General features: G+C 64.3%; 91 protein-coding genes and 2 tRNA genes (2 of these 93 running past the window's edge). 20 read left to right on the top strand and 73 right to left on the bottom strand.

What is annotated here, in order from left to right; genetic code table 11:
* From ABWW33_RS16105 to ABWW33_RS16095, 3 genes are all read right to left on the bottom strand, one after another.
* Positions 1-9 carry the 5' portion of a VOC family protein gene (locus ABWW33_RS16105; protein WP_353402836.1) on the bottom strand. The gene continues 393 nt to the left of window position 1, outside the view, so the window shows 9 of its 402 coding nt (coding positions 1-9); its start codon is at positions 7-9; its stop codon lies beyond the left edge, outside the window.
* Between the two features lie 146 nt (positions 10-155).
* Positions 156-231, bottom strand: a tRNA-Asn gene (locus tag ABWW33_RS16100).
* A gap of 97 nt (positions 232-328) precedes the next feature.
* A complete protein-coding gene (locus ABWW33_RS16095) occupies positions 329-3,550 on the bottom strand; it encodes a M35 family metalloendopeptidase (RefSeq protein WP_353402835.1) in 3,222 nt (1,073 codons plus the stop codon).
* Positions 3,551-3,564: 14 nt separating this feature from the next.
* Between ABWW33_RS16095 and ABWW33_RS16090 the strand changes: the two genes are divergently transcribed.
* Positions 3,565-4,206, top strand: coding sequence for a nuclear transport factor 2 family protein (locus ABWW33_RS16090; RefSeq protein WP_353402834.1), 642 nt, complete (start codon positions 3,565-3,567; stop codon positions 4,204-4,206).
* Positions 4,207-4,258: 52 nt separating this feature from the next.
* Here the strand turns inward: ABWW33_RS16090 and ABWW33_RS16085 are convergent.
* Positions 4,259-4,334: transfer RNA gene (locus ABWW33_RS16085), tRNA-Asn, on the bottom strand.
* Between the two features lie 122 nt (positions 4,335-4,456).
* Positions 4,457-5,659: an amino acid aminotransferase gene (locus ABWW33_RS16080; protein ID WP_176651928.1), complete on the bottom strand. Its 1,203-nt coding sequence runs from the start codon at positions 5,657-5,659 to the stop codon at positions 4,457-4,459.
* Positions 5,660-5,772: 113 nt separating this feature from the next.
* On the opposite strand from ABWW33_RS16080, the gene uvrB reads away from it, so the two are divergent.
* Positions 5,773-7,845: an excinuclease ABC subunit UvrB gene (gene uvrB / locus ABWW33_RS16075; protein WP_218087779.1), complete on the top strand. Its 2,073-nt coding sequence runs from the start codon at positions 5,773-5,775 to the stop codon at positions 7,843-7,845.
* Positions 7,846-7,849: 4 nt separating this feature from the next.
* Here the strand turns inward: uvrB and ABWW33_RS16070 are convergent, their stop codons facing one another.
* From ABWW33_RS16070 to ABWW33_RS16010, 13 genes are all read right to left on the bottom strand, one after another.
* The gene (locus ABWW33_RS16070; RefSeq protein ID WP_353402833.1) at positions 7,850-8,791 is read right to left on the bottom strand and encodes an alpha/beta hydrolase; all 942 of its coding nucleotides are present in this window, start codon (positions 8,789-8,791) and stop codon (positions 7,850-7,852) included.
* 15 nt (positions 8,792-8,806) lie between these two features.
* Positions 8,807-9,439, bottom strand: coding sequence for an SdpI family protein (locus ABWW33_RS16065; protein WP_353402832.1), 633 nt, complete (start codon positions 9,437-9,439; stop codon positions 8,807-8,809).
* Positions 9,436-9,717: an autorepressor SdpR family transcription factor gene (locus ABWW33_RS16060; RefSeq protein WP_176651931.1), complete on the bottom strand. Its 282-nt coding sequence runs from the start codon at positions 9,715-9,717 to the stop codon at positions 9,436-9,438. The genes ABWW33_RS16065 and ABWW33_RS16060 overlap by 4 nt, the downstream gene beginning before the upstream one ends.
* Positions 9,718-9,803: 86 nt before the next feature.
* Positions 9,804-10,883 (bottom strand): ABC transporter ATP-binding protein, encoded by a 1,080-nt coding sequence (locus tag ABWW33_RS16055; protein WP_353402831.1) that lies wholly within the window; start codon positions 10,881-10,883, stop codon positions 9,804-9,806.
* A 13-nt stretch (positions 10,884-10,896) separates the two neighbouring features.
* Positions 10,897-14,709, bottom strand: a complete 3,813-nt coding sequence (locus tag ABWW33_RS16050; RefSeq protein WP_353402830.1) for a GH36-type glycosyl hydrolase domain-containing protein — start codon at positions 14,707-14,709, stop codon at positions 10,897-10,899.
* Positions 14,710-14,713: 4 nt separating this feature from the next.
* A complete protein-coding gene (locus ABWW33_RS16045; protein WP_353402829.1) occupies positions 14,714-16,072 on the bottom strand; it encodes a GH1 family beta-glucosidase in 1,359 nt (452 codons plus the stop codon).
* 25 nt (positions 16,073-16,097) lie between these two features.
* On the bottom strand, positions 16,098-19,235 hold the full coding sequence (locus ABWW33_RS16040; RefSeq protein ID WP_353402828.1) for a discoidin domain-containing protein: 3,138 nt from the start codon (positions 19,233-19,235) through the stop codon (positions 16,098-16,100).
* On the bottom strand, positions 19,232-20,062 hold the full coding sequence (locus ABWW33_RS16035) for a carbohydrate ABC transporter permease (RefSeq protein WP_353402827.1): 831 nt from the start codon (positions 20,060-20,062) through the stop codon (positions 19,232-19,234). Before ABWW33_RS16035 ends, ABWW33_RS16040 begins: the two co-directional genes overlap by 4 nt.
* Entirely contained in the window at positions 20,059-20,934 is an 876-nt protein-coding gene (locus tag ABWW33_RS16030) for a carbohydrate ABC transporter permease (RefSeq protein WP_176651936.1), read from the bottom strand. Before ABWW33_RS16030 ends, ABWW33_RS16035 begins: the two co-directional genes overlap by 4 nt.
* A complete protein-coding gene (locus tag ABWW33_RS16025; protein WP_353402826.1) occupies positions 20,931-22,205 on the bottom strand; it encodes a sugar ABC transporter substrate-binding protein in 1,275 nt (424 codons plus the stop codon). The genes ABWW33_RS16030 and ABWW33_RS16025 overlap by 4 nt, the downstream gene beginning before the upstream one ends.
* Positions 22,202-23,614 (bottom strand): glucoamylase family protein, encoded by a 1,413-nt coding sequence (locus ABWW33_RS16020; RefSeq protein WP_353402974.1) that lies wholly within the window; start codon positions 23,612-23,614, stop codon positions 22,202-22,204. The genes ABWW33_RS16025 and ABWW33_RS16020 overlap by 4 nt, the downstream gene beginning before the upstream one ends.
* 16 nt (positions 23,615-23,630) lie before the next feature.
* Entirely contained in the window at positions 23,631-26,486 is a 2,856-nt protein-coding gene (locus ABWW33_RS16015) for a TonB-dependent receptor (protein WP_353402825.1), read from the bottom strand.
* Positions 26,487-26,546: 60 nt separating this feature from the next.
* A complete protein-coding gene (locus tag ABWW33_RS16010) occupies positions 26,547-27,563 on the bottom strand; it encodes a LacI family DNA-binding transcriptional regulator (RefSeq protein ID WP_353402824.1) in 1,017 nt (338 codons plus the stop codon).
* 160 nt (positions 27,564-27,723) lie between these two features.
* Here ABWW33_RS16010 and ABWW33_RS16005 point away from each other — a divergent pair, with 160 nt between their 5' ends.
* Positions 27,724-29,223 (top strand): S41 family peptidase, encoded by a 1,500-nt coding sequence (locus ABWW33_RS16005; RefSeq protein ID WP_353402822.1) that lies wholly within the window; start codon positions 27,724-27,726, stop codon positions 29,221-29,223.
* Here the strand turns inward: ABWW33_RS16005 and ABWW33_RS16000 are convergent.
* The 19 genes from ABWW33_RS16000 to ndk form a co-directional block, all read right to left on the bottom strand.
* Positions 29,220-29,816, bottom strand: a complete 597-nt coding sequence (locus ABWW33_RS16000) for a MarC family protein (RefSeq protein WP_070268658.1) — start codon at positions 29,814-29,816, stop codon at positions 29,220-29,222. The two genes, ABWW33_RS16005 and ABWW33_RS16000, sit on opposite strands and share 4 nt — an antisense overlap.
* Before the next feature lie 68 nt (positions 29,817-29,884).
* A complete protein-coding gene (locus ABWW33_RS15995; protein WP_353402820.1) occupies positions 29,885-30,541 on the bottom strand; it encodes a choice-of-anchor E domain-containing protein in 657 nt (218 codons plus the stop codon).
* Positions 30,542-30,572: 31 nt separating this feature from the next.
* Positions 30,573-31,241, bottom strand: a complete 669-nt coding sequence (locus tag ABWW33_RS15990) for a choice-of-anchor E domain-containing protein (RefSeq protein WP_353402818.1) — start codon at positions 31,239-31,241, stop codon at positions 30,573-30,575.
* Positions 31,242-31,495: 254 nt separating this feature from the next.
* Positions 31,496-32,041 carry a phosphoribosyltransferase gene (locus ABWW33_RS15985; RefSeq protein WP_353402816.1) on the bottom strand — a complete coding sequence of 182 codons (546 nt, stop codon included), beginning with the start codon at positions 32,039-32,041 and terminating at the stop codon, positions 31,496-31,498.
* A gap of 14 nt (positions 32,042-32,055) precedes the next feature.
* Positions 32,056-33,366 carry an adenylosuccinate synthase gene (locus ABWW33_RS15980; protein WP_176651945.1) on the bottom strand — a complete coding sequence of 437 codons (1,311 nt, stop codon included), beginning with the start codon at positions 33,364-33,366 and terminating at the stop codon, positions 32,056-32,058.
* Positions 33,367-33,370: 4 nt separating this feature from the next.
* The gene (locus ABWW33_RS15975) at positions 33,371-34,531 is read right to left on the bottom strand and encodes an ATP phosphoribosyltransferase regulatory subunit (RefSeq protein ID WP_353402814.1); all 1,161 of its coding nucleotides are present in this window, start codon (positions 34,529-34,531) and stop codon (positions 33,371-33,373) included.
* A gap of 160 nt (positions 34,532-34,691) precedes the next feature.
* Entirely contained in the window at positions 34,692-35,606 is a 915-nt protein-coding gene (gene hflC / locus ABWW33_RS15970) for a protease modulator HflC (protein WP_176651947.1), read from the bottom strand.
* On the bottom strand, positions 35,606-36,904 hold the full coding sequence (gene hflK, locus ABWW33_RS15965) for an FtsH protease activity modulator HflK (protein ID WP_353402812.1): 1,299 nt from the start codon (positions 36,902-36,904) through the stop codon (positions 35,606-35,608). The genes hflC and hflK overlap by 1 nt, the downstream gene beginning before the upstream one ends.
* Before the next feature lie 17 nt (positions 36,905-36,921).
* Entirely contained in the window at positions 36,922-38,082 is a 1,161-nt protein-coding gene (gene hflX / locus ABWW33_RS15960) for a GTPase HflX (protein ID WP_353402810.1), read from the bottom strand.
* 45 nt (positions 38,083-38,127) lie between these two features.
* The gene (gene hfq / locus ABWW33_RS15955; protein ID WP_008450615.1) at positions 38,128-38,364 is read right to left on the bottom strand and encodes an RNA chaperone Hfq; all 237 of its coding nucleotides are present in this window, start codon (positions 38,362-38,364) and stop codon (positions 38,128-38,130) included.
* A 182-nt stretch (positions 38,365-38,546) separates the two neighbouring features.
* A complete protein-coding gene (gene der, locus ABWW33_RS15950) occupies positions 38,547-39,893 on the bottom strand; it encodes a ribosome biogenesis GTPase Der (protein WP_176651950.1) in 1,347 nt (448 codons plus the stop codon).
* Between the two features lie 4 nt (positions 39,894-39,897).
* Positions 39,898-41,034 (bottom strand): outer membrane protein assembly factor BamB, encoded by a 1,137-nt coding sequence (gene bamB, locus ABWW33_RS15945; RefSeq protein WP_353402808.1) that lies wholly within the window; start codon positions 41,032-41,034, stop codon positions 39,898-39,900.
* A gap of 50 nt (positions 41,035-41,084) precedes the next feature.
* Complete coding sequence (locus ABWW33_RS15940) at positions 41,085-41,738, bottom strand: YfgM family protein (RefSeq protein ID WP_353402806.1); 654 nt, start codon at positions 41,736-41,738, stop codon at positions 41,085-41,087.
* 54 nt (positions 41,739-41,792) lie between these two features.
* A complete protein-coding gene (gene hisS, locus ABWW33_RS15935) occupies positions 41,793-43,136 on the bottom strand; it encodes a histidine--tRNA ligase (RefSeq protein ID WP_353402804.1) in 1,344 nt (447 codons plus the stop codon).
* Positions 43,123-44,391, bottom strand: coding sequence for a flavodoxin-dependent (E)-4-hydroxy-3-methylbut-2-enyl-diphosphate synthase (gene ispG / locus ABWW33_RS15930; protein ID WP_176651954.1), 1,269 nt, complete (start codon positions 44,389-44,391; stop codon positions 43,123-43,125). The genes hisS and ispG overlap by 14 nt, the downstream gene beginning before the upstream one ends.
* Before the next feature lie 26 nt (positions 44,392-44,417).
* Positions 44,418-45,395, bottom strand: a complete 978-nt coding sequence (locus tag ABWW33_RS15925; protein WP_353402801.1) for a helix-turn-helix domain-containing protein — start codon at positions 45,393-45,395, stop codon at positions 44,418-44,420.
* 13 nt (positions 45,396-45,408) lie between these two features.
* On the bottom strand, positions 45,409-46,236 hold the full coding sequence (pilW, locus tag ABWW33_RS15920) for a type IV pilus biogenesis/stability protein PilW (RefSeq protein ID WP_176651956.1): 828 nt from the start codon (positions 46,234-46,236) through the stop codon (positions 45,409-45,411).
* Complete coding sequence (rlmN, locus tag ABWW33_RS15915) at positions 46,236-47,408, bottom strand: dual-specificity RNA methyltransferase RlmN (RefSeq protein ID WP_353402799.1); 1,173 nt, start codon at positions 47,406-47,408, stop codon at positions 46,236-46,238. The genes pilW and rlmN overlap by 1 nt, the downstream gene beginning before the upstream one ends.
* 72 nt (positions 47,409-47,480) lie before the next feature.
* Positions 47,481-47,888 carry a nucleoside-diphosphate kinase gene (gene ndk, locus ABWW33_RS15910; protein ID WP_090314593.1) on the bottom strand — a complete coding sequence of 136 codons (408 nt, stop codon included), beginning with the start codon at positions 47,886-47,888 and terminating at the stop codon, positions 47,481-47,483.
* Positions 47,889-48,158: 270 nt separating this feature from the next.
* Here ndk and ABWW33_RS15905 point away from each other — a divergent pair, with 270 nt between their 5' ends.
* On the top strand, positions 48,159-48,839 hold the full coding sequence (locus tag ABWW33_RS15905; RefSeq protein WP_176651958.1) for a Bax inhibitor-1/YccA family protein: 681 nt from the start codon (positions 48,159-48,161) through the stop codon (positions 48,837-48,839).
* A gap of 145 nt (positions 48,840-48,984) precedes the next feature.
* On the opposite strand, the gene pbpC is transcribed toward ABWW33_RS15905, so the two are convergent.
* The 9 genes from pbpC to ABWW33_RS15860 form a co-directional block, all read right to left on the bottom strand.
* Positions 48,985-51,084, bottom strand: coding sequence for a penicillin-binding protein 1C (pbpC, locus tag ABWW33_RS15900; RefSeq protein WP_353402796.1), 2,100 nt, complete (start codon positions 51,082-51,084; stop codon positions 48,985-48,987).
* Complete coding sequence (locus ABWW33_RS15895; RefSeq protein ID WP_353402794.1) at positions 51,081-56,855, bottom strand: alpha-2-macroglobulin family protein; 5,775 nt, start codon at positions 56,853-56,855, stop codon at positions 51,081-51,083. The genes pbpC and ABWW33_RS15895 overlap by 4 nt, the downstream gene beginning before the upstream one ends.
* 81 nt (positions 56,856-56,936) lie before the next feature.
* The gene (gene rlmD, locus ABWW33_RS15890) at positions 56,937-58,274 is read right to left on the bottom strand and encodes a 23S rRNA (uracil(1939)-C(5))-methyltransferase RlmD (protein ID WP_176651961.1); all 1,338 of its coding nucleotides are present in this window, start codon (positions 58,272-58,274) and stop codon (positions 56,937-56,939) included.
* An 88-nt stretch (positions 58,275-58,362) separates the two neighbouring features.
* Positions 58,363-59,367, bottom strand: a complete 1,005-nt coding sequence (gene rpoS, locus ABWW33_RS15885) for an RNA polymerase sigma factor RpoS (protein ID WP_176651962.1) — start codon at positions 59,365-59,367, stop codon at positions 58,363-58,365.
* Positions 59,368-59,374: 7 nt separating this feature from the next.
* Complete coding sequence (locus tag ABWW33_RS15880) at positions 59,375-60,331, bottom strand: peptidoglycan DD-metalloendopeptidase family protein (RefSeq protein ID WP_353402791.1); 957 nt, start codon at positions 60,329-60,331, stop codon at positions 59,375-59,377.
* Between the two features lie 41 nt (positions 60,332-60,372).
* A complete protein-coding gene (locus tag ABWW33_RS15875; RefSeq protein ID WP_176651964.1) occupies positions 60,373-61,248 on the bottom strand; it encodes a protein-L-isoaspartate(D-aspartate) O-methyltransferase in 876 nt (291 codons plus the stop codon).
* Complete coding sequence (surE, locus tag ABWW33_RS15870) at positions 61,245-61,982, bottom strand: 5'/3'-nucleotidase SurE (protein WP_176651965.1); 738 nt, start codon at positions 61,980-61,982, stop codon at positions 61,245-61,247. The genes ABWW33_RS15875 and surE overlap by 4 nt, the downstream gene beginning before the upstream one ends.
* 70 nt (positions 61,983-62,052) lie before the next feature.
* Entirely contained in the window at positions 62,053-64,017 is a 1,965-nt protein-coding gene (locus ABWW33_RS15865) for a KGGVGR-motif variant AAA ATPase (RefSeq protein ID WP_444550999.1), read from the bottom strand.
* A gap of 10 nt (positions 64,018-64,027) precedes the next feature.
* Positions 64,028-64,633, bottom strand: a complete 606-nt coding sequence (locus ABWW33_RS15860) for a toll/interleukin-1 receptor domain-containing protein (RefSeq protein WP_176651967.1) — start codon at positions 64,631-64,633, stop codon at positions 64,028-64,030.
* Between the two features lie 178 nt (positions 64,634-64,811).
* On the opposite strand from ABWW33_RS15860, the gene ABWW33_RS15855 reads away from it, so the two are divergent.
* A complete protein-coding gene (locus ABWW33_RS15855) occupies positions 64,812-65,786 on the top strand; it encodes an NADPH:quinone oxidoreductase family protein (protein ID WP_353402786.1) in 975 nt (324 codons plus the stop codon).
* A 100-nt stretch (positions 65,787-65,886) separates the two neighbouring features.
* Here the strand turns inward: ABWW33_RS15855 and yoaA are convergent, their stop codons facing one another.
* Both yoaA and ABWW33_RS15845 read right to left on the bottom strand, forming a co-directional pair.
* Positions 65,887-67,923 (bottom strand): DNA repair helicase YoaA, encoded by a 2,037-nt coding sequence (yoaA, locus tag ABWW33_RS15850; RefSeq protein WP_444550998.1) that lies wholly within the window; start codon positions 67,921-67,923, stop codon positions 65,887-65,889.
* 30 nt (positions 67,924-67,953) lie between these two features.
* Positions 67,954-68,154, bottom strand: a complete 201-nt coding sequence (locus ABWW33_RS15845; RefSeq protein ID WP_008450659.1) for a YdcH family protein — start codon at positions 68,152-68,154, stop codon at positions 67,954-67,956.
* 146 nt (positions 68,155-68,300) lie between these two features.
* Here ABWW33_RS15845 and ABWW33_RS15840 point away from each other — a divergent pair, with 146 nt between their 5' ends.
* Complete coding sequence (locus ABWW33_RS15840; RefSeq protein ID WP_176651969.1) at positions 68,301-69,104, top strand: PP2C family protein-serine/threonine phosphatase; 804 nt, start codon at positions 68,301-68,303, stop codon at positions 69,102-69,104.
* Here ABWW33_RS15840 and ABWW33_RS15835 read toward each other — a convergent pair whose 3' ends face one another.
* From ABWW33_RS15835 to ABWW33_RS15805, 7 genes are all read right to left on the bottom strand, one after another.
* A complete protein-coding gene (locus tag ABWW33_RS15835) occupies positions 69,105-69,809 on the bottom strand; it encodes a hypothetical protein (RefSeq protein ID WP_353402783.1) in 705 nt (234 codons plus the stop codon). It lies immediately after the preceding gene.
* Positions 69,810-69,828: 19 nt separating this feature from the next.
* Positions 69,829-70,926 (bottom strand): cell division protein ZapE, encoded by a 1,098-nt coding sequence (gene zapE / locus ABWW33_RS15830; RefSeq protein WP_176651970.1) that lies wholly within the window; start codon positions 70,924-70,926, stop codon positions 69,829-69,831.
* A 159-nt stretch (positions 70,927-71,085) separates the two neighbouring features.
* Complete coding sequence (lpdA, locus tag ABWW33_RS15825; protein WP_353402781.1) at positions 71,086-72,516, bottom strand: dihydrolipoyl dehydrogenase; 1,431 nt, start codon at positions 72,514-72,516, stop codon at positions 71,086-71,088.
* A 3-nt stretch (positions 72,517-72,519) separates the two neighbouring features.
* Complete coding sequence (locus tag ABWW33_RS15820; protein WP_176651972.1) at positions 72,520-72,852, bottom strand: PspC domain-containing protein; 333 nt, start codon at positions 72,850-72,852, stop codon at positions 72,520-72,522.
* A gap of 54 nt (positions 72,853-72,906) precedes the next feature.
* A complete protein-coding gene (gene odhB, locus ABWW33_RS15815; RefSeq protein WP_176651973.1) occupies positions 72,907-74,157 on the bottom strand; it encodes a 2-oxoglutarate dehydrogenase complex dihydrolipoyllysine-residue succinyltransferase in 1,251 nt (416 codons plus the stop codon).
* Positions 74,158-74,230: 73 nt separating this feature from the next.
* Positions 74,231-77,086, bottom strand: a complete 2,856-nt coding sequence (locus ABWW33_RS15810; protein WP_176651974.1) for a 2-oxoglutarate dehydrogenase E1 component — start codon at positions 77,084-77,086, stop codon at positions 74,231-74,233.
* Between the two features lie 263 nt (positions 77,087-77,349).
* Positions 77,350-78,267 carry a LysR family transcriptional regulator gene (locus ABWW33_RS15805; protein WP_353402779.1) on the bottom strand — a complete coding sequence of 306 codons (918 nt, stop codon included), beginning with the start codon at positions 78,265-78,267 and terminating at the stop codon, positions 77,350-77,352.
* 114 nt (positions 78,268-78,381) lie between these two features.
* Between ABWW33_RS15805 and ABWW33_RS15800 the strand changes: the two genes are divergently transcribed.
* From ABWW33_RS15800 to ABWW33_RS15780, 5 genes are all read left to right on the top strand, one after another.
* Complete coding sequence (locus ABWW33_RS15800; RefSeq protein ID WP_353402777.1) at positions 78,382-79,242, top strand: MBL fold metallo-hydrolase; 861 nt, start codon at positions 78,382-78,384, stop codon at positions 79,240-79,242.
* Positions 79,243-79,303: 61 nt separating this feature from the next.
* Positions 79,304-80,587, top strand: coding sequence for a leucine-rich repeat-containing protein kinase family protein (locus ABWW33_RS15795; RefSeq protein ID WP_353402775.1), 1,284 nt, complete (start codon positions 79,304-79,306; stop codon positions 80,585-80,587).
* 32 nt (positions 80,588-80,619) lie between these two features.
* A complete protein-coding gene (locus ABWW33_RS15790; protein WP_353402773.1) occupies positions 80,620-81,000 on the top strand; it encodes a BlaI/MecI/CopY family transcriptional regulator in 381 nt (126 codons plus the stop codon).
* Positions 81,001-81,066: 66 nt separating this feature from the next.
* On the top strand, positions 81,067-81,486 hold the full coding sequence (locus tag ABWW33_RS15785) for a hypothetical protein (RefSeq protein WP_353402771.1): 420 nt from the start codon (positions 81,067-81,069) through the stop codon (positions 81,484-81,486).
* Between the two features lie 72 nt (positions 81,487-81,558).
* Positions 81,559-82,752, top strand: coding sequence for an NHL repeat-containing protein (locus ABWW33_RS15780; protein WP_353402770.1), 1,194 nt, complete (start codon positions 81,559-81,561; stop codon positions 82,750-82,752).
* 59 nt (positions 82,753-82,811) lie between these two features.
* On the opposite strand, the gene gltA is transcribed toward ABWW33_RS15780, so the two are convergent.
* From gltA to ABWW33_RS15745, 7 genes are all read right to left on the bottom strand, one after another.
* Positions 82,812-84,113, bottom strand: a complete 1,302-nt coding sequence (gene gltA / locus ABWW33_RS15775) for a citrate synthase (RefSeq protein WP_176651982.1) — start codon at positions 84,111-84,113, stop codon at positions 82,812-82,814.
* A gap of 60 nt (positions 84,114-84,173) precedes the next feature.
* On the bottom strand, positions 84,174-84,455 hold the full coding sequence (locus tag ABWW33_RS15770; RefSeq protein ID WP_176651983.1) for an FAD assembly factor SdhE: 282 nt from the start codon (positions 84,453-84,455) through the stop codon (positions 84,174-84,176).
* A gap of 57 nt (positions 84,456-84,512) precedes the next feature.
* Entirely contained in the window at positions 84,513-85,223 is a 711-nt protein-coding gene (locus ABWW33_RS15765; protein WP_008450684.1) for a succinate dehydrogenase iron-sulfur subunit, read from the bottom strand.
* A gap of 10 nt (positions 85,224-85,233) precedes the next feature.
* A complete protein-coding gene (sdhA, locus tag ABWW33_RS15760) occupies positions 85,234-87,012 on the bottom strand; it encodes a succinate dehydrogenase flavoprotein subunit (RefSeq protein ID WP_176651984.1) in 1,779 nt (592 codons plus the stop codon).
* 2 nt (positions 87,013-87,014) lie between these two features.
* Entirely contained in the window at positions 87,015-87,380 is a 366-nt protein-coding gene (gene sdhD, locus ABWW33_RS15755; RefSeq protein WP_176651985.1) for a succinate dehydrogenase, hydrophobic membrane anchor protein, read from the bottom strand.
* 1 nt (position 87,381) lies between these two features.
* Positions 87,382-87,804 carry a succinate dehydrogenase, cytochrome b556 subunit gene (gene sdhC / locus ABWW33_RS15750; RefSeq protein ID WP_353402766.1) on the bottom strand — a complete coding sequence of 141 codons (423 nt, stop codon included), beginning with the start codon at positions 87,802-87,804 and terminating at the stop codon, positions 87,382-87,384.
* Positions 87,805-88,048: 244 nt separating this feature from the next.
* The gene (locus ABWW33_RS15745; protein WP_176651987.1) at positions 88,049-88,870 is read right to left on the bottom strand and encodes a GntR family transcriptional regulator; all 822 of its coding nucleotides are present in this window, start codon (positions 88,868-88,870) and stop codon (positions 88,049-88,051) included.
* A gap of 247 nt (positions 88,871-89,117) precedes the next feature.
* On the opposite strand from ABWW33_RS15745, the gene ABWW33_RS15740 reads away from it, so the two are divergent.
* The 5 genes from ABWW33_RS15740 (at position 89,118) to ABWW33_RS15720 (ending at position 95,979) form a co-directional block, all read left to right on the top strand.
* Positions 89,118-90,110 (top strand): malate dehydrogenase, encoded by a 993-nt coding sequence (locus tag ABWW33_RS15740; protein ID WP_176651988.1) that lies wholly within the window; start codon positions 89,118-89,120, stop codon positions 90,108-90,110.
* 114 nt (positions 90,111-90,224) lie between these two features.
* Positions 90,225-91,229 (top strand): HpcH/HpaI aldolase/citrate lyase family protein, encoded by a 1,005-nt coding sequence (locus ABWW33_RS15735; protein ID WP_353402764.1) that lies wholly within the window; start codon positions 90,225-90,227, stop codon positions 91,227-91,229.
* Complete coding sequence (locus ABWW33_RS15730) at positions 91,229-91,747, top strand: hypothetical protein (protein WP_176651990.1); 519 nt, start codon at positions 91,229-91,231, stop codon at positions 91,745-91,747. The genes ABWW33_RS15735 and ABWW33_RS15730 overlap by 1 nt, the downstream gene beginning before the upstream one ends.
* Positions 91,748-91,844: 97 nt before the next feature.
* Positions 91,845-94,553 carry an aconitate hydratase AcnA gene (gene acnA, locus ABWW33_RS15725; RefSeq protein WP_353402762.1) on the top strand — a complete coding sequence of 903 codons (2,709 nt, stop codon included), beginning with the start codon at positions 91,845-91,847 and terminating at the stop codon, positions 94,551-94,553.
* A 154-nt stretch (positions 94,554-94,707) separates the two neighbouring features.
* Complete coding sequence (locus tag ABWW33_RS15720; protein ID WP_176651992.1) at positions 94,708-95,979, top strand: DUF2863 family protein; 1,272 nt, start codon at positions 94,708-94,710, stop codon at positions 95,977-95,979.
* Positions 95,980-96,012: 33 nt separating this feature from the next.
* Here the strand turns inward: ABWW33_RS15720 and ABWW33_RS15715 are convergent, their stop codons facing one another.
* From ABWW33_RS15715 to scpC, 4 genes are read right to left on the bottom strand one after another with little or no spacing between them, the layout of a single operon-like run.
* On the bottom strand, positions 96,013-96,300 hold the full coding sequence (locus tag ABWW33_RS15715) for a hypothetical protein (RefSeq protein ID WP_176651993.1): 288 nt from the start codon (positions 96,298-96,300) through the stop codon (positions 96,013-96,015).
* Between the two features lie 28 nt (positions 96,301-96,328).
* Positions 96,329-96,793 carry a CYTH domain-containing protein gene (locus ABWW33_RS15710; protein WP_353402759.1) on the bottom strand — a complete coding sequence of 155 codons (465 nt, stop codon included), beginning with the start codon at positions 96,791-96,793 and terminating at the stop codon, positions 96,329-96,331.
* A 2-nt stretch (positions 96,794-96,795) separates the two neighbouring features.
* The gene (locus ABWW33_RS15705) at positions 96,796-97,923 is read right to left on the bottom strand and encodes a M14 family metallopeptidase (protein WP_176651995.1); all 1,128 of its coding nucleotides are present in this window, start codon (positions 97,921-97,923) and stop codon (positions 96,796-96,798) included.
* A 33-nt stretch (positions 97,924-97,956) separates the two neighbouring features.
* Complete coding sequence (gene scpC / locus ABWW33_RS15700; RefSeq protein WP_353402757.1) at positions 97,957-99,450, bottom strand: succinyl-CoA:acetate CoA-transferase ScpC; 1,494 nt, start codon at positions 99,448-99,450, stop codon at positions 97,957-97,959.
* Between the two features lie 87 nt (positions 99,451-99,537).
* On the opposite strand from scpC, the gene ABWW33_RS15695 reads away from it, so the two are divergent.
* On the top strand, positions 99,538-100,455 hold the full coding sequence (locus ABWW33_RS15695) for a LysR substrate-binding domain-containing protein (protein ID WP_353402755.1): 918 nt from the start codon (positions 99,538-99,540) through the stop codon (positions 100,453-100,455).
* Here ABWW33_RS15695 and ABWW33_RS15690 read toward each other — a convergent pair.
* From ABWW33_RS15690 to ABWW33_RS15675, 4 genes are all read right to left on the bottom strand, one after another.
* Positions 100,415-101,485, bottom strand: a complete 1,071-nt coding sequence (locus ABWW33_RS15690) for a patatin-like phospholipase family protein (RefSeq protein WP_353402753.1) — start codon at positions 101,483-101,485, stop codon at positions 100,415-100,417. The two genes, ABWW33_RS15695 and ABWW33_RS15690, sit on opposite strands and share 41 nt — an antisense overlap.
* 116 nt (positions 101,486-101,601) lie before the next feature.
* Entirely contained in the window at positions 101,602-103,065 is a 1,464-nt protein-coding gene (locus tag ABWW33_RS15685; RefSeq protein ID WP_353402751.1) for a catalase, read from the bottom strand.
* Between the two features lie 196 nt (positions 103,066-103,261).
* Entirely contained in the window at positions 103,262-105,832 is a 2,571-nt protein-coding gene (gene cphA, locus ABWW33_RS15680) for a cyanophycin synthetase (protein ID WP_353402749.1), read from the bottom strand.
* A gap of 27 nt (positions 105,833-105,859) precedes the next feature.
* Positions 105,860-108,037 carry a cyanophycin synthetase gene (locus tag ABWW33_RS15675; protein ID WP_176652001.1) on the bottom strand — a complete coding sequence of 726 codons (2,178 nt, stop codon included), beginning with the start codon at positions 108,035-108,037 and terminating at the stop codon, positions 105,860-105,862.
* A 262-nt stretch (positions 108,038-108,299) separates the two neighbouring features.
* Between ABWW33_RS15675 and ABWW33_RS15670 the strand changes: the two genes are divergently transcribed.
* The 3 genes from ABWW33_RS15670 to ABWW33_RS15660 all read left to right on the top strand — a co-directional run bounded on the left by ABWW33_RS15670 (position 108,300) and on the right by ABWW33_RS15660 (position 111,785).
* Entirely contained in the window at positions 108,300-110,573 is a 2,274-nt protein-coding gene (locus ABWW33_RS15670) for a cyanophycin metabolism-associated ABC transporter (protein WP_353402747.1), read from the top strand.
* A 9-nt stretch (positions 110,574-110,582) separates the two neighbouring features.
* The gene (locus tag ABWW33_RS15665; RefSeq protein WP_176652003.1) at positions 110,583-111,050 is read left to right on the top strand and encodes a cyanophycin metabolism-associated DUF1854 family protein; all 468 of its coding nucleotides are present in this window, start codon (positions 110,583-110,585) and stop codon (positions 111,048-111,050) included.
* 270 nt (positions 111,051-111,320) lie between these two features.
* On the top strand, positions 111,321-111,785 hold the full coding sequence (locus ABWW33_RS15660; RefSeq protein ID WP_176652004.1) for a hypothetical protein: 465 nt from the start codon (positions 111,321-111,323) through the stop codon (positions 111,783-111,785).
* Between the two features lie 16 nt (positions 111,786-111,801).
* Here the strand turns inward: ABWW33_RS15660 and ABWW33_RS15655 are convergent, their stop codons facing one another.
* The 3 genes from ABWW33_RS15655 to ABWW33_RS15645 form a co-directional block, all read right to left on the bottom strand.
* Complete coding sequence (locus tag ABWW33_RS15655; RefSeq protein WP_353402744.1) at positions 111,802-112,425, bottom strand: 2OG-Fe(II) oxygenase; 624 nt, start codon at positions 112,423-112,425, stop codon at positions 111,802-111,804.
* A gap of 52 nt (positions 112,426-112,477) precedes the next feature.
* Entirely contained in the window at positions 112,478-114,052 is a 1,575-nt protein-coding gene (locus ABWW33_RS15650) for an oleate hydratase (RefSeq protein ID WP_176652006.1), read from the bottom strand.
* A 162-nt stretch (positions 114,053-114,214) separates the two neighbouring features.
* Positions 114,215-115,343: the 3' portion of a sugar MFS transporter gene (locus ABWW33_RS15645; RefSeq protein WP_176652007.1), read on the bottom strand. Its footprint extends 161 nt past the window's final position; the window shows 1,129 of its 1,290 coding nt (coding positions 162-1,290); its start codon lies beyond the right edge, outside the window; it ends in the stop codon at positions 114,215-114,217.

Raw genomic sequence — 115,343 nt, 5'->3', positions numbered from 1 at the left:
CAAGCTCATGATCTGGTGTCCTTGTTCGTCTTATGGCCTGACATACATATGGTCAGAGTAACATTTTTAGCTTTGCGAAACACACAAATAAACGGAAGTCTGAAACGCAAAAAGCCCAACCGGTAAAGGCTGGGCTTTTTGATCTTGCTGAATTCTGGCTCCCCGACCTGGACTCGAACCAGGGACCTGCGGATTAACAGTCCGTCGCTCTACCAACTGAGCTATCAGGGAAAAGAGGCCCGAATTATATCCCCTGCCCGCCGATTTGCCCAGCCCCACACCGAAACTATTTTCCCGCCCGCAAAATAATGTCAATTTAACAAAAACCTCAAGCCTGGAACGGCTGCGGCGCCCGCTGCAGGATGATGGTCACCGGCCGGTGCGGATGGGACGCGTGCGCCACCACCGTGATCGCCGTCCGCTCGCGCCAGGCGGTCCGCGCCAGCGCCTCGATCTGGTGCTCGCGCGTGCAGAATTCCCGCTCCTTGCCGCAAGTGTCGAGCAGGAAGCCGGCGAAATCGCCAAAGCAATCGTAAATCAGCCCGCTGACCTTGCCTTCGTAGCGGTGCGCGTGCGCATGTCCATGGCCATGTCCGGGCGGGTGCCCGTGATGGCCGCCGCCCTCGCCGCCAGCACCGTCCGGCGACGGCTTGATGTCGTCCGGATTGCCGCCCAGTCCGCCGACACGGTCGCCGATCAGCGACACGTAGCGGCTGAACACCGGATACCAGCGGTCGCCGGCCGGCACCGCCTCGAGGATCCAGCGCAGCACCGACAACAGCCGCGACTCGGCGCCGACGATCACCTCCTTGGTGCGCACCGGTATCGTCAGCTGGTAGCTGCCGACCACCCGCCGCCAGCGGATCACATCCACCGCATTTTCGCGCGGGGCTTCACGGCGCCCTTCTCCGCGGATGCCGATCACCACCGGCGGCAAGGCAAAGGTGTCGCTGACTTGGCGCACGATCACCGTGTACAGCTCGCCCTTGTGGATGGTGTCCGGCAGTTGCACCGACAGCAGCCCGGTCAGGCCGAACGAGGCGCCCGGCGGCAGCGGCACATAAGAGATGCCGCCGACCGTCAGCCGTATCGTCTGCTCGTCCAGCAGGGTGAGGCCGTGGTTGACGTAGCGCGTGCCCGCCAGCGCGACGATCTGGCTGGCGGCCACCTCCGGTATGTAGATGCTGGCGATGCTGTCCTTCGGCAGGTTGCCCCATTCGATCAGCAGCTCGTCGGGCTGGCGGTCCGGCAGCTGCTCGGCGCCCTTGGCGGGACGCAGCTCGAAGGTGCCGAGTATCCGGCGCGACGAGGCGTAGCCCGGATTCGGCGATTCGATGATCGACAGGTTGCGCTGCGCCAGCTTGTCCGAGGCCGCCGGCGATATTCCTGTGGGAATCGGATCGGGGTCGAAGGCGATTTCCGCCACCAGGCATTGGTGAGCGTTGCGCACCAGTTGCTGGACGGACTTGCGGCCCGAGCCCCACGGTCCGTTGGCGGGCGACGGATGGGTCGGGAACTGCGCCTGCGTCTGGTTGATATCGAGCCAGCAGCCGAAGTAGGCAAACACCTCGCCGCCGGTGCCGTTCAGGGTACGCACATTGGCCGGATCCTGCTGCGCCGTCAACCCGGTGTTGGCCGAATTGACGCGCTCCTCGGCGAAGCAGGGAATGGTCAGCAAATCGCCGCCGCCGCTTAGCCCCAGCAAGGGGATCGCGTCGGTGCCGCTGGTGGCGCGGCGATACGTGGTGCCGGCGTCGAACTCGGTCGACGTGGTGCTGGCCGGGAACAGCCGGAAGAAGGTGCGCACGTTGCTGATGTTGGTCGAACCGCGATAATGCACGCGGGCGATGGCGAAGTTGAACATCGCCGTGCCGTTGACCTTCTGCGACAGCTCCAGCGTTTCGTCGGTGGACAGGTTGTCGAAGGTCTCGCCCGCCGTGCCGGCGTTCAGGTTGGCCAGCACCTGCTTGATATAGGCATTGGCGTTGCCGCTGACGGTGGCGCCGAAGCGTGCATCGCCGTCACGGATCTTGAACACGCGCAAGTCGGTGCTGAGCCAGGACGTCGGGCCGTCCACCTCCCACGGATTGGGGTCGCGTATCAGCAGGATCTGCGCGTTGGCGCTCAGGCCGCCCAGCGTCGCCGTCATGTTGACGGTCAGCGTCTCGCCGGCGTTGGCGGGGAAGCCGCTGCTGTTGGCGAAGGTGATCCGGCAGACCCAGGTGAAGCGCTGCGGCGCGATCGGCAGACTGGCGTCCTCCGCCTCCAGCGACGTCACCGTGACCGACATGCCCGGCACCGCCGGATTGAAGGTGATGGTCGGCTTCACCGTCGGCGAATTGCCCAGCGTGCCGGGCGTGATGCCCAGCTTGTCTGGCCAGAAGCCGTCGGCCAGCACGTAGAACGCCTTGTCGATCACGGCCGGCGACGGCATCGTGTCGATCTCGTCCTTGCCGAAGGTGCTGCGGTCGGTGATGAAGGTGAAGCTCTTGCCGAAGTCCGACTGCGCCAGGTGTTCGGCGAAATATTCATGGCTGTCGGCGTTGTTGACCGCCTTGCCGGGATCGCTGGTGGCCAGCGCCAGGCAGGCCGTTTCGCCGTATTGGATGTCGTCGGTATTGCTGACCGCGTGGCTCCACTCGTGCACCAGCGTGCCGAATTTGCAATCGGTGCCGATCTGCGCCGCGCTCAGGTAGCTGCTGCACAGCCAGACCGTGCGCGAGCCCTTGTAGGTAAAGGCGAAGTAGCCCGGCTGGCAGGTGTCGCTGCCGTGGCCCTGGCCGGTGAAATCGTAGGTCACCTGTTCGTTGGCCAGGGTGCCGGAGATGTCGTTGTAGTCCTTGGTGACCTTGTCGTAGCGGCCCTGGTTGAAAGCGCCATACCAGGTCTGGTACAAGGCGTTGGTGCTGGCCGGCCCGGCGGCAAGCTGGGCAGCCGACAAGGCGGCGAAATACTGCGCGTTGCCGTGGGCGATGATGGTGTCGGCCTGCTGGGTCGCCGTGCCGCCGTTGAAATTGGGCGCCTTGGCGTTGTTCTTCGCCAGCTGCGACTCGGCCTTGCGCGCCAGTTGGCCGGAGGTCGATTTCGGCTCCGCGCCCGCCACCACCTCGAACTGCACGTCGGCCGGCGGCGCCATGTGCGCCTCATGCGCCTGACGCTTGCGCGCGCCGGCCTTGACGTTGCCCGTGACCATGAAGGCGTCTAAAAACACGGCATTCAGGGCCACGTTGTATTGCCCGGCCTGGTCGATCGCATACACCTCGGAAATATCGACGCTGAAACTCTGGCGCTCTCCCGGGCCGATCAGCGTGTAAGCGCTCGCCGGCGGATCGCCGCGCTTGACGAAGCGGCCGTCGTAGGGGATGCGCTGGCCCTCGCGCTCGACGACGAAGCAGTCGCCGCTGAGGGTGGCTTCCAGCGGCGTGGCCCAGGTCAGCAGTTGATAGGCCTCGGCGCTGGTGTTCTCGATTTCACAGGTGATGACGATGGGATCGCCCAGCGCGTACACAGGCTGGGCGGTCAGGGTGGCAACAAAGGGCTGATGTCTCATGTCGGGTCTCCTTTATGGGATTACCGATCGAGCATAAGACCGTCACTGCCATCGACATTGATACGGCGCAGACCGCCGCAGGCGGCGCCATTCATCGGCGGCTTGAACAACTCATCCATCCCAACCGACCAGTCATCGCAGCCAACTGGCGCTACGGGGATGTCGCTGGGAGAATCTGGTCCACGCCATCCCAACCAAGGACACCGATGAAAAAACTACTGCTCTCCGTCGTCTTGCTCACCAGCCTTATTACACCGCTGCATGCGCAAGAGCAAAAGCCGCTGTATCAGGAGATCGCGGCCATGGACAAGACCCTGTTCGATGCATTCAACCGCCAGGATTTTGAAACGGTGAAGACCGTGTTTTCCCAGGATCTGGAGTTCTTCCACGACATGGGCGGCCTGAGCAACTATGAACAAAACCTGCAAGCCATGCGCAATCTGTTTGCCCAGAACATGTCGCTGCACCGTGAACTGGTGCCCGGCAGCATGCAGGTCTATCCGGTGAAGAATTACGGGGCCATCCAGACCGGCGAACACACCTTCTGCCATGTTGAAAACGGCAAGAACGATTGCGGTACCTTCAAGTTCCTGCACATCTGGAAGCGCAGCGCGGAGGGATGGAAACTGGCGCGCGTGGCCAGCTATGGCCACTGACCCCGCCAATGAAAAAAAGCCTTGTGATTTCTCACAAGGCTTTTCTGTATTCTGGCTCCCCGACCTGGACTCGAACCAGGGACCTGCGGATTAACAGTCCGTCGCTCTACCGACTGAGCTATCAGGGAATAGAGGCAACATTTTATACTGTTTCACCCACTCTATCAAGGTTTCTGACAGAGCAACTTTCCCGGTATTTCCTGTTGCCGCTCAGGTTAAGCTTAGCCGCTCAACCCGAAGAAGCAAGATTTTAGAGCACTTTCGCGATAGCGTCAATCACGATATCGATATTGCGCGAATTCAACGCTGCCACGCAGATGCGGCCGGTGTCGACCGCGTAGATCGACTGCTCGCGCAGTTTCTCGACCTGCGCCTTGGTCAGGCCCGAGTACGAGAACATGCCGACCTGGTCGCGCACGAAGGCGAAATCGTGTGCCGGCGCCTTGGCTTTGAGCTTGGCCACGAAGGCTTCGCGCATTTCCTTGATGCGCACGCGCATGCCGGCCAGTTCGTCTTCCCACAGCTGGCGCAGTTCCGGCGTGGTCAGCACGGTGGCCACCACCTTGCCGCCGTGGACCGGCGGGTTCGAGTAGTTGGTGCGCACGACACGTTTCAATTGCGACATCAGACGGCTCGCCTCTTCGCCGCTCGCGGCGACCACGCTCAGCGCGCCCACGCGCTCGCCGTACAGCGAGAACGACTTCGAGAACGAATTCGACACCAGCAGCGGACCGCCGGCGGCAGCGAAGCGGCGCACCACGGCGCCGTCTTCGGCGATGCCGGCGCCGAAGCCCTGGTAAGCCATGTCCAGGAACGGCACCAGGCCGCCCGAGGTAACGGCGGCGATGACTTCATCCCACTGGGCCGAGGTCAGGTCGGCGCCGGTCGGGTTGTGGCAGCAGGCGTGCAGCAGCACGATGGCGCCGCGCGGCATGGCCTTCAGGTCGGCCAGCATGCCGGCGAAGTTCACGCCGTGGGTGGCTGCGTCGTAGTAGGCGTAGTTGTTGACGGTGAAACCGGCGCTTTCGAACAGCGCGCGGTGGTTTTCCCAGCTAGGGTCGCTGATGTAGACCTGCGAATCCGGCGCGAAGCGCTTCAGGAAGTCGGCGCCGATCTTCAGTGCGCCGGTGCCGCCGATGGCTTGCACGGTGACTGCGCGCTTCTCTTGAATTACGGCGCTGTCGGCACCAAATACCAGCTCTTGCACCGCCTTGTCGTAGGCAGCCAGGCCTTCGATCGGCAGGTAGGTGCGCGGTGCCGGCGTGGCGATCAGGATCTCTTCCGCTTTCTGCACGCACGATAGCAGCGGCACTTTGCCGTTGTCGTCATAATAGACGCCCACGCCCAGGTTGATTTTGGCCGGGTTCTGGTCGGCGTTAAATGCTTCGGTAATACCCAGGATAGGGTCGCGTGGTGCCATGTCGATGGCGCTGAACAAGCTAGGATTCGTCATGATAAGATTGGATTCGATTGGAAGCGGTTCGCAGCGGATGAATGTAGACAGCGCCCCTATAAAAAGTGCTTCAGGCCGCTGGCAGGCCATTATTTTAACAAAGGTCTGACAAGATGGCTGAATTACCCGTACTCGATAACACCGTGGCAACCGTGGTCACCTTCCCGGATTCGCCGTTCAAGCTGCACCAGCCCTTCCCGCCGGCCGGCGACCAGCCCACCGCGATCGACCAGCTGTGCGAGGGCATCGACGACGGCCTGTTCTTCCAGACCCTGCTCGGCGTGACCGGTTCGGGCAAGACCTACACGATGGCCAACGTGATCGCCCGCAAGGGTCGTCCCGCCATCGTCTTCGCGCCCAACAAGACGCTGGCGGCCCAGCTGTATTCGGAATTCCGCGAATTCTTCCCCGAGAACGCGGTCGAATACTTCGTCTCCTACTACGATTACTACCAGCCGGAAGCCTACGTGCCGCAGCGCGACCTGTTCATTGAAAAGGATTCGTCCATCAATGAGCATATCGAGCAGATGCGCCTGTCGTGCACCAAGTCGCTGATGGAGCGGCGCGACGTCATCATCGTCGCCACCGTGTCGGCGATCTACGGTATCGGTAACCCGACCGAATACCACCAGATGATCCTGACGCTGCGCGCCAAGGACCGCGTCTCGCAGCGCGACATCATCGCCCGCCTGATCCAGATGCAGTACACCCGCAACGAAGTGGACTTCGGCCGCGGCACCTTCCGCGTGCGCGGCGACACGCTCGACATCTTCCCGGCCGAGAATGCGGAGCTGGCCGTGCGCCTGGACCTGTTCGACGACGAACTGGAATCGATCCAGCTGTTCGATCCGCTGACCGGCCGCGTCAAGCAGAAGATCCCGCGCTTCACCGTGTATCCGGGTTCGCACTACGTCACGCCGCGTTCGACCGTGCTGCGGGCGATCGAGACCATCAAGCTGGAACTGCGCGAGCGGCTGGAGTTCTTCCGCAAGGAGAACAAGCTGATCGAAGAGCAGCGCCTGGAGCAGCGCACCCGCTTCGACCTGGAGATGATGACCGAGATCGGCTTCACCAAGGGCATCGAGAACTACTCGCGCCACCTGAGCGGCGCCCAGGCCGGCGAACCGCCGCCGACCCTGGTCGACTACCTGCCGAAGGACGCGCTGATGTTCCTCGACGAGTCGCACGTGCTGATCGGCCAGCTGAGCGCCATGTACAACGGCGACCGCTCGCGCAAGACCAACCTGGTGGACTACGGCTTCCGCCTGCCGTCGGCGCTGGACAACCGCCCGCTGAAGTTCGAGGAGTTCGAGCAGAAGATGCGGCAGACGGTGTTCGTCTCCGCCACGCCGGCCGAATACGAGCGCACGCACGCCGACCAGGTGGTCGAGCAGGTAGTGCGGCCGACCGGCCTGGTCGACCCGCTGATCATCGTGCGTCCGGCCAGCTCGCAGGTGGACGACCTGATGTCCGAGATCACGCTGCGCGTGGCCAAGAACGAGCGCGTGCTGGTGACCACGCTGACCAAGCGCATGTCCGAGCAGCTGACCGAATACCTGAGCGACCATGGCATCAAGGTGCGCTACCTGCACAGCGATATCGAAACCGTCGAGCGCGTGGAGCTGCTGCGCGACCTGCGCATCGGCACCTTCGACGTGCTGGTCGGGATCAACCTGCTGCGCGAGGGCCTGGACTTGCCGGAGGTGTCGCTGGTGGCGATTCTCGACGCGGACAAGGAAGGCTTCCTGCGTTCGGAACGCTCGCTGATCCAGACCATCGGCCGCGCCGCGCGTAACCTGAACGGCGTGGCGCTGCTGTACGCCGACCGCATGACCGATTCGATGGAGCGCGCCATCGGCGAGACGGAACGCCGCCGCGCCAAGCAGATCGCCTTCAACGCGGCCAACGGCATCGTGCCGCGCGGCGTGCAGAAGATCATCAAGGACATGATCGACGGCGTCTACAGCCCGCAGGATGCGCGGGAAGTGCTGCAGGTGGCGCAGGAGACGGCCAAGTACGAATCCATGAGCGAGAAGCAGATCAGCAAGGAGATCAAGCGCCTGGAAAAAACCATGCTCGATCACGCCAAGAACCTGGAGTTCGAAAAGGCCGCGCAGGTGCGCGACCAGCTGCATCAGTTGAAGCAGCAGCTGTTCGGCGCACCGGGCTCGGACAATATCGCCTAGGCGTTTATTTCGGCGCGTTGACGAAACCGCTCAACGCGTCGATCAGTTGCGGCGCCACCGGCAGGTCGGGCCGGCTGTAGGATTTCATTTGCGCGGCCGGGTCGTCGCCGACCATTTTCAGCACGTGGTTCATGCCGTCGACGATGACCAGCTTCGCGCGCGGCGCGGCGGCGGCCAATGCCTTGGCGTCCGACACCTGGACCTGGATGTCCGTCGTCCCCTGCAGGATCAGCACCGGCATCTTCAGCGCCGCCACAGCCGCTGCCGGATCGTACTTGAGCAGCGACACCAGATATGGCTGTACCGATGGACGGTACAGGAACATCAACGGCGGCGGCACGTCATCGACCGTCTTGCCGTCCTTGAGCGCGGCCAGCACGCGCTCGCTCTGGTCGAACAGCGGCGGTGGCAGCTTGGGCTTGAGCTGCTCGCGCAGCACTTCATCCACCGGGCGCCCGGCGCCGGAGATCAGCACGCAGGCGTCGGTGGGCGCCTGGCGGCAGGCCACGGACGCGATCAGCGCACCCTCGCTATGCCCTGCCATCACCACACGGGAGAAGCGCGGGTCGGCGCGCAGCTGGCGCACCCACGCCACGGCGTCGCCGATATAGTCATCGAGGCGCACATCCTCTTCCTTCCAGCCCTTCCACGCACTCGATGCGATTCCGCGCTTGTCGTAGCGCACGGAGGCGATGCCGCGCTTGGCCAGCGCCTCCGCCACCATACGCAAGGAGTCGTTGGGTCCGGACAGCATACTGCTGTTGCCGTCGCGGTCCGTGGGACCGGAGCCTGAATGCAGCAGCACCACCGGCACCTTGCCGCTACCGTCCGGTAGCCATTCGGTTCCATACAGCGTGCCGCCGTCCACCTGCAGCGAGACCTGCCGTTCAGCGGCGCCTACAGGCAACGCCAGCATCAACAACGATAACAAGAATCCCAAACGCATACGTAATCTCCAGTGTCAGTGAGTCAATCGTTTATACAGCAGCAGCGAGTAGCCGGCGGACAGCAGTGCCCACGCCAGCATCAACGCCAGCAAGGCCCAGTGCGGAACGCCCAGCCACAGCGCGAGTAGTCCAAGCAGGCCGCTGGCCACCATCAGCTTCGCCGCCAGCCGGTGCGTGGCGTACCATACGCGCTCGCTGGCCAGCGTCCACGGCGTGCGGATGCCCATGAAGAAGTTGCGGCGCACCTTGCCCATCGGGTTGCCGATCAGGATCAGCAGGATGAACACGCCGGCCGGCACCGCCTTCTGCATCGGCACCGCGCCATGCAGCACGGCGGCAAGCACCAGCGCATACACATAGGCCAGCATGCTCACCACCACGCCGCACAGGTAATAGTAAGTCGGCTCGAAACCGCTCATGTCGAAGCGGCGCGGCGAGATACGCGGCAGCAGCGCGCCGCACAAGGCCATCAGCGATATCAGGCCGGGGCCCAGCAGCCACAAGGCTGCGCGTGGCCCATAGCCATTCACAACACCGTCGATATCCCAATGCACCGGAACCCGCTCCGGCAGCATCGGCCAGGCGTACACCGTGGCAGCGCAAGCGGCGGCGACCAGCACAAGGCACAGCAACAGATAGCGTTTCATTTTTTGCTCCCTTTGGCATCGGTCAGGTCCATCACCCAGGACAGCACGTCCTGCAGCACCGTCGTGTTCAAGCCATACCAGATGGTTTGCCCTTCGCGGCGGCGGGTAATCAGGTCGGCATCGGCCAGTACGGCGAAGTGATGCGACATGGTCGGTTTGCTCATGTCGAAATGTGCAGCCAGGTCGCCGGCGGTCATCTCGCCGGGCCGCAGCAGGCGCAGGATCTCGCGCCGCGCCGGATCGGCAATGGCCTTGAAGGCGTTGTTGGATGCGTTCATATTAAGGCAAACATCTAATTAGACAGTCATCTAACTATAGACCTGCAAAAAACGGCGGTCAAGCGATTTCCGCTGCCGCCGCCCTGTTACGTCAGTGCCAGGCCCTGTTCGTCGAACACGTGCCAGCGCGACGGCTCGACGCACACCGCCGCCGTCTGGCCGTTCTGCCAGCGCACCTCCGGATCGATGCGGGCGATGAACTGCGTCGTGCCGCCGTCCGGCGTCAGGTAGACATAGCTGGTATCGCCCAGCAGTTCGGCCGCCAGCACGGTGACGGGGATGCCGTCGCCGGATTTTTCCAGCGCCATGTGCTCGGCGCGCACGCCCAGCGTGACGCGGCTGCCGACAGCCAGGCCGTCCCGCTCAGCCATCTGCACCAGCGCACCGCCGGCAAGCCGGACCGCCATCCCCTGCGGCGCCAGCCGCTCCACCGTGCCGGTGATGAAGTTCATCGCCGGCGAACCGAGAAAACCCGCGACGAACAGGTTGGCCGGACGCTGATACAACTCCAGCGGCGCCCCCACCTGCTCCACCAGTCCACCGCGCAGGACCACGATGCGATCGGCCAGCGTCATCGCCTCCACCTGGTCGTGAGTCACGTAGATCATCGTGCTGCGCAAAGTGCGGTGCAGGTTTTTAAGCTCGATGCGCATCTGCACGCGCAAGGCCGCATCCAGGTTGGACAAGGGCTCGTCGAACAAGAACACCTGCGGCTGCCGCACGATCGCGCGGCCTATCGCCACCCGCTGCCGCTGGCCGCCGGACAGTTCCTTGGGCTTGCGCAGCAACAGCGGTTCGATCCGCAGGACCGCCGCGGCTTGCGTGACCTTGGCGCGTATCTCATCCGGCGGCAGACCGGCCAGCTTCAGCGCGAACGCCATGTTGTCGTACACCGTCATGTGCGGATACAGCGCGTAACTCTGGAACACCATCGCGATGCCGCGCGCGGCCGGCGCCACCTCGGTCATGTCGCGGCCGCCGATCAGCACCGCGCCTTCGTCGCTGTTTTCCAGTCCGCAGATGGTGCGCAGCAGCGTCGACTTGCCGCATCCCGACGGTCCGACAAACACCACGAACTCGCCGTCTGCGATGCTCAGGTCGATGCCGCGCAAAATCTGATGCTGGCCAAACCCCTTGCGGATGCCTTGTATTTCCAGTCCAGCCATGCCATTCCCCCTGTTAGCCCAGCACCAGTTCGACGCGATGCTCGCCGCCGTCGCGCCGCACCGGTATCCGCGCCACGCCGTTTTCAACCGCCAGCGCTACGCCGTCCAGCGAGGCGTCATGAACGGCGCCTGCGCTGCCTTGCGGATTGCGCACCACAATCTCGTAACTACCGCCGCCATCGGGCAAGCGATAGCGGATGCTGAATTCCGGCCAGTCGTCGGGAATACGTGGCGCCAGCACGATGGTGTCGCCGTTCTCGATGCCGAATCCCAGCACCGACTCCAGTCCCACGCGATACATCCAGCCCGACGAGCCGGTGTACCAGGTCCAGCCACCGCGGCCGACGTGCGGCGCTTCGCCATAGATATCGGCGGCGATCACGTACGGCTCGACCTGATAGACCGCCACCGCCGCCGGATCGAGCGCGTGGCTGACAGGGCTCAGCATTTCCAGCAGGTGGGCGGCGCGGTCGCGGCGGCCCGCCTCCGCCATCGCGCGCACCACCCAGCAGGCCGCGTGCGTGTACTGGCCGCCGTTCTCACGCACACCCGCCACGTAGCCTTTGATGTAGCCGGGGTCGTTGGGCGTGTTGACGAAGGCAGGCGTCAGCAGGCATATCAATTTATCCTGTTCCGACACCAGCCGCTGCTCCAGCGCGTCCAGTGCCTGCGCCGCGCGTTGCGGCGGCGCCGCTTCCGAGATGATGGCCCAGGCTTGCGCCAGCGCGTCGATCTGGCATTCGTCGCTGTCCTTCGAGCCGATCACGGCGCCGTTGTCGTAGAACGCGCGGCGGTACCATTCGCCATCCCAGCCCTCGGCGTTGAGCGCGTGGTCCAGATGGTCGTGGTAGGCGCTGTAGCACAACACCCGCGTGGTATCGCCGCGTCTTTCACAGATAGGCAGGAAGTCCTTGATGATGCGGGACAGGAAGAAGCCCATCCACACGCTCTCGCCGCGGCCTTCGCGGCCGACGCGGTTCATGCCGTCGTTCCAGTCGCCGGTGCCCATCAGCGGCAAGCCGTGAGCCCCCTGCGTCAGTGAGCGGTCCAGCGCTCGGCAGCAGTGTTCATAGACGTCGCCGCTGGTGCCGGACAACTCGGGCTTCAGGTAAACCTCGTCCTCGCCGTCCTCCAGCAGCGGCGCGGTCAGGAACGGCTCGACCTCATCGAGCACGCTCCAGTCGCCGGTGGTCTTGATGTAGAACGCCGCCACATATGGCAGCCATAGCAGGTCGTCGGAGAAGCGCGTGCGCAGGCCCTGCTCCATCGGAGCCGTATGCCACCAGTGCAGCACATCGCCTTCGACAAACTGGTGCGCGGCATGGATGCGAATCTGCTGGCGCGTCAGGTCCGGCCGGGCATAGATCATGGCGCTGGAATCCTGCAGCTGGTCGCGATAGCCCAGCGCGCCGCCGGACTGGTAGAACGCCGAACGGCCCCAGATGCGGCAGCTCAGGTTTTGATACGCCAGCCAGCCGTTCTGCATCAGGTCCACCGCCGGCACCGGCGTGGTCACCTGCACCGCGCTGACCGTGTGGCGCCAGAAGGCTGTGATCTCGTCGAACGACTGCTGCACGGCGCCGGGAGCGCGATAGCGCTGCACCAGATCCAGCGCAGCCTGGCGCTCCACGGTTTCGCCGAGCAGGAAGACGCATTCCAGCGTGGCGCCCGGCGCGAGCTCGTGAACCGCCTGGAACGCCGCGCACGGATCGAGACCGGCGCCGGTGACGCCGTCAAGGCGAGGCGCCGCCAGCGCGGCAGGAGCGGCCGGACTGCCATGGCGGCCGATAAATGCGGCGCGGTCGGCGCTGTGATGCACCATGGCGCCGTCGCCGGCCAGCGCGGCGGCAAAGGTCACGCCGTCGGCAAACTGGCCTGCCAGCGGATTCTGCGCCAGCAGGACACCGGATACATCATGCTCGGTAATGACGAAACGGCTGCTGTCGGCCGGCGTGCCGCCCAGCACCAGGCGCTGATAGGAGAACAGCGACAGGCGGCGCACGGCGTCGCCACGGTTGGTCACCCGCACCTGCACGATCTTTACCGGATCGTGGCGCGGCACGAACATCACCGTTTCCTGCTCAAGTCCATGGCTGATGTGATTGAAGCGCGTATAGCCAAAACCATGCGCGGCTTCGTAGCCGGCTGCCGCAGGTGCCGGGCCCGGCAGCGGCGACCAGTATTTTCCGCTGTCCTCGTCGCGCAGGTAGAGCGCTTCGCCGTGCGGATCGCGTATCGGGTCGTTGTACCAGGGTGTCAGGCGATGCACTCGGCTGTTGCGGCTCCACGTGTAGCCGGCCCCGCTCTCGCTGACCAGGAAGCCGAAGCCTTCGTTGGAGATGGCGTTGGTCCAGGCCAGCGGCGGCCGGCGCAAGCCACTCTGGCCATCCCAGTCCATGCGAATCACGTATTCGTCGCCGGCGCCGGAAAAGCCGCCATTGCCGTTAAAGAAGCGCAGCACCGGACGCCCCGGCAAAGTCGAGGGCCCGTCGGGTTGGATCGCGGCCTCCACATGCGGCAGCTTGGCGCCAGCACCGTCCACGTCATCCAACGATGGCAGGCCGCCACGCACAATCAGCAAGGCATTCAATTCGACGCGAGCCAGATCGGCCGGCGCAATATCGTCCGGCTTGACGATATGGACGCCCTCTTGCGACGGCCATACACCGTCGGCATCGAGCAGCAGCACTTGCAACGGCAGGCCGAACGCGGCCCAATAGCGGCGGGCGCGGAGCATCAGTTCGACGCTGGCGTCGGCGGCGCCAAGGCTCCACAGCAGCACCAGCGGGCCGGAAGGTAACACGGGCGAGGCCGGAGCACCGCTGGATTGCGAAGCGCCGGCTTCAATCACCGCGCTGGCGATGGCGGCGGTGGAAGCCGAAACGCGAACCGCCGACTGCCCATACAGCATGGCGCCGGCAAGGCGCTGGCAATATTCAACCTGTGCCGCATCAAGGCCAGTGTGCTGTTGCGCAGCCAGCCCCGCAGCACGCGCCGCCGCGAACAATGGCTGGCCATCCTGCGCCAGCGCCGACGCGAGCGCCAGGGCCTGGTCGCGGCCAGCTGCAGCTCCCAGGACGAAGGAAAGGCGCACCTGCGCGCCAGGCGCCATCGTTACGCTGCGGCGCAGGCTGAACGCGGGGTCCAGCACGTTGCCTGCGGTGCCGGACAATTCCCCCTCCATGCCCTGCGGCGCGCGCAGGTCGCGGCCCCGGCCGACAAAGCGCGTGCGGTCGGTTTCGTAGCCCGATGCGCTGCCGCCGGATGCGGCATGCACCATCCACAGGCCAGCCTCGCCCTCGCCTCGCGGACGACGGCGCGCCAGCAATGCACCGCTGGCGGCGTCGTATTCGGTCTGTACAAACAACTTGGAAAACGCCGGGTGCGACGCCTCGTCAGCCTGGCGATTCAACACCACCTCCAGATAGCTGGTCAATTCGATGCGGCGCGTATGAGCGGACAGATTGCTGAGCAAAATACTCCGCAGTTCTACATCGCGCTGCGGATCGACGGCCACGTCCATGCGTGCCTCGATGTCATGGACGGTCGCGCTCATCCAGCAACTGCCGGCATCGCCGCCTGCGGAGCGCAGCACATCTCCGCCGCCGGGTTGTGCGCCCAGCGACCAATGTTGGCCGCTATCGACGTCGCGCAAGTAGAAGAAATAGCCCTCGCCATCCTCGATGCGATCGCCGTTCCAGCGCGACAGCATACAGTCGCCGACGCGGCTGAAGCCCGTCCCGGCCCCGGTGATGAGAGTGGTGAAACTGCCGTTCGACAGCAGTTGCGCATGACGCGCCGTATTATTTGCGGAAGTGTTGGTCATGGGCTTATACCGGTTGATTCAGACAGACGCCGTTGCTGGCGACGATATCCGCATACAGCAACGCGCTGTCTTTCAAGGTGCGCTGCTGGGTTTCAAAATTGACGTGAATGATGCCGAAACGCTTGGAGAAGCCCAGCGACCATTCCAGGTTATCCAGCAGCGACCACACCATGTAGCCGCGAAGGTCCACGCCCAGTTCCATCGCGGCGTGCAGCGCTCCCATGTTCTTGCGCAGGCAATCGATGCGCAGCGGATCGTGCACGCGGCCACTCTCCGCGTTCGGCGGATCGTAGAAGGCGGAACCGTTCTCCATCACGTACAGCGGCGTATCGCCGTAGCGCTGCTTGAAGTTGACCAGCGTATCGGTCAGCCCCTGCGGGAACACTTCCCAGCCCGTCTCCGTATAGGTGGATTGCGACTGGCGCACTGGCGCCACCTGCAGCGGCCAGTTCGCCGGCTCGTTGCGCACCACGCTGCGGGTGTAGTAGTTGATGCCGACGAAGTCCAGCTTCTGTCCTATCAGTTCGAAGTCCTCCGCCGGCCAGTCCGGCCAGGCATCGCCGAAGACCTCCTTAAGCTCCTGCGGATAACTGCCGAGGAAAATCGGATCAAGATACTGGCGGTTCATGTAGGCGTCCGCACGGCGCGTGGCGTCAATGTCGGCCTGCGACTGGCTGGCCGGATACTTCGGCTCGATATTGACGACGATACCGATCTCGTGTTTTCCCTCTTCGCGGTAGGCCTTGACGGCGCTGCCGTGCGCGCGCATCAGGTTGTGGCTGGCCAGCGCCGCTTCGTGCAAGCTGCGATGACCGGGCGCCAAGGTGCCGTGCAGATAGCCGCCATCGGTCACCACCCACGGTTCGTTGAGCGTGGCCCAGGATTTGACGCGGCCGTCGAAGGCGCGGAACATGATGCGTGCATAGTCGGTGAACCAGTCGGCGATATCCGGATTGAGCCAGCCGCCACGATCGTCCAGCGCCGCCGGCAAGTCCCAGTGATACAGCGTCACCATCGGCTCGATGCCATTGTCCAGCAGCTCGTCGATCAGACGGCTGTAGAAGTCCAGGCCGGCCTGATTGATGGCGCCCCGCCCCTGCGGCAGGATTCGGCTCCAGGATACGCTGAAGCGGTAAGCCTTCAATCCCAGCTTGACCATCAGCGCCACGTCTTCCTTGTAGCGGTTGTAGTGGTCGCAGGCGATATCGCCATGGTCGCCGTCGCGCACATTGCCGGGCACCGCGCAGAAGCGCTGCCAGATGCTGGGGCCCGCACCATCGGCCAGCGGCGAACCTTCGATCTGGTAGGCGGAAGTAGCGCTCCCCCACAGGAAGTTGGCCGGAAATTGAATTGCTTTACTCATGTAAAAATCCCTTTGAATGCGGAAGTTAAAACGGTGCGCCATCGATCTGCAAGACCGCTGGAAGACTGGTAATCGTGATATGGCGGCCCTGCCAGTTCACTGCTTGGCCGTTGAGACGCGCGACGCCCGGCACGCCGGACCACGGCCAGGTGTAAATAACGCCGCCGGGCGGCATGCGCGGCATGGCGTCTACGCGCAGCGTCAGCTTCGTGCCCTGCGCCGCCAGCGAGTAGCTGAGCGGTCCATATGGCGTACGCAGGCCATGCAGGCCGATGCCGGCGCCCGGCAACCAGGCCGTCGGCACGCCCTCACCCAGCAGCAGAGCGTGATCGGCTTCGCGCTCATAAGCGAACGAGTCGAGTGCCGCGCGGATGTAGTCCGACGAGATCCAGCCATGCGGCATGTCGCCGAGGAAGCGCGGCTGGCGGGCATCGCGGCCGACCACTTCAGCCCATTGGTTCCAGGCGCGCGGACGCTGGTCGGCGTAAAAATAGTCCAGCAGCTCCGCCGCACGCTCGCGCCAACCCAGCCGGATGAAGGCGCTGACGTTGCGCAGCTCATAGGGCGTGTAGTCGTCCCAGGCCTTGCTGCCGTCGCGGCGGGCGCGGAAGAAGTCCCAGTATTTTTCGTAGGTCGATTGCAGCAGCGCTGACGGGATGTGCTGCTGTTCGCCGCCGGGCGTCAGCGCGATGGTCGACGAGGTCGGGTCGAAGTCGCCCAACTCCGCCGCGCCGGGCAGGTAGCTGATGCCATGCGCCCTGGTGCTGGCATCCAGCGATGCATACAGGTCGTGGCGGAACTCGTCGCGCTGGGTTGCAAGACGTTGAGCGGCGATGGTGTCGCCCAGCACGGCTGCCATGTCGGCCGCATCCTTGTAGCCGCGCAGAGCCCAGAAATCGTCCCAATAGGAGTGCATCGGTTTTTCGGAGTAGCCTTCATGGCTGATCGATGCGGGCATCAGGCCGAACAACACCGGGCTCGCGGTGCGGCGCTCGGACTGGCGCAGCGTCTCCATGTAACGGGCAGCGGCGTCGATGCGCGGCCAGGCGGCGGCCAGCGCGTCCTTGTCCCGCGTGTAACGATAGAGTTCGGCGGCCAGGAAGATCAACTCTCCGTGGCTATCGTTCTCCGGTACCGGATCGGCGCCGCGCCGGTCGACGCAGCATGGAACTTTACCGTTATCGAACTGGTACGGCGCATACCAGTGCAGGTAATCGGCGGAGATGGACGGCTGGCCCAGGCGCAGCAACGCTTCCGACATCATGGCGCCATCGCGTATCCATGAGCGGCGGTAGGAGCGTGTTCCCGGCTGCAGCGCCGCGCCTTCGCGCGTCATCAGGATGTGAGCCAGGGAAGATCGCAGCGTGTCGGCCATGTGCTGCCCCTGCGGCGGTACGTTCAGCGTGACTTGATTCAGTTTCTCGCGCCATTCGGCGGCGACCTTGTCCTGCTCGCTGGTGCTCCATGCGGCGGTGCGTGGAACGCTCGGCAAGGCGGTACCGGCCATCGGCAGGATGGCGCCCAGCACCACGCTGCCGCGCGGCGGCAAGGTGATCTCGTAGGTCAGCGCGCCGGAGGCCATGCCGGTATCGTCGTGTATCGCCGGCGGATGAGCGGCGCGGTGCGCCGGCTGTGGCAGCAGGCCCGCGTCGAATGCGGCGATCGCTACGCTTGCCGGCGGCTGCAGCGGATAAACCTTGGCATCGTTGTTGACGACAAGCGCTTTGCCATCCCACCGCAGGTCATTGATCGCGCTAAAGCCGCCGGGCGTGTTGAGGAACTGGCGCGGCGCGTTGACCTGGAAGGGCCGCACAGCCAGCACCAACTTCAACTTCTTGCTTGCTGCGGTGAGGTTCGTCAACTCATAGCGCGCCAGCAGTTGCGACGATGCCGGTGTGCCCGCCGCCGCAGCCGTCACGCTCAGTGTCCACGATGGATGGCACCACAGCACCGTCGGTACCGGCAGGTAGCCATCGCGTAGGCTTTGGCTGACTTGAACATCGGCCCAACCAAGCAGCTTGCCGCCATCCTGCACAAAAGGCTCCAGCGAAAAGCCCCCCTGCTTCGCCTCCAGCGCGCCATCCTCGGAGATCAAGGCACTGTGGTCGCCGCCGCCATCGACGCCGACCAGCGTCCAATATGTCTGCTGGCCGGAGAAGCCTCGCGGGTACAGGCCGCGCGGCGCCGTCTGCGCCACCGCCGCGATAAACTGATTCGACGTGGCGCCGAAAGCCAGGTCTTTCAATTCCACCTCGGCCAAGGCGTAGCCGGCGGCGGCGCCGGGACCATCTCGCAACATCAGACGAATATAGCGCGCTTCCGATTCGGGTAACCGCAGCGGATCGTCGCCGCCGTTGCCCACGCTGACGCGGCGGACTATCTGCCATTGCCGGCCATCGGCGGACAACTCGACATCATAGGTTTGCGCATGGCGGCGGCCTTGCCAATGCAGTATCAGTCCGCCGAACTCGCGCTCGACACCGAGATCGATCACCAGTTGTTGAGGCTTGCCGGCAGCGGGCTTGCTAATCCACGCGGTAGACGCGTCGCCGTCCAGGGCCCAACCGGCGCCATGCGATGGCACGGCGCTGGAGGCGCTTGCCTTGGCCGCAGGCCAGACAGCCGGCGCCGGCGGCAACGCGCGTATCGCCAGGTCGCGGACGTAGATCGCGCCGCTGCCACCGCCGCTGCCGGCGCTGACGACGAACTCGATCTTGTCGGCGTGTCTCAGGTTGTGGTCCTTGGCTGGTCCCCAGGCGAACAGTATCTGACGCTTCTTGATGCGCACCAGCTGCCACTGCTTGGGAAAGACATAGTTCTGCTGCTGGAACCACCAGACGTTGTCGCCGCTGGCATCGGTCAACTTGAACTCGAAGTGATTGGCCGGCGCATCGGCACGCACGTAGAACGAGATCTCGTAATTGTCCGGCAGGTCCAGCGGCAGGCTGCGGCGCACGAAGGCGTAGCCTCCCTTGCCGGCAAAGTCGAAGCCCAGGCGCAGTCCGCCATCGGCGGCACTGGCGTGCGACTGCACGCCGTCGGAGGCTTGCGCCTGCCACAGGTCGACGTTGGAAAAATCGTCCAGCGTGCGGACGTTTTCCTGTGCGCCCGCAGCCAGTGCGACGACGGCAAGCAATGCAAGCAATGTGCGTATCGCCTTCATCCCTTGACGCTCCCCACCAGCAAGCCCTGGATGTAGTAGCGCTGCAGGCCGAGGAACAACAGCAGCACCGGCAGGATGGTCAACACCGATCCGGCCATCATCAACTCGTTGTCCTGCACATGCTCTCGCGAGAGCGATGCAAGCGCCACCGGCAGCGTGTACAAGTCCTTGTCGGTCAACACGATCAGCGGCCACATGAAATCGTTCCAGGTGCCGAGGAAGGTGAAGATGCCCAGCGTGACGAGGATAGGCGTCAACAGCGGCAGCACGATGATGCGGAATATCTGGAACTCGCTGGCGCCATCCATGCGCGCCGCCTCCAGCAAGGCGTCCGGTATCGTCAGCGCATACTGGCGCACCAGGAAGATGCCGAAGATACCCGCCATCGCCGGCACCAGCACGGCGCCGTAGCTGTTCACCAGTCCCATGTACTTCAAAAGCAGGAACAGCGGCAGCATCGCCACCTGGCTTGGAATCACCAGCGCGCCCAGCATCACCTTGAAGATGCGGTCGCGGCCCTGGAAGCGCAGCTTGGCGAACGCATAGCCGGCGCTGACATTGAACAGCAGCGACAGCAGCGTGGCCGCGCACGACAGCAGCACACTGTTGAGCAAGTACTGGCCGATGCCGGCATGGCTGAACAACTCGCGGTAATTGTGCAGCGTGGCCGAACGCGGCACCAGCGGCAGCGGGAACGAACTTGATTCGCCCGGCGCCATCAGCGACACCGACAGCATCCACAGCAGCGGGAACAAGGTCAGTATGCCGGCGCCCAGCATCAGGCCATTGAGCAGCAACGCGCGCGGCTTGTTGTGCAAGAGGCTCATACCTCGCCTCCCCTGGCAAAGCGCAGCTGCAGCAGCGTGACGCAGAACATGATCGCGAACAGCACGAAAGCCACCGCCGACGCGGCACCCAGGTTCCACCACTTGAATCCCTGCTCATACATGAAGTACAACACGCTGACCGTGCTTTGCACCGGCCCGCCCTGCGTCATCACATACGGCTCCGCGAACAGCTGGAAGTAGCCGGACATGCTTAAGATGCTGACCATCAGCAGCGTAGGCCCCAGCATCGGCCAGGTGATATAGCGGAACTGCGACCACACGCCGGCACCATCGAGACCAGCCGCCTCGTACAGGTCGTCCGGTATGCTTTGCAGCCCGGCGAGGAAAATGATCATGTTGTAGCCGAAGTTCTTCCACAGCGCGAACAGGATAATCGCCGGCATCGCCCAGTGCGGATCGTTGAGCCAGTCTACCGGCGAGATACCCAGTTCGCCCAGCCCGTAGTTGATCATGCCGTAGCGCGTGTGCAGCAGGTAGCGCCAGATCACCGCCACCGCCACCAGCGAGGTCACTACCGGCGCGAAGAACGCCGTGCGGAACAAGCCCTTGAAGCGCGTCAGCCGCGAATGCAGCAGCAACGCAGCGCCCAATGAAGCCGCAATCGACAGCGGTACGCCGGCCACGACGAAATACAACGTGTTGCCCAGTGCCTGCCAGAACAGCGGCGTTTGCAGCAGCTGGACGTAATTGCGCAGCCCCACGAAGCGCAGGTTGTCCAGGTTGGCCAGCGCGTAGATATCGAAGTCGGTCAGGCTCATGGCCAGTGCGGCCAGCACCGGCAGGAAGAAGAACACGCTGATGACCAGCAGCGCCGGCCCGGCGAAGCACCATGCGGCGCGTTGGGAATTCATCGCCCCTCCTTCCGCGCCAGCATCCAGCGGCGCTTTTCGAGGATGTGATCGGCCTTGGCGTCCAGCTCGGCGGCGGCTTGCGCGACCGTCAGTTCGTTATGCGTCACACGTTCGGCGACCAGCCGCATTTCGGTGGCGATCTGCTCCCACTCCGGTACCTTGGGCGCGGGCTTGACGCGTTCGAGCTGCTGGCCGAAGGCATTGGCATAAGCGTCGTTCGCCAGGCGGGGCAAGGTCCAGTTGCTGCGGCGCGGCGGCAGATCGCCGGTCAATTCGTGGAAGCGCGCCATGGTTTCGGTGCGCGACAGGTATTCGATCAGCTGCCAGGCTTCGCGCTGGTGCTTCGACGCCGCCGCCAGCACCAGGCTGGAACCGCCGGCAATCGACGCGGCGGGGCCGGAAGGGCCGGGCAGGATGGCCGTCATCCAGCTGTCCTGCTGCTCCGCAGGCAGGCGGCGTTTGAACTCGCCCATATTCCACGGACCGGAGATGTAAAAGGAGACATAGCCCATGCCGAATTCATGATAAACATTGGTGATGCGGTTCAAAGGCGCCAGCTTCTGCGCATACATGTCGGCATAAAGCTGCAGGCTGCGCTGGAATCCGGCGCTGCGGAAATTGCCGTAACGACCGCCGTCGCGCAACAACGGTTCGTCCTGCTGCAAGGCCAACGCCAGCAGCGGCTCGAATTCGTCGCTGGGCAGCAGGATGGCGTAGTTGTCCGGACCGACGATGCGCTTGATCGCGCTCATCGCTTTCATCCACTCGGCCCACGTCTGCGGCGGCTTGGCGTAGCCGGCGCGTGCCAGCATGTCGCGGCGGTAGAACATCACCCGCGTATCGACATACCACGGCACGCCCCACAGCTTGCCGTCCACCATGTTGGTGTCCCAGATGCCGGGGAAGTAATCGGACGGCGTTACCAGTTGCGAGGCCGCGACGGGTGCGTCCAGCGACTGCAGCGCGCCGATCGCCTTGAACTCCGGCACCCAGGTATTCCCGAGCTGGAAAATATCCGGCATGACGTCGCCGGCGAAAGCCGTCAGCAGCTTTTCGTGGGCGGCGGTCCACGGCAGCTGCTGCACCTCGACGCGCACGCCGGGATGCGTGCGTTCGAACTCCGACATCAGCGCGGTGACCACCTCGCCTTCGCGCCCCATGGCCCAGAATTTCAGCACCACGCCCTGCTCCTGGCGCGGCGCGCAGGAAGACAGCAGCGTGGCGCCGGCCAGCACCAGCAGAGCCAAGGCGGAGAAGGCGCGTCGCGTCATTTGGCCAGCCAGCCGCCGGTGAAGCCTGCGCGCTCAAGGCCGCGCCGGATCGCCGGATTGCCGCGCATAACGCGCCAGATCAAATCGCTGCGATAGTTTTCCGTCATGGCGATGATCGGTCCCTGGTCGATGCCGAGATAGTCGCTGTCGACCCAGCCCTTGCCCGCCACCACGCGCCCCTGCGACACCTGGATGTCGTAGGTGAAGCTGGGGTTGAATGCATCGAGGAAGCCGTACTGGCCGTAGATGAAATCGCCGTAGCGCTGCTTCATCTCCAGCACGGCGGGAATGACGATCTCCGGCGCGAACGGCAGCGACGCGGCGACCGCGGTCGGCGCCAGCGTGCAGTCGTCGTAGGTCGTCAGGCCGCCGATGCCGCGCGCGGCGTAGGTACGGAACGGCAGTTTCGAGCCGCCGTAGTCCAGCACCTGGTCGACCGGGCCGTCGCTGGCGGTGATGCCCCAGACATTGGCGCCATAGCCCTTGCAGGCCAGCGGATTGGCGATGGCGTACGACTGCTGCGCATAGGTGGCGCGGCGGCTGTTTTCAAAATAGTCGTAGCCGCGCTCGCGCATGTAGGCGTCGCGGATATTGCGGAAGTCTATCCATACATGGCTGTACTGGTGGATGAACATCGACGGGAAGCCCAGGTGTTCCTTGTCGCCCTTGCCTTCCAGGCTTTTGGCGTAGTTGCTGGTCCATGCCTTCCAGGCGTCCGGCTGTACCGGGTGCGACGGCGAGCCAAGCGCCAGCACGTAGATCAGCATCGCCTCGTTGTAACCCTTCCAGTCGTAGCCGATGAAGCCGGACTCGGGATGCCATCCCAGCGCGATGGACGGCTTGCGCGCCTGCGCCCAGGTCCAGTCGACGCGCTCGTAGATTTCCGCGGCCAGCTTGCGGATTTCCTTTTCAGAGGCGTCGTCGCCGTCGAAGTAGGACTGGCAGAACAAGGCGCCGGCCAGGAACAGCGCCGTGTCCACGGTCGACAACTCAACCTTGTCGTTGTAGCGCAGCCCCGTCTTCATGTCGAGGAAGTGATAGAAGAAACCCTTGTGGCCGCTGGTGCCCGTTCCCTTCGCGCCGCCTTGCGGCGCGTTGCGGAAGAAGCGCAGCGTCGTCAGCACGCGGTCGCGCGCCTGCTGGCGCGTGATGTAGCCGCGTTCCACGCCGACCGGGTAGGCGGTCAGGCCGAAGCCGACCGCCGCCACGCTGGAAAACGATGGCGTGGGATAGCGGTCCGGCACCAACCCGTTTGCGGGATTGGCGGTCTCCCAGAAGAAGTTGAAGGTCCGCTGTTCGAGCTGGTCGAACAGCGGCGGCAGCGCCGTGTCGCGAGCGACGGCGGCGCCGTTGCACAGCGCCGCTACCGCGAAGGCAAGGCTGGCAACGGCGCGCGAGGTACGTGGCATCGTCAAGATCGTTACCTCAGAACGCATAGCGGGCACTGAACTTCACAGTGCGCATCGGGCCGCCGACCGAATTCGGCGTACCCAGGTTCTTGTTGTCGCCGCCGAGGCGGTTCTGCGGATTGCCCGGGCCACCACCCCAGCCGTCGTAGCCGCCGTAGTTGATGCTGTTGAACAGATTGAGCACGTCCGCCCGCAGCGATACCTTGCCGAAGCGGAAACCGACTTCCTTCGACAAGCCGACATCGATCTGATGGAAGGCGTCGCCGTTGCCCTTGGCGGACACGCAATGGTCGAAGCCTTTCGAGCAGTCGGTGATACGGTACGGCAGGCCGGAACCCAGGGTCAGCTTCCCGGACAACATCAAGCCCCATGGCAGCCAGCCATCGCTCACGCCGGCCACCACCAGGCGATGGCGCTCGACGTCGGTCGACGGATTCCAGGCGCCGGCGAAGCGGCCGTAGGTCCAGTTGAAGATATCGTTGGTCCATTCCTTGTTGGTGGTCTCGCCGCGGCTGTAGGTATAGGTCGCGCCCAGGCTCCATGTGGAAGCCTTGGAGTATGGCTTGTCCATCTTCAGGTAGGCCGAATCGGTCTTCGCTTCGGTGATGAAGTCGCCCAGGATCAGCGTGCTGAAACCGGGAACGGAACCCCACAGCGGATCGATCGGGCTGGCGTTGCCCCAGCCACCCTTGGGATCGCGGTTGCCGCCGAACCAGTTGAACTGATTATGGCTGCGCGAGTTGGTGTAGCCCGCCTCGCCGTTCCAGATGCCCAGCGCCTGGCGCAGGCCGAAGCTGAACTGGTCGGTGTACGCCATCTTGTGGTCGCTCTTGATCATCCAGATCTCGCCGCCGGGCTGCGCGTTCTTCTGCGATTCGTCCAGCGCGTGGTTGGCGATGGTGCGGTCGTAGGCACGGCCCCAGCCCGCGAACAGTACCGAGGAGAGATCGCCCTTGATGTCGTAGGACAGCCCCAGCCGCGGCGCCCACGCGTTCTTGAACGGCTTGCGGTTGCTGCCGGTGCTGATGTAGTCCTTGATGTTGATGCCGCCCTTGGCCAGCGACTGCGCATAGGTCTGCCCCGCCGGCGCACCGTCGCGCGGATCCTGCTTGTCGAAGATGGCGACGCGGTCGGCCGGCGTGGCATAGCTGTCGTTCAGCATATTGTCTTCGTAGTCGTAGCGCAGGCCGAGATTCAGCAGCAGCTTGTCGCTGGCCTGCCAGTCGTCCTGGAAGTAGACGCCATACTGGTTGTTGGCGAAGTTGACGCCGCTGGCGGGAATCGCCGGATCGGTGCGGATGATGCTCGGCAGGCCGGTCACGGTGTCGATGCGCTCGTAGATCTGGTCGACCGTGCGCGCGGTGCCCGACAAGTCGTAGCTGATGTGCTTGACCTTGACGCCACCCTTCATCGTGTGGCCGGCCTTGCCGGTGTAGGTCAGGTCGTCCTGCAGCAGCGTGCCGCTTTGTTCGCGGAACTGGTTGTTCGGCGAACCGCCGGTGATCAGCACGTCGACCACGTTGTTGTCGGTGTTGCTCGGCGAGACCTGGTAGCGGATGTACGGCTTGTTGGCGTTCGAGTGCGGATTCCAGCTGTATTTTTCGTAGCCCAGCCGCGCCTCGTTGAGCCAGCGGTCGTTGCTCCATTCATGTTTGAAGTCGAAGCGGTCCTCGTCGTTGCTGCGGTTGAGGACATTCTCCGCCACGCTCAGCTTCGCATCCTCCGGGATCAGGTCCGTCTCGCGGCGGATGCGCGCGGTCGCCTCGATGCGCTGGTCGCGGTCGACCTGCGCGTCCACCTTCAGCAGGAACAGGTTTTCCTTGAACGACGACACCGACGAACCCTGCTGCGCCAGCAGCGACGGCACGATGCCGGCGTTGGGCAGCAGGTCGGTGCGCTGTGCCAGCACCTGGCGCGGGCTGTCGATCTTCTTGCCTTCATACGCGAAGAAGAAGTGCGCCACGTCCTGCTTGATCGGACCGCCCAGCGTCACGCCGTACTGGTCCTGCGACGACGCCGGCCGGCCGATGCCCTGGCGCTGCGCTTCCTTCTGGAACGGATCGAGCGCGGTCAGGTTGGTGCCGGTGTGATCCCAGAACACGTCGCCATGCAGCTGGTTGCCGCCGGACTTGGTGACGGCCGTGATCGCGGCGCTCGACACCTGGTCGAATTCCGCCTTGTAGTTCTGCGCGATCACCTTGTACTCGGCCACCGCCGATTGCGGGAACGGATTGCCGCGGCTGGAATCGATGCCCGACACGCCGCCGCGCAGGATGTTGTTCTTCTGGCTGACGCCGTCGATGAAGACGTTGACGTTGTCCTGGTTCTGCGCGCCGCTCTGCACCTTGACGTTGCCGCTGCCGTCGACGTTGAAGCGCACGCCGGGCGCCAGGTCGGCGAAGGACAGGAAGTTGCGCGTCACCTGCGGCAGCTTCTCGATCTGCTCGCGCGAGACCGAGGTGCCGACCTCGGAGCCGGCGACGTCGCGCCGCGTGGCCGAACCGGTGATGACCACCTGCTGCACGCCGCCTTGCAGCGCCAGGTTGACCTGGCTGGTCTGGCCGACGCTGACGGTGACCAGCTCCGCCTTCTGCTCGCCAACGTTGATCTGGTAGGTGCCGGGGGCCACGCCGCTCAGCACATAGCTGCCGTCCGCGCGGGTGGTGGTGCGATAGACATAACCGTTCAACTGGTTGGTGGCGCTGACCGGCGTACCGGCCGACGGTGCCGCGTTGCTGGCCGTGACCTGGCCCTGGATGGTGGCGCTGCTCAGTTGCGCGCCGGCGTATGGCGCCGTCAGCAAGGCGGCGGCCAGCGAGGCTGCCATGACGGACAAGCGTAATGCCGGCAATTGCCGTGGTGGTGTTTTCATGTTTGTCTCCTGATTTTTGTTGTGTACATCTAGGGCATGAAGCAAAAGCGGAACTGCAAGTTATGAGGGTGTGGATTCTCCCGTCGAAGCGCGCGCCACCAGTTCGGCGCCCAGTGTCTGCACGGTGGCCGACGGCAGGCTGCCCGGTTGGCCGATACGGGCCACCAGGTTTTCCAGCGCCTGCACGCCCAGGTCGGCGATCGGCACGCGCACGGTGGTCAGCGCCGGGCTGACGTAGCGCGCGATCGGAATATCATCGAAGCCGGCCAGCGCCATGTCCTGAGGCAGCTGCAGGCCGCCCTGCTTGAGCGCCAGCAGCGCGCCGATGGCCATCATGTCGTTGGCGGCGAACAGCGCGTGCGGACGGCGCGCCGCCTCCATCGCCAGCAGTGCCTGGCCTACGGCCTGGCCGGACTGCTCGGAGAAGTCGCCCTCGTACACTTGCGCCGTGGCGCCCGGCGCCAGCTCGGCCAGTGCAACGCGGTAGCCGCGCAAACGCTCCTGCGCCTCGAAGTTGCCGGACGGGCCGGCCAGGAAGGCGATCTCGCGGTAGCCGCGCGCCGCCAGGTGGGCCACCATGGCGTAGGCGGCGCTGTAGTTGTCGACCGAGATCGACGGATACTGGGTGCCGCCGGCGACGGTGTTCATCAGCACGATGGGCAGGTCTTCCGGCAGGTTATCGGACAGGAAGGCCGCATCGACGTGCGGCGACATCACCAGCAGGCCGTCGACGCGGCCGCGCATGGCCCGGATCGCCAGCGCCGCCTCGTCGGCGTCGCCGTGCAGGCTGGAGACCATCAGGTGCAGGCCGCGGCGGCGAGCGGCGCCGTCTATGCCGCGTATCATCTCCGAGAAGAATTCGCCGTACAGGTCGGGCAGCAGCACGCCGATGGTGTTGGTGAAGCTGGTGGTCAGGCTGCGCGCGCCGACGTGCGGCATGTAGCGCATGCGCTTGACCACCGCCAGGATGTGCTTGCGGGTGTCGTCGGTGATGCTGGCATGGCCGTTGAGCGCGCGCGACACCGAGGCCACCGAGACCCCCGCTTCCTGTGCCACATCCTTGATCGTGATCGCCATTTGTTGCTTTCAGAAAAATGTAACCGGTTACATTGCTATCGAAAATAAAACCGGTGACGATTCAAGCGAAATGTAACCGGTTACATGCCATAAAAATAAAGTCTACGCGCCTTACTGTTGTGTTGTAAAGTCTTTTTCTCAACAGTACCTTTCTGTCCAGATGAAACCACTGATCGCCGCCGCCCTGCTGCTTGCAACGGGCGCCGCCAGCGCCTTCGACCGCCAGTCCTGGCTGGACGACTATGCGTTTTTGAAAACGGCACTGGAGCAGCGCTACGCCAACCTGGCCTGGTTCGCGTCGCCGCAGGGCGGACTGAATCTGCCGGCGATCGACAAGCGCACCCGCCGCCTGCTGGAAACCGCCGAGGACGACGACATGGCCAAGGCGGCGCTGACCGCTTTCGTCGGTGGTTTTCATGACGGCCACTTCTCCCCCGCCGGCGGCGCGTTGCAGCCGAAGATCGCCCGGCCGCTGACGCTGCCGGCGGTCGATTACTCGAAGCTGGGCGCGATGCAGGCCTGCGCGGCGCTCGGCTACGCGCCGTTCCGCAGCGTGGCCTTCTCGCTGCCGTTTGAGAGCCTGCCCGGCACCGTGCTGGAAGCCGACGGCCTGGCGCGCGCCTTCCGCGCCGGCGTCGTCACGGCGCCGGACGGCACGCGCCTCGGCATCGTGCGCATCGCGCGCTTCCGCGAGCAGGATTCGTCGCCCAACTCCTGCATAGAAGCCTGGGGCGAACGTCAGGCGGATGGCGCCATGAGCGAGGCCGACGTGGCGCCGGTGCGCAGCGCCGCCAGCGCGGCCTGGATGCAAACGCTGGCGGCGCAGCTGCGCCACTTCCGCGAGCAAAAGGTGGCGGCCGTGATTGTCGACGTCGGCGGCAACTCGGGCGGCAACGACACCGGCGACTGGGCCGCCCGCCTGTTCACCGCGAACGACGTCCATTCCGCCCGGCTGATGATGAGCGCCGCGCCGCTGGCCGCGCAGTATTTTGACGAGCAACTGGCGCAGTTGCGCGCGGCGCAAAAGGAAAAGGACGCCACGCCGGAAGCGCGGGCCATGCTGGAACAATCGATCGCCGCGTTTGAAGCGCGCAAGGCCGGCATCGCCGCGCGGCACTGCGACCTGTCGTGGGTGTGGACCGAGCAGCGGCCCTGGCAGCCGCAGGGCTGCAGCCGGTTGATCGACGCCGGCTACGCCAGCGGCCAGGCGGCCTACCTGCCGCCCAAGTCGTTCGGCAACCAGACTATCGCCTCCAGCATCTACTGGGCCGCCGGCGTCGATGGCTTGCGCGGCGCCTGGAACGGGCCGGCATATGTGCTGACCGACAGCGGCACGGCATCGTCGGCCGAGATGTTCGCCGCGCTGATGCACGATGCGGTCGGCGCCCGCACTGTGGGCCGGGCGACGGCGGGCGACGGCTGCGGCTTCATGGCGGACGTGCCGCCGGTGGAACTGCCCCGCTCCCGCCTGCGCTACCGCGTGCCGAACTGCGTGCGGCTGCGGGCCGACGACGGCAACGAAGTGGCCGGCGTCAAGCCGGACTTGCCGGTGCTGCCGGCCGAAGGCGAGAACGACCGCGCCCGCGCCTACCGCCTGCTCGACGCCGTGGCGGCCGACTTACGCGCCCGCCCTGCCGCCGCCGCTGCGGCAAAACCTTAAAGGGTCTTGACGAACTCGCGTATGCCGCCAAGCAGCATCTCGACCGACATCGCGGTCAGGATCAGGCCCATCAGCCGTTCGAAGGCGGTCATCACCTGCGGGCCGAGCACCTTCTGCAGCTTCTCGGCGCTGAGGAACACCGCCAGCCACACCACGCCGACCGCCGCCAGCGCGGCCACGTGCACCAGCACCTCGCCGGTGCTCTCGCGCGAGAACAGCAGCACCGTGGCCAGCGCCGACGGACCGGCCAGCGCCGGAATCGCCAGCGGCACGATGAACGGCTCGCCGCCTTCGGTGCGGCCCAACACGCCGTCAGGGTGCGGGAAGATCATGCGGATCGAGATCAGCAGCAGGATCACGCTGCCGCCAATGCGCAGCGACACTTCCGACAGCTGCAACGCGGTCAGGAAGTGGCGGCCGAAGAACATGAACACCAGCAGCAGCACGAAGGCGATGGCGCACTCGCGGATGACGATGCGGGAGCGGCGCGCCACCGGCACCGGATTGAGCACGCTGGCGAACAGCGGCACGTTACCGAAGGGGTCGGTCACCAGCAGCAGCAGGATGAAGGTCTGGAAGAAGTTCTGGGTCATGGAAAGTATCGGGTCAAAAGAAAAACGGGAGCCGAAGCTCCCGTTTGCAGTGTACCACCGGATTCAGCTTATGCCGATTTGCGGCGGCGGGCGATGGCGCCCACCAGGCCCAGGCCGGCCAGCAGCATGGCGTAGGTTTCCGGCTCCGGTACCGGCAGCGTGGTGTAGGTGTAGGTGACCTTTGCGTAGCCGTCCATCGTGATGTTGGTGAAGTAGCTGGCATTGCCGGTCCCCGACAGGCTGTCCGACGACCAACCACTGAGCAGCGCATGGTAGGTGCCTGGGCCGGTGAAGGCACCCAGTTGTCCAGCCGAGTTGATGGTCACGGAATTGGTGGTGGTCCAAGGATCCAGCGTCAGCGTCGAATCGGTGCCTGCCGCCAGGGTGAACACCTTGGTGGTGGTCGCCGGGGTACTCAGCGTACCGCCGCCCACTACGCTGTCCAGTTGACCGCCGGTGGTGACCGTGAAGGTCGCTGGCGCGCCGGACAAGGCATCGTTGGAAACATAGATCGAACCGTTGACCGTATTGAACAGTTCGAACTGTACCGAGGTCAGATTGCCCAGCGCTGGATTGAACTTGCCGAAGCTCAGGTCGCCGGCGTTGTATTCGACGTCATACGCAGTCGCGGTGGTGATCGTCGGCAGTTGTACGGTGGCTGCGCTGGCGCCCAGCGCGAAGGTCAGGGCCGCGGTGGCGAAGATAGTGGTGGTCAGGTTTTTCATAGGTTATCCGCAATCGTGATGGTGACGTGGCTCAGGCTGCGCGCGATTTACGCTTGGCTACAAAGGCAATTACGCCCAAGCCCAGCAGCATCATGCCGTAGGTTTCCGGTTCAGGTACCGGCGCCGCGACGGTGTAGGTATAGGTGACATGCCCGATACCCGAAGCCGTGGTGGAGAACTTGGTGAGCACGCCCGTACCGCCCGACTTGGTGCCGTCGGCGATCAGCGAGAAATTCGCCTGCACGTTGCCGGTGCCGGTAAACAGCTCGAACGAGCCGCTGTCCAGTTGCACGTCGGTCGACAGGTTCTTTTCACCGTCCAGGATCGAGGTCAGCAGGGTGGCCTTGTGCGCGGTGCCGGTGCCGGAAAACACCGTGCCGCTGGTGGACCCCAGAAGCAAGCTGCCAGGGCCGGTCAGGGTCATCGTTGCGCCCAGTGTGCCGTTGACGGTTTTGTCGAGGCGGGTGTTGGCGTTACTGGCCAGCAGTTGACCGTACACCACCGAGCTGTACTCGATCTCGATGCTGGACAGCGCGCCCAGCGTGCTGTCGAATTGCTTGATATCCAGCAGCGATGCGATATTGGTTGGGGTGCTGGTGAACGCGGTGATGTCATAAGTGACGGTGCCTGCCATCGCAGGAGCCGCGAAGACGCCGGCGGCAACGCAAATAGTCGCAGCAGCAAAGTTTTTCAGTTTCATTAATATTTCCTTATTAAATGTTTTAACCAACTACGGCCCTAAAAGGCAAGCCGCAGGATGTCTGCTTTGCTGCCATTTCCTTACTTGGAGCAATCATAACATACAATATGGAAATTATATTTCTTTTTCGACACTTCGCAGATAATTAATGCAACTATAGTTTCCTGAATGTAATTGCCAATAAAAAAACGACCCGAAGGTCGTTTTTTTGCTACAAACTGCGGGAACCCAGTAAGGGAGCCACTTACAGCGCATCAGCCGCCGGTCTCGCCCTTCTTGATCCAGGCCGCCAGCTGGTGCGGACGGAGGCCGTCGTAGTCTTCGAACGGCTGGTGGATCCATGGGTTGTGCGGCAATTCTTCCATCTGGTAATCCGGCTTGAACGCCGAGCTGCCCTTGGTCCAGATCACCGCGGTCTTCACTTCCGTCACGCCGTCGAAGTTGGACTTCAGGTGATCGATCACCTTCATCAGCGTGACGCCCGAGTCGGCCAGATCGTCGACCAGCAGGATGCGGCCGGCCAGCGGGCCCTTGGTCATCGTCATGTATTTGGCGATGTCCAAGTCGCCCTGCACGGTGCCCTTGTCGGCGCGGTAGGAGCTGGTCGACAGGATCGCCAGCGGCACGTCGAAAATGCGCGAGAACACGTCGCCCGGACGCACGCCGCCGCGCGCCAGGCACAGCACCTGGTCGAATTTCCAGCCCGATTCATGCACCTTGAGCGCCAGGCGCTCGATCAGGCGGTGGTATTCGTCCCAGGAGACCCAGAGGTGTTTTTCGTTCGATTGTGGGGTCGTCATTGCTTAATTCCTTATTACTCGAATGGGTGGCGCAGCACGATCGTCTCTTCGCGATCCGGACCGGTCGATACCATGTCGATCGGCACGCCGACCAGCTCTTCGATGCGCTTGATGTAGGCGCGGGCGGTGGCCGGCAGCGCGGCCAGCGACTTGGCGCCGACGGTGCTTTCGGTCCAGCCCGGCATTTCCTCGTACACCGGCACGCAGCGGGCGGCCTCTTCGGCGCCGGACGGGAAGATGTCCACGGCCACGCCGTCGATGGTGTAGCCGGTGCACAGCTTCAGCGTTTCCAGGCCGTCCAGCACGTCGAGCTTGGTCAGGCACATACCGGTCACGCCGTTGATCTGGACCGAGCGGCGCAGCAGCGCGGCGTCGAACCAGCCGCAGCGGCGGGCGCGGCCCGTCACGGTGCCGAACTCGTGGCCGACCTGCGCCAAGTGGTGGCCCACGCCGGCATCGGTAGGCAGTTCCGAAGGGAACGGGCCGGAGCCGACGCGAGTGGTGTAGGCCTTGGTGATGCCCATGATGTAGTGCAGCATGTTCGGACCGACGCCGGCGCCGGCGGCGGCATTGCCGGCCACGCAGTTCGACGAGGTGACGAACGGATAGGTGCCGTGGTCGACGTCCAGCAGCGAGCCCTGCGCGCCTTCGAACAGCAGGTTGGCGCCGGCCTTGTGCGCGGCGTACAGCGCGCTCGAGACGTCGGTGACCATCGGGCGCAGGCGCGGCACGTAGGCCAGCGCGTCGTCCAGGGTCTTCTGGTATTCGATGCGCGGCGCCTTCAGGTAGTGCTCCAGCACGAAGTTGTGGTAGTCGAGGTTCTCGGCCAGCTTCTCGGCGAAGCGCTTCTCGTTGAGCAGGTCGGCGACACGGATCGCGCGGCGCGCCACCTTGTCTTCATAGGCCGGGCCGATGCCCTTGCCGGTGGTGCCGATCTTGGCTTCGCCGCGGGCGGCTTCACGGGCCAGGTCCAGCGCCGAGTGGTAAGGCAGGATCACCGGGGCGGCGTCCGACACCTTCAGGCGCGACGCGACTTCGACGCCGACTTTTTCCAGCTTGTCGATTTCGCGCAGCACGTCCGGCACCGACACCACCACACCGTTCCCGATGTAGCAGGCCACGCCTGGACGCATGATGCCCGACGGGATCAGCTGCAGCGCGGTCTTGACGCCGCCGATGACCAGCGTATGGCCGGCATTGTGGCCGCCCTGGAAGCGAACCACACCTTGTGCATGATCGGTCAACCAGTCGACGATCTTGCCCTTGCCTTCATCGCCCCATTGGGTACCGATGACGACGACGTTTTTTGCGTTTTTCTTTGACATCACACTAACCTAAGTTTTTAAGAATCCAGTTGCTACCATTATCGTCGAGGACCAGCGCGCGATCGCACTCGAACTCGTCCAGCTCGTTGCTGTGACCCGGCAAACTTTGGATCACGACTTCGCCGGACTTGCGCAGCTCGGCGATTTTTTCCTTCAATTCCGGCGCATTGCCCCACGGCGCGCGGATCGAATGCTTGCGCTCCGCGGTCGGCAGCAGGCGCGCCAGTTCGCGCAGGTCGAGCGAGAAGCCGGTGGCGGGACGCGCCCGGCCGAAAGCCTCGCCTACGTGATCGTAACGGCCGCCGCGCGCCACCGCGTTCGGCAGGCCCGGCACATACAGCGCGAACATCGCGCCGCTTTCGTACTGATAGCCGCGCAGGTCGGCCAGGTCGATCGCCACTTCCGCGCGGTCGATGGCCGACGCGGCCAGCGCCGCCAGCTCGGACAGCGCCTTGGCGATGCCCGGCAGGTCCGGCAGCACGTCGCGCGCGCGCTTGAGCACTTCGACGCTGCCGTACAGGTTGGGCAGCGCCAGCAAGGCGTCGCGCACCACCGGCGAGTAATGTTTCGTCAGCTCCTGCAGGCCGGGCACATCCTTGGCGCGCAGCAGCAGGTACAGCTGGGCTTCATCCCTGGCCGCCGCGGCGTCGCCTTCGAGGATGGCGCGCAGCACGCCGACATGCGTCAGGTCCAGCCGCACTTCGGTGAAGCCGGCCAGCGCCAGCGAAGCCAGCGCCAGCTCCTGGATCTCGGCGTCCGCTTCGAGGCCGGCATGGCCGTAGATCTCGGCGCCGATCTGCAGCGGCTCGCGGGTGGCGTGCAGGCCCGACGGACGGGTATGCAGCACGCTGCCGGCGTAGCACAGGCGGGTGACCGAGGCGCGGTTCAACAGGTGGGCGTCGATGCGGGCCACCTGGATCGTCATGTCGGCGCGCAGGCCCAGCATGCGGCCGGAGATCTGGTCGACCAGCTTGAAGGTGCGCAGATCGGTATCCTCGCCGGCGCCGGTCAGCAGCGACTCCAGGTACTCGAGCAGCGGCGGCATGACCAGTTCATATCCGTACAGACGGAAATTATCCAGCATCAGACGACGCAGTTCTTCAATCTTGCGGGCTTCCGACGGCAGGACGTCGGCGATATTTTCGGGCAAAAGCCAATTCGGCATGGGAAACTGGTGACAAAGGTAATTGAAAAATGAACAATGTGACGCACGCGCCGCAGCCATCAAGCAGAAAGCCGAACCTGATATTTTACGCGAAAATACGTTGCGAGAGGAGAAAAAGATACGCCGGGGAGCCATACGGCACCCCGGCGCGGGTCTGACTTTACTTCTTGGCGGGAGCCGGTGCGGCCGAACCGGCGGCGCCGGAGCCTTTGAAGTACTTGAAGAAGTCCGAGCTCGAATCCATCACCATCACGTCGCCGTGATTCTTGAAGGTGGCGCGGTAGGCTTCCAGGCTGCGGTAGAACTTGTAGAACTCGGGGTTCTTGCCGAACGCTTCGGCGTAGATGCCCGAGGCCTTGGCGTCGCCCTCGCCGCGGATCTGCTCGGCGTCGCGATAGGCCTCGGCCAGGATCACGGCGCGCTGGCGGTCGGCGTCGGCGCGGATCTTCTCCGACTCGGCCGAACCGGTCGAGCGCAGCTCGTTGGCCACGCGCAGGCGCTCGGCCTTCATGCGGTCGTACACCGAGTTGTTGATCTGCTCGACGTATTCCACGCGCTTGAGGCGCACGTCGATGATCTCGACGCCGATCTGCGCCGCTTCCTGCACGACTTTGGTGCGGATCGCCTCCATCACCTGGCCGCGCTGGCCGGAAATCACTTCGCTCACCGTGTGCTTGGTGATTTCCTCGTTCAGCGCCGCCTTGACGATGACCGACATGCGGTCGCGCGCGCGGCTCTCGTCGCCGCCGAAGGTGACGTAGTACAGCTTGGCCTGGCCTTCGTTGCGGCCGATGCGCCACTTGACGAAGCTGTCGATCAGGATGTTCATCTTCTCGGCCGTGATGAAGCGCTCGGCGTCCGGCGTTTCAATGGTGAGGATGCGGTTGTCGAGATAGACCACGTTCTGGAACGGCGGCGGCAGCTTGAAATGCAGGCCCGGCTCGCGTATCACTTCCTTGATCTGGCCCAGCGCGAACACGATCGCGTACTTGCGCTGGTCGACCACGAACACCATCGACGACAACACGAGCAGCGCGACGAACGCCGCGATAAGGGTACTGGCTATGCGGTTCATTAACGGCTCTCCCGGTCACGTAAGGCTTCGCGCGAACGCGGATCACGCTGGCGACTCACTTCCACCGTCGGCATCACATCCGACGGCAGCGTGGCCACCGGCGGCGGCGATGCGGCCGCTTGCGCGGCAGCCTTGGCGGCCGCGGCCTGCGCATCGGTGGCCGCCGCTTGTGCGATCAGCTTGTCCAATGGCAGGTACAGCAGGTTGCTGCCGGTCTTGGCGTCGACCATGACCTTGCTGGCGCTGGAGAAGATCTGCTGCATGGTTTCCAGGTACATGCGGTCGCGCGTGACGCCCGGGGCCTTCTGGTACTCGGTCAGCACCTGCTTGAAGCGCGAGGCGTTGCCGGTGGCGTTCTCGGTCACCATCGAGCGGTAGGCTTCGGCCTCCTGCATCAGGCGCGAGGCGTAGCCGTGGGCCTTGGGGATCACGTCGTTGGCGTAGGCCTGGCCTTCGTTCTTCTGGCGCTCGCGGTCCTGTCCTGCCTTGACCGCGTCGTCGAAGGCGCCCTGCACCTGCTCCGGCGGCTGCACGTTCTGCAGCGTGACGGCCGAGATCAGCACGCCCGACGCATAGCGGTCGAGGATCTGCTGCATCAGCTGCTGGGTTTCAAAGCCGACCTTGTCGCGGCCCTCGTACAGCACGAAGTCCATCTTGTTCTTGCCGACCACTTCGCGGATCGAGGTCTCGGCCACCTGGCGTACGGTTTCCTCCTCGTCGCGGTTGTTCATCAGCCAGGCCACGGGATCCTTCAGCTTGAACTGGACGGCGAACTGCATGTCGATGATGTTTTCATCGTCGGTCAGCATCAGCGCCTCGCGCAGCTGCTTGTTCTTGACGTTGCCGCGATAGCCGATTTCGACCATGCGCATCTGCGACACCTTGACCGTCTCGTCGCTCTGGAACGGGTACGGCCAGCGCCAGTTGAAACCGGAGCCGGTGGTGTGGCTGACTTTGCCGAAGGTGTAGACCACGCCGGTCTGGCCTTCCTGCACGATGAAGGAACCGCTGGCAAGCCAGATCAGCGCGATGACGGCGCCGACCGCGCCGGCCGTGGCGCGCACGCCGGACAGGTCGGAACGGCCACCGCCGCCGCCATTGCCGCCGCCGTTGTTATCGGGACGGTTCTTCTGGCCGAAGAAGCTGTTCAGGCGCTGGTTGAAATCGCGCCACAGCTGCTCCATGTCGGGAGGGCCTTCGCCGGGCTTCTTGCCTTCATTGGCTTGCGGCTTGCTATCTTTCTTGTCCGAGCCCCAGCGGGGATCGTTCAGCGACAGCTTCAAGCCGAGACGTTTCATAAGTGACGAGACACGCATTAGTGTGATCCGACATGAGTAAGGGTGGGACTGCTATCCGGTTCTGCTACTTCGTCGTCGACATGATAAGCCTGGTTGAGCCGGGCACCCGGCGCGTTCTTGGCCCATTCGATCATGGCGCCGCGCAACAGGTCCAGTCCTTGACCGGTGCGCGCGCTGAGGAAAACGCGGGAAATCTTATCATATTCATCCCGCTCGACCGACGGCTCCAGCTCCGCGGCATCGATCTTGTTCCACACCAGTATCTGCGGAATGTGATCGGCGCCGATTTCCTTGAGCACCAGGTTGACCTGCTCGATCTGCTCCATGCGCACCGGCGACGAGGCGTCGACCACGTGCAGCAGCAGATCGGCGTGGATGGTCTCCTCCAGCGTGGCGCGGAAGGCCGCCACCAGCTGGTGCGGCAGTTCGCGCACGAAACCGACCGTGTCCGAGATCACCACGTTGCCCACTTCCTGCCCCATGTAGACACGGCGCGAGGTGGTGTCCAGGGTGGCGAACAATTGATCTGCGACATACACGCCGGCCTTGGTGACGGCGTTGAACAAGGTCGACTTGCCGGCATTGGTATAGCCGACCAGCGACACCGAGAAGGTCTGGCTGCGGCCGCGCGAACGGCGCTGCGTCTCGTGCTGCTTGCGCAGCTTGTCCAGACGCGCGCGCAGGGCCTTGACCCGCTCGCCGATCAATCGGCGGTCGGTCTCGAGCTGCGTCTCGCCGGGGCCGCGCAGGCCGATACCACCCTTTTGCCGTTCCAGGTGGGTCCAGCCGCGTATCAGGCGCGTGGCCAGATGCTGCAGCTGAGCCAGTTCCACCTGCAGCTTGCCCTCGTGAGAGGCGGCGCGCTGGGCGAAAATGTCGAGGATCAGGCTGGTGCGGTCCAGCACCCGGATCTGCAGGCGCTTTTCCAGGTTGCGCTGCTGGGCCGGCGACAGCGCGTGGTTGAAGATGACGATTTCGATTTTGTGATCGAGCACGGCAAGGCCGATCTCGTCGGCCTTGCCGCTGCCGACGAAATATGCCGCGTCCGGGGACGAGCGCTTGGCCGTAATTGTCGTGATCGGTTCCGCACCTGCTGAACGGGCCAGCAGTTGCAGTTCCTCGACGCTGGCGGCAAAGTCGCCCTGACCGAAATCGATACCGACTAGAGCTGCGCGCATACGACGGTCAGGCGATTTGAGAAAAAGAAGCGATGGTGCAAGCGCTTATTCCGCTTCGGATTCAATGTTGAGGTTGACGGCGCGTGCCGGCACCACGGTGGAGATGGCGTGCTTGTACACCATCTGGGTCACTGTGTTACGCAGCAATACGACGTATTGATCGAACGATTCGATATGGCCCTGCAGCTTGATGCCGTTGACCAGATAGATCGAGACAGGAACATGCTCTTTGCGCAAGGCATTGAGGAATGGGTCTTGTAACAGTTGCCCTTTGTTGCTCATAACAGCTCCATTTTATGTTGTTGTGTTGGAATTGGAGGCGAAACGCTTGATTTCAAGTACGTGGCCCAGCGAAAGTCAAATGATTTTCGCTGAAACACCGTTCGCCACGCCGGGAATGGTGCTTCTAAGCCACTGTAACCTGTTTTTGCTTTTTTTGCAGGGCGCACCAGCAAAAAAACCGCTTATTTCGACTGAGTTTTTGCGAACGGATTCTTACCGGTGCGCAGTTCGATGCGCAACGGCGTGCCGACCAGCTGGAACGTGTCGCGGAAATGCTTTTCCAGGTAGCGTTTGTACGGTTCGCCGACGGCGTCCAACGCATTGCCGTGAATCACGATCACCGGCGGATTCATGCCGCCCTGGTGCGCGTAGCGCAGCTTCGGACGGATCGACCCCTTGCGCCGTGGCTCCTGCTTCTCCACCGCCTCGATCAGCGCGCGCGTCAGCTTGGGCGTCGACAGGTTGCACATGGCGGCGGCGTAGGCCGCGTCAAGCGACTTCATCAGTGGACCGATGCCCTGCGCCTTCAGCGCCGAGATGAAGTGCATCTTGGCGAAGGACAGGAAATCGAGCTTGCGGTCGATGTCGATCTTGATCTCGTCGCGCTCGTCGGTGCGCAGGCCGTCCCACTTGTTGACGGCGATCACCAGCGCGCGGCCAGTCTCCAGCACGAAGCCGGCGATGTGGGCGTCCTGCTCGGAGATGTCTTGCTGCGCGTCGAGCATCAGCACGACGACGTTGGCTTCCGAGATCGACTGCAGGGTTTTCACCACCGAGAACTTCTCGATCGCCTCGAACACCTTGCCGCGGCGGCGGATGCCGGCCGTGTCGATCAGCGTGTATTGCTTGCCCTCGCGCTCGAACGGAATCTCGATCGAGTCGCGGGTGGTGCCCGGCATGTCGAAGGCGATCACGCGCTCTTCGCCCACCAGGGTGTTGATCAGCGTGGACTTGCCGACGTTGGGACGGCCGACCAGCGCGATCTTGATGCCGTGTTCGGTCTTTTCCAGCTCTTCCGGATCTTCCGGACGCTGGGCGAAGGCCAGGTCCAGCGCCTCCTCCACTAGGTCGGCGACGCCGTCGCCGTGCGCCGACGAGATCGAGTAAGGCTCGCCCAGTCCCAGTTCGTAGAAGTCGGCGACGACGGCGGTGTAGCGCATGCCTTCCGACTTGTTGACGACCAGCATGACCGGACGGCCGCTTTTACGCAGGAAGTCGGTAATGGTTTTATCATGCGGCGTCAGGCCCTGGCGGCCGTCGACCAGGAAGATGACGATGTCAGCCTCGGCCACGGCCTGCTTGGTCTGCAGCGCCATCTGGTGCATGATGCCTTCCTTGGCGACCGGCTCGAAGCCGCCCGTGTCGATGACGAGGAAGGGACGTTCGCCGACACGGCCCTCGCCATAGTGACGATCTCGCGTCAACCCAGGCAAGTCCGCCACCAGCGCATCGCGCGAGCGGGTCAGACGATTGAACAAGGTCGATTTCCCTACATTGGGTCGACCCACTAGTGCGATTACCGGCTTCATTTTATTACTCGACCGCGAGAGCGGTCACTGTCCCTGATTGGGTTTGGAAAATCAAATTCGTGCCGGCGATGACGGGGTCCGATTGGATCGGGCTGCCGTCGGTCGCGGCGCGACCTATAAATGCGCCATCTTCCCGTGACAGGAGGTGGACATATCCCTGGAAGTCGCCGACGGCCACGACGCGGCCGTAGGAAACCGGAGTCGACAGGCGGCGGTAGGCCAGCTTGTCGTTCTTCCAGGCGTTGCTGCCGTTTTCACGGCTGTAGGCTGCAACTTCGCCTTTGTCGTCGGAGACGAATACAAAACGCTGGTCCACCGCCACGCCGACGTCGGACGAGGTCGGCTTGCTCCAGTGCGGCGCGCCGGTGATGGCGTCGAAGCAGGCCACGCGGCCCTGGTACGACACGGCGCAGACATCTTTCTCGAAGATCACCGGGGTGCCGGCGATGTCGGTCACGCGCTCCAGCTCCGTGGCGCCGCGCGGCTCGCCGACCACCACTTCAAAGCGCGGCAGGCCGGTGGCCAGCACCAGCGCCAGCAGCTTGCCGCCCGGCTGGGCCACGTACACGTTGGGGCCGTTGATGACCATGCCCGGCGCGTTGCGCAGGGTCAGGGCCGGCGTGGTGCGGGTGACGTTCCAGCGCTTGGCGCCGGTCTTGGCGTCATACGCGGTGATCAGGTTGTCGACGCTGCGCACCACGACGATGCCGCCGCCGACCACCGGCGACGACAGCACTTCGCTGGTCGCCTGGCCTTTCCACAGCTGCTTGCCGTTGGCGTCGTAGGCGAAGATCACGCCCTTGGCGCCGCCGACCACGACCACCTCGCCGTCGCTGCCCACGCCCGCGGTCAGGTCGGTGCCGGTCTTGACGCGCCATTGCTCCTTGCCGGTGGCCGCGTTCAGGCGCGCCAGGGCGCCGTCGGCGTCGGCCACGTAGATGCTGTCGCCGGCCAGCGCCGGGGTGAAGACGGCCACGCCGGCTTTACCCATCGAATACTTCCAGACGGTCTTGGGCGTCATGCCGCCCTTCAGCTCAACCAGCGCCGCCGGCTGGGTCTTGGTATCTTTGGACGAGAACAAGGAACAACCGGCCAACATCGCAAACAGGCTTGCAGCAATAACTTTTTCGGTAATACGCATTTTTTAACCTTGATCTGGGGAGGCGCCGGTGATTGCCGGCGCCGGAAAAATTACGCTGCGTCCTTGTCGGCCGGCACGGTGCCGCCGATGGCTTCAAGTTTCAGCTGGATCAGCTGACGGCCAGGGTTCTTCTTGTCGGTGGCCTCCAGCGCGGCCTGGTAGGCGGTGCGGGCTTCGGCCAGCTTGTTCTGAGCGACCAGCACGTCGCCCTTGCGGTCGGCCACGGCGCCGGCAAACTGCGGTGCCACGTCGCCCGACAGCACTTTCAGCGCTTCGTCGTAGGCTTTCTCGTCCAGCAGCAGGCCGGCCAGGCGCACCTTGGCGACGGCCTTGAACTCGTCGCCGCCATGCTCGATGGCCCACTGCAGCTGCGCCTTGGCGGACTTGATGTCGTTGGCGTCGAAGCTGGTCTTGGCCGCCACCAGCGCGCTCATCGAGGCGTAGGCGGTGCTGCCGAATTTGGATTCCATGTCGCCGGCGGCGCGCAGCACCTTGACGTTGTCCTTGGCCTCGGCCGCGTTCTGCACTTCGTCGTACAGCGCGGACGCTTGCGCGGCCTGGGTGCGCTGGTAGTAGTTCCAGCCGGTGAAGCCGGAATACGCCGCGAGGCCGGCGATCAGCACCCACGAGGTCAGATTGCCGTACTTGTCCCACCACGCTTTGAGGGACGCAATTTGTTCTTGTTCTTCGAGATCGTATGCCATGTTCGTCTGCTAGTTATAGGTTTAAAAAAGTACGGCTTAGTTTGGTGACTTAGCTTAGTGATTGCAGTGCTCGTCGTGCACGTGGTAGTGGTGATCGTCGCCGCTGGTGATCTGGTCGACCAGGAAGTCGACCACGTCGTCGAACGGCACCGTCGATTGCTGCTGCTCGCCCTCTTCCGCGCGCATCGCCTTGACGCTGGCGGTGTGGTTGGCCACCTCGTCGTCGCCGATGATGACGGCGAAGGCGGCGCCGCTGCCGTCGGCCTTCTTCATCTGCGTCTTGAAACTGCCCGGACCGTTGGCGGTGGAGGCGTGCATGATGACGTCCAGGCCGGCGTCGCGGATGCGCTCGCCCAGCACGAAGGCCTGCAGCTGCGCCGCCTCGCCCTGGTGCACCAGGTAGACGTCGCACTGGCCCGGCTGCTCGGGCTCGCCGGCTTCCTTCATCAATTCGATCAGACGCTCGATGCCCATGGCGAAACCGACGGCCGGCGTCGGCTTGCCGCCGAAGGTCTGGATCAGCGGATCGTAGCGGCCGCCGGCGCACACGGTGCCCTGGGCGCCCAGCAGGTCGGTGACCCACTCGAACACGGTGCGGTTGTAGTAGTCCAGGCCGCGCACCAGGCGGGTGTTGATGGTGTACGGGATGTTGTTGTGGTCGAGGATCTTGCGCACGCCGTTGAAGTGGGCCAGCGATTCCTCGCCCAGGTAGTCCAGCAGCTTGGGCGCGTTGTTGACCATCTCCTGCATGGCAGGGTTCTTGGTGTCCAGGATGCGCAGCGGATTGCTGTGCAGGCGGCGCTTGGCTTCGGCGTCCAGCAGCTCCTCGTGCTTTTCCAGGTAGGCGATCAGGTCGACGCGGTGGCGCGCGCGCTCTTCGGCGTCGCCGATCGAGTTCAGCTCAAGGCGGATGTTTTCCAGGCCCAGGTCATCCCACAGGCGGCGGCACATCATGATCATTTCCGCGTCCACGTCCGGGCCGTTGAAGCCGACGGCCTCGCAACCGAACTGGAAGAACTGGCGATAGCGGCCGCGCTGCGGACGCTCGTGACGGAACATCGGGCCCGTGTACCACAGGCGCTTCGGACCTTCGTAGACCAGGTTATGCTCGATCACCGCGCGCACCACGCCGGCCGTGCCTTCAGGGCGCAAGGTCAGCTGGTCGCCGTTCATCGAATCGGTGAACGAGTACATCTCCTTTTCCACGATGTCGGTGACGGCGCCGATGGCGCGCGCGAACAGCGCGGTGTTTTCTACGATGGGCGTGCGGATATGCTGGAAGCCGTAGCTCTGCACCACCGATTGCGCGGTGTTCTGGAACAGTTCCCACAGGTGCGCATCCTGCGGCAGGATGTCGTTCATGCCTTTGACGGCGGTGATTTTTTCAGTTTTGGACATATTCTTGGCTGTAATTCTTCTTCACGTAATTCAGTACGATTTCCTGGAACTCTTCAACGATGCGCTCACCGCGCAAGGTGGCGAACTTGGCGCCATCGACGAACACCGGCGCGGCCGGCGATTCGCCGGTGCCCGGCAGGCTGATGCCGATGTTGGCGTGCTTCGATTCGCCCGGGCCGTTGACGATGCAGCCCATCACGGCCACGTTCATCGCCTCCACGCCCGGATAGGTCTTTTTCCACTCCGGCATCTGGTCGCGCAGATAGGTCTGGATGTTGTCGGCCAGTTCCTGGAAGGTGGTCGAGGTGGTGCGGCCGCAGCCAGGGCACGCGATCACCATCGGGGTGAATTTGCGCAGGCCCATGGTCTGCAGGATCTCCTGGCCGACCACGACTTCCTTGGTGCGGTCGCCGCCCGGCTCCGGCGTCAGCGAGATGCGGATGGTGTCGCCGATGCCCTCTTGCAGCAGCACCGACAGCGCGGCCGTCGAGGCGACGATGCCCTTGCTGCCCATGCCCGCCTCGGTCAGGCCCAGGTGCAGCGGATAGTCGCAGCGCTTGGCCAGTTCGCGGTACACGGCGATCAAATCCTGCACGCCCGAGACCTTGCACGACAGAATGATCTTGTCGCGGCCCAGGCCCAGTTCCTCGGCGCGCACGGCGTTCTCGATGGCCGAGGTGATCAGCGCCTCGTACATCACCGCCTGCGCCGACCACGGCTCGGCGCGGCCGGCGTTTTCGTCCATGATGCGCGCCAGCAGCGCCTGGTCCAGGCTGCCCCAGTTGACGCCGATGCGCACCGGCTTGTCGTAGCGCGCGGCCACTTCGATCATCTGCGCAAACTGCGTGTCGCGCTTGGCGCCCTTGCCGACGTTGCCCGGGTTGATGCGGTACTTCGACAGCGCCTTCGCGCACTCCGGATAATCGTTGAGCAGCGTATGGCCGTTGTAGTGAAAATCGCCGACCAGCGGCACGTCGATGTCCATCTTGTCCAGCTGCTCGCGGATGTAGGGCACCGCTTCAGCCGCTTCCGGACGGTCCACCGTCAGGCGCACCAGCTCCGAACCGGCGCGCGCCAGCTCCTTGATCTGGATCGCGGTTTCGATCACGTTGGCGGTGTCGGTATTGGTCATCGACTGCACCACCACGGGCGCGTCGCCGCCGACCCAGATCTTGCGCTGGCCGTGCGAAACCAGCACGCTGCGGCTGGCGCGGCGATTCGACGGTCCCGAAGGAATAGCTGTTTGTGAAGACATGATCTTTTACTCGGCTTGTGCTTAACTTATTTAATGTTCACGCGCGAAATCGTACCGCCGGCGACCGGTGGCAACGCCAGCGGCGCGCCGCCCAGCGTGGCTTTTACGCCGCCAGGCTTGCCGACGATCAGCAGCGCCGGATCCTTGATGTCGAAGGTCTCGGTGTTGCCGGCTTTCACCAGCCGCGAAATCAGCGGCGTCGTGCCCGGGCGGCGGATCTCCACCCACGAATCTTCCGTTACTTCCAGCACCAGCTGGCTGCCTGCGGCGGCCGGCGCTGCCGCCGGTGGCGCCACTTGCGCGACCGGCGCCGCGGTTGCAGGCGTCGTGGCGGCCGGCGTTGCAGCGGCGCCCGCCGCCGCCGCATCGGCCGGCGCGTTGCCGCCTGGCGGCGGCACCGAAATCAGCGGCACGCTAGGCGATTGCAGCGGCGCGGTTGCCGCGCCCGGCGCGGCGGTGGTCGTTTCGATCGGCGCGATCGCCGGCTCGGCAGGCTTGACCGCCTCGGTCGTGGCGCTGGCCGGCGCTTCCGAGCGCTGGAACAGCGTCGCCGGGATCATGCCGCTCTGGTAGGCATACACGCCGGCGGCGGCCACGGCCACCACCACGGCCACACCGATCAGCCAGCCGGCCGGACCGGACGAACGCTGCGTCATCGACGGGAAGCGCGATTCGGAGAACGTCGCGGCGATTTCCTTGCGCGGCGGCGCGGCCTCATGGCTGGTCGGCGACACCACTTCGATCATCGCCACCAGCGGGGTGGCGTCTATCTTGACGACCTTGGCGTAGGCGCGCACGAAGCCGCGCACCACGGCCATATTCGGCAGCGCGGCGTAGTCGCCCGCTTCCAGTGCCTTGACCTGGCGCGGCGCCAGTTTCAGTTGATCGGCAATCTGTTCCACCGTCCAACCCATCGCTTCGCGCTGGGCCGCCAGTTGTGCTCCGGGCGTGGCCAGGCTGCTGCTGCCCTGGTCTTTTGGCGAATCTGCCCACTCTGAATTCATTGGTATCCCTGTTTCACTCATCAAACGCCCCACGTTGATAAGCAGCATACTCGGCCGAGCCGGGGTGGTGGCGGCGCAACTGCGTCGCCCAACCAGCTTCCGCGCTCGTGTCGCCAAGCTTATGCTGCACCTTAATCGCGAGCCACAGCACGTCGGCCGTCAGGCTCTCCATCTTTGCCACCTTGTTCAGGCGGGTCACGAAGAAATTGGCGCGCACATAATCGCGCTTTTCAAAATAGACCCGCGCCAGATTGGCGTTGGTGGCCGGCAGGTCGGGCGTCAACTGCAAGGCTTGCAGCAGATAACGCTCCGCGCTGGCGTAATCCTTGATCTTCAATGCGCAGGAACCGGCGTTGTTCGCGGCGCTGGCCGGCGAACGATAGCTGCGGTTGCTCAGGGCCGCATCAAACAGCGGCAGCGCCTCGGCCACCCGGCCGAGCTGGCACAGGAACGAGCCGTAATTGTTGGCCAGGTCGGGATTCCCCGGCACCAGCTTGCGGGCGCGCACGAAGTTGTCCTCGGCCAGCCCGTTCTCGCCCATCTGCTGGTAAATCAGGCCGCGCATGCCGTAGGCGTCGGCGTAGTTCGGATCGGCCGCCAGCGCCAGCTTGACCTCGTCCAGCGCGAACGCATACTGGCGCTGCTCGAAGTAGCCGATCGCCAGCTGCATGCGGATCTCGACCTTGCGCTGGGCGCTGGTCTGGTCCGACACCGTGGTCAGCTCGGCCTGGCCACTCTTGCCGCGCTCCGGGCCCGACGAGGCGCAGCCGGCCAGCGTCCCGGCCGCGATCGTCAGGATCGTGGCGAGAGTGAGCCGGCTACGCTGCGCCAGGAGGGTCATCAGGAACGGATCTCCACGATCTTGCCGAAATTGGCGCCGAACTTCTGCTGGTACTCGGCCATTTTCTCCATCCGCTTGGCCACCTTGGTGCGGTCCTGCACTTCGCCGGCCAGCTGGCCGCAGGCGGCGTCGATATCGTCGCCGCGCGTCTTGCGGATGGTGGTGACCAGGCCGCCGTCGACCAGGATCTGGGCGAAGGCCTTGATGCGGGGATTCTTGGAGCGCAGCAAGCCCGACTCCGGGAACGGGTTGAACGGAATCAGGTTGAACTTGCAGTTGACGCCGAACTCGCGGTCCTGCACCAGGGCCAGCAGTTCGCGGGCGTTCTCGTCGGAATCGTTGACGCCGTCGAGCATGCAGTACTCGAAGGTGATGAAGTCGCGCGGCGCAAATTCCAGGTAGCGCTTGCAGGCGGCCATCAGCTCCTTGAGCGGATACTTCTTGTTCAGCGGGATCAGGCTGTCGCGCAGCTTGTCGTTCGACGCGTGCAGCGAGACGGCCAGCGCCACCGGCACTTCCTGCGACAGCTTGTCCATCATCGGCACCACGCCGGAAGTCGACAAGGTGACGCGGCGGCGCGACAGGCCGTAGGCGTTATCGTCGAGCATCAGCTTGAGGGCGGTGGCGGTCGGCTCGAAGTTCAGCAGCGGCTCGCCCATGCCCATCATGACCACGTTGGTGATCTGGCGCTCGCCCTTCGGGCCCGGCTCGATGCCCTTGGTGCGGCGCAGTTCGAACTCCGCCATCCACAGCTGGCCGATGATCTCGCCGACGGTCAGGTTGCGCGAGAAGCCTTGCTTGCCGGTCGAGCAGAAGCGGCAGTTGACGGCGCAGCCGGCCTGCGTAGAGATGCACAGCGTGCCGCGGTTCTCTTCCGGGATGAACACGGTTTCGACCGCGTTGCCGTTGCCGACGTCGACCAGCCATTTGCGCGTGCCGTCGGTGGACGTGTGATCGCTGATGATGGCCGGCGCCGTGACGTGGGCGCGGGTTTTCAGTTTGTCGCGCAGCGACTTGGCCAGATCGGTCATGCTGTCGAAGTCCGACGCACCGAATTGGTGGATCCAGCGTTGCAGTTGCTTGGCGCGGAACGGCTTCTCTCCCAACTCGGCGCAGTAAGCGATAAGTTGCGCGGGATCGAAGTCCAGCAAGTTGGTCAGAGGTGCGTTCATAGTGGTATTCAAAACAGTACTAATCATTTTTCCGTTTCCGCACCGCGGCGCGGAAACGGATCTTACTAAAAATTACTTACCGAAGAAGTAAGCGATTTCAACTGCGGCGGCTTCGACAGCGTCGGAACCGTGGACAGCGTTGGCGTCGATCGAATCGGCGAAGTCAGCACGGATGGTGCCTTTTTCAGCCTTCTTAGGATCGGTGGCGCCCATCAGTTCGCGGTTTTTCAGAACTGCGTTTTCGCCTTCCAGAGCCTGGATCATGACTGGGCCGGAGACCATGAAGTCCACCAGGTCCTTGAAGAAACCGCGCTCTTTGTGCGCAGCGTAGAAACCTTCAGCCTCTTCACGCGACAGCTGCTTCATTTGAGCAGCAACGATCTTCAGGCCAGCGCCTTCGAAGCGGCTGTAGATTTGGCCGATAACGTTTTTTGCAACTGCGTCTGGTTTGATGATCGACAGGGTGCGTTCGATTGCCATTTAAAAAACTCCAATAAAAAGAAAGGTTTAAAACAAAATTGATAACTCAATCAACCTTTGATTTTACCATAGAACACCCCATATACCGAGAAACGGGAGTAGATAAGCTTGCAAGAGCGGCCATATTTGCCCCTTTTTCGGGCGAAAATATGGCCCGGGACGGTTTTAAGCCAGTATTAAGTGCATTTTCGGGGCATTTTTGCGCATTTTTACCCCGCCGTGCTATGCTTTTGGCAAGCGGTATTCGAATCACTATGAAGGAGGTTCCATATGAACAACATGCAAAATACCTACGACCTGGCGGGAAGCCGCCGGTCGGTCCAGCACAACGTGCTGCGCAATACCTACTGGCTGCTGGCCCTGTCCATGGTGCCGACCGTATTCGGCGCGGTGCTGGGCGTGTCGCTGCACCTGCCGCTGGGCGGCGGGCTGATGGCGCTGCTGTTCCTGGGCATCGCCTTCGGCTTCATCTGGGGCATCGAAAAGAACAAGGATTCCGGCCTGGGCGTGGCCCTGCTGCTGGGCTTCACCTTCTTCATGGGCCTGATGCTGACGCCTATGCTGTCGCGCATTCTCGGCTATTCCAACGGCGGATTCCTGATCATGACCGCGTTTGGCGGCACGGCGTCGGTGTTCGCGGTGCTGGCGACGATCGCCACGGTGTCCAAGCGCGACTTCTCCGGCATGGCCAACTGGCTGTTCGCGGGCGTGGTGGTGATCCTGCTGGCGTCGATCGCCAACATCTTCCTGGGCATCCCGGCGCTGGCGATCGTGATCTCGGTGGTGGCGATCGCGATCTTCTCGGCCTACATCCTGTATGACGTGCAGCAGATCATCAACGGCGGCGAGACCAACTACATCCGCGCCACGCTGAACATCTACCTGGACGTGTACAACATCTTCGTCAACCTGCTGTCGCTGCTGGGCATCTTCGGCGGCAACCGCGACTAAGCGAAAACAGCCCCCCCCTCGAAGCCGGCCCAGCGCCGGCTTTTTTTATTTCAACCCGGGGTCAGATCCGACAATTGGACACGAGCTCTGCCGTAGCGGTCGCTACGGCAGAGCTCGTGTCCAATTGTCGGATCTGACCCCGGATCTAGCGGACGTGGAAACGGGTGGTGGCGACGACTTGGGCGTTGGCGTCGATCAGGGCCAGTTGGTGCTGGCCCGCGACCGGGCGCCAGGCGTAGTCGGCGCCGGCCTGGCCGAGATCGGTGCCATCCAGGCGCCAGTGGAGCCCCCTGCCCGCCTGCGCCTGGAAGAAGACGCGCTGGATGGCGTCCGGGATGTCGGGATCGATGGCGATGATGCTGGCGTCTCCTGGATACAGTATCTTCGGCGCGCGCTGCGTGTCCTGCACCACGGCGATGACCGGGCTTTCGGTGCCGGCGATGAACCACTCGCTGCGCGCCGCCTCCAGCATCGGCTGGTACACGATCTGCTGGCGCACCACGCCGGCCGGCGCTTTCGGCGCGCGGCTGGGCTGCTGGCGGTGCAGATAGTCCATCACGTCGCGCCACACCGGCGCGGCGCCGCTGACGCCGGAAACGTCCCACATCGACTGGCCGTCGAAATTGCCGACCCAGACGCCAACCGTGTAGCGCTCCGAATAGCCGAGGCACCAGTTGTCGCGCATGTCCTTGCTGGTGCCGGTCTTGACGGCGCTCCAGAACGTCGTGGCCAGTTCGTTTTTCAGGCCAAACGTCAGGCTGCGCGCGGCGCGGTCGGACAGGATGTCGCCGACGATGAAACTGGCCCTGGCGTCGAGCACGTGGCGCGGCGCCACGGCAGCCTGCGGCGCCAGGCTCACCGGGCCGTACATGCCGCCGTTGGCCAGGGTCCGGTAGGCGTTGCTCAACTCCAGCAGCGACACTTCCGCCGAACCCAGGGCCAGCGAGTAGCCGTAGTAGTCGGCCGATTCCGTCAGGCTGCTCAAGCCCACGTCGTGCAGCCGCTCGTAGAAGCGGTCCATGCCCGTCATCACCAGCGTGCGCACCGCCGGCACGTTGAGCGAACTGGCCAGGCTGGTGCGCACGCTGACGTGGCCCTTGAAGTCCTTGTCGTAGTTCTGCGGGATGTACAGGCCGGACGGCGTGGAAATGTCGATCGCAGTGTCGTCCATCACCGATGCCGCCGTGATCAGCTTGCGCTCCAGCGCCAGCTCGTAGAGGAAGGGCTTGAGCGTCGACCCGGCCTGGCGCAGCGCGGCCACACCGTCTACCTCGCCGCCGCCGGCGTTGCCGACATAGGCCAGGATCTCGCCGCTGGCGTTATCCAGCACCACCACCGCGCCGTCGTTGACATTGCGCGCCCGCAGCGACATCAGCTGCTGGCGCAAGGCGGTCTGCGTAAAGCGCTGCAGATCGCCGTCGAGCGTGCTGCGCACCGCCTTGCCGGCGCTGGTCAGCAGCTGCTGCGCCACTTGCGGCGCAGGCGGCGTCTCGGCCGCCAGCAGCGGGCGCCCCATCGCGATGATGGTCCGCAGTTCGATATCGCTGCAGGTGGAAGGCGCCCGCAACTCCCTGGCCAGCGCGCACGCCCGCTGCGACACCACCTTGGGCGCGGCGCCCGGCCCGCGCAGCAGGCTGGCCAGGATCATCGATTCGCTCAGGTTCAATCCGGACGGCGCCTTGCCGAACAAGCCGCGCGCCGCCGCGCCGACGCCTTGCAGCTCGCCGCGGAACGACACCAGGTTCAGATACGCTTCCATGATCTGCGGCTTGGTCCATGTCGCATCGAGCTGGCGCGCGGCCTGGATCTGGTCCCACTTCTGTCCCCAGCTGCGGCCCTTGGCCGACGGCTGCAAGCGCGGATCGAGCTGAGCGGCCAGCTGCATGGTGATGGTCGAGGCGCCGCGCGGACGGCTGCGGAACAAGTTATCCCAGGCAGCCTTGCCAGCGGCGCTCCAGTCCACGCCGTCATGCTGGTAGAAGCGCTGGTCCTCGGCCTGCAGCACGGCGGCCGGCAGGCTGGGCGAGATGTCGGCCAGCGCCACCCACGGCAGGCGGCGCACCTTCATGTCGATGCGCAGCGACTGGATCGGCTCTCCATGACGGTCCAGCAGCTCCGCCTCCGACGAGCGCCAGGCGGCGCGCACCTGCTCGGCTGTCGGCACGACGATTGTGGCGGCGTTGGCGGCGCCGGCTGCATGCACGGCGCCGGCCAGCGCCAGCAGGGTTGCCAGGATCGGTTTCATTTGACGTTGAACGGTGCGTTCGGGGATTCGCCGAACATCTCCGGACTATACATCGCTTCGACGCGCGTGGCGGGCAAATTGAACTGTCCGGCGTTGTTCAACCGCACAGTGTATTCCACGCTCCATTTCCCTTTCGGGACGAACTGGTAGAACGCATGGAAGCCCTCAAACGTACGCTCTTCGAACACCGGCCACGCCCAGCCGCTACGCTTTTCTCCGCTGCTGAGCAGCTGCGAGTCGCGTCCCAGGCCGGAACCCAGCACCGTGGCGCTGGCCGGGATCGGATCGTCGACCACCACCCAGGTCATGTCGGCTTGCGCTTCCAGGTCCAGGCGCACGCGATAGACGTCGCCACGCGACCATACGCCCGCCACCTTCTGCTCCACCGGCGTGACGGTCCTGACGATCTTGTAGCCGCTCGATATGGGCGCCTTCAGCGGCAGCGCGGCCTGCGTCTGCACCGTCACCCACGGCTTGCCGGTGCCGGCGTGATCGAGTTCCAGCCCGGCGCCGCCGTGCGGCCAGGGCAGCATGACGCTGCCGCCGTTGGTGTCGCCGCCGAACGCGACGCTCTTGCTGGCATTCGCCAAGGTCGCGCTGCCGGTGCCGGTGACCTTCTCGTTTTCGAATTTGCGCGAGAATTTATCGATGGCCAGCGTGCCCCAGACATTGGCGACCGTGGTGCCCCAGCGGCCCTTGCGCTGGCGTCCCAAGGCGCCGCGCGCCAGCCGGCCCATGTCTTCCTGCCACGCCGGATTGTCCAGCATCGCCAGCAGCAGCTTGTTGGCGTTGCTGTCGGCGGATGCCATCAGCCACCACCAGTCGTCGGTACGCTCGGTCGAAAAGCCCAGCGTCGTTCCTTGCAGATTCAGGCGCGAACGCAGGATCTGCTCCGCCTGCGCCATGCGCTGCGTGTGCATCGACAGCTTCGGCGAGCGCTTAAGGATCAGGTACCAGTCGATGACGGCCGACGTCGGCCACAGATTGGGTTCGACGCTGAACGATTGCAGCTCTTCCGGCTGGATGCCGTGGGTGCGCGACAGCGCCTCCAGCGCGGCGATCTTGCGGATGGCCAGGTCCGCGGTCGGCAGTGACGAGTAGCGCGTGACCTTGCCCTGCACGAAAGCCAGCAGTCCGGATTCCATACGCCCCTTCAGTTCAGCCGGTATGCTGTAGCCGGCCTCCTGTGAGGCGGACAGCACATAAGCCGTCAGAGTGTCGTCGCCCTGCTGCATGGTGGCGAAGTATTTGACCAGGCCATCGGCGTCCAGATGCGCCGGCAGGCTGTCCACCGCAGACTGCCACAACGCCGGGTCGTGCAGCGCGATGGCGCGCGAGCTGACCTGTTCGAAGCAGCGGTACGGATAGGCGCTCATGTAGTCGCGCACACCGGGCAGATCGCTGCCGAGTTTGGGGCTGAACTGCACCTGCACACCGCCGCGTCCCGGCAACGCGTCGTCCGGCAGGCGGACCTGCATGGTCTGCTTGCGGTCCAGCTGCAGCAGCGTCGCCTGCGTGGTGCGCACCGGCACGGCGGCCACCACTTTCTGCTTGACCTTCAAACGGTCGCGCGACGCCGGCCCGGCCGCCGCGCCATCGCCGACGATCGCCGCGCCGACGTCCCACGCCAGCGTGGCCGCACCGACCGGCACCTGATAGTCCCAGCCGATATCCTGCGCCTGCCCCGCCTCCAGCGCGACCTGCTGTGGAGCCAATGTCTTGCCGCCGACGGTAGCGGTCAGCGCCACCTTGACGGCGCCTGCGGTCGTATTCCGCAGCGTGAAGCCGGCGCGGAAGCGGTCGCCCTCGCGCACCAACGACGGCAGGCCGGAGAGCAGCATCAGGTCCTGCGAGCTGCGCACCTCCGCGCGGCCGGTGCCGAACAAATCCGCCTCCGCACTGGCGATAGCGACGATGCGGAACGCCGTCAGCGAGTCGTTGATGGGCACCTGCACCGTCGCCTCGCCGTTGGCGTCCAGCGTCACGCGCGCCTTCCAGAACAGCAAAGTATCGAACAGCTCCCGTCCTCCACCCTTGCCCCCGCCACCGCCGTGCGGCACAGCCTTGCGGCCGAAGTGGCGCTTGCCGACCACCTGCATCTGCGCGGTCGACGTCTGCACCTGCAGGCTGCGCTGCTGCATCATCGCTTCGAGCAGGTTCCAGCTGTCGTTCGGCATCAGCTCCAGCAGACCGACATCGACCGCGGCCAGCGCCACCTCGGCGCCGGCGGGTGGCGCAGAGCCGTCCGCGCGCGTGACCTTGACCGCCACGGTGGCCTTGTCGCGCACGTTGTAGACCGGTTTGTCCGCCTTGACCTGCACCTTCAATTCATTGGCCGACCAGCCCACGCGCAGCGCCGCGATACCCAGCTTGTACGCAGGCTTGCCCAGATCGACCAGCGCCGTCGGCTTCACGCTGGCCACGCGGCCGCGCACCACCAGCGCCGACACATACACATTGGGCGCGTAACCGCCCTTGACCGGAATCGTGAACACCGGCGCGCTGCCCGACAGCGGCCGCACGTAGGTGTCGATGATGCCTTCGCGCTCCACGGTGATCAGCGCGGTCGCCTCGCGGAACGGCATGCGCACCTGGAAGCTGGCGGTCTCGCCAGGCTCGTAGCGTTTTTTCTCCGGCAGCAGGTCGATACGGTCGTTGTCGGTGGCGCTGAACCACCAGTCGGCGCCGTCGGCCACCCAGGTCTCGCGATTGGTCATCGTCACACGCTGCTGTTCATCCTGCGTTTTCGCGCGCAGGATCAGGTTGCCCGACGCCGGCGCCTTGACCTGGCAGATCAGCAGGCCCTTGTTGTCTGTCTTGCCTTCGCAGGCCGCACCCAGCGCCTTGACTTCGCTGTTGTTTTCGTAGGCGTAAAAGCCGCCGATCAGACGGCGCCGGTGCGAGTAAGACTGCCGCTGGAAGAAGTCGACCGACACCGGCGCGTCGGCCACCGGCTTGCCTTGCAGGTCCAGCACCACGACCTGGAACTTGAGCGCGTCCTTGCTCAGCACCCAGCCGTCCGGCTGGATGCCGATCACATAGCTCGACGGCCACAGCGGAATGCGGGTGGAGACGGACAGCGTCTCGCCGTTGGCATCCTGGTAGGACATCTCGGCCGTCAAATCATGCGGTGTTTGCACGGCCGGCAGCTGGTCCAGCGTGACGCGCGCGCCGCCGGCCTTGTCCAGCGTGAGATTGCGGGTCTTGACGGCGGCCGGACCGCTTGCCGCGCCGCCATCCGCTTCTCCTCCCTCGAACATCCCCTCGTCTTCATCGAAGGCGCCGTTGCTGCGCTCAACACCGACCTTGACGTCGCCGGTGCTGAAGCTGAAGTCCGCGTAGTCCTCGAAGCTGACCGCCTTGTCCTGCACCATCGTGCGCAATTGCACCGGCGCGCCGCCGGCCCCGCCACCGGACAGGTAGCTGAGCTGCACGTCCAAGTCCAGCGCCGGCGTCTGGATGGCCGGCGTTTTCGGCCCCTGCAGCACGGCCTTCATGGTCGGCACGCGAAACTGCTCGACACGGAAGCGGCCCGCCGTGCGGCCTCCCAGCATCACCGTGTACCAGCCCTGCCTGGCGTCCGCCGGAATGATCCACTGGTTTTCCGCGCTGCCGTTCGCGCTCCAGCTGATCGGCAGTTCGTATTTCTGCTCGCTCCCCTCATGCATGACGAAGATGCTGCCCGGCTGCGCCTTGCGCTCTTCCGCTGTCAACTGTTTGGCGCGCCAGTTGCGCTGGTCCTTGCGCGGCGCGTCGGCGGCGCCGACCAGCGCGACGCCCTGCTCCACATGGCGGCGCAGGAAGTGCTTCATGTGCACCGTCTCGCCGGCGCGCAGCAAGGTGCGGTCGAACACCGTGGCGGCGATGACGTTGTCGGCGCTGCTGTCTTCGGTCGGCAGGTTGTAGCGCCAGCTTTCGATGCCGCGCGTCCAGTAAGACAGCGTGAAGGTCATGTCGGCGCCGCTGCGGGCGCTGATGAAATAGCCGCTGCTGCGGTCACAGCGGGACTCCGCCAGCTCCTGCTTGATGTCGGCCACGCCGATGGCGTTGGTGGTGCCCTGCCACAGCTGCTTGCCGTGGCAGTCGCGCACCGATACCTGCGCTTGCGGCACAGGCTTGCCCTTGTCCAGCGACGTGACCCACACCAGCGACGATTGCCCGCCCTGCTTGAAGTGCGCCACCATGTTCGTCACCAGCGCCGCCGTGCTGACGTAGGCGGTGGACGGCTTGTCGTTCAGCGCCGCACCCAGTTTGGGGCTGGCCAGTTCGACCACGTAGAAGCCCGGCTTGCGCAGCGGGATGCCGACCACTTCGAACGCCTGCCGCCCGCCCGGCTTGGGCATGGTGAAGCGTTCAATGGCGCCGGATGGCGCCTTCTTGCTGTCGCCCAGCAGCGGCTTGTACAGCGCGTCGCCAAACAACTCCACCGGTCCCCAGCCGTAGCCGGACATGCGCTGCAGCCAGTCGAAGATCTGCTTGTCCTGCTGCTCCGGCAGGGCAGCGGCGTCGTTGACGCGCAGCGCAGCGCCATCGACGCGCGCCGTGCGGCCGGCCAGGCTGGCCTCCACATTGCGCACCGTGACCGGCAGCAAACGGTCGCCCTTCGCTTCAATGATGCCAAAGCGGGCCGGGAACTTGACCAGCGGCGGCTGCACGTCCGTCTGCACCGACATCGGGAAGCGCGCCTGATTCAACAAGGGCCGGTTGGCGTCGTCCTTGAGGCCGGCCGGCACGGACAGCGTCAGTTTGGCTTTCTCCGGGAACGGCCCGTTGATGGTGACCCAGCTGACGTATTCCGCCTTGAGCTCTTCCTTGTCGACGGCGGCCTTGAAGACCTTGCCGCCCGGGCCGCTCAGCTTGACGGCCAGCGCATCGGCCATGCGCACCGGCGCCGAGAAGTCCACGCGCGCGGGCAGGAAGGGAATGCAGCCGCCGTCCTGCTTCAATCTGTCGCAACTGAAGCGGGCGGTGAACTCCGGCCGCGTCTTGTAGGTCCAGGTCTGGTCCTTGTCGGTGACGATACCGCTGTCGGCGGCGATGCCGGCGCCCCAGACCAGCGACACCTCGGCCTCCGCCGGCAGATTGCGCTTGCACTGCAAAACCACCAGCGGCAGCTTTTCCATGCGCTTGTCGCGCACCGTCGCCGTGGCCCGCCACACCACGCCGCGCGCCTTGAAGTACAGCGACAGATAGCGGTCGGTGAACTCCTTGCGCTGGTCGAGTATGCGCTGGCGCTCGGCGCCGCCGAGTATGCGCACGCCGATCTTTTCATTGATGCCTTCGGCGCGGCACCAGGCGTGGGCTGCCACGCTTTCATCGGTGGCCGGCGCGTCGAGGCCGAGGATGAAGATCTGTTGCTCGTCGATATTGCCGGCGCCTTCGCGCGGCAGCGAGCTGACGATGGCCGGGCCGCCGGTGTTGAAGGAGAACCGGCGCTCGCCTTCCAGCGGCGTGCCCGCCAGGTCCTTGAGATCGTCCTTCAGCGTGAAGCGGCAGGCCACGCCGGCCGGCAGGTCGCGTTCGAAATCGTAGCTCCAGTTTTTGCCGTCTATCCAGCGGCCCTTGCCCTGCTCGGGACAATCCACCTTGAACGGATCGCCGAGGCGCATGTCGCCCAGCGGGACCATCTGGCCGCTGAAGCGCGCGGTCGCCTGCCGCACGCCTTTGACGACGCCGGACGGAGAAAACGAGATAACGGAAGTCTGGGCCAGGACGGCCAGTGGCATGCTGCAAAAAGCAGCCATGCCGATGAGGCGAAACAGGAGGCGCATGCCAACTCCGGACGCTGATTATGGGATCAGCCCAGTGTTGCGTACGCCTCCGGCAAAGTCAATAACATTACAAGAAAAACATCAGGCCAGATCAAATACCGCCATCGATTCCACGTGCGAAGTGTGCGGGAACATGTTGACCACGCCGGCCTTGTTCAGCACATAGCCGGCGTTGACCAGGATGCCGGCGTCGCGCGCCAGCGTCGACGGGCTGCACGACACGTAGACGATGCGCTTGGGCAGCAGGTCGGCACGGGTCTGGCTCAGTTCCACCAGCGCTTCGCTCAGCGCCATGGCGCCGTCGCGTGGCGGATCGACCAGCATGCGGTCGAACTTGCCCAGCTCGATCAGGTGCTCGGCCGTCACCTCGAACAGGTTGCGGGTGTAGAAGGTGGTCTTGTCCGACAGGCCGTTGGCCCTGGCGTTGTCCAGCGCGCGCTCGGTCAGCGAGGTCGCGCCTTCGATGCCGACCACCTCGCGCGCCTGCGTCGCCAGCGGCAGCGTGAAGTTGCCCAGGCCGCAGAACAGGTCGGCCACGCGGTCTTCCGGTTGCACTTCCAGCAGGCGCAGCGCCTTCACCACCAGCACGCGGTTGATGTAGTGGTTGACCTGCGTGAAGTCGACCGGCTTGAACGGCATCTTGATGCCGAATTCCGGCAGCAGGTAGTGCAGCTCCTGGTCCAGCGGATAGTAAGGCGCCGCCGTTTCCGGACCCTTGGTCTGCAGCCAGAACTGGATCTTGTGCTGGTCGGCGAAGGCTTTGAGCTTGACGTCGTCGTCGCCGGCCAGCGGCGCCATGATGCGCAGCACCAGCGCGGTGACGCCTTCGCCGATGGCCACTTCGATCTGCGGGATCTGGTTGAACAGGGTCAGCGAACCGATCAGCGCGCGCAGCGGCAGCAGCAGGTCCGACACGTGTTTCGGCAGGATCTGGCAGCTCTGGATGTCTGCCACGAAGATCGATTTCTTTTCCTTGAAACCGACCAGCACCGCGTCCTTCTTGGCCACGTGGCGCACCGACAGGCGCGCACGGTAGCGGTAGCCCCAGGTCGGGCCGTACATCGGGCGCATCACCGTCAGCGGACGGACCTTGCCGATGTGCTGCAGGTTATCTTCCAGCACGCGCTGCTTGATCGCCACCTGCGCGGTCGGCTCCAGATGCTGCATCGAGCAGCCGCCGCACATCTCGAAATGCACGCACTTCGGCTGCACGCGCATCGGCGATTCGTGGTGCAGCGCATCCATGCGCGCCATTTCCCAGTTTTTCTTCTTCTTGAACGAGGTGAAGCTGACTGTCTCGCCCGGCAACGCGCCTTCGACAAACACGACCTTGCCTTGCGAGCCGTCTTCATTTTCCATATGGCCGACGCCGCGGGCGTCCATGTCGAGCGATTTGATGAAGAGTTTATTTTCTTGCATAACGTTCAATGTTGAATTGGGAATGGCTGGCGCAGGCGCTCGTGCACCGGGCCGCGCAGGGCCGTAATGATAGCAGAATGAGAAGGGCTTAAAGCAGGGAATCGCGCACCACGCCGCGCGCGGCCATGGCCCGTTTCAGCTTGACCAGCGCTTCCTGCTGGATCTGGCGCACCCGCTCGCGGGTCACGCCCATTTCCTCGGCCAGCGTTTCCAGCGTGGCCGGATCGTCGTTGTCGAGGCCGAAGCGGCGCATGATGACGATGCGCTGCTTGTCCGGCAGCTTGGTCAGCCAGTCGCGCACCAGCACCGTCATTTCGTGGTGCTCGGCGCGGGCGTCGGGGCTGTCGTCGCTGTCGCCGGGCAGCATGTCCATCAGCGACGATTGCGGATCGTTGTCCAGCGGCGCGTCCAGCGAGGTCGCGTGCTCGGACAGCGCCAGGATGTCCTGCACCTCCTCCACCGGGCGGCCGACCAGCTCGGCGATGTCCTCGGCGGTGGCGTCCTTGCCGTTGTGGTGCTGGGCTTCGAGATGATATTTGCCGCGCAGGATCTGGTTCAGCTCGCGCACCATGTGCACCGGCAGGCGCACCGTGCGGGCCTGGTTCATGATGGCGCGCTCGATCGACTGGCGTATCCACCAGGTGGCGTAGGTCGAGAAGCGGAAGCCGCGCTCCGGCTCGAACTTGTCGATCGCGCGCATCAGGCCAATGTTGCCCTCTTCGATCATATCGAGCAGCACCACGCCGCGGTTGATGTAGTGCTTGGCGATGGAGACGACCAGCCGCAGGTTGTGCTCGATCATGGTCTGGCGGGCGCTGAAGTCGCCGGCCTTGGCCAAGGTGGCGTAGTGCACCTCCTGCTGCGCCGTCAACAGCGGCCGGGTGCCGATCTGGTTCAGGTAGTGCTGGGTGGTGTCGGTCGACAGCTCGGCCGCCAGCACCTTTTTCAGTTCGTCGACACTTTCGAGGACCGCGCCCGCTTCGGGAACCGTCTCGCCGTCCGCACTATCGATGGCGACATCATCGCTCGCCTCATCCTGGAAATCTTCCGGGGCTGAGTCGTCATCCATCGGGTCGTGCGGCGTATGTGTCATGGCTCAGCTAGCGGTTAGGCAGGAATTTGGACGGGTCCACCGGCTTGCCCTGCTGCCTGATTTCAAAGTGCAGCTTGACGGAGTCGGCATCGGAATCGCCCATTTCCGCAATCATTTGTCCCTTGGTCACGCTCTGGCCTTCCTTGACCACAATCGTACGATTGTGCGCGTAGGCCGACAACAAGCTATTACTGTGCTTCACAATAACGAGATTACCATAACCGCGGATGCCGCTGCCTGCATACATCACTTTTCCGGCCCCGGCAGCCACGACCTGCTGGCCCGCCTTGCCGGCGATATCGACGCCCTTGTTCTTGCCTTCGTCGAAAGTGGCGACGACCTTGCCCTCGGACGGCCACATCCAGCTCAGTTTTTCATCGTCGGCTGCGGCGCCGGGCGCCACCACCGGCGGCGCGGCGACCACGGCAGGGGACGGCGCAGGCGCGGGAGCAGGCACGGACGCCGGCTTGGCCGTGCCATTGCCTTCGCTCTTGCCGTTTTCCGGACGCTGCAGCTCGGCCAGCGCGCTGTCGGAATAAGGTTTCTTCTCGCCCTTGGGCTCGGTCTTCTTGATCACCGGCGGCGGCGGCGTCTTGTCCGGCGGCGGCATGACGATGGCGCCGGTCTGCACGCCGTTGCCGGTGGCTGCCGTGCTTTCCGGCGGCAGCACGCGCAGCACCTGGTCGACCTTGATGTCGTTCGGGTTGGACAGGTTGTTCCAGGTCACCAGGTCGCGGTAATTCTGGCCATATTCAAGCGCGATGCGGATCAGCGTGTCGCCCTTCTTGACCGTGTACAGGCCGCGCTCGTCGCGGGTGACCTGCGCCGACTCGCTCGGGGTGGCCGGCTTGACCGGCGGCGGCTGGGTGCGGTCGACAACCGGCGCTTGATTCGGGGTGGTGGTACAGGCGCTCAGCAAGGCGAGCGCAAAGCTCAAAACGAGCAAGTTACTTTTATTAGTCATTCTCATCTTAATGTTCTAGTGGTTCGGACGCGACCGCACAATCAAACCGTGCCCGGCCGCAGCGGCACGAAATGGCAGTCTTCCAGCGTAACGCTGGTCCATTCCGCCTTGCCGATGCGGGTAATCAGTTCCAGATGCTGGGCGCGGGCGCCGACCGGCGCTACCAGCCGGCCGCCGATGGTCAGCTGCTCCAGCAGCGCCTGCGGCACTTCCAGCCCGGCCGCGGCCAGGATGATGCCGTCGAACGGCGCCGCTTGCGGCAGGCCAAGCATACCATCTCCGTAGTGCAAACGCAGGTTCGGCACGCGCAGCGGACGCAGATTGGCCTTGGCCAGCTCGTGCAGCGGCTTGATGCGCTCGATCGAATACACCTGCTGCGCCACGCAGGCCAGCACCGCCGCCTGGTAGCCGCAGCCGGTGCCGATCTCCAGCACGTTCTTCAGTTGGCCGCCGTTGCGCATCACCTCGATCATGCGCGCCACGATGTAGGGCTGCGAGATGGTCTGGTGATGGCCGATCGGCAGCGAGGCGTCGATATAGGCCTGGGAAGCGAGCCCCTCGTCCATGAACATATGGCGCGGCACGCTTTCCATCGCGCCCAGCACCACGGCATCCTTGACGCCCTGCCTGGCCACGCGCTGGACCATGGCGCGGCGCACCGCCTCGGACACCAGCGGATTCTGGCGCGGCGCCGGCGCCGGCAGCGGCTGCGCCCGCTCCATCGCGTAGCTGTGCGACTTGGACGGCGCCGCCACCGGGCGCGGGTTCGAATAACCGTGCTGCGGCGCCACGTGGCGCGCCGCGTTCTGGGTCGCCGTCTGCGGCGTGGCCACCGGCGCGAACACCGTGGCCTTCTTGGCCCCCTTGTCGACTACCGAGGATAGCGGGAGGGGAAAGCTACGGTTCTTGTCGGTCATGCCAGGGCCTTTGCCAATGCATCGAGTTGGGTTTTATGGGTCAGGTCGATCTGCAAAGGCGTGATCGAGGTCTGTCCCTGGGCGCAGGCATAAAAATCGGTGCCTACACCCGCGTCCTTGGTCGCGCCCGGCGGCCCGATCCAGAAGATTTCCTTGCCGCGCGGGTCTTGCGAACGGATCACCGGTTCGGCCTGGTGGCGGCGCCCCAGCCGCGTGGCGACCGGAGTCGACAGCCGCTCGTAGGGCCGGTTCGGAATGTTGACGTTCAGCAGATACGGCGCCGGCAGCAATGCATAGTAGCGCTCGACGATGTCGCGCGCATGACGGGCGGCGTCCTCGATATGTTCCCAGCCGTGGGCGCCCTGCGAGAACGCGATGGCCGGTATGCCGAACAGATAGCCCTCGGTGGCGGCGGCGACGGTGCCGGAGTACAGCGTATCGTCGCCCATGTTGGGACCGTTGTTGATGCCGGAGACGACCAGGTCGGGCCGGTAGTCCAGCATGCCGGTCAGCGCCACGTGGACGCAGTCGGTCGGCGTGCCGTTGACAAAATAGAAACCATTGGCGGCCTGCTGCACCGACAGCGGCCGGTCCAGCGACAGGGAGTTGGACGCGCCGGAGCGGTTGCTGTCCGGCGCCACCACCACGATGTCGGCGATGGCCGCCAGGGCCTCGGCCAGCGCGTTGATGCCCGGCGCCAGGTAGCCGTCGTCATTACTGATCAGGATTCTCATACCGGAGATTTTACCTGAAGCAATGGCCGGACTGCGCGCGCCGGGGCGCTCCGGGCCAGATAAATTTGCGCTAGCGTGGCGCCGCCCGCGCGGCGGCCATATGGCCTTCCAGCGCCAGCAGTTCATCGGTGGTGCGCGACCACAGATCGCCGGGCGAGACCGCGCCGGGGGCGCGCAGCGGCCGGGCCAGCGCATCGCTGTAGTCGTCCATGGCCGCGTCCTGATGCAGCTCCTCCGGCACCATCAGTGGCTCCCCCAGCTTGTCCGCCGGTTCGCCGCCCAGCTGGATCTGGACGTCGATCAGCTGTTCGCGCGCCTTGCGCGTTTCCGGATGATCGGGGCCGTGGCGGTGGAGCTGCGCCTGCAGCACGGCATCGAACAGGCTGCGGGCGGCGTCCAGCTCCTGCATGCGGAGCAAGGTGCAGGCCAGCGCCGTCTTGCTGCGCAGCGTATCGCTATGCTCGGCGCCCAGCAGACGCTTGCGGCCGGCCAGCACCTGTTCTTGCGCGATGCGCGCGTGTTCGGTGTCGCCGCGCTGGAACAGCATGTCGGCGCGGCCGGCCCGGCAGGTCAGGGTCAGCAGGTGCTCGGGGCCGAGCAGGCGCAGATAGGATTCCAGCACCAGATCCTGAATCGCCAGCGCCTCGGCGATGCGTCCCTGTTGCGCCAGCGTGGCGGCCAGATTGGCGCGCGCCGCCAGCGTATCCAGGTGCTCCGGCCCCAGCAGACGCTGGCGCGCCTCGACCACGCATTCTTCGAGGAATTGCGCTTCGTCCAGCCGGCCCTGCATGCGCAGCGCCACCGCCAGGTTGGCCTTGCTGGCCAGCGTGTCGGCATGATCTTCCCCCAGGCCGCGCTGGCGCAGCGACATGCTTTCCTCGAAACAGTCCAGCGCCTGCCGCAGCTTGCCTTCGCGCCGGTAGAGTTCGCCCAGCAGGTTCAGGTCGCGCGCCAGCGGCTGCGCCAGCGCGCGCGCGCCGCCCTCGTCCAGCGCATGGCGCGCGTCGCCGATGGTGGCCTGCAGCTGGATTTCGCGCCGCGATTGCCATGGGAAATAGCCGTCGGCCAGCCAGTCCAGGAAGGCTTCGAAGGTGCGGGTCAGCGAAAACCGGTCGCCGCCCTGATCCAGGCGCACCGCCAGCTGCTCGCCGTAGGCAAAGGTGCGGGTCTGCTGCAACTGGACTTCGTCGAAATAGCTGTCCAGCGACAATTGCTGCATGCCGTAGCACTCGCCCAGCAGCCGCTCGAAGATGGGCTGGTAGCCGAGGATGCGCTGCGACGGGGCGCCGCGCCGCCATTGCGCGCGCTGCGTGCTGTCGCTCATTTCGATGCGAGATGGCAGAGGATAGACCAATAATGGCCGCTGTTCGTCTTCATGGCTGCGCCGGTAGGCGGTCGCGCGGGTGACCAGCGCCTGCACGCCCTCCAGGCTTTGCCTGTTCGGCGTGAACACCACCACCAGCTTGCGCGGCAGCAAGGTCGTGCAGATGCCGGCGCTGTCCGTGCGGCCGGTGCGGGAATCGACCAGCACATAGCGGAAATGACTGGCCAGATTGTCGGCAAAGCAGCGGAACAGCGCCGGGCAACTGTCGAACAGCTCGTCCCAGCGCATGGCCGCGAGGCGCTCGCCGTAGCTGTCGTCGAAGCGGCCGGCCCGCATCAGGTACAGCTGGCTGCCCTGATCCACCCGGCTGACGTATTGTTCCCAACCGACGTCGGCCAGCACCTGCTGCGCCAGCGCCTCCTTGTCCAGCGTCCCGGCGCCGCGGCGGCGCATCAGTTGCTCCCGGCAAGCCTCAAACAGTTCCAGCACCCCCGGCCGCTCCTCGTGGTGGTCGAAATAATGGTGCAGGCCGGGCGCTTCCAGGTCCCAATCGATCATCAATACCGGGGCGGTGGCGTTTTGCTGGCGCGCCAGCAGCACCGCTATATTGGACAGAGCCATCGTACGCCCTGTCCCACCCTTGTAAGAATAGAAAGTGACAACTTCGCCGTGGTCGGTCAACGGCGGCAGGGACAAGGAAATGGGTTCCATGACATACCTTTTAGCGTGGGAAGTGTGGAGGAGGAATGGCACGCCATTCCGGCGGGATATCCGGCATGACAAAACGACCACAGTCATGCCCCGGCGGCGTGCATCGTTTTACGTAGTGATAGTGCGAAACAATACGAAGGACTATTTTTTCTATATCCGGAATGAACTCGGGGTTGGTCTTCAAGTCGCCACTGGCGAGCGTGTAGCGGGAAAAGTCGACGTACATGCCCGGCCCGGAAATCTGCGGCGGCAAACCGTCGGGGTGGCGGGTCATGATGACGGGGATGATCAGGTGGCTGGGCAGCTGGTACCACAGCTTGCGTTCGTTTTCGATAAGTTGCATTGCTGCAAACTCACGACGAGTGTAAGCGTGGGCCTCGTATTTCGGTGTATAAATAACAATCATGCAAGCGCTCTCACACAAGGCCCGCGCGATCTTCTGATCCAGGTCGTCCCCGCCACCGAGTTGCTCACTATCAACAAAGAGTTCGTTCTCGTTGTCGAAGTGAGGTTCCAGATAACATTTAAGCGCATCGACCAAATCGTTTTTGAACTTGTTCATATACGCGTGTTGGCCGTGTGCATAACTGAAAAAACAGCCGTGACGGATAGTCATGACATCCTCCGTTGCTGCACCCCAAAGGTGCAGCGATTAACCAACTCTAACAATCAGCTCAGCAGGCACTTTGCGCGAACGCAAAGGGACGGCAGGCCGATCTTTGCGCAAACCGGTGGCGATTTCAGGTATCATAAAAATCTAACGATCGTTCTATTTTCAAACCAAGGAGACCACAATGAAAGCTGTCGTATGCCAGGCCTGGGGATTGCCCGACACCCTCACCGTCCAGGAATTGCCCGATCCGCAAGCCGGTCCGGGTCAGGTCGTGATCGATGTCAAAGCGGCCGGCGTTAACTTTCCGGACGTGCTGATTGTTCAGGGCAAGTATCAGTTCAAGCCGGAACTGCCCTTCGTTCCAGGCAACGAAGTGGCCGGCGTGATCCGCTCGATTGCTGACGATGTGACAACTTTCAAGGTCGGCGACAAGGTCATCGCGTTCACGTCGACCGGTGGTTTCGGGCAACAATTAGTAGCGCCTGTGCAAGCCCTGGCACCTATGCCGCCGGGCATGGATTTCGAGACGGCGGCGGCCATCACCCTCACCTACGGCACCTCGCACCATGCGGTGGTGGACCGGGCCGCGCTAAAAGCTGGCGAGACCATGCTAGTACTTGGCGCGGCCGGGGGTGTGGGGCTGGCTGCGGTGGAGATCGGCAAAGCCCTTGGAGCCCGCATTATTGCTTGCGCTTCGACCGACGAGAAGCTGGAAGTGTGCAAAGCGCATGGCGCGGACGTGCTGATCAACTACAGCAAGGAAGATTTGCGCGAGGCGATCAAGGCGGCGACCGGCGGCAAGGGTCCGGACGTGATTTACGACCCGGTCGGCGGCGAATATTCGGAGCCGGCGTTCCGCTCGATCGGCTGGCGCGGACGGTATCTGGTGGTCGGGTTCGCCAACGGCGAGATTCCGAAACTGCCGCTCAACCTGACGCTGTTGAAGGGTGCTTCGCTGGTCGGCGTGTTCTGGGGCGAGTTCGTCAAACGGGAGCCGAAGGCCAACCTGGCGGGCATGCGGCAGCTGATGGGATGGTTGCAGGAGGGCAAGATCAAGCCGCGCATTTCGGGACGCTACACGCTGGAACAGACCGCGCAGGCGCTCAACGACATGGCGGCCAGGAAGGTGACGGGCAAGGTCGTGATATTGCCATAATATCAAATACTCCCGTCATTCCCGCGAAAGCGGGAATCCATAGCCAGCATGGATTCCCGCTTTCGCGGGAATGACGGCGCGTATTTTTTGATACTGGAAGTTACGATTCGGAATTCTTATTTTTGAAGAATTCGATGACCTCGGCCTGCTCGCGGGTGCGCTTGAAGGACGGCAAACTCTGCCAGATCCGCTTGCCGTAAGGCTTGGAAATCACCCGTGGATCGCACAACATCAGCACGCCGCGGTCGTTTTCGTCGCGGATCAGACGGCCGGCACCTTGCTTCAGGTTAATAATCGCCTCCGGCAAAGTGTGGTGCATGAAGCCGTTCTTGCCCTGTTTTTCCATCACTTCGATGCGCGCGGCCAGCACCGGATCGTCCGGTGGGGCGAACGGAAGCTTGTCGATAATCACCAAAGACAGCGCATCGCCGCGCACGTCGACGCCTTCCCAGAAGCTTTGGGAGCCGATCAGCACGCCATTTCCCGCCTTGCGGAACTGGTCCAGCAGCTCGGTGCGGCCTTTATCGCCCTGCACAAACAGCGGAAACGGCAGCGCGCGCTTCTCGAATTCATCGCGCAAACGCTCGGCTGCGCGCTTCACGGCGCGCAAAGTCGTGCATAAAAGGAAGGTTTTTCCGCCCGCCGCCTCGATGATCGGCAGCGCATGGTCCAGCACGGCGTCCGTATAGCCCATGGAATTCGGGTCCGGCAAGCCTTGCGGCACGTACAAAATGCCCTGCTGTTCGTAGTTAAACGGGCTGGGCCAGGACTTCGACGGCTCGCCGTCCAGGCCCATCTGTTCGGAAAAATGGCTGAAATCGTTCTTCACCGCCAGGGTCGCGGAGGTGAAAATCCAGCTGCGCGGCACGCCTTCGCGCTGGCCGTTGAAGATGGGGGCGATCGACAAAGGCGTCTTGTGCAGCTGCAGCGACGACGCATACGCCTCGACCCAGAACACGGCTTCGGCGCCTTTTTCGACCTTGGCCTTCGGGTCGAATTTCCAATCCACCAACTTTTGCGCCAGTTCCAAGCCGCGCTGGCGGCATTGTTCCAGCGTTTCCGCGCGGGCGGCCTGGGTTTCCAGCACCGCCAGCATGCCGTCCAGTTCGTCTTTCAAGGTCTGCAATGCAGGGAAAAAGTCGCTCGACGGCGCGATTTGCGGCAGCGACAGGCGCACGATGTCTTGCGGGAAAGTCAGGCGCAGGTCGCGCGCGGCCTTCTCCACCACCGTGACCACCTTGCCCCAGTCGGCGCCGTCGCGGGCGTTCGACAAGCCCTCGGCCAGCACGTCGCGGCACAATTCCAGCACTTGCGAGGTCGAAAACGTGTCGCCGAAGAACAAGGTGGCGGTGTCGGGCAGCTGGTGCGCCTCGTCGAAGATGATGGTGTTGGCGGACGGCAGCAGCTCGGCGATGCCGGAATCCTTCAGCGCCACGTCGGCAAAGAACAGGTGGTGGTTGACCACCACCACGTCGGCCTGCTGCGCCTCCTTGCGCGCCTTCATGACGAAGCAATCCTGGTAGTACTGGCACTCGGAACCCATGCAATTGTCGCGGGTCGAGGTCACCAGGTTCCAGATCAGCGCGTTTTCGGGCACGCGGGCCAGCTCGGCCTTGTCGCCGGAATTGGTCATCTTCAGGAAGCGCGAGATTTCGCGCAGGTGGCCGACGTCGTCGCGCGAGGTCATGCGGCCGTTCTGCAGCGTGCGTTCCAGGTGGTAGTGGCACAGGTAGTTCGAGCGTCCCTTCAGCAGCGCCACCGACACCGGCGCCTGCAGGGCGGCGCGCACGGTCGGAATGTCGCGCAGGAACAGCTGGTCCTGCAAGTTCTTGGTGCCGGTGGAAACGATGGTCTTGCCGCCCCACAGCAGCGCCGGCACCAGGTAGGCGAAGGTCTTGCCGGTGCCGGTACCGGCCTCGGCGATCAGGGTGGTCTGGCTGGCGATGGCCGCCGCGACCGCCTTGGCCATCTCGGTCTGCGACTTGCGCGGACGATATTCGCCGACAGCCGGCCCCAGCGGCCCGCCGGCGCCGAACAGGCGCTCAACCTCGGCATCGTGTTTTCCGGGGGGCAGGTCTGGCGTGGCGCCGATGACGGCGGGGATGGTATCGGCGGGCGTGGGAAGGTGTTCGGTCAAAATATACTTAGTTGGGGCGCAGGGCCGGACTCAGGCCGGCACATCGGGCACTAATTGCATTTTCAGCAGAGTGATATGGTCTTTCAATTGCAGCTTGCGCTTTTTGAGGCGGCGCAACTGCAGCTGATCGTGGTGGCCGTCCAGCGTCAGCATGTCGATGACCGCGTCCAAATCGCGGTGTTCGACGTCGAGTTCGATCAGACGACGCTGGATATCTTGTACATCAGTCATAATTCTCGGTCTTTACTCACCAAATAGTTTCACTGGAACAACAAAACGGTTGCATACAAACTGCGACACGGTGCATAGTTTAATCTACGGCGAGCTTGCCGCCAACAGAATGATCGCTCACCCGCGGTTCAGGATACAGTCACGTTATGAGCGCATACAAAATAGAAGCCGGTACGGCCCAGCATATCGGCAACCGGCCGCAGCAAAACGACCGGGTGGCCCTGTTCACGTCCGCCCAGGCGCCCGGCTACGTGATGGCGGTACTGGCCGACGGCAACCACAGCCCCATCGGCTCGGACCAGGTGCTGCTGACCGGCAAACACTTGTTCGACGAGTTCCGCGTCGGCGACACGCCCAGCCTGCCGCGCCTGCAGGAACTGCTGCGCGCCATCGCGCTGGAGGCGCACCAGGTCATCAAGATGAATCCCATCGCCGCCACCACCGAGCCGCAAAGCGCGGTGGCGCTGCTGATACTGACGCCGGCCGGCCAGGTGGTCTGGGCGCATGTGGGCGACGCGCGGGTGTACCGCTTTGCCGGCGAGACCTGCGCGATGCGCAGCAACGACGGCGCCTATATCGAACACCTGGTCGAGCATGACAAGCTGCCGCTGGACGCCGCCAGGAAGCACCGCAACTCCAAGCTGCTCAGCAACGTGCTGGGCAACAGCTTCAAGACTCCGTTTGTCACGGTCGGCTGGCACGAAGGCCTGAAGGCGGGCGACGCCTTCCTGCTGTGCTCGGACGGCCTGTGGCAGTGGTTCAAGGATAGCGAACTGGCGGCGGTGGTGGCCCGCAACAGCCCACGCCAGGCCGCCGAGCGCCTGGTCGGCAAGGCGGGCGAGCGGGCTCAGGGCAAGGGCGACAACTGCTCGATGGCGATCATCAAGCTGGTCGAGGTGCCGCAGGAGGCGCCGACCTACATCGTGCAGAAGATGCGCCGCGCGGTCTGACTACTTAGCGGCTGCGGCGGCTTTCTTTTTCTCCGCCTCCGCCTGGGCGGCGCGCTTGGCGTCGCTCTCGGCCTTCTTCCTGGCCACTTCGGCCTGGCGGCGCTCCGACTCCGCCTTCTTGCGCTCGAACGCGGCTACGTTGGCGGCGCGCTTGCCGGCGTCGGCCGCGTCCTGCGCTTCCATGCGCTTGACCTTGGCCGCATGTTCCGCTTCGCGGTCGACCACCTTGCCGGCCTTGGGCGGCGGACGCGGGGTTTCGTCGGCCACCTTCGGCGGCTTCGGCGGTTGTGCCGCGCGGGCGGCCTGCTCGTCCGCGTCCTTGCGGGCGCGCTCGGCCAGGTCGGCGTCGCGCCGGGCCACTGAATCCGCGCGCTTGAAGTGCTGCGCCTCGACCTCGACGGCGCGCAGCCGGGCCAGCGTGGCGCGGCGCTTTTCCTTGGCCTTGTCCAGGCAATTGTTGACGAAGAACTTGCTGTAGCAAACGCGCTCGCTGGCGGCGAATTCGTCGTTGGCGGCGGCGCGCTCCCTGGTCACCTGCTCCAGCGTGGCGTTGGCCTGCTCCACCGAATGCGATTGCGGCACGCGCGGCGCGCCGACCGGATCCTGGCCGATGTCCTGCGCCTGCGCCGGCGCGGCCAGCGCCGCGAGGGCGGCCAAGGCAGCGGCTGCGATCATCTCGCCCAGCGGTTTCAAACTTGGTCTCATATTCTTATCCTGTTGCAGCTCAAGCCAGCGCACCGGCCGCGGCGCGCTGCTCCTTGTCCATGTACTCGCGCGATTGCATCTCGACGATGCGCGACACCGTGCGGTGAAATTCATTGGCCAGCGTACCGTTGGTGTACAGCTCTTCCGGTTCCACCTCGGCCGACATCAGCAGCTTGACGCCCTGATCGTAGAACACGTCGATCAGCCAGGTGAAGCGCCGCGCCTCCGACGACATCGCGGCCGACATCATCGGAATCCCGGACAATATCACGGTATGGAAGCGGCTGGCGATTTCCAGGTAATCGTTCTGCGAACGGGGGCCGCCGCACAGCGTGTTGAAATCGAACCAGATGATGGTGCCGGCGCGCCGCAGCGCGCGGATCTCGCGCGCCTCGATGCGCACCACCGGATCCTCGTCGGCGCTCTCGGCGATGCGCGAGTAGGCGTCGCGCAGCGCCTGGTCGGTCGTCGCGTTGAGCGGCGTGTAGTAGGAATCGACCTGCTCCAGCGCGCGGCCGCGGTAGTCGATGCCGGCGTCGATGTTCATCACGTCCAGCTTGTCGTACAGCAGGGCGATGGTCGGCAGGATGCGGTCGCGGTGCAGACCGTCCGGGTACAGCAGCTTCGGATCGTAGTTCGAGGTCATGATGAAGGACACGCCGTTGTCGAACAAAGCGCTCAACAGGTTGTACATGATCATGGCGTCGGCCACGTCCGAGATATGGAATTCGTCGAAGCAGATCAGACGGTATTTCTTGGCGATGCGCTTGGCCACCTCGTCCAGCGGATTGGCGACGCCGGTCAGCTCGTCGAGCTGGCGGTGCACGCCGCGCATGAATTCGTGGAAGTGCAGACGCGTCTTGCGCACCAGCGGCACCACCGAATAGAAGCTGTCCATCAGGAAGGACTTGCCGCGCCCTACCCCGCCCCACATGTAGACGCCCTTCGGCACGTCGGGACGATTGATCAGGCGCTTGAAGGTGCTGGAGCGCTGGCCCTTGTAGGCCACCCATTCGTCGTAGCACTGCTGCAGGCGGTCCACCGCGCGGCGCTGGGCCGCGTCGGCCTTGAAATTGCGCTCTTCCAGCGCATGCTGATAAAACTCTTCGACGTTCATGTGTTCGATTCTGTATGGCGGCTGCGCAAATAAAAACGGCGGGCCAACGGCCCGCCCGAGGTTGCTTCAAAGCGTGCGCGGCGAGGCGCGGCGACGAAGACAGTACAACTGTACGGCGAGTCGCCGCAACGAAGCCGCGCTCGCTTTTAAGCGACCTCGTTAGAAGTTCAGCGTACGCTTGTCGATCGCCAGCGCGGCTTCCTTGGTCGCTTCCGACAAGGATGGGTGTGCGTGGCAGATGCGCGCGATGTCTTCAGCCGAAGCCTTGAACTCCATCGCCACGACGGCTTCGGAGATCAGCTCGGAAGCCATCGGTCCGATGATGTGCACGCCCAGGATTTCGTCGGTGGTCGCGTCGGCCAGGAACTTGACGAAGCCGGTGGTGTCGCCCAGCGCGCGCGCGCGGCCGTTGGCCAGGAACGGGAAGCTGCCGGCCTTGTAGGCGACGCCGTCGGCTTTCAGCTGCTGCTCGGTGCGGCCGACCCACGCGATTTCCGGCGAGGTGTAGATCACCCACGGAATCGTGTTGAAGTTGGTGTGGCCATGCTGGCCGGCGATGGTCTCGGCAACCGCCACGCCTTCTTCTTCAGCCTTGTGCGCCAGCATCGGGCCGCGCACCACGTCGCCGATCGCCCAGACGTTGGGCAGGTTGGTCTTGCAGTCGCCGTCGACCGCGACGAAGCCGCGCTCGTCCAGCTGCAGGCCGGCCTTGTCGGCGGCCAGGCCGTCGGTGTTCGGCGTGCGGCCGATCGACACGATCAGGCGGTCGAAAGTGGCGGTGGTGGCTTCGCCCTTGGCGTTTTCGTATTCCACGGTGACGTCGTTCTTGCCCGGGGTGATCTTGCCGATCTTGCAGCCCAGGTTGATCGACAGGCCCTGCTTGGTGAACTGCTTCAGCGCTTCCTTGGCAACCTGCTCGTCGACCGCGCCGAGGAACACCGGCAGGCCTTCCAGCACGGTCACTTCGGAACCCAGGCGGCGCCATACGGAACCCATCTCCAGGCCGATGACGCCGGCGCCGATCACGCCCAGCTTTTTCGGCACCGCGCCGGTGGCCAGCGCGCCGGCGTTCGACAGGATCAGTTTTTCATCGAACGGTGCGCCAGGCAGCGCGCGCGCGTTGGAGCCGGTGGCGACGATGACGTGCTTGCCGGTGATGCTGTCGGCGCCAGGACCGGTGATGGTCAGCGGGTAGCCTTCGGCGGTGGCGGCGCCGGCGAATGCAGCGCGGCCGTGGAAGAAGGTGACCTTGTTTTTCTTGAACAGGAACAGGATGCCGTCGTTGTTCTGCTTGACCACGGTGTCCTTGCGCTTCAGCATCTGCGGCAGGTTCAGCGACAGGCCGGCGACATCGATGCCGTGCTCCTTGAACGCATGGCCGGCGTGCTCGTAGTGCTCCGACGATTGCAGCAGCGCTTTCGACGGGATGCAACCGACGTTGGTGCAGGTGCCGCCCGGCGCAGGGCCGCCTTTTTCATTTTCCCACGCGTCCACGCAGGCGACCGAGAAACCCAGTTGAGCGGCGCGGATGGCAGCGATGTAACCGCCAGGACCGGCGCCGATGACTACTACGTCAAATTGTTTACTCATTTTTTATTTTCCAATCAGTTCTTCTTCCGGCACGAAAATCCACAACAGCAGGTAGACCGCCAGGCCGAAACCAAAGGTGCACACGAACAGCACGAACAGCAAACGCCAGATCCACGATTCGACCCCGGTCACCTTGCCCAGCCCGCCGCAGACGCCGCCCAGCCAGCGGTCCGTTTGCGAACGGCGCAGGCGGGAAATGTCGCTGCCGACATCCTCGCCGGGACGGTAGTTGTCCTGGTTCAGCAGCCTGGCCTTGGCGGCGGCGTATTCCTCATCCGACAAGGCGCCGGCCTGGTGCAACTCGTGTAAACGCTTGATTTCTTCTGCGACGCTCATTCGTGATCCCCAGAGAAATTCCCGGGCTCGGACGAGCCCGGGGCAAGGCAGGAATTACAGGTCCAGCAGCAGGCGCGCAGGATCTTCCAGCGCTTCCTTCATGGCCACCAGGCCCAGCACGGCTTCGCGGCCGTCGATGATGCGGTGGTCGTAGGACATCGCCAGGTAGTTCATCGGACGCACAACGATCTGGCCGTTTTCAACCACGGCGCGGTCCTTGGTCGCGTGCACGCCCAGGATGGCCGATTGTGGCGGGTTGATGATCGGGGTCGACAGCATGGAGCCGAAGGTGCCGCCGTTCGAGATCGAGAAGGTGCCGCCGGTCAGGTCGTCCAGGGTCAGCTTGCCTTCCTTGGCTTTCTGGCCGAATTCACCGATTTTCTTCTCGATGTCGGCGATCGACATCTGGTCGGCGTTGCGCAGGATAGGCACCACCAGGCCGCGCGGCGAACCGACAGCGATACCGATGTCGAAGTAGCCGTGGTAGACGATGTCGTTGCCGTCGACGGAGGCGTTGATGATCGGGTATTTCTTCAGCGCGGCAACGGCTGCCTTGACGAAGAAGGACATGAAGCCCAGCTTGACGCCGTGCTCTTTCTCGAACTTGTCCTTGTACTTGTTACGCAGGTCCATCACCGGTGCCATGTTCACTTCGTTGAACGTGGTCAGGATGGCGTTGGTCGATTGCGATTGCACCAGGCGCTCGGCGATACGGGCGCGCAGGCGGCTCATCGGCACGCGCTCTTCCGGACGATCGCCCAGGCCGGCGACCGCAGGGGCGGCAACCTGCTGCAGCGCAGGCTTGGCGGCTGGCGCGGCCAGTGGCGCGACTGCCGGTGCCTTGGCGCCGGCGGCCAGGGCGTCGCCCTTGGTCACGCGGCCGTCTTTGCCGGAACCGGCGACATCGCCGGCGCTCAGGCCTTTTTCGGACAGGATCTTGGCGGCGGCCGGCATGGCCACGTCGCCTTTGCTGCCACCGGTGGCGGCTGCAGGAGCTGCTGGTGCTGCTGCGGCGGCTGGTGCCGGGGCGGCAGCGGCTGCAGGAGCTGCGACGGCGGCGGCGCCGTCGGTGTCGATCACGGCGATCAGTTCGTCGGCAACCACGGTGCTGCCGTCGCCCTTGATGATTTTGACCAGCACGCCGGCGGCTGGTGCAGGCAATTCCAGAACTACTTTATCGGTCTCGATGTCGATCAGGTTTTCGTCGCGCGCTACAGCGTCGCCGACTTTTTTATGCCAGGTCAGCATCGTGGCTTCTGCTACCGATTCCGACAGCTGGGGGACTTTGACTTCGATTTGTGCCATGTAAAACTCCGTAAATTGTTATTGCGGCGCCGCCCCGCACAGCAGAACGGCGCTCCGTCATTAAGTATTGTGATTATTTCGTCAGGATGAAGCCCTTGAGCTTCGAGAACGCCGTCTCCAGCAAGTCTTTCTGCTGGGCGTAGTGCTTGTCGTAGTAACCGACAGCCGGCGATGCCGATGCTGGGCGGCCGGCGTATGCCAGGCGCTGGCCAGCGTCCATGCTCTCGAAGATGTTGTGCTGAATCTGGAACCATGGGCCCTGATTCTGCGGCTCGTCCTGCGCCCACACCACTTCCGTCAGGCTTGGGAACTTCTTCAGCTCGGCGGCGAACGATTTGTGCGGGAACGGATACAGCTGTTCGATACGGATGATGGCCGTGTCGGTCTGGCCGCGGGTCTTGCGTGCGTTGACCAGGTCGTAGTAAACCTTGCCCGAGCAGGCGATCACGCGCTTGACCTTCTTGGCGTCGATTTTCTCGTCGACTTCGCCGATCACGGTCTGGAACGCGCCCTTGGCCAGCTCGTTCAGTGCCGAACCAGCGTCCTTGTTGCGCAGCAGCGATTTCGGCGTCAGGATCACCAGCGGCTTGCGGAACTGGCGCACCATCTGGCGACGCAGCACGTGGAAGATCTGCGCGGCGGTGGTCGGCTGCACCACTTGCATGTTGTTGTCGGCGCACAGCTGCAGGAAACGCTCAGGACGCGCGGACGAGTGCTCAGGACCCTGGCCTTCGTAACCGTGCGGCAGCATCATGACCAGGCCCGAAGCGCGGCCCCACTTCACTTCGCCGGAGCTGATGAACTGGTCGATGACCACTTGCGCGCCGTTGACGAAGTCGCCGAACTGGGCTTCCCAGATCGTCAGCGTGTTCGGCTCGGCGGTCGAGTAGCCGTATTCGAAGCCCAGCACCGCCTCTTCGGACAGCACGGAGTCGATCACGGTGAACGGTGCCTGGCCTTCGGCGATGTTCTCCAGCGGCACGTAGGTGCCGGCATCCCAGCGTTCGCGGTTCTGGTCGTGCAGCACGGCGTGGCGGTGCACGAAGGTGCCGCGGCCGGCGTCCTGGCCGGTCAGGCGCACGGCGTAGCCGGATGCGACCAGCGAGGCGTAGGCCAGGTGTTCGCCCATGCCCCAGTCCAGGTTCAGTTCGCCGCGACCCATCGAGGCGCGGTCGCCCAGCACTTTTTCAACCAGCGAGTGCACCTTGAAGCCTTCCGGCACGGTGGTGATGCGGCCGGCCAGGCGTTTCAGTTCGGTCATCGGCACGGCGGTGTCGGCCGAGTCGGTCCACTTGCGGTTCAGGAACGGCAGCCAGTCGACGGCGTACTTGTTCTTGAAGTTCGAGATCACCGGATCGACGGTGTGCTTGCCGGCGTCCATGGCGTCGCGGAAGGCCGCTTGCATCTGTTCGCCGCCGTCGGCCGCGATCACGGTCTGCGCCACCAGCTTGTCCGCGTACAGCTTGCGGGTGCCTGGGTGCTGGCCGATTTTCTTGTACATCAGCGGCTGGGTCAGCGCCGGCGTATCTTGTTCGTTGTGGCCCAGTTTGCGGTAGCAGATGATGTCGACAACGATATCCTTCTGGAACTGCAGGCGGTAGTCCATGGCGATCTGCGAAGCCAGTACCACGGCTTCAGGATCGTCGGCGTTCACGTGCAGCACCGGCGCTTCGATCATCTTGACCACGTCCGAGCAGTAGATGGTCGAACGGGCGTCGCGCGGGTCCGAGGTGGTGAAGCCGATCTGGTTGTTGATGACGATGTGCACCGTGCCGCCCGTGCCGTAGCCGCGGGTTTGCGCCAGGTTCAGCGTTTCCATCACGACGCCCTGGCCTGCGAAGGCGGCGTCGCCGTGCACCAGGATAGGCAGCACTTGCTTGCCCAGCGTGTCGCCGCGGCGGTCCATGCGCGCCTTGACCGAGCCTTCGACCACAGGATTGACGATTTCCAGGTGCGACGGGTTGAACGCCAGCGACAGGTGGACCGGACCGCCGGCGGTCGAGATGTCCGACGAGAAGCCCTGGTGGTATTTGACGTCGCCGGCCGGCAGGTCGTCGCCGTGCTTGCCTTCGAATTCTTCGAACAGTTCCTTGGGCGACTTGCCCAGGGTGTTGACCAGCACGTTCAGACGGCCGCGGTGGGCCATGCCGATAACGATCTCCTGCACGCCTTTTTCGCCGGCGCGCTGGATGATTTCGTCGATCGAGGCGATGAACGTTTCGCCGCCTTCCAGCGAGAAGCGTTTCTGGCCGACGTACTTGGTGTGCAGGTAGCGCTCCAGGCCTTCAGCGGCGGTCAGGCGCTCGAGGATGTGTTTTTTCTTCTCAGGCGTGAAATTCGGGGTCGAGCGGATCGACTCCAGGCGCTCTTGCAGCCAGCGCTTTTCAGCCGGGTCGGAGATGTACATGTACTCTGCGCCGATCGAACGGGTGTAAGTGTCGCGCAGGTAGTTCAGCAGGTCGCGCAGGGTCGCGGTTTCCGGGCCGAAGTAGGTATTGCTGATGTTGAACACGGTGTCCATGTCCGCGTCGGTGAAGCCGTAGAAGCTCGGCTCCAGCTCGTTGATCGACGGACGCTCCTGACGCTGCAGCGGATCCAGGTTGGCCCAGCGGGAACCCAGGTAGCGGTAGGCGGCGATCAGCTGGGTCGCGGCGACGCGCTTGCGGCCCATTTCGGCGTCGGCCGAGGCAACCACGGTGCGGATCGGGCCGGCTTTCGCGCGTTCGGCGAAGGAGGCGATGACCGAAGCGTGAGCGACGTCTGGTTTATTGGAGCCATCGACTGCCGGTACGTGCTGCATGGCGTCGAAGTAGGCGCGCCAGTTGTCTGGCACGGAACCTGGGTTGTTGAGATACGCTTCGTACAGTTCTTCGACGTACGGGGCGTTCCCACCAAACAGGTAGGAATTGGACGTATATTGTTGCATCATCTTGCTCACCTTTCTTCGCGCTTCGCGAGGAATTAGCGGGTTAATCTAACCTTCCGCGACACGGCCTGACCGGTTAGCGGATTGCACATCAAGTTGTGGGGAAGGGCTATAGTTCTTCAGGTACTACAAAATCGGTCATTCAGCATAGCACCGGTATTGTATCCCAACAACCAATTGTGCGACAAAATCCTGGTAAATCTTTTGCCATTAATTTTCGCTTAAGCCGCATGATTGCTTGGCTCTTGCGTAATGTTTGCATATTTTCAACGGCTTTCCAGCGGCTGCTTCGCCTGCAGGCTGGTATGGGCGAACCAGTCGAGCAGGAAGTCGAGCATGGCGCGCAGCGCCGGCGGCATGTGCTGGCGCGAGGTGTAAATCCCGTAGATGCCCATCTGCTGGGGCGCGTAGCCAGGCAGCAGCGCGACCAGCCGGCCGTCGGCGATCAGCGGCGCGGCGCTGTACAGCGGCTGCAGCGCGATGCCGGCGCCCTCCACCGCCGCCTTCAGCAGGATCAGGTCTTCATTGGCGGACAGGTTGCCGCTGACCGGCACCGTAACGCCCTCCCCGTCCCGGCGCGTGAACTGCCACAGGCTTTTGCCGAAATAGGTGTAGGTCAGGCAGTTGTGCGCGGCCAGGTCTTCGGCCCGCTGCGGCGCCGGGCGCCCGGCCAGGTAGGACGGCGCGGCGCAGACCACCGAGTCGCACACGCCGAGCTGGCGGGCGATCAGGTTCGGCTCCAGCGCATTGGTGATGCGCAGCGCCAGGTCGATGCGCTGCTCGACCAGGTTGACCGCGCGGTTGCTCATCTGCAGGTCGACCGCCGTGCGCGGGTAGCGCTTCAGGAAGGCCGTCACCGCGCTGGCCAGCTCGGCCTGCGCCAGCGATTGCGAGCAGGTGATGCGCAGCAGGCCATGCGGCGTGCCGGCGTCTTCGGCCGCCACCTGCATGGCCCCGGCCAGTTCCAGCATGGCGCGGCAGCGCGCCAGCGTGACGTCGCCGGCGTCGGTCAGGCTCAGGCGACGCGTGCTCCGGTGCAGCAGGCGGGCGCCGGCCCACTCCTCCATCTCTGCCAGGTAGCGCGTGACCATGGCGCGCGACATGTCCAGCGCCTCGGCGGCGGCGATCATGCTGCCACGCTCGGCGATGTTGACGAAAACCTGCGCTGCGGTGATGCGATCCATGCGATTGGCCCAATTCGTCCGATTTATGCAATTAACACGTGCAGATTACCGTATTTTTCTATCGAATCAAGCAATTTAAGATGGCGTCACTCCAACCTCACGTGAAAGACCATCATGATCAAGCAAACCCTAGTGTCCGCCGCCCTCGCCGCTTCCGCCGCCGTCCACGCCGCGCCATTGCAGCTGGAAGTCTTCAATCCGGGCGAAGCCGCCATCTTCCCGGTGGCCTCGGTGATCGTCAGCGGCGCCAAGGACGCGGTGCTGATCGACGCCCAGTTCTCGCGCGGCGAGGCGCTCAAGCTGGTCGAGCGCATTCGCGCCGGCGGCAAGCGCCTGACCACCGTGTATGTCAGCCACAGCGATCCCGATTTCTACTTCGGCCTGGACGTGATCCACGCCGCCTTCCCCGAGGCGAAAATCGTCGCCACGCCGCAAACCATCGCCGGCATCGAGAAAAAGAAGGACGCCAAGGTCGCCTTCTGGGGGCCCATCCTGAAAGACAACGCGCCGCAGAGCATCATCGTGCCGCAGCCGCTGGCCGGCGACACCATCCAGCTGGAAGGCCAGGCGCTGAAGATCGAAGGCCTGAAAGGCGCGACGCCGGATCGCAGCTACGTGTGGATCCCGTCGATCAAGACGGTCGCCGGCGGCGTGGTGGTGTTCAACCAGTTGCACGTGTGGACCGCCGATACGCAGACGCCGGAATCGCGCCGCCAGTGGCTGGCGACGCTGAAGGGCATCGCGGCGCTGAAGCCGGCCACGGTGGTGCCGGGCCACTTCGCGCCGGGCGCCGCGCTGACGCCGGACAGCATCGCCTTCACCAGCAACTACCTGGTGAGCTTTGAAGCCGAGACGGCGAAAGCGGCCGATTCCGCCGCGCTGATCGCCCGCATGAAGCAGCTGTATCCCAACGCCGGCCTGAACGCCGCGCTGGACACCAGCGCCAAAGTGGCCAAGGGCGAAATGAAGTGGTAATCAAGGCGGCAAGGGAGTGATACACTGCGGCGGTTATTATTGACTGACCACCCTCCTTTACATGCACACCCTTGAGCAGTTGCGCGCAGGCGCCCTGAAAGGCGTCCGGCGCCTGCAGCTGGCCTGCGGCCTGACCGAATTCCCGCGCGAGATATTCGAGCTGGCCGACACCCTGGAAATCCTCGACCTGTCCGGCAACGCGCTGTCGTCGCTGCCGGACGACCTGCCCCGGCTGCACAAGCTGCGCATCATCTTCTGCTCGGACAACCGCTTCACCGAGCTGCCCGCGGTGCTGGGCGCCTGCGCGGCGCTGACCATGGTCGGCTTCAAGGCCAACCGCATCCGTACGGTGCCGGCCGCCTCGCTGCCGCCGCAGCTGCGCTGGCTGGTGCTGACCGGGAACGAGATCGAACAGCTGCCGGCCGAGCTGGGCCGCCGGCCCATGCTGCAAAAGCTGATGCTGGCCGGGAACCGCCTGCGCGCGCTGCCTGCGGAGATGGCGCAGCTGCACCGGCTGGAACTGCTGCGCATCGCCGCCAACCAGCTTTCCGAATTGCCCGCGTGGCTGCCCGCGCTGCCGCGCCTGACCTGGCTGGCCTATGCCGGCAATCCCTTCTGCGCAGAACGCGAGCTGGCGATGGAAAGCGCGCCGGCCGCCGGCATCGCATGGGATGCACTGCGGCTGGAGCAGAAGCTGGGCGAAGGCGCCTCCGGCGTGATCCACCGCGCCGCGTACGGCGGCGAGCACGTGGCCGTCAAGCTGTTCAAGGGCGCGATGACCAGCGACGGCTCGCCGCTGTGCGAAATGGCGGCCTGCATCAGCGCCGGCGCGCATCCCAACCTGATCCCGGTGCTGGGCCAGGTCGAGCATCACCCGGACGGCGCGCACGGCCTGGTGATGTCGCTGATCGATCCCGAATTCCGCAACCTGGCCGGCCCGCCCAGCCTGGACAGCTGTACCCGCGACATGTACGAAGACGGCAAGCGCTTCGGCGCGGACGCGATGCTGGCCATCGCCGGCGGCATCGCCTCCGCCGCCGCCCAGCTGCATCGGCGCGGCATCATGCACGGCGACCTGTACGGCCACAACATCCTGCACTGCGAGCAGGGCCGCACCTTGCTGGGCGACTTCGGCGCCGCCTCTTTCTACGACCCAGCCGGGCCGGCCGCCGCGCAGCTGCAGCGGCTGGAAGTGCGCGCCTTCGGCTTCCTGCTGGAAGAACTGATGGCGCGCTGCGATGGCGCTCCGCCCTTCCTGGCCCCGCTGCAAGCGGCCTGCGTCCACGCCGACAGCGCGGCACGGCCCCTGTTCGCCGACATCGCTCTTCTGCTGGCGAAGGGCTAGACAATTCGTTCTAGATATTTTATTCTACATCCATGAGCACTGTTACCCCACCCAAACCGACCGCCTCCGAACTGGAGATGCTGCGCCTGCTGTTCGCGCTGGGCCCGGCGACGGCCAAGCAGGTGCATGCCGCCGCGCTGGAAACGCGGCCGGAGATGAACTACGCCACGGTATTGCGCCTGCTGCAGGTGATGCACACCAAGGGCCTGCTGACCCGCGACGAAAGCCAGCGCGCCCACGTCTACGCCCCGGCGCAGGAGCAGGACTCGCTGCAAACCAATTTGCTGAAGGAACTGATACAGAAAGCCTTCTCCGGCTCCGGCAAGGCTCTGGTGCTGGCCGCCCTGCGCGGCGGCCACGTCAGCAAGAAGGAACGCGAGGAAATCCAGGCGCTGCTCGACCAGGAAAAGTAAACCGCGAGACGATCCGCCCGCCATACTCCGGCTACAATGGGCGCCCACTCCCACCGCGCTCCTTTCATGAACAGCCGCCTTAACACCTGGCCCGAACGCCCACACCCGGTCATTGCCGTCATGCTGGCGATTGCAATCTGCGCCGCCCCCATCCTGCTGCCGCATGCGCGCGTGCAGGACTTGATGGCCAACCTGTTTGCCTACTTGGGCTGCTGCATCGTCGCCTACCCGTTTGCCGCGCTGCTGCGCCGGCGCGTCACCACGCTGCCCGGCATCTGGGTGGCGGCCGTGCTGCTCCTGCTGGCGGCGTGCTTCTACCACACCAACATCATCATCGAATCGGCCGACCTGCCGTGGCCGCGGCGGCGCGACGTCACGCTGGATAAATTCCTGTTCAACCTGCCACAAGTGACTATCGGCGTCGTCGTCTGGTGGCTGCTGGTGCTGCGGCCCGACCGCCGTACGCGCCGATCAGAACCGGGCTGATGAAAATGGCTTTTCAGATAAGCGTGCTATAAAGGCATTACATCCCGCCTGATACCCGCTTAAGGAAGCCATATGAACGTCAAGCCATTTACAACCTCCCTGCTGGCCGCAGCTGGGCTCTTCAGCCTCGGCGGCTGCGGCGGCTCCGGCGATAGCGGCACTCCGCCTCCGCCCCCCGTCACCAAATACTCGATCGGCGGCAGTGTCAGCGGCCTGCCCGCAGGCGCCACACTGACGCTGGCCAATGGCAGCGACAGCGTCGATGTCACCGCCAGCGGCAATTTCACCTTTCCCACCACCGCCCCGTCCGGCACCGCTTACGCCGCCAGCATCAAGACGCAGAGCGCGAGCGCCACCTGCAGGCTGCAAGGCGGCACGGGCACCGTTGGCAACGCGACCGTGACCGGCATCGCCGTCAGCTGCGCACCGGTGCTGCTGGCGACGCTGACCTTTACTTCGCCCCCTCAGTTCGCGGTCGACTCCCTGGGTTTCGCCTACCTGGCGGACACGGACCAAAACGCCATTCGCAGGCTGTCGCCGGCGGGCGACCTGGTAATTCACGCCGGAGGCCCGGCCGGCGCGCCGTTCAACAAGCCGAACGCGGTGGGCATCAGCCGCTCCGGCCTGCTGTACGTCATCGACCAGGCCGCCGACGGGTCCTACCGCTTCCGCACCGTCGGACTGGACGGCAACTTCAACATCAACACCACACCGCTCGCCGGCGTGCGCTACAACTGGATTGCCGCCTCGGCCTACGAGGAACTGGCGGCGGTCGACCAGGGCGGCGCCAGCGTCATGCGCTTGAACCCCAAGCTCGGCAACACGCTCATTACGCGCGCCGACCTGGTGGCCGTGCTGGCCGGCACGCAAGGCGCGGCCAGCAGCTATGCGCCGGCCTCGGTGGTGTACGGTAATGAAACCGACAGCATCCTGTATATCGCCGACAGCGGCAACTCGGTCATCTACAAGGCCGTGCCCCAGGGGGCGATCACCGTGTTCGCGGGCACGCCGGGCGTGCGCGGCACGGCCGACGGCGCGGCCGGCTCCGGCAGCCTGAACCTGACCACTGCCAGCGCCCTGGCCATCGACGAGCAGGGCAACCTGTATGTCAGCGGCAGCGGCCCGACGCGCAAGATCGCGCCCAACGGCACACTGTCCACGCCGCAGCTGGCCTGGGGCACGCCGGCACTCAGCAGCATCGCCTATGCCAAACCCATGCTGTACGGGCGCGTGCAAAACACGGTGATCCAGACCTACCTGCCGTAAGCCGCGACCATAAAAAAACGGGCCGAAGCCCGTTTTTTTTTGCTGCGTGAAACCGCGGATTAACGCTTGTCCAGCGGCGGCACGTCGCGGGTGGTCGCGCCGACGAACAGCTGGCGTGGACGGCCGATCTTCTGCTCCGGATCGGCGATCATTTCGTTCCACTGGGCGATCCAGCCGATGGTGCGGGCCATGGCGAAGATACCGGTGAACAGCGACACTGGAATGCCCAGCGCCGATTGCACGATGCCCGAGTAGAAGTCGACGTTCGGGTACAGCTTGCGCGAGACGAAGTATTCGTCGTTCAGCGCGATCTTTTCCAGTTCCATCGCCAGCTTGAACAGCGGGTCGTCCTGCAGGCCCAGCTCTTCCAGCACTTCGTAGCAGGTTTCGCGCATCAGCTTGGCGCGCGGGTCGAAGTTCTTGTACACGCGGTGACCGAAGCCCATCAGCTTGACGCCGGAGTTCTTGTCTTTCACTTGCGCGATGAAGGCAGGAATGTTCTCGACGGTGCCGATTTCCTTCAGCATGTTCAGCGCCGCTTCGTTGGCGCCGCCGTGGGCAGGGCCCCACAGGCAGGCGATGCCGGCAGCGATACAGGCGAACGGGTTGGCGCCCGACGAACCGGCCAGACGCACGGTCGAGGTCGAAGCGTTCTGCTCGTGGTCCGCGTGCAGGATCAGGATGCGGTCCAGCGCGCGCACCAGCACGTCGTTGACCTTGTATTCTTCGCACGGATTGCCGAACATCATGCGCATGAAGTTGGCGCTGTACGACAGGTCGTTGCGCGGATACATGAACGGCTGGCCCATCGAGTACTTGTACGCCATCGCCACCAGCGTCGGCATCTTGGCGATCAGGCGGATGGCCGAGATCTCGCGCTGCTTGGCGTCGTTGATGTCGAGCGAATCGTGGTAGAACGACGCCAGCGCGCCGACGGTGCCGACCAGCACCGACATCGGGTGCGCGTCGCGGCGGAAGCCGCGGAAGAAGAATTGCATCTGCTCGTGGACCATGGTGTGCTTGGTCACGGTTTCGACGAACTTCTCTTTTTCAACCTTGTTCGGCAGTTCGCCGTTCAGCAGCAGGTAGCACGACTCCATGAAGTCGGCGTTCACGGCCAGCTGCTCGATCGGGTAGCCGCGGTACAGCAGCTCGCCCTTGTCGCCGTCGATGTAGGTGATCGACGAGTTGCAGGCGGCGGTCGACATGAAGCCCGGATCGTAGGTGAACTTGCCGGTGCCGGCGTACAGCTTGCGGATGTCGATCACGTCGGGACCAACGGTACCTTTGTAGATCGGGAATTCGACCGATGGGCTGCCATCGGAGAACGACAGGGTGGCTTTGTTATCAGAGGTGTTCATGGACTCTTCCTTCTTGGAGAGATGCGACAAATAAAAAAAACTAAAATTCTGGGTGTGTCTTTATGCAAGCCGCAGTCGCTGCAACAGTGCGTGCACATGCGGCAGATCGACCTCGCCTTCCGGCTCTTTACGGGCCAGTACCAGATCCATCAGGGCATTGTCCGACAAATCGAGGAGCCGCGTGAACGCGTCCACTTCTTCGTCGGTCAATTCGGTTTCATGCGCATCGAGAAAACGGGTCAGGATGATGTCGTTTTCCAGCAGACCCCGGCGCGAGCGCCAGCGCAGGCGCGCTCTGTTGGCTGGGTCGGACTGATGCGCAGAGTTGTTCTGTTCAGTCATATGGCTGTGCCACTTTATACTAAAACGGGCGGCGGAGCCGCCGCCCGTGGAATGGCCTTAAATTGCGCGGCGTACCATCAATTCCTTGATCTTGCCGATGGCCTTGTTCGGGTTCAAACCCTTGGGGCAAACGTCGACGCAGTTCATGATCGAGTGGCAGCGGAACAGGCGGTACGGATCTTCCAGGTTGTCCAGGCGCGCGCCGGTCGCTTCGTCGCGCGAGTCGGCGATGAAGCGGTAGGCTTGCAGCAGGCCGGCAGGACCGACGAACTTGTCCGGATTCCACCAGAACGACGGGCACGACGTCGAGCAGCAGGCGCACAGGATGCACTCGTACAGGCCGTCGAGCTCTTCGCGCTCGGTCGGGGTTTGCAGGCGTTCTTTTTCAGGACGGATCGAATCGTTGATCAGGTAAGGCTTGATCGAATCGTACTGCTTGAAGAACTGGGTCATGTCGACGATCAGGTCGCGGATCACCGGCAGGCCTGGCAGCGGACGCAGCACGATAGGCTCGGTCAGCTCGTTCAGGTTGGTGGTGCAGGCCAGGCCGTTCTTGCCGTTGATGTTCATCGCGTCCGAACCGCACACGCCTTCGCGGCACGAGCGGCGCAGGGCCAGCGAATCGTCGACGTCGGACTTGATGCGCTGCAGCGCGTCGAGCAGCATCTTGTCGGTGTCCTTCAGCTCGACCGTCACGTCCTGCATGTACGGCTTGGCGTCCTGGTCCGGGTCGTAACGGTAAATTTTCAGTTTGAGAGTGCGTGCCATGTTCTAGCCCTTAGAAAGTACGTGGTTTCGGTTTGAAGGTATCAACCGTCAATGGCTTGGTAACGACCGCTTTGTATTCCAGTCGGTTGCCTTCCGAATACCACAGGGTGTGCTTCATCCAGTTGTCGTCGTCGCGGTGCGGGAAATCGTTGTGGGCGTGGGCGCCGCGCGATTCCTTGCGGGCCACGGCCGACGTGATCGTCGCTTTCGCGGTTTCGATCAGGTTGTCCAGCTCCAGCGCTTCGACGCGCGCGGTGTTGAACACCTTGGACTTGTCCTTGAACGACACATGCTTGCGGCGCTCGTCGAGCACCATGATTTCCTTGGCGCCCTGGGCCATCATCTCCTCGGTACGGAACACGCCGCAGTACTTCTGCATCGTGGCGCGGATGTCGTTGGCGACGCCCTGCACTTTTTCCGATCCGGTCGAGGTTTCCAGCTTGTTCAGGCGGTCCATGGCGAAATCGGACGCGTCCTTCGGCAGCGGCTTGTTTTCCTTCTGCTTCAGGTTGGACGCGACCACGTGGTTGCCGGCCGCGCGGCCGAACACCACCAGGTCCAGCAGCGAGTTGGTGCCCAGGCGGTTGGCGCCGTGCACCGACACGCAGGCGCATTCGCCGATCGCGTACAGGCCGTTGACGACCTTCTGCGTGCCGTCGCCGTTAGGGGTGACGACCTGGCCGTGGATGTTGGTCGGAATGCCGCCCATCTGGTAGTGGATGGTCGGCACGACAGGGATCGGTTCCTTGGTGGCGTCGACGTTGGCGAACTTGTGGCCGATTTCCAGGATCGACGGCAGGCGCTTCTGGATGGTGTCGGCGCCGATGTGGCGCAGGTCCAGCATCACGTGGTCCTTGTTCGGGCCGCAGCCGCGGCCTTCCTTGATTTCCTGGTCCATCGAGCGCGACACGAAGTCGCGCGGCGCCAGATCCTTCAAGGTCGGCGCATAGCGTTCCATGAAGCGCTCGCCCTCGGAGTTGATCAGGATACCGCCCTCGCCGCGCACACCCTCGGTGATGAGGACGCCGGCGCCGGCCACGCCGGTCGGGTGGAACTGCCAGAACTCCATGTCCTGCAGCGGCAGGCCGGCGCGCGCCGCCATGCCCATGCCGTCGCCGGTGTTGATGAAGGCGTTGGTGGAAGCTGCGAAGATGCGGCCTGCGCCACCGGTGGCGAAGATGGTGGTCTTCGCTTCCAGGATCATCGTTTCGCCGGTTTCCATTTCCAGTGCCACCACGCCGACCACGTCGCCTTCGGCGTCGCGGATGATGTCGAGCGCCATCCACTCGACGAAGAAGTGGGTGCGGGCGCGGACGTTGCGCTGGTACAGCGTGTGCAGCAGCGCGTGGCCGGTACGGTCGGCCGCGGCGCAGGCGCGCTGCACGGCTTTCTCGCCGAAGTTGGCGGTGTGGCCGCCGAACGGACGCTGGTAGATGGTGCCGTCGGGATTGCGGTCGAACGGCATGCCGAAGTGTTCCAGCTCGTAGACGACCTTCGGTGCTTCGCGGCACATGAATTCGATCGCGTCCTGGTCGCCCAGGTAGTCGCCGCCCTTGACGGTGTCGAACATGTGCCAGAACCAGTTGTCTTCAGCCATATTGCCCAGCGATGCGCCGATGCCGCCCTGCGCCGCCACGGTGTGCGAGCGGGTCGGGAACACTTTCGACAGCACCGCCACGTTCAGACCGGCTTCAGCCAGCTGCAGGGATGCGCGCATGCCGGAGCCGCCGGCGCCGACGATTACCGCGTCAAAGCGGCGGGTAGGAATTCCAGTTTTAATAGCTGCCACGATTACACACTCCAGAGTATCTGTACCGACCAAACGGCACAAGCGATCAACCACAGCATGGTGGCGATTTGCAGGGTCAGGCGAACGCCGACGGCTTTAACGTAGTCCATCCAGATGTCGCGCATGCCGACCCAGGCGTGGTAGAACAGGCCGAACAGGGTGACCGCGGAGATCAGCTTGAACCACTGCTGCGCGAACAGGCCAGCCCAGCCTTCATAGGTGAAGTTCTGGCCGGTGAGGAAGGAAATCAGCAGGATGGCGGTGTACAGCACCATCATGACGGCGGTGACGCGCTGCGCCAGCCAGTCTTTCAGGCCGTAGTGGGCACCGACCACGCGGCGCTTGGGGCCGATATTGTTATTTGCCATCTCAGAATACTCCAAACAGTTTGAGGGCGACGACCAGGGTCAGGGCCAGGCTGACGACCAGCACGCTGGCGGCCGATTTACGCGCCGAATCCTTGTCCAGGCCGTAGTGCAGGTCCATGAACAGGTGGCGTACGCCGGCGCAGAAGTGCTGCATATAACCCCAGACCAGGGCCAGGATGATCAGCTTGACCAGCGGGGTCGACACGATCCCCTGGTAGTAGGCGAAGGAGATCTCGGAGCGCAGGCTCTGCTCCAGCAAATAGAGCACGAAAGGCAGCAGCGCAAACATCAGGAAGCCGCTGATGCGGTGCAGGATGGATACGATACCGGCCAATGGCAAGCGGTAGTTGGACAATTCGGTAACGTGGATGTTACGGAACTCCGGCCGTTCTTTTTTAGGGACTTCCCTTACGGCTTCTGACATAACAAGACCTCCTCAGGCTAAACAAAAATTTGGTAAGACTGCGATTTTCGCCGATTTCCGCACTCATAACCAATATCTATTGTTACATATAACTAAAATAGTGTTTGACAACACTAGCTGGCGGCTACTTCCTGTAGCTCGACGTATTATCAGCGCAACAATGCTACCGGCGTGTGACGGCGCCCTGCCCTGCGCTCCTGAAGCGGCTTTTTAGCGCCCCAGGGTCTCCTTCAATTCAACCCGCTCAGTTCAACTCATTGTGATAGTGATGGCGCTCGGTGGAATACAGGCCGCGGCGCAGCTCCACCGGTTTGTCGCCATAAGTAAACGACACCCGCTCGGACGCCAGCAGCGGCGTGTTGGCGGGCAGGTGCAGCAGCGCGGCGTCTTCGGCCGCCGCGCAGACGGCGCGGATCTTTTCCGTCGCCCGTATCATGCGGGTGCCGAACTCGGATTCGAACAGGCCGTACATCGGCCCCTTGTATTCAACCAGCCGCTCGGCGGTCAAGCCCTTGAACGTCATGCCCGGCAGCCACAGCTCCTCGACGATGGTCGGCATGCCGTCGAACGACTGCACCCGCTTGATGAAGATGACGGCGTCGCCGGATTTCAGGTCGAGCAGGCGCGCCACGTCGGCGGGCGCGCGCATGCGCTTGACTTCGATGAATTTGCTTTCGGGGTAGTGCGGCACGCCCTCGTCGGGCATCAGCTTGAGGAAGCGGAAGTGGGCGCGCTCCTCGTGGTGGGTGGACACGAACGTGCCCTTGCCCTGCCGGCGCATGACCAGGTTCTCGGCCGCCAGCTCGTCGATGGCCTTGCGCACCGTGCCCTGGCTGACCTTGAAGCGGTTGGCCAGTTCGACTTCGCTGGGGATCAGCTCACCCGGTTTCCACTCGCCCGACTGCAGGCTGCGCGTGATCAGCGCCTTGATTTGCTGGTACAGTGGGGAGAAGGTCGGCGACGCGCCGGAAGGCGTAACGGAGGAAGGCGCCGCAGGCGATCCGGCAGCTCCGCCCGTGTTGACGGCGGCGGGATTGCTGTTCGAATTAGGCGGGGCAGGATTCATAGGCCAAGATTTCACCACAAAAGCCCCCTGCCGTCCAGCAAAAACACGCAATAACTTATCTGTCTTATATAAGACATAAGATAGGATTGACAGATACCCGCCACGCGCCTACACTCCCCGGCGAGGCGCTTTACCATACCGCTTTGACGGAGATATAAGCGCTCGATTTGCAGTATGATTACGGTTTCCCCGGACCGGCACCGGTCCAGCTTAGAGAACGTTTTAATTCCCACTTTGGAGATTCATCATGGCTAAAACCCCAATGCGTGTTGCTGTCACCGGCGCCGCCGGTCAAATCGGTTACGCTCTGCTGTTCCGCATCGCCAACGGCGACATGCTCGGCAAAGACCAACCAGTTATCCTGCAACTGCTGGAAATCGCTGACGAAAAAGCACAAAAAGCGCTGAAAGGCGTCATGATGGAAATCGACGACTGCGCGTTCCCGCTGCTGACCGAGATGACCGCCCACTCCGACCCGATGACCGCGTTCAAGGATGTCGACGTCGCCGTGCTGGTTGGCGCCCGTCCGCGCGGCCCGGGCATGGAGCGTAAAGACTTGCTGGAAGCCAATGCCCAGATCTTCACCGTGCAAGGCAAGGCGCTGGACGCCGTCGCTTCGCGCAACGTCAAAGTGCTGGTGGTCGGCAACCCGGCCAACACCAACGCCTACATCGCCATGAAATCGGCGCCTTCGCTGCCGGCCAAGAACTTCACCGCCATGCTGCGCCTGGACCACAACCGCGCGCTGTCGCAAGTGGCAGCCAAGACCGGCACCGCCGTCAAGGACATCGAAAAGCTGACCGTCTGGGGCAACCACTCGCCGACCATGTACGCCGACTACCGTTTCGCCACCGTCAACGGCAAGGCTGTCAAGGAACTGATCAACGACCAGGAATGGAACGCCAACGTGTTCCTGCCGACCGTCGGCAAGCGCGGCGCGGCCATCATCGAAGCGCGCGGCCTGTCGTCGGCGGCGTCGGCGGCCAACGCGGCCATCGACCACGTGCATGACTGGATGCTGGGCACCAACGGCAAGTGGACCACCATGGGCGTTCCTTCGGACGGTTCGTACGGCATCCCGGAAGGCACCATGTTCGGCTTCCCTGTCACCACCGAAAACGGCGAATACAAAATCGTCCAGGGCCTGGAAATCGACGCGTTCTCGCAAGAGCGCATCAACCTGACGCTGAAGGAACTGACCGAAGAGCGCGAAGGCGTCAAGCACCTGCTGCCTGCATAAGTTCCGATCCAACCGCACGTGGAACCGGTTAAACCACCGATCCGCCGCACCCGCCGCGCTGCCGAGAGCAGCGCGGCGTCCGTTACCGCTCCCTCGCCTACTCCAGATTCCCGCATGCACCCATCCGAGGTTTTATTCCAGGGCAATCGCCAGCCGCTGCTGCTGCCGGCTTGCGACCACTACGCCGGCTCCGAAAAGCTGATGCGCAAATCGATCGCCCTGCAACAAGAACTTGGCCCCCTGTTCGACATCACCCTCGATTGCGAAGACGGCGCCAGCGCCGGCAACGAGGAGGCGCACGCGCGCCTGGTGGCCGAACTGCTGTTGTCCGACGACAATAAATTCAACCGCATCGGCGCCCGCGTGCACGATGTCGACAGCCCCTTTTTCCTGCAGGACGTCGAGATCATCTGCGCCGCCGCCAAGCGCCTGGCCTACATCGTGCTGCCGAAGGTGCACAGCGCCAAGGAAGTCGCCGCCGCCATCAAGTTGATCAACACCCATGCCGCCAAGGCCGGCCGCAAGGACCTGCCGGTGCATGTGCTGATCGAAACCCACGGCGCGCTGCGCGAGGCCTACGACATCGCCGCCCTGCCGCAGGTGCAGTGCCTGTCGTTCGGCATCATGGATTTCGTCTCGTCGCACTACGGCGCCATTCCCGGCAGCGCGATGCGCACGCCGGGCCAGTTCACGCACCCGCTGGTGGTGCGCGCCAAGCTGGAAGTGGCCGCCGCCTGCCACGCGCACGGCAAGGTGCCGTCGCATAACGTGACCACCGAAATCAAGGACACGGCGGTTGCCGCCAACGATGCCCAGCGCGCCGCCGCCGAATTCGGCTACACGCGCATGTGGAGCATCCATCCGAACCAGATCAAACCTATTATCAAGACCTTCACGCCGCGCCTGTCCGAGGTCAGCGAGGCGGCCGCCATCCTGCTTGAAGCGGAGGCGGTCCAATGGGGGCCAATATCCCAAAACGGGCGCTTGCACGACCGCGCAAGCTACAGATACTATTGGACCGTTTTACAGCGCGCCAGACTGGCCGGGCTGAGCTTGCCCGAATCGGCCGTCGCGCTGCTCAACGGAAGCCCTACCGACCCCATACAGGAAGCACACTGATGTCTATCTCCAAACTATTCCTGGCCTGCAGCTTCGCGCTCGGCTCCCTGACCCTGGCCGCCGGCGCCCACGCCGACACTCCCGCGCCAGCCAACGCATCGGCCAAGAAAGCCGTCAAGAAGGCCAGCAAGCCCAAGGCCGCCGCCAAGCCGGTCGAAGCGAAGGCGCCGGACGAGGAGGCCGACGAGCCGGCCATCGGCGACGCGTCCGTCATCGAATTCGACTGCGAACTGGGCAACAAGATCACCATCTACAGCAACGCCAGCGACGAGGCCCATATCGCGCTGCGCTGGAAGAAGCGCCTGCACCGCCTGACCCGCGTGGGCACCACCACCGGCGCCAACCGCTTCGAGAACAAGTTGTACGGCCTGATCTGGATCGGCATTCCCGCCAAGAGCATGCTGCTCGACTCCAAGCAGAACCGCCAGCTGGCCAACGAATGCCGCAACGCCGAACAGCTCAAGCCGGTCACCACCAGCGCGGCGGAACCGACCAGCACCAAGATCAGCATCCAGTAACAGCAATCAGTTCCAGCTCCAAAACGGGCGCGCCGGCACGGGCGCCAGCAACACGGTTTAACATCAACAATAGACGATACCCACTGAAGGAGAGGTCATGTCCCGCAACACTCTGAACACGCTTAAGGATTTCAACATTTCGGGCAAGAAGGGTAAGTTCTACTCCCTGCCCGCACTGGAAAAGAGCCTGGGCGCCAAAATCTCCCGCCTGCCGGTATCGATCCGCGTTGTGCTGGAATCCGTCCTGCGTAACTGCGACGGCAAGAAAGTCACCGAAGAACACGTCAAGCAACTGGCCAACTGGGGCGCGACCGCCGAGCGCACCGACGAGATTCCTTTCGTCGTGGCCCGCGTCGTGCTGCAGGACTTCACCGGCGTGCCGCTGCTGGCCGACCTGGCCGCGATGCGCAACGTCGCGTACAAAATGGGCATCAACGCCAAGAAAATCGAACCGCTGGTGCCGGTGGACCTGGTGGTCGACCACTCGGTCACCATCGACCACTTCCGCGAAAAGAACGCGCTGGACCTGAACATGAAGCTGGAATTCTCGCGCAACAACGAGCGCTACCAGTTCATGAAATGGGGCATGCAAGCCTTCGACACCTTCGGCGTGGTCCCGCCAGGCTTCGGCATCGTCCACCAGGTCAACCTGGAATACCTGGCGCGCGGCGTGCACAAGACCGCTGAAGGCGTGTACTACCCGGACACCCTGGTCGGCACCGACTCGCACACCACCATGATCAACGGCATCGGCGTGGTCGGCTGGGGCGTGGGCGGCATCGAGGCGGAAGCCGGCATGCTGGGCCAGCCGGTCTACTTCCTGACCCCGGACGTGATCGGCGTCAACCTGACCGGCATCCTGCGCGAAGGCTGCACCGCGACCGACCTGGTGCTGACCATCACCGAACTGCTGCGCAAGGAAAAAGTCGTCGGCAAGTTCGTCGAGTTCTTCGGCGAAGGCACCGAGACGCTGTCGCTGACCGACCGCGCCACCATCGCCAACATGGCGCCTGAATACGGCGCGACCATGGGCTTCTTCCCGGTCGACGACGCCACCGTCGAATACTTCGAAGGCACCGGCCGCACCAAGGACGAAATCGCCGCCTTCGCCGCCTACTTCAAGGCGCAGGGCCTGTACGGCGTGCCGAAAGCCGGCGACATCGACTACACCCGCGTGGTGGAACTGAACCTGACCAGTGTTACTCCTTCGCTGGCCGGTCCCAAGCGTCCACAGGACCGTATCGAAATCGGCAACGTGAAGAACAACTTCACCGAACTGTTCTCGAAACCGACCACCGAAAACGGCTTCAACAAAAAGCCTGAACAGCTGAACCAGACCTACACCACCACCAACGGCGTGAACGTGAAAAACGGCGACGTGCTGATCGCCGCGATCACCTCGTGCACCAACACCTCGAACCCGAGCGTGCTGCTGGCCGCCGGCCTGCTGGCGAAGAAAGCCGTCGAAGCCGGCCTGACCGTCGCGCCGCACATCAAGACCTCGCTGGCCCCTGGCTCGCGCGTGGTGACCGAGTACCTGACCGCCGCCGGCCTGCTGCCATACCTGGAGCAACTGGGCTTCGGCGTCACCGCCTACGGCTGCACCACCTGCATCGGCAACGCCGGCGACCTGACCCCGGAACTGAACGCCGCCATCTCGACCAACGACATCGTCGCCTCGGCCGTGCTGTCCGGTAACCGCAATTTCGAAGCGCGTATTCACCCGAACATCCGCTCGAACTTCCTGGCATCGCCACCGCTGGTCGTGGCCTACGCCATCGCCGGCAACATGACCGTCGACCTGATGACCCAACCGGTCGGCAAGGGCAAGAACGGCAACGACGTGTACCTGGGCGACATCTGGCCGACCTCGAAAGAGATCGCCAAGCTGATGAAGTTCGCGATGAACTCGAAAGTGTTCAAGTCGAACTACGCCGACGTCAAGGGCAACCCTGGCAAGCTGTGGGAACACGTGTCGTCGACCGAAGGCAATGTCTACAACTGGCCAGCGTCGACCTACATCGCCGAGCCGCCGTTCTTCGACGGCTTCGAGATGACCCCGAAAGCGGCCGCCACCGGCATCACCGGCGCGCGCGCGCTGGGCGTGTTCGGCGATTCGATCACCACCGACCACATCTCCCCTGCCGGCTCGATCAAGGAAGACGGCCCGGCGGGCAAATGGCTGCTGGCCAACGGCGTGCTGAAGGCCGACTTCAACTCCTACGGCTCGCGCCGCGGCAACCACGAGATCATGATGCGCGGCACCTTCGCCAACGTGCGCATCAAGAACAAGATGATCCCTGCCAAGGCGGACGGTTCGGCGGTTGAAGGCGGCATCACCATTCACCAGCCGAGCGGCGAGCAGCTGTCGATCTACGACGCGGCGATGAAGTACGTTGCCGAAGGCACGCCGACCATGGTGTTCGGCGGCGAAGAGTACGGCACCGGCTCGTCGCGCGACTGGGCGGCCAAGGGCACCCAGCTGCTGGGCGTGAAGGCCGTGATCGTGCGTTCGTTCGAGCGCATCCACCGCTCGAACCTGGTCGGCATGGGCGTGCTGCCGCTGCAATTCATCGGCAACGACAGCGTCGAATCGCTGGGCATCACCGGCAAGGAAGTCTACGACCTGAAGGGTCTGGAAGGCGAGATCAAACCGCAGCAACTGGCTACCCTGGTCATCCATCGCGAAGGCAAGCCGGCACAGGAAGTCAAAGTGCTGCTGCGTATCGACACCCCGATCGAAGTCGACTACTACAAGCATGGCGGCATCCTGCCGTTCGTGCTGCGTCAGCTGCTGGCCGCATAATCAGCTAGCTGTCCCGTAGAGAACGCCCTGTGCGCCGAGGCCACAGGGCGTTTTTTTATGCACGTTTGCCGAATCAACTACAATACGAGTCATAAGGGTTATCATCTGCATGACTGATCCGTTTTTTTCACTTTTATGAGACTCTTATTGCGCTATGCGTCGTCCATCTAAAGATTCATCCCATAAATTGTCTGCCGAGAGCCAGCGCCTCGTCACCTACGCCCAGGCTGTCGGGCAGGCGGCCAGCCGTATCGAAGAGCGGGCCTGGGAGCACAGCCTCGATGCGCAGCTTCAGAAACTCCTCAAGACCGGCCACCAGGACACCATCGACGCCACCCTCAACGTGCTGTTCAAGGAAGACCTGAACGCCTACGACGTGTTGATGGATGGCGTGGAAGCGGCCAGCGAATCGAGCAGCGTGACCATGGACACCGCCGACGGCGTGCCCAAGCAGTACGACGTGCTGCTGGTGGCCGCGCCCATCCTGGCGTGGACGCGCTTCGCGATCGCCTCCGGTCCGATCCCGGCGGACATCCTGCAAACCCTGTCGGCGCATTTCTCCGCCCACCTGCTGGCCGACGGCACGCAGATGGCGATGTCGCCCACATTGTTCTCGATCGACCAGCTGCCGCGCAGCCATGTCGAGACCTACGGCAAGGTGCACAAGCTGGCGCAGGCCGCGCTCAAGGGCACCGTGCTGAAGGCCGACACCAAGGTGCCGGAAACGGCGCCGTTCCTGGCCGACACCCGCTACCTGCTGGTGGCCGTGGTGGCGCCGGCCGGCGCGCCGCTGTTCCGCTGGCAGATGCCCGCCAACCAGGCGCAGTTCGCCAACGAGCGCGCCACCGCGCTGGAGCAATGGCGCGCCCAGGTCACGCCGACCATCAACCGCCTGCTGCCCGGCTGCGGCGTCGAGCTGCTGCTGCCGGAGGCGTACTACATGGCCTGCCGCGAGGCGGACAAGCTGATACGCCCGGTGTCGATCCGCGCCGCCGTGCACTACCTGACGCACACGCTGGCCATCGAGCCGTCCGAACTGCGCGCGGTGATCGCCGGCTTCGGCGAGGAAAGCGCCGACGGCCAGATCGACGAATACCGCGTGGCCTTCACGCAGCGCTCGACGCCGGACGTGATCTACGGCGTGGTGTGGCCGCTGTACGGCCAGGAGGACGAGGAAGGCACGCCGCCGGAAGGTCCGCTGCAAGGCGGTCCGGGCGGTGTGGTGCAGAAGCCGGTCACGCCGGTGGAGGAAATCGTCGCCCACCTGAACGAGGCCGGCGTCACGCAGATCAAGAAGCATGGCGAACGCTATGTGGCCGAGTTCTGCGACGACTGCGGCGCGCCGCTGTTTGCCGATCCGGTCGGCGAACTGGCCCACGCGGAAATGCCCGAGGATACGCCGACCGGCACCGAGCACTTCCACTAAGCAAAACGCCCCCGAGTTCATTCGGGGGCGTTTTTATTTCTGCGATTGCGGCGTCGGCGGCTGCAGGTAGATGACGATGGGCTGTTGCGGCTGTGACTGCTGCACCGCCGCTGCGGGACGTTCCCCAAGAGAACGGCTGGCGGCAAAATACAAGCCGCCGAAACCGATAAACATGCCGACCATGGACGCAACCATCCAGCGGTAGCCTTCGGCCGACATCTTGTGCATTTCGGCGCGCAAAACCTCAATGTCGGCCTTCGTTGCTAACGTCGGCACGATCGCGTCAATATGCGCCTTGAGCGCTGCAACCTCGCTGTCCATCCAGACAGATTAGTACAAATCCGGGCGCCTACCAAGCCGAAAACGGGTGTTTAATCAGGCTGGAGTTGAGGTAGCGCAGGTCGTCGGTGACTTCCTCGCCTATCCAGTCCGGCTTGTCGAACGCCTGGTCTTCCGAGCTCAGTTCGATCTCGGCCACCACCAGCCCGGCATTGGCGCCGAGGAACTCGTCGACTTCCCACACGTTGCCGGCGAACTCGATGCGGCGCCGGTACTTTTCGATCAGCGGCTGCTCGCACAAGCGGTCCAGCAGCTCGGCCGCATCGTCCATCGGTATCGGATATTCCCACTCGCCGCGCGTGGCGCCGACGTTGCGGCCCTTGATCGTCATCACCGCGCGGTCGCCCTCGATGCGCACGCGCACCACGCGGTCCTTGTGCGACGACAGGTAACCCTGGCGAAAGAACACCGGCTCGCCCAGATTCATCCACGCATCGCCGCGCAGCAGGAACTTGCGCTCGATCTCGACGCCCACGATCAGTAGTCGTCCAGCGACAGCAGGATGGGCTGCAGGATGGACGCGCCCAGCGCCGCGCTGCGGGCGCCGTTCCAGCCCACGTGCGGATCCGGCAGGTCGGCGTTGTCCTTGAACGGCATCTCCAGGGTCAGCGCCAGGCAGCCGAAGTGATGGCCGACGTACTTGGACGCCAAGGTCAGCATGTCTTCCTTGTACTTGCTGGCCGCGTAGCCGACCTTGTCCTGGAAGTCCGGCGTCGCGTTCTTGTAGCGGTCAATGAAGGCCTGCTGCTTGGCGCGGCGCTCCTCGCTGAAATTCTCCAGCATCTCGTTACCGGCCACGAAGTTGTAAGGCAGCGCCTCGTCGCCGTGGATGTCGAAGAACATGTCGATGCCGGTTTCGTGCATCTTCTGCTTCACATACAGCACTTCCGGGCTGCGCTCGACGGTCGGCGTCATCCACTCGCGATTCAGGTTGGCGCCGGTGGCGTTGGTGCGCAGGTTGCCGCGCACCGAACCGTCAGGATTCATGTTCGGCACGATGTAGAACACGCAGCGCTGCAGCAGCTTGCGGGCGATCGGATTGGCGTCGTCCAGCAGCGAATCGATCAGGCCTTCGATGAACCACTCGGCCATCGACTCGCCCGGATGCTGGCGCGCGATGAACCAGATTTTCTTTTCCGATTCCGGCTTGCCGACGACCACCATGTTCATGTCGCGGCCGTCGACGGTGTTGCCCAGGTCGAGTACGCGGGCCAGCGGATGCTCGGCCACTTCGCCCAGCAGGCGCAGATGGCGTTCGAACGAATAAGGCTCGAAGTAGGCGTAGTAGACGCTGTCGGTATCGGGCGTGTGGCGGATCGTCATGACCTGGCCGTCGAAGGAGGTCGGCACGCGGAACCAGTTTTCGGTGTCGTAGCTGGCCACGGCCTGGTAGTCCTCGTAGCCCTTGGCATAGGTGGCCTGGCCGGCGTTCAGGAAGCGCATCGTCACCTGCTGGCCGCGCGCGCCCTGCAGGCGGAAGTGGAACCACTGGTGGATGTCGGCGTGCGAGTCCTTGCGCAGATTCAGTTCGATCTCCGCCGCGCTGTCCGCGCGCAGCACCTCGATGGCGCCGGAATCGAAGTTTTGGCTGATTTTGATGGTCATGTTGATCCAATATTAAGTGTATGGCTATGACACCTATTTTACCAGCATGCTCCCTTCGCGCTTGTAGCGGGCATGCCAGGACAGCGCCTTTTCCAGCACGTGCGGCGTCTGGCCGCCGCCCGCCATGGCCTCTTCCAGGTAGGCCCGCAACTGCGGGCGATAGTCCGGGTGGGCGCAGTGCTCGATGATCAGCGGCGCGCGCTCGCGCGGCGCCAGGCCGCGCAGGTCGGCCAGCCCCCATTCGGTCACCAGCACATCGACATCGTGTTCGGTATGGTCGACGTGGGCGGCAAACGGCACCACGCTGGAAATGGCGCCATCCTTGGCCACCGACTTGCTGACGAATATCGACAGCTGGCCGTTGCGGGCAAAGTCGCCCGAGCCGCCGATGCCGTTCATCATGTGCGTGCCGCCCACGTGGGTGGAGTTGACGTTGCCGTAGATGTCGAACTCCAGCGCCGTGTTCAGCGCGATGAGACCGAGCCGGCGCACCACCTCGGGATGGTTGCTGATCTCCTGCGGCCGCAGCACGATGCGGTCGCGGTACTGTTCGATATTGCGGATGAATTTCTCGTGCATCGGCGCCGACAGCGTGATCGACGACGCGGACGCCATCGACAGCTGCCCGGAATCGAGCAGTTCGATCGCGCTGTCCTGCAGTACTTCCGAATACATGGTCATGTCGCGGAACGGAGAATCGATCAGGCCGTGCAGCACCGCGTTGGCGATGGTGCCGATGCCGGCCTGCAGCGGGCGCAGTTCGGGCCCCATGCGCCCTGCCTTCACCTCTCCCTCCAGGAAGGCGACCACGTGGCGGGCGATGGCGTCGGTCTCCGCATCCGGCGGCAGCGCGCTGGAGGGGCTGTCCGGACTGTCGGTGATGACGATGGCGGCGATGCGGTCCGGATGCACCGGGATCGAGGTCCAGCCGATGCGCTGCCAGGGGTCGAGCAGCGGAATCGCGCTGCGATGCGGCCGCGCGCCCGGCAAATAGATGTCGTGGAAGCCTTCCAGCGACAGCGGCGAACTCAGATTGATCTCGACGATCACCTGCCTGGCCTGCTGCACGAAACTGGCCGAGTTCCCGACCGACATGGTGGGAATGATGCCGCCGTCCGGCGTGATCGCCACCGCCTCGACGACGGCGATATCGACCGCCCGCAAGTCGCCCGAGCGCAGCTGCTCGGCCGTCTCGGACAGGTGCTGGTCGATGAACATCACCTCGCCGGCATTGATCTTGCGGCGCAGCGCGGCGTCGGCCTGGAACGGCATGCGGCGCGCGACCACGCCCGCGTTGGCCATCAGGCCGTCGCTGTCGTTGCCCAGCGATGCCCCGGTCAGCAAGGTAAGGTTCAGCGGCGTCCGACGCGCCCGTTCGACCAGCGCGAGCGGAAGCGCCTTGGCGTCGCCGGCGCGGGTGAAGCCGCTCATGCCGACGGTCATGCCGTCCCTGAACAGCTGTGCGGCCTGCGCCGCGCTCATTATCTTATCCATCAACGCCGGGCGGCGGATGCGGTCTTCATGCATGGCGTTCTCCTCGTTCTTTGATTCAGTATAGAATCCGGATATCAGTCGTTGCATGACTTAAATTCTCATATCCCAGTCGTTTTATTCATGGACATCCGCTCGCTGCGCTACTTCATTGAAACCGTCCGCCTGAACAGCTTCACGCAGGCGGCCGAATCGCTGCACGTCACCCAGTCGACCATCAGCAAGATGGTGCGCCAGCTGGAGGAGGAACTGGGCGCGCAGCTGCTGATACGCGAAGGCCGCAAGCTGACGCTGACCGACACCGGCGGCGTGGTCTACGCGCGCGGCGAGGAGATGCTGGCCACCATGAGCCGCCTGACGGCGGAAGTGCGCGATACGCAGGCGATGGAGCGCGGCCGGCTCACGGTCGGCATCCCGCCGATGATCAACCTGTTGTTCACGCCCGTGCTGAAGGCCTTCCGCCAACGCCACCCGAACATCGCGCTGACCTTGCAGGAAGACGCCGGCCAGGAGATCGAGCGCCAGGTGGCGCTGGGCGAACTGGAAATCGGCATGACGGTGCTGCCGGCCGATCCGCTGCTGGGGTTGCAAACGGCGCCCATCGCCAGCTACCCGATCTGGGCGCTGGCCGCGCGCGGCACGTTCCAGAAGAGCCGCAGCACGCTCACGCTCAAGGCATTGGCCAAGACGCCGCTGGTGCTGCTGAAGGACGATTTCGCCATGACCCGCAGCCTGCGCAAGGCCTTCGGCGACGCTGGCTTCGAACCGAGCATCGCCGCGCAAAGCGGCCAGTGGGACTGGCTGGTGGCAATGGCATCGGCCGGCATGGGCGTGGCGCTGCTGCCCGAGCCGTTCATCCACCGGCTGGCGATCGGCCAGATGGATGCGGTGCGGCTGACCGATCCCGGCCTGCAATGGCAGCCGGCGCATGTGTGGCGCGGCAGCTACCTGTCCTACGCGGCGCGCGCGTGGCTGGAGGTATGCCGCGATGTGCTGGGCACTACCGCGCCGGCAGCTCGTGGATCGCGATCCCCTCGATAGGGTCGATCTCCCTGTCCCACGGCCGCAGTGCGATGAAGCGCTTGGTATCCTCGTAGCCGGCCTGCCAGCGGGCGCGGATGCCGGCCGCGCTGAAGTCGATGTCCTTGGTGTGGTCCTCGTTGCCGACGCGCGGCGCCTTCAGCGACACCACGTGCATGGTGGTGCCGCAGCCCCAGGCGGCCAGTTCGCGCACCTCTTCCGACATCGCCGCCTCGTCCGACAGGTGCAGCGTCAACTGGCGGATCACGTGGCGCAGCCGGTGCAGCTTGCGCTGCTGTTCGATATTGCTGGCGCGGCTGGCGTACTGGATCTCCTTGTGCTTGTCCAGCACCTGCATCATGCTTTGCGGCTCGCTGCCGTCGGGGTTCCACACCTGCACCGAGAAGATCACCGAACTGCGGCGCGGCTCGTCGTCCAGCACCGCCTCGATCGGCGTGTTGGAATAAATGCCGCCGTCCCAGTATGGCTCGCCGTCGATGCGCACGGCGGGAAAGGCCGGCGGCAGCGCGCCGGACGCCATCACGTGCGAGGCGCCCAGCGGCTCCTTGCGGCTGTCGAAGTAGCGCATGCCGCCGGTGCGCGCGTTGACGGCGCCGACGGTGAGCCGCGTGTGCTTCGCGTTGATGTAGTCGAAATCGACCAGCGTATCGAGCGTGGTGCGCAGCGGCGCGGTCTGGTAAAAGGATGCCTGCTCGATGCCGACCCTGGCGTCCGGATTCCACCACGACGACAGGTTCGGTTCGAAGAAGGCGGGGATGCCCTGGCCCACCGTCAAGGCATTGGCGAAGGCGCGCGGCAGGAGCGAAAAGCCCAGCGCGTTCTGCTCCATGCGGTGCCAGAACTGGCGCAGCCGGTCCAGCCGGTAGCGCGGGTCGTTGCCGGCGATGATGGCGCCGTTGATGGCGCCGATCGACGTGCCGATCACCCAGTCCGGCTCGACGCCGGCTTCGTGCATGGCTTGATAGACGCCCAGCTGGTAGGCGCCCAGGGCGCCGCCGCCCTGCAGGACCAGGACAACCTGGCCCGGCATGGACGGCGATGCCGAAGGTGAAGACGGTCGGACGGGGGTACGATTCAAATCGGATCTCCACGGTGCACTGCAACATGGAGATTGTAGTGCACTTCCCCGCCGTCCGCAGCCGCTCTTTAGCCCAAGGTCACGCCACGTGCCTTGAGCGCTGCGCGCACGCCGGCGCCGTAGGCCGGATCGGCCTTGTCGAAGTGGCCCAGCTGGCGCTCGATGATCTCGGCGCTGACCTGGCTCAATGGACCGGCGATGTTGTTGAACAGGTTGCGCTGTTCCTGTGCCGGCATCAAACGGAACAGATTACCGGCCTGCGTGTAATCGTCTTCCTTGCCGCGGCCGTCGTAGCGGGCCGCGCCGCCGTGCAGCGCCAGCGCCGGCTCGCCGTGGCCGAGGCCTTGCGGATTGCTGCCGCCGGCGTCGACCGCCGCGTAGTTCTGCGCCGAGCCGCCGTTGGAGATCGCCATCGCACCGTCGCGCTGCTGGTTGTGGAACGGGCAGCGCGGCGCGTTCACCGGCAGGTGCTGGTGGTTGGTGCCGACGCGGTACAGCTGCGCGTCGTGGTAGGCGAACAGGCGCGCCTGCAGCATCTTGTCCGGCGAGTAGCCCATGCCCGGCACGATGTTGGCCGGCGACAGCGCCGCCTGCTCGACTTCGGCGTGGTAGTTCAGCGGATTGCGGTTCAGCTCAAACACGCCGACCGGGATCAGCGGGAAATCCTTGTGCGGCCAGACCTTGGTCAGGTCGAACGGATTCCAGCCGGTGCGCGCTTCCCACGCCGCCAGTTCGGCCTCGGTGGCCACCTGCAGCCTGACGTCCCACTGCGGGAAGTCGCCGGCGGCGATGGCGCCGAACAGGTCGCGCTGCGCGTAGTCGGGATCTTCGCCGGCGATGCGGGTGGCGACGTCGGCGGGCAGGTTCTTGATGCCCTGCTTGGTCTTCAGGTGCCACTTGACGTAGACGCGCTCACCGGCGGCGTTGATCAGGCTGAAGGTGTGGCTGCCGAAACCGTCCATGTGGCGGTAGCCGTCCGGCGTGCCGCGGTCGGAGAACAGCATCGTCACCTGGTGCAGGCTTTCCGGCGCCTTGCTCCAGAAGTCGAACATCATGGTCGGCGATTTCAGGTTGGTCTGCGGATCGCGCTTTTGCGTGTGGATGAAGTCGGGGAACTTGATGCCGTCCTTGATGAAGAACATCGGCGTGTTATTGCCGACCAGGTCCCAGTTGCCCTCCTCGGTATAGAAGCGCATGGCGAAGCCGCGCGGATCGCGTTCGGTGTCGGCGCTGCCCTTCTCGCCGCCGACGGTGGAGAAGCGCACGAAGGTGTCGGTCTTCTTGCCGACCTCGGAGAACAGCCTGGCCTTGGTGTAGCGGGTGATGTCGTGGGTGACGGTGAAGGTGCCGTAGGCGCCCGAGCCCTTGGCATGGACGACGCGCTCGGGAATGCGCTCGCGGTTGAAGTGCTGGAGTTTCTCGATCAGGTGGAAGTCCTGCAACAGCAAAGGACCGCGTTCGCCGGCGCTGGCCGAATTCTGGTTGTCGGCGACTGGGATGCCGGAGGCGGTGGTAATCGGTGGCTGACTCATGGCTATAACTCCTCGTTGTTCGATAGGGTGAAACTATTCTACCGAGACAACGCCATAAATAAAATCTATATATATCTATGGAATTGATAGCCAAAAACAATCCGGGGTCAGATCCGACATTTGGACACGAGCTCTGCTGTAGCGACTGCTACAGCAGAGCTCGTGTCCAAATGTCGGATCTGACCCCGGATTGGACTTACGCTTCCTTGATGCGCTTGGCGATGTGGGCCAGGGCGTCCTCCACCTGGTCGATCAGGATCAGGCACAGGTCGCCCTCCTGCAGGCGTCCCATCGCGGTATCGATGGCGAGGAACTCGCCGTAGATCTCCTGGATGTGGGTGGTGCGCGGCGCGCCGTTCAGGCCGGAACGCAGCAGCCCCACCACCTCGCCGTCGACGCGGCCGCGCTGGCACGCGTCTTCGTACAGGATCACGTCGTCGAACGCGCGGCCGAGGATCTCGGTCTGCTGCGTGATGTCCTGGTCGCGGCGGTCGCCGGCGCCGGAAATCACCACCGAGCGGCGCTTGGCCGGCATCGTCTCCACCGCCTGCACCAGCGCCAGGATGGCGTCCGGATTGTGGCCGTAGTCGGCGATCAGCGTCGCGCCCTTGTAGTCGAACACGTTGAAACGGCCCGGCGCATTGTCGGAATCGTTGGCGAAGGTCTTCAGGCCGAGACGGATCGCGTCCCAGCTGATGCCCACGCCCCACGCCGCCGCCACCGCCGCCATCACGTTCTCCACCTGGAAGCCGATGGCGCCGTTGCGGGTGATCGGCACCATGGACAGCGCGATCTTGTTCAGTTCCTTGCCTTCCGCGGCGACGATTTGGCCGTCCTCCACGTACACGGTGCGGCAGCCCTGCGCCAGATGCGTGGCGATCACCGGATGGCCGCGGTCGGCGCCGAAGAAGATCACCTTGCCGCGGCAGTTGGCCGCCATGCCGGCGACGATAGGATCGATCGCGTTCAGCACCGCGAAGCCGTGCTCGGACACGTTCTGCACGATCACGCGCTTCAGCACTGCCAGGTCTTCAACCGTGGTGATGTAGTTCAGGCCGAGGTGGTCGCCGCTGCCGATGTTGGTCACCACGGCGACCTTGCAGCGGTCGAAGGCCAGGCCTTCGCGCAGCACGCCGCCGCGCGCGGTCTCGAACACCGCCGCGTCCACGTCCGGATGCAGCAGCACGTTGCGCGCGCTGCGCGGACCGCTGCAGTCGCCGCTGTCGGTCTGGCGGCCTTCGATGTAGACGCCGTCGGTATTGGTCATGCCGGTGCGCAGGCCGCTGGCGGTCAGCAGGTGCGCGATCAGGCGCACGGTCGTCGTCTTGCCGTTGGTGCCGGTGACCGCGACCACCGGAATGCGGCCGTCGTCGCCCGGAGCGAACATGGTGTTGACGATGGCCTCGCCCACCGCGCGGCCCTTGCCGTACGACGGCGCGATGTGCATGCGCAGGCCCGGCGCGGCGTTCACTTCGACCACGCCGCCGCGCTGGTTCTCGATCGGTTGCAGCACGCCGTCGCAGACCACATCGACGCCGCAGATATCGAGGCCGATCATCTGCGCCGCCTCCACCGCACGCGCCGCCACTTCAGGGTGCACGTCGTCGGTGACGTCGGTGGCGGTGCCGCCGGTCGACAGGTTGGCGTTGTTGCGCAGGATGACGCGCTGGCCCTTGCTCGGCACGGAGTCCGCCTCCAGGTCCTGCAGCGCCAGGCGCGCGATGGCGATGTCGTCGAAGCGGATCTTGGTCAGCGAGGTCGAATGGCCGCTGCCACGGCGCGGATCGGCGTTGACGATGCTGACCAGCTCGCGCACCGTGTGCACGCCGTCGCCCACCACCTGCGGCGGATCGCGGCGCGCCGCGGCCACCAGCTTGTTGCCGATGACGAGCAGGCGGTAGTCGTGGCCCGGCAGGTAGCGCTCGACCATGATGTTGTCGCGGAATTCCTTCGCCGTGTGGAAGGCCTTTTCCATGTGCTCCTTCGACATCACGTTGACCGTGACGCCCTTGCCCTGGTTGCCGTCCTTCGGCTTGACCACCACCGGCAGGCCGATTTCCAGCGCCGCCGCCCAGGCATCCTCGGCGTCCTCCACCGTGCGGCCGATAGGCACCGGCACGCCGGCCGCGTGCAGCAGCTTCTTGGTCAGTTCCTTGTCCTGCGCGATCGATTCGCCGATGGCGCTGGTGGTGTCCATTTCGGCGGCCTGGATGCGACGTTGGCGCGAGCCCCAGCCGAACATCACCATGCTGCCTTCGGTCAGGCGGCGGATCGGGATGTCGCGGGCGATCGCGGCGCTGACGATGGCGCCGGTACTCGGGCCCAGGCGCACATCCTCGTCCAGGTCGCGCAATTCGTTCAGCGCGCCGGTCAGGTCGAACGGCGTGTCGGCCAGCGCGGCGTTGATCAGGTTGTGCGCCAGCGTCATCGCCAGGCGGCCCACCGCTTCTTCGCTGTACTCGACGACGGTCTGGTAGATGCCGTCTTCCAGCGTGGCCGTGGTGCGGCTGAAGGTGACCGGGCAGCCGGCTTGCGCCTGCAGGCTCAGGGCCGCCACTTCCAGCACGCGGGCCAGCGGCACGTCGTCGTCATGGCCGGTCGGGCGCAGCGCGCCGATGGCGGGGAAGCGCGCATGCAGGCGCTGCTCGAAACCGCGCAGCGAGGCGATCGAGCGCTCCTCGGGCGGGCACGATACGATGACCTCCACCGCGGTGTGGTGGCTCCAAAGATTCGGGCCGCGAAGGGCGCGGGTGCGGATGACTTCCATAAATCTGCTTGTTCTTTCAGTGATATATCAGTGATGAGTTCGCTTCGGGTTCGCATCGAACGTGCGCAGGCCGGCGCCGATCAGTTCAGGCGTCAGGCCCAGCGCCCAGCCGGCGGCGATCGCGGCCAGCACGGCCTCCGGCGGCACCAGCGGCGACAGCGGCAGGCTGGCCGCTTCGTCGTAGCCTTGGGCGAGCACGATGCGGCTCATGTCCTTGTCCTGGCGCTGGAACACCACGCGCTTGCCGTCCTGGCGATGCTGGGCGACGGCGGCCAGGTGCTCGTCGACGCCGTAGAAAATCACCTCGCCGTCGCACAGGTCGGCCATGTCCACCACTTGCGGATCGGCCGCGTTCAGCACCGCCACGCCGCTCGGCAGGATCACGTCGACCTGGGTGCGCAGCACGCCGTACAGCTTGTCGGCGCTGTCGATGTAAAACTCGCCCAGCTCTTCGAAGTCGCTGACGTCGGTGACCACGCCGACCGCGCACTTGTCGTAGGCCAGGCCCTCGGTCAGTATCATGCGGGCGCTGGCTTCGAACACGCCCGCTTCGACATTCTTGTTCAGCAGCAGCCGCTCGCCGGTTTCCCAGTCGCTGAAGCCGTCCTTGGGCAGCAGGCGGCCGTTGACGAACAGGCCGTCGGCGCAGGTCAGGCCGACCTTGCGGCCGCTGATCTGCAGCAGCCAGGCGATCAGGCGCGACGCCATCGTGGTGCCGTGCTTGCCGGCGATGCCGACGATAGGCATGCGCCCGCCCTCGTCCGGCGCGAACAGGTGGTCGACGATCGCTTCGCCGACGTTGCGCGGCTCGCCGCCGGCCGGCTTCAAATGGGCCAGCAAGCCCGGGCTGGCGTTGACTTCGATGATGGCGCCGCCCTGCTCCTGCAGCGGACGCGAAATGTCGGCGGCCACCACGTCGATGCCGGCGATGTCCAGGCCGACCACGCGCGCCGCCAGCGTCGCCATCGCGGCAACCTGCGGGTGCACCTTGTCGGTGACGTCGATGGCGACGTTGCCGTTCGGCTGGATCAGCACTTTCTGGCCGTCCTGCGGCACCGAGTACGCGGTCATGCCCTGGCGCTGCAGCTCGAGGATGATCTCGGCGCCGTCCTGGGGCGCGATCTGGTTCAGCGGCGCGTCCTCGGTGGTGCCGCGGCGCGGATCGGTGTTGATCTGGCTGTCGCACAGTTCGATGATGTTGGATTTGCCGTCGCCGGTGACCCACAGCGACTCGCCGGCGGCGGCGGCCACCAGGCGCTTGCCGACCACCAGCAGGCGGTGCTCGTTGCCGGCGACGAAGCGCTCGACGATCACGCTCGTGCTGTCGCCCTTGCGCGCGGCCAGCGCGTACGCGGCGGTGACGTCGGCTTCGGTCATCAGGTTCAGCGACACGCCGCGGCCGTGGTTGCCGTCGTACGGCTTGACCACCACCGGCACACCGATGTCCTGCGCCGCTTCCCAGGCCGCTTCGGCGCTGGTCACCAGTTCGCCCTCGGGCACCGGCACGCCGCACGAGGCCAGCAGCGACTTGGTCAGGTCCTTGTCGCTGGCGATGCCCTCGGCGATGGCGCTGGTCTGTTCGGTTTCGGCGGTCCAGATGCGGCGCTGGCGGGCGCCATGGCCCAGCTGCACCAGGTTGCCGTCGGTCAGGCGGATCGACGGGATCTTGCGCACGGTGGCGGCGTCGACGATGTTGGCGGTGCTCGGTCCCAGGCACAGCGACTCGACCATGTCGGTCAGCTCGGCCACGGTGGCGGCCAGGTCGTAGGGCTTATCCTCGATCATCGCCATCAGCAGGTCGCGGCCGTGGGCCAGCGCGGCGCGGCCGACCTGCTCCTGGCGGGTGCGGAAGGCCATCTTGTACATGCCGGTGTTCTCGCCGATCTGGCGGGTCTTGCCGAAGCCGGTTTTCATGCCGGCCAGGTTTTGCAGTTCCAGCACCACGTGTTCGAGGATGTGGCCGGCATAGGTGCCGTCGCGCAAACGCTCCAGGAAACCGCCATGCTCGCCCACGCCGCAGCGGTGCACGATCAGGCCCGGCAGGACCGTCGTCAAGCGTTCATACAAGCCAGGCAACAAATTCGAGGGGAAATTCTCCAGCTCGCCAATGTCCAGCCACGCCTCGATCACCGGGCGATAAGTCCAGATGTTGGGCCCGCGCAAATGGGTTACGCGGAGAACTTCAATGTCTTTCTTCTTGATCATGTTTCTATTCTTGTATCTTTGTTATCAGCCGTGGCCAGCCCGCGCCGTATTTTAACCTCTGTACCACCACTGGTAGCCAAATTGCATTTGGCCGTCCCTGCGTGTGCGTTATACTTGCCGCCAACAAAACACTGGTTCATCTTGATTTCTGTCAAGGATGTAACAACTGACAGAATACCGTAAATAAAGCAGTTATATCAGACGCAACACCTACTAGTTCCACCTTTTGTTCCACCTTTTCTCCGCCGGAGTACGCTGCACGATGACAACAGAACAACTTTCCTCCAACTCCAGCCAGAGCGAGCTACCTGAGCGCTGGCGTTCCGAGATACAGGCACAACTTTCCCAAGGGGAAAACGTTGTAAGTGCCCTGGAGGTTGACTTGGATGAACAACTTCGTTTTTCCAAGGGGATAATTCTGGTCACCGGCACCCGCGTCCTGGCGCGCGCGCCGGGCCGCAAAGACTGGCAAAGCTGGCCTTTCGACCACGACCTGGCGCTCCAACACCATGACCACGCCGGCGTCGGCCACCTGGAACTGATCAACGCCGGCGGCCGCCTGGGCGCCTGGCGCTTCACGCTGGGCCAGAACCTGCAGGCGATCCGCCTGGTCGAGCAGTTCGACGCCCACCGCGACAGCCACGCCACCGGCGTGCCGGTGCTGCGCGAAGAGAAAAACATCTGCCCCAGCTGCAAGGCGCCGCTCGAACCCGAGCAGGAGGAATGCCCGATCTGCACCAAGGTGGTCTACACGCCGCCGTCGACCTGGACCCTGTTCCGCCTGTGGCGCTTCGCCAAGCCGTACAAGCTGCCGCTGGGCTTCGGCTTCGCGCTGATGCTGCTGTCGACCGGCGCGCACATGATCCCGCCCTACCTGACCATCCCGCTGATGGACAATGTGCTGATCCCTTACCAGAACGGCAAGGCGGTCGATCCGATGATGGTGGCGCTGTACATGTCCGGCCTGGTGGCGTCGGCCGTGCTGGCGTGGATACTGGGCTGGGGCAAGACCTACGTGCTGGCGCTGGTGTCGGAGCGCATCGGCGCCGACCTGCGCACCGAGACCTACGACCACCTGCTGCGCCTGTCGCTGGAATACTTCGGCGGCAAGCGCACCGGCGACCTGATGTCGCGCATCGGCAGCGAGAGCGACCGCATCTGCGTGTTCCTGTCGCTGCACCTGCTCGACTTCGCGTCCGACTGCCTGATGATCATCATGACCGGCGTGATCCTGTTCTCCATCGATCCGTGGCTGGCCATCTTCACGCTGCTGCCGCTGCCGTTCATCGCCTGGCTGATCCACGTGGTGCGCGACCGCCTGCGCACCGGCTTCGAGAAGATCGACCGCGTGTGGGGCGAGGTGACCAACGTGCTGGCCGACACCATCCCCGGCATCCGCGTGGTGAAGGCGTTTGCGCAGGAGTCGCGCGAAGCGGCGCGCTTCCGCACCGCCAACAAGCACAACCTGGCCGTCAACGACAAGCTGAATAAAATCTGGTCGCTGTTCTCGCCCACCGTGTCGTTCCTGACGGAGCTGGGGCTGCTGGTGATCTGGGTGTTCGGCATCTACCAGGTGTCCAAGGGCCACATCACCGTCGGCGTGCTGTCGGCGTTCATCGCGTATTCGAGCCGCTTCTACGGCCGCCTCGACTCGATGAGCCGCATCGTCTCGGTGACGCAGAAATCGGCGTCGGCCGCCAAGCGCATCTTCGACATCCTCGACCACGTGTCGTCGGTGCCCGAACCGGCCAATCCGGTCAAGCTGGCCAAGGTCGACGGCAACATCACCCTGCGCGAAGTGGGCTTCCGCTACGGTAACCGCGCCGTCAACCGCGGCATCAACCTCGATATCAAGGCCGGCGAGATGATCGGCCTGGTCGGCCATTCCGGTTCCGGCAAATCGACCCTGGTCAACCTGATCTGCCGCTTCTACGACGTGTCCGAAGGCGCGATCATGCTCGACGGCGTCGACATCCGTTCGTTCGCCGTGTCGGACTACCGCCGCAACATCGGCCTGGTGCTGCAGGAGCCGTTCCTGTTCTTCGGCACCATCGCCGAGAACCTGGCCTACGGCAAACCCGATGCGACCCGCGCCGAAATCATCGCCGCCGCGCGCGCCGCGCATGCGCACGAGTTCATCCTGCGCCTGCCGCAGGGCTACGACTCGATGGTCGGCGAGCGCGGCCAGGGCCTGTCCGGCGGCGAGCGCCAGCGCATCTCGATCGCCCGCGCGCTGCTGATCGATCCGAAGATCCTGATCCTCGACGAAGCCACCTCCTCGGTCGATTCCGAGACCGAGAAAGAGATCCAGCGCGCGCTGGAAAACCTGGTGCAGGGCCGCACCACGATCGCCATCGCGCATCGCCTGTCGACACTGCAGAAGGCCGACCGCCTGGTGGTGCTCGACCGCGGCGTGGTGGTGGAAGAAGGCGCGCACGACGACCTGATGGCGCGCGAAGGCGCCTACTACCGCCTGTACCAGGCGCAGGCCCGCAACGTCGACACCGATCTGGACGACAGCGGCAGCAAGGAATAAGAGAACACTATGACGAGCAAATTTGAATTGGTACGCAATCCCTTCGGCCGGCTGGTGCTGACCACCACCGAGGGCGTGGTGCACGAAGGCGTGGCGCCGGTGCGCGCCTTCCCGGTGCAGGCGCCGACCGACGGCATCGCGCTGGTCAGCACCGACGGCAAGGAAGTCGGCTGGATCGACCGCATCGAAGACCTGCCGGCGGCGCAGGGCGAGCTGGTACGCGAGGAATTGTCGGGACGCGAGTTCATGCCGGAGATCGCGCGCATCAACAGCGTGACCAGCTACGCCACCCCGTGCACCTGGTCGGTGGCGACCGATCGCGGCGACACCGAGTTCGTGCTGCGCGGCGAGGAAGACATCCGCCGCCTGACGGTGGACACGCTGCTGGTCTCCGACATCCACGGCATCCACTACCTGATCCGCGACGTGCGCGAACTGGACAAGCACAGCAAGAAAATCCTCGACCGCTTCCTGTAAGCGCGTCAGCCGTCGCCGGATTGTTTCCGGCGGCGTCCTCCCACCGGCCCAGCCCGGCATACTCCTGATACAGCACAAAGCGGCCTCAAAGAGCGCCCGCATGATGGAATCGTGCGCCCGTCGAAACGGGCCGGAAAGGCCTACAATGAAGCTCTCCGAACCGAGATCCCATCAGCCGCTGCTGCCAGCACCCAAGCGCAAACGCAAACGCCGCAAGCCCAAGCCTGGGGCACCGCCAGCGCAGCCGCCAGAAAAGGAAAGGAATTAGCTATGGACGAGGCCAAGGAAGAACTACAATTTAACCTGCGCTACGCTCAGCGCCTGTGCCAGCGCACCGCACGCTTTTACCGACGCATTCAGACAACCCTGACCTTCATCAGCTTACTCTCAGGCAGCAGCGCCGTCGCCGCGCTGGGCGCACAGATGCTGCTGCCTTCCGCATGGCTGATGGGTTTCTTTGCGGTATCGGGGTGTCTGAATCTTGCCATACGTCCTGCGGAGAAAATCGCCGCCAACGATGCCGATGTACGCAAATACGGTAGTCTCCTTGCCAAATTGAATTCGCTCGATGCTCCAGCTTTGCAACAACTGCTGGACGAGGCACGCCTCTCGGATACAAGTGAAGTCGAACCGCTCCGCGCCGTAGCCTACAACGATGTAGTTCTGGAAATCGACGAAACCGACTCGCTGATTCCGCTGACGCCCATGCAGAAACTGATGAGCGCCTTGGCGTGATGCCATGTCTCAGAACCTAATGCGGCCGGCGGCGGAACCAGCCGGCCAGCGACAGGCGGTCGCGCGTGGCCGGCAGCACTTCATGCGGCATGTCGGCCGACAGGAACATCACCAGCCGGCTGCCCATCGGCGCGATGTCGTTGGCGGGCGCGTCCAGCGGATGCAGACGCAGGGCGCCGCCCTGCTCCAGCCGCCAATCCGGGTTCAGATAAATCACCACCGAGACGGTGCGCAAATCGTCATCCTGAAAACGGTCCAGATGCTTGTGGTAGGCGGCGCCGGGCGCGTACAGCGCGAAGTGGCTTTCGTAGCTGTCGAGCCCCAGGAAGAACTCCCGGTTCAGCGCCAGGCGCAGCGATTCCATGATCGCCAGATAACGGTCGCAGGCATCGGAGCGGCCCGCCTCCAGCCACAGGATGCGGTCGCCCCGTATGTCGGCGCGCACCGCCTGCGCGGCGCCACGCCCGACGGCGGCGAACGCCAGCGCGCCCTCCGCCGCCTCGACACGGCATTCGGCGGCCAGCGCCAGCGTCAGTTCATCGGATAAAAACAGGTTCTGCTGCGACCAGCCATGCAAGGCCAGTCCATCCAGCGTCAGTTGATGCAGGCCGGCGGCCGGGGCGGGGAGTTCGATAGGCATGGGACTCCTGGTGAACGACCATGGTAACACCCGCGCGCCGCCGTGGATCGCCTTATTTGAAGGCCTTGACGGCCGCGTCGAATTTCACCTTCAGCGACTGATCATGGTGGCTGACGGGCGGCACCTCGCGTTTGATGTCGAGCAGCTGGTAGACCGCCATCTGCGCCGCGCGCACCGAATACTCGACCGTGAACACCACATCTTCCGGCACCTCGACAAACTGGCTGACAAAGGCCAGGTTGCGCGAGTTCGGCGGCACCGGCAGCGGACGGTCGCTCTTAAAGCGCGGCATGAACATGCTGGTGATGTAAGGCATGCGGCACGGTATGCAGTTCGCCGCGGCGAACACTTCCGCCATGTCGAAATTCAGGTGTCCGCACAGCTCGCGCAGGATTTCCTCGCCGCTGCAATCGGCCATCGGCTTGGCGACAAAATCGCCAATGCGGTCCGGATGCAGCGCATAACCCCAGAACACCTGCACGCCCTCCGGCTGGCCCGCGAAATGCGGCTGGTGCGCCAGCACCACCGACAGCAGCCAGTTCGAATCCTTGAACGTCACCAGGCCGCCGGTGCCGGCGACGTTGCCGCTAAACTGCTGCATCTTGTTGAAAAACGCGGGATCCTTCAACGTGACGGTGAACGACTCCCACCACGATTCGGGAATGCTGGAATTGAACGCCGCCGGATTGCCGAACTGCGGACGGTCCACCGCCAGCTTTTCCCACAAGGCCCAGCCCTGGCTGTCGCGCTTGTCCAGCTTGGGCGGGGCGCTGTGCATGCTGCCGTAGCTCGACGCATCGGTCATCGAACCGTTCTGGAAGAACACCAGGTCATGCGGACCGACGGCGATGGTTTCGGTTTCGCCGTTGCGCACGCAGCGCAGCGAGGTCGCGGTCAAGGTGCCGCCCTCCTCCATCACGGCGATATCGTCCACCTTGCAGTTGTGGACCACCTGCACGCCCTGCTTTTGCAGCCAATCCTGCAAGGGCCGCACCAGCGAATCGTACTGGTTGTAGACGGTGCGCTTGACGCCGGCCAGCGTCTCGATGCGCGAGAACTCCATCATGAAGCGATGCAGGTAGCGCTTGAACTCCACCGCGCTGTGCCAGGGCTGGAAGGCGAACGTGGTGGCCCACATGTACCAGAATTTGGTGTCGAAGAATTCCGGCGACAGCCAATCGGTGATGGCGCTGTTGCCGAGTGTTTCCTCATCGGCTTCGGCCAGCGCCAGCAGCTCGGTGCGGTCCTGCATGGAGAACCCCATCGACGTCACGTTCACGCGGAAGCGGTTGCGGTCGACCAGGCGCGCTTGCGAATGCGACTGGTGCATCTGGTTGAAGGCGATGGTCTCGTCGTAGACGCTTAGTCCTTCATGCTCCAGCGATGGGATGCTCTTGAACAGGTCCCACGTGCATTCGTAGTTGTCGGTGGTGAGCATACGGCCGCCGCGCAGCGTATAGCCGGTGTCCGCATCACCGCCGCCGTCGAGGCTGCCGCCGGCCACCGGCATGGCCTCGAAGATGGTGATGTTGGCGCCGGCGATACCGCCGTCGCGGATCATGAACGCGGCCGCCGCCAGCGAACCGATGCCGCCGCCGACCAGATATGCTTTGATGGGATTGCTCATGGAACCGCCCTTTTCATTGGATAGAGTTGCCATGATAGTGCTGCACGAGCTGCCGAAAATGTCGCACATTACCCGAAGGCATCAACTCCATGAGGCAGGTCAAAATTCCGATAAAAAAAGGCTCCCCGCAGGGAGCCTTCCGCAACCACCGCGCCGGGCGGATTATTTTTCCGAATACATATTGGCGTATTTCAGGCCGAAGTACAGGATGAAGGTGTAGCACGCGGCCGGCACCAGGAACGACAGCTGCAGGCTGATGTTATCTGCCAGCAGGCCTTGCGCGAACGGCACCAGCGCGCCGCCGACGATCGCCATGCACAGCACGCCCGAACCCTGGCCGGTCAATGGACCCAGCTTGTTCAGCGCCATCGAGAAGATGGTCGGGAACATGATGGAGTTGAACAGGCCAACCGCCAGAATCGACCACATGGCCAGGTGGCCGCCGCTGAAGATCGCCACCAGCACCAGCACGATCACCGCCGCCGAGTTGAAGGCCAGCGCCTTGCCCGGGCTGACCGAGCGCATGACGGCGAAGCCGATGAAACGGCCGATCATCGCGCCGCCCCAGTAGTAGCTGACGAACGGCGCCGCGTCGGCGGCCGCCAGGCCCATCACTTTCGGGTCGCCCATGAAGTTGATCAGGAAGCTGCCGATACTGACCTCGCCGCCCACGTACAGGAAGATCGCCACGGCGCCGAGCACCAGGTGGCGGTGCTTCAGCACGGCCGACCAGCCGGCGCTCTCGCCGCCTGGTTGTTCAGCGTCGACGATCTTCGGCAGGCGCGCGAACGCGAACAGCACGGCCAGCGCCAGCAGCGCCAGCGCCAGCACCAGGTAAGGACCCTGCACGCTGGACGCTTCCTTGGCGTGGTAGGCCGCCTGCTCGACAGCGGGCAGCTTGGCCAGGTCGGCCGCGCTCAACACGCCGCCGGCCAGGATCAGCATGCCGCCCAGCGTAGGCGCCACGGTGGTGCCCAGCGAGTTGAAGGCCTGGGTCAGCGTCAGGCGGCTGGACGCCGTCTGCGGATCGCCCAGCACCGTCACGTATGGATTGGCCGCCACCTGCAGGATGGTGATGCCGCCTGCCAGCACGAAGAAGGCGATCAGGAACAGCGTGTAGCCGCTGGTCGCCGCCGGATAGAACAGCGCGCAGCCGGCCGCCGCGATGGTCAGGCCGGCGACGGCGCCGTGCTGGTAGCCGATCTTCTTGATCAGCATACCGGCCGGCAGCGAGACGATGAAATAGGCGCCGAAGAAGCAGAACTGCACCAGCATGGCCTGCACGTAGGTT

This window comes from Duganella hordei, assembly GCF_040369125.1.
Lineage (GTDB): Bacteria > Pseudomonadota > Gammaproteobacteria > Burkholderiales > Burkholderiaceae_D > Rugamonas > Rugamonas hordei.
The sequence above is the reverse complement of the archived record's forward strand: the minus strand, read 5'-3'. Positions and strand labels throughout refer to the sequence as shown.

Bases quoted from the DNA above. Each gene is read 5' to 3' on its own strand.
- lpdA (WP_353402781.1), bottom strand. From the start codon at position 72,516: ATGAGTAAACAATTTGACGTAGTAGTCATCGGCGCCGGTCCTGGCGGT.
- hflX (WP_353402810.1), bottom strand. From the start codon at position 38,082: ATGCGCGCAGCTCTAGTCGGTATCGATTTCGGTCAGGGCGACTTTGCC.
- uvrB (WP_218087779.1), top strand. From the start codon at position 5,773: ATGGCTGAATTACCCGTACTCGATAACACCGTGGCAACCGTGGTCACC.
- ABWW33_RS16030 (WP_176651936.1), bottom strand. From the start codon at position 20,934: ATGAATTCCCAACGCGCCGCATGGTGCTTCGCCGGGCCGGCGCTGCTG.
- ABWW33_RS16070 (WP_353402833.1), bottom strand. From the start codon at position 8,791: ATGCGTTTGGGATTCTTGTTATCGTTGTTGATGCTGGCGTTGCCTGTA.
- ABWW33_RS15880 (WP_353402791.1), bottom strand. From the start codon at position 60,331: ATGACTAATAAAAGTAACTTGCTCGTTTTGAGCTTTGCGCTCGCCTTG.
- ABWW33_RS15975 (WP_353402814.1), bottom strand. From the start codon at position 34,531: ATGCCGAATTGGCTTTTGCCCGAAAATATCGCCGACGTCCTGCCGTCG.
- hflC (WP_176651947.1), bottom strand. From the start codon at position 35,606: ATGAACCGCATAGCCAGTACCCTTATCGCGGCGTTCGTCGCGCTGCTC.
- ABWW33_RS16035 (WP_353402827.1), bottom strand. From the start codon at position 20,062: ATGAGCCTCTTGCACAACAAGCCGCGCGCGTTGCTGCTCAATGGCCTG.
- ABWW33_RS16040 (WP_353402828.1), bottom strand. From the start codon at position 19,235: ATGAAGGCGATACGCACATTGCTTGCATTGCTTGCCGTCGTCGCACTG.
- hfq (WP_008450615.1), bottom strand. From the start codon at position 38,364: ATGAGCAACAAAGGGCAACTGTTACAAGACCCATTCCTCAATGCCTTG.
- ABWW33_RS15695 (WP_353402755.1), top strand. From the start codon at position 99,538: ATGGACATCCGCTCGCTGCGCTACTTCATTGAAACCGTCCGCCTGAAC.
- ABWW33_RS15705 (WP_176651995.1), bottom strand. From the start codon at position 97,923: ATGACCATCAAAATCAGCCAAAACTTCGATTCCGGCGCCATCGAGGTG.
- ABWW33_RS15665 (WP_176652003.1), top strand. From the start codon at position 110,583: ATGACGAGCAAATTTGAATTGGTACGCAATCCCTTCGGCCGGCTGGTG.
- ABWW33_RS15995 (WP_353402820.1), bottom strand. From the start codon at position 30,541: ATGAAAAACCTGACCACCACTATCTTCGCCACCGCGGCCCTGACCTTC.
- ABWW33_RS15740 (WP_176651988.1), top strand. From the start codon at position 89,118: ATGGCTAAAACCCCAATGCGTGTTGCTGTCACCGGCGCCGCCGGTCAA.
- ABWW33_RS15685 (WP_353402751.1), bottom strand. From the start codon at position 103,065: ATGAGTCAGCCACCGATTACCACCGCCTCCGGCATCCCAGTCGCCGAC.
- ABWW33_RS16025 (WP_353402826.1), bottom strand. From the start codon at position 22,205: ATGACGCGACGCGCCTTCTCCGCCTTGGCTCTGCTGGTGCTGGCCGGC.
- ABWW33_RS15905 (WP_176651958.1), top strand. From the start codon at position 48,159: ATGAACAACATGCAAAATACCTACGACCTGGCGGGAAGCCGCCGGTCG.
- ABWW33_RS15845 (WP_008450659.1), bottom strand. From the start codon at position 68,154: ATGACTGATGTACAAGATATCCAGCGTCGTCTGATCGAACTCGACGTC.
- hflK (WP_353402812.1), bottom strand. From the start codon at position 36,904: ATGAAACGTCTCGGCTTGAAGCTGTCGCTGAACGATCCCCGCTGGGGC.
- scpC (WP_353402757.1), bottom strand. From the start codon at position 99,450: ATGCATGAAGACCGCATCCGCCGCCCGGCGTTGATGGATAAGATAATG.
- ABWW33_RS15770 (WP_176651983.1), bottom strand. From the start codon at position 84,455: ATGACTGAACAGAACAACTCTGCGCATCAGTCCGACCCAGCCAACAGA.
- ABWW33_RS16045 (WP_353402829.1), bottom strand. From the start codon at position 16,072: ATGAGTAAAGCAATTCAATTTCCGGCCAACTTCCTGTGGGGGAGCGCT.
- surE (WP_176651965.1), bottom strand. From the start codon at position 61,982: ATGAGAATCCTGATCAGTAATGACGACGGCTACCTGGCGCCGGGCATC.
- ABWW33_RS16095 (WP_353402835.1), bottom strand. From the start codon at position 3,550: ATGAGACATCAGCCCTTTGTTGCCACCCTGACCGCCCAGCCTGTGTAC.
- ABWW33_RS15745 (WP_176651987.1), bottom strand. From the start codon at position 88,870: ATGAATCCTGCCCCGCCTAATTCGAACAGCAATCCCGCCGCCGTCAAC.
- ABWW33_RS15925 (WP_353402801.1), bottom strand. From the start codon at position 45,395: ATGAATTCAGAGTGGGCAGATTCGCCAAAAGACCAGGGCAGCAGCAGC.
- ABWW33_RS15780 (WP_353402770.1), top strand. From the start codon at position 81,559: ATGAACGTCAAGCCATTTACAACCTCCCTGCTGGCCGCAGCTGGGCTC.
- ABWW33_RS15810 (WP_176651974.1), bottom strand. From the start codon at position 77,086: ATGATGCAACAATATACGTCCAATTCCTACCTGTTTGGTGGGAACGCC.
- ABWW33_RS16010 (WP_353402824.1), bottom strand. From the start codon at position 27,563: ATGGCGATCACGATCAAGGATGTGGCACAGGAAGCGGGGGTCTCGGTG.
- ABWW33_RS15735 (WP_353402764.1), top strand. From the start codon at position 90,225: ATGCACCCATCCGAGGTTTTATTCCAGGGCAATCGCCAGCCGCTGCTG.
- ABWW33_RS15660 (WP_176652004.1), top strand. From the start codon at position 111,321: ATGGACGAGGCCAAGGAAGAACTACAATTTAACCTGCGCTACGCTCAG.
- ABWW33_RS15855 (WP_353402786.1), top strand. From the start codon at position 64,812: ATGAAAGCTGTCGTATGCCAGGCCTGGGGATTGCCCGACACCCTCACC.
- ABWW33_RS15835 (WP_353402783.1), bottom strand. From the start codon at position 69,809: ATGAGACCAAGTTTGAAACCGCTGGGCGAGATGATCGCAGCCGCTGCC.
- ABWW33_RS16000 (WP_070268658.1), bottom strand. From the start codon at position 29,816: ATGACCCAGAACTTCTTCCAGACCTTCATCCTGCTGCTGCTGGTGACC.
- ABWW33_RS15720 (WP_176651992.1), top strand. From the start codon at position 94,708: ATGCGTCGTCCATCTAAAGATTCATCCCATAAATTGTCTGCCGAGAGC.
- ABWW33_RS15985 (WP_353402816.1), bottom strand. From the start codon at position 32,041: ATGACGACCCCACAATCGAACGAAAAACACCTCTGGGTCTCCTGGGAC.
- ABWW33_RS15715 (WP_176651993.1), bottom strand. From the start codon at position 96,300: ATGGACAGCGAGGTTGCAGCGCTCAAGGCGCATATTGACGCGATCGTG.
- rlmD (WP_176651961.1), bottom strand. From the start codon at position 58,274: ATGCAAGAAAATAAACTCTTCATCAAATCGCTCGACATGGACGCCCGC.
- ispG (WP_176651954.1), bottom strand. From the start codon at position 44,391: ATGTCTTCACAAACAGCTATTCCTTCGGGACCGTCGAATCGCCGCGCC.
- sdhD (WP_176651985.1), bottom strand. From the start codon at position 87,380: ATGGCAAATAACAATATCGGCCCCAAGCGCCGCGTGGTCGGTGCCCAC.
- der (WP_176651950.1), bottom strand. From the start codon at position 39,893: ATGAAGCCGGTAATCGCACTAGTGGGTCGACCCAATGTAGGGAAATCG.
- ABWW33_RS15795 (WP_353402775.1), top strand. From the start codon at position 79,304: ATGCACACCCTTGAGCAGTTGCGCGCAGGCGCCCTGAAAGGCGTCCGG.
- rlmN (WP_353402799.1), bottom strand. From the start codon at position 47,408: ATGAACGCACCTCTGACCAACTTGCTGGACTTCGATCCCGCGCAACTT.
- ABWW33_RS16020 (WP_353402974.1), bottom strand. From the start codon at position 23,614: ATGCCACGTACCTCGCGCGCCGTTGCCAGCCTTGCCTTCGCGGTAGCG.
- cphA (WP_353402749.1), bottom strand. From the start codon at position 105,832: ATGGAAGTCATCCGCACCCGCGCCCTTCGCGGCCCGAATCTTTGGAGC.
- hisS (WP_353402804.1), bottom strand. From the start codon at position 43,136: ATGTCCAAAACTGAAAAAATCACCGCCGTCAAAGGCATGAACGACATC.
- ABWW33_RS15840 (WP_176651969.1), top strand. From the start codon at position 68,301: ATGAGCGCATACAAAATAGAAGCCGGTACGGCCCAGCATATCGGCAAC.
- ABWW33_RS15805 (WP_353402779.1), bottom strand. From the start codon at position 78,267: ATGGATCGCATCACCGCAGCGCAGGTTTTCGTCAACATCGCCGAGCGT.
- ABWW33_RS15790 (WP_353402773.1), top strand. From the start codon at position 80,620: ATGAGCACTGTTACCCCACCCAAACCGACCGCCTCCGAACTGGAGATG.
- ABWW33_RS16065 (WP_353402832.1), bottom strand. From the start codon at position 9,439: ATGAAACGCTATCTGTTGCTGTGCCTTGTGCTGGTCGCCGCCGCTTGC.
- ABWW33_RS15865 (WP_444550999.1), bottom strand. From the start codon at position 64,017: ATGGAACCCATTTCCTTGTCCCTGCCGCCGTTGACCGACCACGGCGAA.
- ABWW33_RS15690 (WP_353402753.1), bottom strand. From the start codon at position 101,485: ATGCCGGGCCAGGTTGTCCTGGTCCTGCAGGGCGGCGGCGCCCTGGGC.
- odhB (WP_176651973.1), bottom strand. From the start codon at position 74,157: ATGGCACAAATCGAAGTCAAAGTCCCCCAGCTGTCGGAATCGGTAGCA.
- ABWW33_RS15895 (WP_353402794.1), bottom strand. From the start codon at position 56,855: ATGCGCCTCCTGTTTCGCCTCATCGGCATGGCTGCTTTTTGCAGCATG.
- ABWW33_RS15820 (WP_176651972.1), bottom strand. From the start codon at position 72,852: ATGAGCGTCGCAGAAGAAATCAAGCGTTTACACGAGTTGCACCAGGCC.
- ABWW33_RS15860 (WP_176651967.1), bottom strand. From the start codon at position 64,633: ATGACTATCCGTCACGGCTGTTTTTTCAGTTATGCACACGGCCAACAC.
- pbpC (WP_353402796.1), bottom strand. From the start codon at position 51,084: ATGAAACCGATCCTGGCAACCCTGCTGGCGCTGGCCGGCGCCGTGCAT.
- ABWW33_RS16005 (WP_353402822.1), top strand. From the start codon at position 27,724: ATGAAACCACTGATCGCCGCCGCCCTGCTGCTTGCAACGGGCGCCGCC.
- acnA (WP_353402762.1), top strand. From the start codon at position 91,845: ATGTCCCGCAACACTCTGAACACGCTTAAGGATTTCAACATTTCGGGC.
- rpoS (WP_176651962.1), bottom strand. From the start codon at position 59,367: ATGACACATACGCCGCACGACCCGATGGATGACGACTCAGCCCCGGAA.
- ABWW33_RS15800 (WP_353402777.1), top strand. From the start codon at position 78,382: ATGATCAAGCAAACCCTAGTGTCCGCCGCCCTCGCCGCTTCCGCCGCC.
- ABWW33_RS15875 (WP_176651964.1), bottom strand. From the start codon at position 61,248: ATGACCGACAAGAACCGTAGCTTTCCCCTCCCGCTATCCTCGGTAGTC.
- ABWW33_RS15980 (WP_176651945.1), bottom strand. From the start codon at position 33,366: ATGTCAAAGAAAAACGCAAAAAACGTCGTCGTCATCGGTACCCAATGG.
- ABWW33_RS16060 (WP_176651931.1), bottom strand. From the start codon at position 9,717: ATGAACGCATCCAACAACGCCTTCAAGGCCATTGCCGATCCGGCGCGG.
- ABWW33_RS16055 (WP_353402831.1), bottom strand. From the start codon at position 10,883: ATGGCTGGACTGGAAATACAAGGCATCCGCAAGGGGTTTGGCCAGCAT.
- ABWW33_RS16090 (WP_353402834.1), top strand. From the start codon at position 3,565: ATGGGATTACCGATCGAGCATAAGACCGTCACTGCCATCGACATTGAT.
- ABWW33_RS15650 (WP_176652006.1), bottom strand. From the start codon at position 114,052: ATGAGCAATCCCATCAAAGCATATCTGGTCGGCGGCGGCATCGGTTCG.
- ABWW33_RS15655 (WP_353402744.1), bottom strand. From the start codon at position 112,425: ATGCCTATCGAACTCCCCGCCCCGGCCGCCGGCCTGCATCAACTGACG.
- ABWW33_RS15730 (WP_176651990.1), top strand. From the start codon at position 91,229: ATGTCTATCTCCAAACTATTCCTGGCCTGCAGCTTCGCGCTCGGCTCC.
- ABWW33_RS15940 (WP_353402806.1), bottom strand. From the start codon at position 41,738: ATGGCATACGATCTCGAAGAACAAGAACAAATTGCGTCCCTCAAAGCG.
- ABWW33_RS15670 (WP_353402747.1), top strand. From the start codon at position 108,300: ATGACAACAGAACAACTTTCCTCCAACTCCAGCCAGAGCGAGCTACCT.
- ABWW33_RS15675 (WP_176652001.1), bottom strand. From the start codon at position 108,037: ATGATCAAGAAGAAAGACATTGAAGTTCTCCGCGTAACCCATTTGCGC.
- ABWW33_RS16050 (WP_353402830.1), bottom strand. From the start codon at position 14,709: ATGACCAACACTTCCGCAAATAATACGGCGCGTCATGCGCAACTGCTG.
- pilW (WP_176651956.1), bottom strand. From the start codon at position 46,236: ATGACCCTCCTGGCGCAGCGTAGCCGGCTCACTCTCGCCACGATCCTG.
- ndk (WP_090314593.1), bottom strand. From the start codon at position 47,888: ATGGCAATCGAACGCACCCTGTCGATCATCAAACCAGACGCAGTTGCA.
- ABWW33_RS16080 (WP_176651928.1), bottom strand. From the start codon at position 5,659: ATGACGAATCCTAGCTTGTTCAGCGCCATCGACATGGCACCACGCGAC.
- gltA (WP_176651982.1), bottom strand. From the start codon at position 84,113: ATGAACACCTCTGATAACAAAGCCACCCTGTCGTTCTCCGATGGCAGC.
- bamB (WP_353402808.1), bottom strand. From the start codon at position 41,034: ATGCGTATTACCGAAAAAGTTATTGCTGCAAGCCTGTTTGCGATGTTG.
- ABWW33_RS15765 (WP_008450684.1), bottom strand. From the start codon at position 85,223: ATGGCACGCACTCTCAAACTGAAAATTTACCGTTACGACCCGGACCAG.
- zapE (WP_176651970.1), bottom strand. From the start codon at position 70,926: ATGAACGTCGAAGAGTTTTATCAGCATGCGCTGGAAGAGCGCAATTTC.
- ABWW33_RS15990 (WP_353402818.1), bottom strand. From the start codon at position 31,241: ATGAAACTGAAAAACTTTGCTGCTGCGACTATTTGCGTTGCCGCCGGC.
- ABWW33_RS16015 (WP_353402825.1), bottom strand. From the start codon at position 26,486: ATGAAAACACCACCACGGCAATTGCCGGCATTACGCTTGTCCGTCATG.
- sdhC (WP_353402766.1), bottom strand. From the start codon at position 87,804: ATGTCAGAAGCCGTAAGGGAAGTCCCTAAAAAAGAACGGCCGGAGTTC.
- ABWW33_RS15785 (WP_353402771.1), top strand. From the start codon at position 81,067: ATGAACAGCCGCCTTAACACCTGGCCCGAACGCCCACACCCGGTCATT.